The organism is Nisaea sp. (genome assembly GCF_034670185.1).
Taxonomy (GTDB): Bacteria; Pseudomonadota; Alphaproteobacteria; order Thalassobaculales; family Thalassobaculaceae; genus Nisaea.
Map to the genome: position 1 here is coordinate 454806 of NZ_JAXMNY010000004.1, position 114706 is coordinate 569511.

Below are 114706 nucleotides of genomic sequence, written 5' to 3' on the forward strand. Positions count from 1 at the left end.
TGACCAGATCGGTAACGGTCGCGCTCATCTGTACGATCTGCACCGGCTTCTCCAGTCCGACCAGCATCGGTCCGATGACGGCGGCGCCGCTCATCGACTGCAGCATCTTGTAGGTGATGTTGGCGGAATGCAGGGCCGGCATGACAAGAACATTGGCCGGGCCGGTGAGACGACAGAACGGATAGTTCCGCTTCATCGCCTCGTAATCGAGGGCGATATCCGCGGACATTTCGCCGTCATACTCAAAATCGACACCGCGCGCGTCGAGGATTGCGACCGCATCGCGGATACGCACAGCCTTCTCACGGGGCGGATAGCCGAAGTTCGAGAAGGACAGCAGCGCGACGCGGGGTGTGTGGCCAAAGGCCCGCGCATGTTCCGCCGTCTGCACGGCAATATCGGCGAGTTCCTCGGCGCTCGGCAGCTCGTTCACGTTGGTATCGCTGATGAAGATCGTGCGACCTCGGTTGATGACGATGGAATAGGTCATCAGCTGCTGACCCGGCTTCGGGTCGAGCACGCGGGTGACATATTCGTGGGTCACGCCGAAATTACGGGTCAGGCCGGTCACCATTGCCTCGGCATGTCCGGAGGCAACCATGCAGGCGCCGAACACATTTCGGTCCTGATGCACCATGCGCTGGCAGTCGCGCTGGATATGCCCTTTGCGCTGCAGGCGCTTGTAGAGCATCTCCGTATAGGCTTCGTTGTGCTCAGACAGCTTGGCGTTGTTGATTTCCAGCGTCTCGGCGCCCTTGATGCCAAGCTCGATGATCTTCTCCTTGATCACATCTTCCCGGCCGACCAGCACCGGAATGCCGTAGCCGCCATTGCGGAAGGTGACGGCGGCGCGGATCACCCGCTCCTCTTCGCCCTCGGCGAAGACGACGCGCTGCGGATTGGCGCGGATTCGGTCGAAGATGACCTGCAGGCTGGAGGAGGTCGGGTCAAGCCGGGCGCCGAGTTCGGCCCGATAGGCATCCATGTCTGCGATCGGATTGCGGGCAACGCCGGTATCCATGGCGGCCTGAGCCACGGCGGAGGAGACCTTGACGATCAGGCGCGGATCGAACGGCGCCGGAATGATGTAGCCCTCACCGTAATGCAACGTGCGGCCATAGGCCTTGCCGACCTCGTCCGGCACGTCCTCGCGGGCGAGTTCCGCCAGAGCGTTTGCGGCGGCGATCTTCATCTCGTCATTGATCTCGCTCGCCCTGACGTCGAGAGCGCCTCGGAAGATGTAGGGGAAGCCGAGCACGTTGTTGACCTGGTTCGGATAGTCGGACCGGCCGGTGGCGACAATGGCGTCCGAGCGGACTGTGGCCACATCCTCCGGGGTAATTTCCGGATCCGGGTTGGCCATAGCGAAGATGATCGGCCGGTCGGCCATGTCTTTCACCATGTCCTTGGTCATGGCGTCCTTCGCCGAGAGACCGCAGAAAATGTCCGCGCCCTTGATCGCTTCGGCAAGCGTGCGCATCGGGGTGTCGACGGCGTGCTTTGATTTCCACTGGTTCATGCCGGCATCGCGGCCTTGGTAGATCACGCCGCGGCTGTCGCACAGAATGACGTTCTCGTCCTTCATGCCCATGGATTTGAGCAGTTCGACGCAGGCAATGGCGGCGGAACCGGCGCCGTTCACCACCATCTTGGAGTTCTCGAGCGTGCGGCCGGTCAGGTCCAGCGCGTTGATCATGCCGGCGGCGGTGATGATCGCCGTGCCGTGCTGGTCGTCGTGAAAGACGGGAATGTCCATCAGCTCTTTCAGGCGCTGCTCGATGATGAAGCAGTCGGGCGCCTTGATGTCTTCCAGATTGATGCCGCCGAAGGTCTTGCCGAGGAAGCGGACGGAGTTCACGAACTCGTCGACATCCTTGGTGTCGACCTCAAGATCGAAACCATCGATATCGGCGAACCGCTTGAACAGCACCGCCTTACCTTCCATCACCGGCTTCGCCGCCTGTGCCCCGATATCGCCCAGGCCGAGGACGGCAGTACCGTTCGAGATGACGGCGACGATATTGCCCTTCGCCGTATATTCGTAGGCCTTGCTCTCGTCCTTGTTGATGGCGAGGCAGGGATAGGCCACTCCAGGGGAGTAGGCGAGCGCCAGATCGCGCTGCGTTGTCAGGTTTTTGGTCGCGGCGATTTCAAGTTTACCGGGGCGGCCGGAGGCATGAAATTCCAGTGCTTCAGTCTCAAGCATGCGCTTCGCATCATCCATGACGCTTCCCCCAAGGGCTTGGTTTATTGGGCAGACCGCCATCGGTCCGCGCGGAACAATCGGAACCAAATTACTGAACGATAGGCCCCGCTCGCGCCACGGGCAATTTCATATCATGGGAAGAGGTTCCAAAAATGTAGGGAAACAGGTGTCGTTCGGCATTGGAAGTTGCCTCGAACGTCGTGTTATGGTCGCCGCCTTTTCCCGCAATCAATTGGCCCTAGCGACTTTTTGGCAGTGAATACGATCTCCCAAGCAAATCCGCAGACAGGGGGCGGGCAGACCGCCGCCACTGGCGCAGCGTCCCATGACCGCGCTTCGGCGACCCCTATGTTCCAGCAATATTTTGAGGTCAAGGACGCCCATCCGGACGCTCTCCTGTTCTATCGCATGGGCGATTTCTACGAGATGTTCTTCGAGGATGCCGAGGCGGCAGCCGCTGCTCTCGACATTACGCTCACGAAACGAGGTCAACATGGCGGCGAGCCGATCCCGATGTGCGGCGTTCCCCATCATGCCGCCGAGGGCTATCTGGCGCGCCTGATCCGCAAGGGATTCCGGGTTGCCATCTGCGAGCAGACGGAAGACCCGGCGGAAGCCAAGAAGCGTGGCGCGAAGTCGGTGGTCCGGCGCGCAGTGGTGCGCGTGGTCACGCCGGGTACCATCACCGAAGACGCGCTGCTCGATGCCCGCAGCAACAATTACCTGGCGGCCCTGGCCATGGCGCAGGGCGGTCTCGGCCTGGCCTGGATCGATGTTTCGACGGGCGATTTTCATGCCCAGCCTGTTGCCATGAACGGTATTGGCGCTGCTCTCGCCCGGGTCGGGCCCAGCGAATTGCTGGTTCCCGAAACACTGATGGAAGCGTCGAGCGGTCTCGGCGGCGTTCTTGAAGACTGGCGCGCGGCGGCAGTGCCGCAGCCCGCCAGCCGTTTCGATAGCGAGAATGGCCGGAAGCGGCTCGAAGCGCTGTTCGAAGTCGCGTCGCTTGAAGGGTTCGGAGCATTTGAGCGGGCCGAACTGGCGGCGGCCGGGGCTCTGGTCGACTATCTCGAATTGACCCAGATCGGCTCCATGCCGCGACTGTTGCCGCCGCGCCGTTGGCAGGCCGGCGGTCTCGTCGAGATTGATGCCTCTACCCGGCGGAATCTGGAGATCTTGCGGACTCTCAGCGGCGAAAAGCGTGGCGCCCTGCTGAATGTCATAGACCGCACGGTGACAGGTGCCGGTGGGCGCTTGCTGGCCCAGCGTCTTTCCGCGCCGGTGACCGATGTCGCGGAAATCGGTCGCCGTCTTGATGCGGTGGCGCATTTCCGGGAGGGCGAACGGCTGCGCGGAGAGATCCGTGAGACGCTGAAGGCCTTGCCGGATGTGGAGCGTGCTCTCTCCCGTGTCGCGCTTGGACGCGGCGGGCCCCGCGATCTGGCAGCGGTCCGTGACGGGCTGTCCGGAACCGGCCCGTTGCGCGATCAGCTGGCCCGGGCCGATGCCATGGCCGGTGGTCTGACCGGCGATGTCGGCGGCGCGCCAGAGGAAGCGCGGTCGATCTTCGAGGAGCTCGGCTATCACGAGGTGCTGGTCGACCGGTTGACCCGTGCTCTGGCGGCTGATTTGCCGCTGCTTGCCCGCGACGGCGGCTTTATCGCGTCAGGCTATGCGCCCGAGCTGGACCGGCTGCGCACGCTGCGGGACGAAAGCAGACGTCTGATTGCCGGGCTGCAGGCTCGTTACGCAACGGAAACGGGAGTCAGTGCGCTGAAGATCAAGCACAACAATGTGCTTGGGTATTTCATCGAAGTGACGGCAGCGCATGGTGAGAAGCTGATCGGCCGGGAGAATTTCATCCATCGCCAGACCATGGCGAATGCCGTGCGTTTCAGCACTGTGGAACTGGGTGAGCTGGAACGGGATCTGTCTCAGGCGGCTGACAAGGCCGTGGCGCTGGAGCAGGGCCACTTCAAGGAACTGGTCGATGCTATCCTGGCCGAGGCCGGGGCGGTGTCCCTGGCGGCCGCAGCGCTGGCCCGGCTCGACGTGGCGACAGCGCTGGCGGAGCTTGCCGTCGAGCGCCGGTATTGCCGTCCCGAGGTGGACGGCTCGCTCGCTTTTGAAATCCGTGGCGGGCGGCATCCGGTGGTCGAGGCACTCAATCCCGGAGACAGCGGGTTTGTGCCGAACGATTGCGTGCTGGAAGATGCACAGCGCCTCTGGCTCATCACCGGCCCGAACATGGCCGGTAAAAGTACATTCCTTCGCCAGAATGCCCTGATCGCCCTGATGGCGCAGGCCGGGTCCTTCGTGCCGGCGGAAGCGGCGCATATCGGTGTTGTCGATCGTCTGTTTAGCCGGGTGGGGGCAGCAGACGATCTGGCCCGCGGCCGCTCCACCTTCATGGTGGAGATGGTGGAAACCGCGACCATCCTCAATCAGGCGACGGAACGCTCGCTGGTCATTCTCGACGAGATTGGCCGGGGCACGGCGACGTTTGACGGCTTGTCCATTGCTTGGGCGACGGTAGAGCATCTGCATGAGATCAGCCGGGCGCGGGCGCTTTTCGCGACCCACTATCACGAGCTGACCGGCCTTGAAGCGAAGCTTGGCAGCCTGTCCTGCCACACCATGCGCATCAAGGAATGGAACGACGATGTCGTCTTCCTGCATGAGGTGGTGGCCGGTGCGGCCGATCGGTCCTACGGCATCCATGTCGCCAAACTGGCCGGCTTACCGCCGGCGGTGGTCGCGCGGGCGGAGGAAGTGCTGAAGCTTCTGGAACAAAGCAAGGCGTCCAGTAACGCTTCCAGCCTTGCCGAGGAGTTGCCTCTGTTTCAGGCGATGGCGCCGGCAAAGCCGCAGGTGCAGCAACGGGTCAGCCCGCTCGAAGCGCGACTCTCGGAGATCCGGCCGGATGACCTCACGCCGCGTGAGGCGCTCGATTTGCTGTATGAGCTGATTTCGTTACGAGATCAGAAGAATTAGACGATATTGCGCTCCAGAACCAGGGCGCCGCTTTCGAACCGCTCAAAGCAGAAGCGGGACAAATCGATGGTTTTGAATGCGCCCGAGATCAGCAATTCCGCCATTGCCCGGCCGACGGCCGGTGCCTGTTGCAGACCATGGCCGGAAAAGCCGTTGGCGAAGTAAAAATTCGCAAGCGCGGGATGCGCGCCGACAATGCCGTTCTGATCGACATTGTTGTAATCGTAATATCCGGCCCAGGCCCCGGACAGTTTGATGGTTTCGAAGGCTGGTATCCTGTGTGCGAGGGTCGGCCAGACCACCTCCTCGAACCAGTGATAATCCACGTCGATATCGTTGGTATCCCCGTCCTGATCCTGATCCGCGGGGGGCGAAACCCCGCAGATATACCCGCCGCTCTCGGGCCGCACGTAAACGCCGGTCGGGTCGATCAGCAGAGGCACGGCCGGGTCCAGCGGCTCACGGCAATCGAAGACAAAGACATTGCGTTTGCGGGGGGAGACCGGCAGCGCGACGCCGGCCAGTGCCGCGACCTTGCCTGCATTGGCGCCCGCTGCATTCACAACGGTACCGGCGGCAATGCGCTGCCCATCTCCGAGGATCACCGCCGCGATCCGGCGGTAATTATGCTCCAGGGCAATGACTTCGCCCTCAAGATACAGAACCCCGAGGTTGCGGGCCTTGCGCTTGAAAGCCTGCATCAGGGTGTTCGGGTCAATCCAGCCCTCGCCCTGCCTTCCAAACGCAGCACCGGCAATGCCGTCAAGATTGAGCCAGGAGAATTGTTTCTCAAGTGAAACGAGGTCAAGCAGGTCAATCTCGCATCCATGGCGAGCCTGCTCTTCGTGGTTCTGAACAAGGACCTCAAGCCCGTCCGGTCCGGCAAGGAAGAGATAGCCGCCCTCGCGGAAGCCGGGATCGGGGCATTCTCCGTCCACGGACAGATATTCCGCGAGGTGGGTTACGAAGTGATGGCCGAAAAGGCCGATCTCGATGTTTTCGGGATTGGAGAATTGCTGGCGGATGCCGCCCGCTGACCTCGGTGTGGACGCCTTTTCGTAGCTCGGGTCTCGCTCAATCACGGTTATCGTGCCGGGCCCGGCCGGGTTGGCGGCAAGAAAATACGCAATCGCGCTGCCGATCACGCCGCCTCCGATGATAACAACATCGCTGTTTCGGTGATCTGCCAAGGCGCCCTACTCCGGAAAATCAGGGGAACATACCGTGCTCGTCATATCGCTCAGCTGTTCGCGCGTCCAGCCCGCTCCAAACCCGTGCGGGACATGGCGCGCCTGGAGAAATTGCACTAAGGTTCGTTAAGAATTTATGCGAGGTGTGAGGATTATATGGCTTCCGATCAATCACTGCCGGTGAGCGAGCCGGTTACGGATGCTGCCATCATCACGCCGCCTCCGAAAATCAAAAGCCGAAAAAAAATTATCGACCCCGTGGAGCTCGAAAAGGCCGTCGACGCCCTGTGGGAGGCAGCCGACAAGCCGGAAGGTTTCCGCACCGAACTGCTCGCGCTGTTGCGCCGGACTGTCGATGAAGGCCGTTCCGAGATCGAGCGCCGGTTTCTTGACAGCAATGACGGCGCCGAGGCGATCCGGGCCAATGCCTACCTGATGGACGTGCTCGTCCACAGCGTCGCCGGGACGGCGACGCAGAAGATCTACAAGAATGCCAATCCAACCCAGGGCGAGCAGATCTGTATTGCGGCGGTCGGCGGTTACGGGCGTGGCGAGATGGCACCGTTTTCCGATCTCGATCTGCTTTTCCTGCTACCCTACAAGCAGACGCCATACAGCGAGCAAGTCGTTGAATATATTCTCTATTTGCTCTGGGATTTGCGACTGAAAGTCGGTCACTCGACCAGATCCGTCGATGAATGTGTGCGGCAGGCCAAGGCGGATATGACGATCCGCACCTCCCTCCTCGAACTGCGCTATCTCTGGGGTTCCGAGTCTCTCTTCGCCGATCTTCGCGAGCGTTTCCGGAAGGATGTCGAAACCGGCACCGCGATGGAATTCGTCGAGGCCAAGCTGGCGGAGGCGGAAGAACGACACGAACGGCTCGGCGATAGCCGTTACGTTATCGAACCGAACATCAAGGAGGGCAAGGGCGGGTTGCGTGATTTGCACCGCCTGTTCTGGATCGGCAAGTATGTTTACAAGGTCGACAAGGTGAAGGATCTGGTGGACCGGGGTGTTCTGACGGCGGCGGAGGCTCGGAAGTTCGCCAAGGCCCAGAAGATGCTCTGGACCATCCGCTGCCATCTTCACTATCTGACTGGCCGGGGTGAGGAACGCCTGACCGTCGATCTTCAGACCGAGATCGCGAAGCGCATGGGCTATACCAACCGGGCCGGAGCGGTCGCGGTCGAGCGCTTCATGAAGCACTATTATCTGACCTCAAAGGATGTGGGCGACCTGACCCGGATCTTCTGCGCCAATATCGAGGCGGAAAATCAGAAACGGCCGCGCCTCAGGCTCTCCTGGGCATTTTCCCGCAAGCCCGATGTTGGCGATTTCCGGGTTGACGGTGACCGTCTCAACGTCACCGACGACGAGATGTTTTCGCGTGATCCGGTCAATCTGATCCGCTTCTTCCACACGGCCCAGAAACATGACCTGGAGCTACATCCCTATGCGCTCCGGCTGGTGACGCAGAACCTGAAGAAAATCGACAAGGAGTTGCGGAAGAACGAGGAGGCAAACCGGCTCTTCGTCGAGATGCTGGAGGCGCCGCAGGGGCCGGAGCGGATCTTCCGGCGGATGAACGAAGCCCAGGTTCTCGGCCGATTCGTGCCGGATTTCGGCCGGGTCGTCGCCCAGATGCAATACGACATGTACCATGTCTATACGGTCGACGAGCACACCATCGTTATGCTCGGTATCCTGCACAAGATCGAGAAGGGCGAGTTGGCTGACGCGGCGCCGATCGCCAGCGAGGTCGTGCACAAGGTGCTGTCGCGCCGGGCGCTCTACGTCGCCGTCTTTCTGCATGATATTGCCAAGGGGCGTGGCGGGGACCATTCCAAGCTCGGTGAGCGGGTGGCCCGCCGGTTGTGCCCGAGACTGGGGCTCACGGATGAGGAAACCGAGACTGTCGCCTGGCTGGTGCGCTGGCATCTGCTGATGACCTATGCGGCCTTCAAGCGTGACGTGAACGACCCGAAGACGGTGCAGGATTTCTCCGCCATCGTGCAGTCGCCGGAACGGCTGCGTCTGCTGCTGGTGCTGACTGTCGCCGATATCCGGGCGGTCGGGCCGAATGTCTGGAATGGCTGGAAGGCGGCGTTGCTGCGCGAGCTTTACTGGGCGGCTGACGGCACGCTATCTGGCCTCGGCGAGGAGGCTGGCCGCAAACGGCGCACGGAAGAGGCCAAGAACGCTCTGGCAGAAATGCTGCCAGACTGGTCGCAAACGGAAATCGAGTGGTATCAGGCCCTCGGCTATCCGGATTATTGGCTGGCCTTCGACGCGGAAGCTCATGTCCGCCATGCCCGGATGGTGCATGCGGCCGAGGCCGAACAGCGGGACCTGGCTGTCGAGAGCCGTGTCGACACTGCCCGCGAGGTGACTGAAATCACCGTCTATACCTCTGACCATCCGGGCCTGTTCTCGCGGGTGACCGGGGCTATGGCAGTTTCCGGCGCGAGCATCGTCGATGCCCGGATCGCGACCTTCAGCAATGGCATGGCGCTGGATGTGTTCTGGATCCAGGACGAGGACCGCAAGGCCTTCGACCGGCCGGACAAACTGGCGAAACTCTCCGTTGCCATTGAACAGGCCCTGACAGGCCGGCTGAATCTGCTGTCCGAACTGGTGAAGCGCCGGCGCAACATCGAACGCCGGGCCCGGGTTATGAAAATCCCGACCCGCGTTCTGATCGACAACAAGGCAAGCGTGACCCACACCGTGATCGAGGTGAATGCGACGGACCGTCCCGGCGTGCTCTACCGGATCGCGCGGGCACTCCGGGAAATCAAGCTGCAGATTTCGTCTGCCAAGATCTCGACCTACGGGGAAAGCTTTGTTGATGTGTTCTATGTGAAGGACCTGTTCGGGCTGAAGATAGATTCCGAGACACGGATCCAGGAGATCCGCAGCGCACTGCTGACGGCGCTTGCCGAGGACGCCGCTTCCCCTCCGGGAGAAAGCAACTCGTCTTGAGCGCCGCGATCACGCCCAGATTGACGCGCATTCCTCTCCCGCCCTCGACCTGAAGACAGAGCTGACATGTCCCTGATCCGCGCCGCTGCGACCGTTGGCAGTTTTACCATGATGAGCCGGGTTACCGGCTTTGTTCGCGATGTCCTGATCGCCGCCATTCTCGGTGCGGGGCCTGTGGCGGATGCGTTCTTCGTCGCTTTCAAGCTGCCGAACTTCTTCCGGCGGCTGACGGCGGAGGGTTCCTTTACGGTTGCCTTCGTGCCGCTTTTCGCCGGGACTCTGGAAGCAGACGGCGTAGCGGCGGCCAAACGCTTTGCCAGCGAGGTGCTGGCCATGATGTGCGCCGTGCTGTTGGCCCTGACCCTTGCCATGCAACTGACCATGCCCTGGGTCATGCATGTGATGGCGCCAGGATTCGTTGCGACTCCGGATCGTTTTTCGCTGGTGGTCGAGTTGACCCGCATTACTTTTCCCTATCTGCCGCTGATCTCCCTGGTCGCGCTCTATGGCGGCATTCTCAACAGCATTGACCGGTTTGCGGCCATGGCGGCGGCGCCGATCCTGCTGAACCTGATCCTGATCGGCGCCATGGTCGGCTTCGCGGACCGGCTGGAGACGCCGGGCCATGTACTGGCCTGGGGGGTGGCGGCCGCCGGTCTGGCGCAGTTGGTCTGGCTGATCGCGGCGGCGCGGCGCGATGGCTGGACCCTCACGCTCCGTCTGCCGAAGGCGACACCGGGTGTGCGCAAGCTGTTCCGCCTGATGCTGCCGGCCATGCTCGGCGCTGGCGTGGTGCAGATCAATCTGCTGATCGACATGGTGCTGGCCTCGACCCTGCCGCTCGGCTCGATCTCCTTTCTCTATTACGCGGACCGGGTGAACCAGCTTCCGCTCGGGGTAATCGGTGTTGCTATCGGCACGGCGCTCCTGCCGATGCTGTCCCGGCAATGGCGGGCGGGCGATGGCACGGCGGCGCTTGAGACGCAAAACCGGGCGCTGGAATTCGGTGCTCTGCTGACCGTTCCGGCCGCAGTTGGCATTGGAGTGCTGGCAACTCCGATCATCACGGTCCTGTTCGAGCGCGGCGCTTTCGAGGCTGCGGATACGGCTGCCACGGCTGCGGCGATGATCGCGTTTGCCGGTGGTTTGCCGGCTTTCGTGCTGGTGAAGGTGTTGCAGCCGGGCTTTTTCGCCCGGGAGGATACGAGAACCCCGGTGAAGGTCGCGGCGGCGGCAGTTGTGCTCAATCTCGTGCTGAACCTGATCCTGATGCAGTATCTCGCCCATGTCGGCCTCGCTCTGGCGACGGCGATTGCCTCCTGGATGAATGCCCTGATGCTGGCACGTCTGCTCGGCCGGGACGGCGCCTTCCATCTGGATGCCCGCTCCCGCAGGCGTCTGCCCCGGATCCTGCTCTGTGCACTGCTGATGGGCGGCTGTCTCTATGGCGCGCTTCAGCTTGCGGAGCAAACGGTCCCCGGTCTTTTCTCGGGCGCGGCCGCCGGAATTGCCGGTCTGATAGCCTTGATCCTGCTGGCGGTGATTGTCTATTTCGGCTCGGCACTTATTACCGGAGCCATGCGTTTGTCGGATATGCGCGGGGCGCTCCGCGGTAATCGTCGCCAGAGCTGAACCAGTCCGGCCTTGACCGCCGGCCAGCCTCCCGCAATAAATCAGGCCCTTTTTCGCTTCAACCCTATGGATCGCGTCAGATGAACCGCATCTTCTCGGGCGTTCAGCCCACCGGTAACCTGCATCTCGGCAATTATCTGGGTGCGATCCGCAACTGGGTTCAGTTGCAGCGTGACTACGACTCGATCTTCTGCGTCGTCGACATGCACGCGATCACCATGCCGCCGCACGATCCTGCAGAGCTGCGCCGCGCCACCCGCGAGGTTGCTGCCGGCATGATCGCGGCCGGGGTCGATCCCGACGATTGCATCATCTTCAACCAGTCGCAGGTCCCGGCCCATGCCGAGCTGACCTGGATCTTCAACTGCGTCGCCCGCATCGGTTGGCTGAACCGGATGACCCAGTTCAAGGAGAAGGCCGGCAAGAACCGCGAGAACGCGACCGTCGGCATCTATGACTACCCGATCCTGATGGCTGCCGACGTGCTCGTCTATAAAGGCACCCACGTGCCGGTAGGCGACGACCAGAAGCAGCATCTTGAGCTGATGCGCGACACCGCGCAGGCTTTTAACAGCATGTATGGCGTCGATTTCTTCCCGCTGCCGGAGCCGATGATTTTTGGTTCCGCAACCCGGGTGATGAGCCTGCGTGACGGCACCAAGAAGATGAGCAAGTCCGATATTTCGGAATATTCGCGCATCAACATGACCGACGAGGCGGACGACATCGCCCAGAAGGTCCGCAAGGCGAAGACTGACCCGCTCCCGATCCCGGAGACAGCGGAGGAACTGGCGGACCGGCCGGAAGCCCGGAACCTGATCTCGATCTATGCGGCCCTTTCGGGTGTCGAGACGGATGCGGTGCTGAAGGACTTCGCCGGTAAGGGCTTCGGCGATTTCAAGAAATCCTTCGCCGAGCTGGCGGTCGAGGTTCTCGGGCCGATCGGCTCCGAGATGAAGCGCCTGACGGACGATCCATCTTCCGTCGACGCGGTTCTCCGCAAGGGCGCCGAGCGGGCCCGGGAAATCGCCGAGCCGGTCATCGAGGAAGCCAAGGAAATCGTCGGCTTCCTCAAGCCGTAACGGATTCCACACCGTAGGGCGCGAAGATTTCCACCGGCGCGCGCAGGCCGCGGATGGGATGTCGTCCGAGCGGTTTCACCGGCAGCTTTACCATCCGGGCGATCAGATCCGATGCAACGATCGGGTGGCCCAGTTCCTTGGCAAGACCCTGTAGCCGGCTGGCCAGATTGACCGCCGGTCCGATGACGGTGAAGTCCAGCCGGGTCGGGCTGCCTATATTGCCGTAGCTGACATCGCCGACATGCAGGCCGAGCGCGTGTTCGATCACCGGCTTGCCATGTTTTTTACGGATGGCATTGCGGCCGCGCAGCAGAGTCTGCGCTTCGATTGCCGCCTTCAGTGCCGAATCGGCGTCTTTTTCGGCGCTGTCCGGGCCGAGCGGGAAGATGGCGAGCAGCCCGTCGCCGATGAATTTCAGGATTTCGCCGCCGCGTTCCTCGATCGATTGGGACATTACTTCGAAGTAATCGTTCAGCAACGAGATGATCTCGGGTCCGGGCAGGGCGTCCGAGGCCGCGGTGAAGCCGCGCACATCGGCATAAAGGATGGCCGCACGGATGGTTTCCGTGCTGCCGCGCCGGATCGCACCGTTCAGCACCCGCCGGCCGGTATCGTGCCCGAGATAAACCTGCAGCAGTTCCTCAGTCAGTTTCTGGCGTTCCAGGATTTCGATCCTGAGAGCCAGCACCGGAAGCAGGCTATCGAGGATGCTCAATTGCTCGGTCGTAAAGCCATCCTCGGTATCCGTGGTCCAGGTCACGAAATTGATCTCACCGTCACTGAATTTCAGCGGCATGGCGACATAGTCGGTCGCGCCCTGCTGTTTCAGGTCCATCAGAACGGGATAGTCCAGCGGGACGGTGGAGTCCGTTAGCCGGCGGCGGATGGCGCCCGCACCGTTGAAGATCACGGGCAAGGGGCTGGTCTTGAAGCTTTCCGTTTCCTCGATACCGTGCAGCACCATCAGCTCTTCCGGATCGCGCATTGTCTTGCGCCAGATAACGCTGCGGCCGTTTGCCTGCGGATGCAGCGTGCGGATGAAGCAGGAGGCCCGCTGAAGCGGCATGCCCTGGACGACCAGGAGGTGGCAGAGATCCCGCATCAGGGCGCGCATCGAGAGGATGCCGGTCGAGCGCTCCAGCAGCCAGCGACCGGGCGGCAAAGCCAGATCGTCTTCGGTGAGCGCGCTGCCGGTCGGGAGCAGGTCCGCCGGGTCGGCACCGTGATGCATGATGCGGATATGAGGCCGCGCGGAGTCTTCGGGAAGGTTCTGCGCCAGGGTCGCTCTCCGTTGCTTGATTGGGTGCCCGGTATGGAAAGACTGTCTTTCCTTGCGCCCGAAATGCAATTTGATGATAAGGCAGGCGGACGATTGCAAAAAGTGGGCTTGAAATCCGCGCCGGCAAGGTCACTCTATATGGTACCAATTTGGTGCCCGGCGATATGCGGCACTGTAAGGACGTGATGGCACTGGCGCCCGGAAAAGAAGGCGCCGACCGGAGCGAGCCTCTCAAGGAGAGAACGGAATGTTCATTCAGACTGAAGAAACGCCGAACCCGGCAACGCTCAAGTTCCTTCCCGGACGGGAAGTCATGGGAGCCGGAACCGCGGAGTATCGCTCCGAGGAAGAGTCGGCCGGCAAATCGCCGCTGGCGGAGCGCCTGTTCGATGTCGACGGTGTGAGCGGTGTTTTCTTCGGCGGCGATTTCGTTACTGTGACGAAACGGGATGACAAGGAATGGTACCTGATGAAGCCGGCTGTGCTCGGCGTCATCATGGAGCATTTCACCGCAGGCCGCCCGGTCGTGACGGAAGATACTAATTCCGGCCATGCCAGTGACGGTGAGGACAGCGAGGTGGTCTCCCAGATCAAGGAACTGCTGGATACGCGCGTGCGCCCGGCTGTTGCCATGGATGGCGGCGACATCGTGTTCGAAAGCTTCGACGAAGGTGTGGTGACGCTTTTCATGCGCGGCGCCTGCGCCGGCTGCCCGAGCTCAACCGCGACCCTGAAAATGGGTATCGAAAACATGCTGCGCCATTATATCCCGGAAGTCCGCGAGGTTCGCGCCGCCGCCATGTAGCGACCGCATGCGGCGAATGGCAGCTATGCCGTAAACGGGGTGGCGGGGAATAAACAACACAGTTATCTAAAATGCCGCCCACTGTCAGCAGAATGCGTCGTGGCACTCCCCATCACTGAATGTTGCGTGCACATGCCGTCATTTCACATGGCCGCTTTTGTCGGCGGTATCATTCTGCTGGCAAGTCAGGTCCCCGGACTAATCGACAGCACCCAGCCGGCCCCTGCCAGCTTTTCTGTAGAGAAGCCGCCTGCCGAGAGCGTGGTTGTTCCTGCCAACGCCCCTCTGGACGTTGCGAAAGCGGATGACTTCGAGGTGGTTTTGCAGGAGACCGGGTTCGATTTGAACGATATCCGGCGGGGCTCCGATCTGGTGCCTGCGGTTTATCTCGCCAGTTTGCCGGAAGATCTCGGCAGTCTTGACCAGGTCAAGCGCAAGAAGCAGCTCTTCTTCTCCGCCGTCTTGCCGCTCGTCCTGCGCGCCAATGAAAAAGTAGCGCGTGAGCGCGTGAAGCTGATTCGGTTCCGGGACCGTGCCCTTGATGGCGCGCAGCTACGGCCGGTTGAGCGGGAGTGGCTGCTGGAGCTTGCCGACAGCTATGGGGTTGATGCAGAGGGTGCTGAAATTGGCCCCGGCCTGTTTGCCAAACTTCTGCTCAAAGTCGACGAAATCCCGGTTTCGCTCGCTCTGGCGCAGGCGGCTGTGGAAAGCGGCTGGGGAGCCTCCCGCTTTGCCCGCAATGGCAACGCATTGTTCGGGCAACGGGCATGGACAGAGAAGGCAGGCATCGCTCCGAAGGAGCGCGCCAGTGGTGAAAAGCACGTCGTGCGCAAGTATGACAGCCTGCTGGGTTCCGTTGCGTCCTATATCCACAACCTGAACAGCCATCCGAGCTATCGAGATCTCCGGTTGCGCCGCGCCTCGCTGCGGGCAACGGGACGGGCGCTCGACGGCAATGTGCTTGCCGGCGGACTGCTGTCCTATGCGGAAATCGGCCAGGAATATGTGGATATGCTGCGTCTTGTGATCGCCAAGAACAGGCTGGGCGATTTCGAGGGAGCAATCCTGGAACGCCCCCTCGTAACCGTATCCGGCTAAAGCCCCGTTCTTATTTCGGCACAACGAACTGTGTGCCGAACCAGCGCCATCTGTTGTCCGGTCCGGGCATCGTGCAGTTGATGCGCGAGCGGCCCGGCGGGAAGGCCTGTTTCAGCCGAACCTCAACCCGCTGTTCCAGATACTCGAGATGGGTCTCGCCTTCGCTCGACGCGAAGCAGGACAGGCTGCTCGGATCGCCGATAGAGCTGTCTAGGGTAAAGCCAAAGGCTGGCGGGTTTTCGCCCAGCAGCGGGTCCTTCGGCAGAACGTCGGATACAGGCAACGGCAGGGCGTTGGTGACCAGGCGGAACCGGTCGATCCCGCCATACCGTTCGTTCAGGGCGAAACGCGGCAGGGTCAACGGGTCCATGCCGTCATAGGCAACGCCGGAATGCTGACCGAAAGCCGCGTTGAATCCCGCATCCGCGACTGCCTTGCGAACCATCAGGCTGTATTCACCGTACGGATAGGCGAAAAGCGCAGGCTTTTCCTTAAGTTCCTCGACGAAACGCTGGTTTGAATCGGCCAATTCGCGATCCAGCGCCTGGCGGTCCAGCGTGGTCATGTGAGGGTGCGACTTGGTCTGGCTGCCGATGGTCACGCCACCGTCTTTCAGCTCCCTGATCTGGTCCCAGCTCATGTAGCCCTGGACCTTGCGGTCGATGACGCCGGTGGAAACGAAGAGGGTGAATGGCAGACCGGCGGCTTTCAACCGGGGCCAGGCGTGCTCGTAGACGGAGAGATAGGCATCGTCGATCGTGATCGCGATGGTGTGATCGGCGAGTGGTTTACCGGTTTTCAGCGCTTCGATGATCTCCGGCAGCGGACGGACCTTGTACCGCTCCTTCTTCAGCTCCTCGAGATGCTCCTCGAATTGAGCGATGCGAATGCTGGTCGAAGGATAGTCGTTCTCTCCGAACCGGTGATACATGGTCACGACGGCGCCGGAAACCTCTTCGGCTGCTGCGGGCCCATCCATCGGGCTTGCAAGATAGGCGACAAGTGTCAGGGCGGCCGTGATGGCTGTCCGGATCTTTCTTGGCATGGAAGCTCCACTACGGAAGGCGCGGTGAAAATGCATGCAGTATGGCATAAACGCTATATTCCCTTGCTCTCGTCCGCCAACGTGGTTTACAGGCGGCGATGCGATTGGAAAAGTTGCACTTTCAGGCCGCTCTGTCACCCTAACATACGCTATTTGCGGCGGAAATTAAGATGCTCTCTACTTCCGGTACAATTATCGGCATCGATTCCAGCACCGGTGCCTGCTCTATTGCGGTGTGTCGTGGCGGCACAATGCTGGCTCATTTCCACGAAGACATGACGCGCGGCCAGTCCGAGCGCTTGGCGCCAATGGCGGAAGCCGGACTCGCGGCGGCCGGGCTTGGCTTTCCGGATCTGGATGCCATAGCCGTAACGCGCGGACCGGGCTCCTTCACGGGACTTCGAATCGGTATGGCTTTCGCCAAGGGTCTTGGCCAGGCACTTGGTATTCCGGTTTTCGGGGTTACGGGGTTTGACGCGGTTGCCCGGGCGGTTTTTGCAACAGAAGCCGCCGCTGGCCATGGCATCGCCGTTATTCTGGAAAGCCGGCGGGCGGACCTGTTCCTGCAGATATACACCACTGGCGGGGCTCCGGACGGCCCTCCGGTTGCGTTGCCGCCGGAGGATATTGCAGCCAGGCTTTGCCAGGAAGGCGCCGCTCCGTTGCTGCTTGCCGGCGACGCGGCGGACAAGGTGCTGGCGGTTCTCGATCAGGCGAGCGCGGCAATGCTGCGCAGCAGCTTGATAACCGCACCGGATGCCCGGGAGGTTGCCTTGATCGGATTGGAAATGGCAGGGGACGGTGACATTCCGCCGGCGCTGCAACCGCTGTATCTCCGGGCGCCGGATGTAACGGCGCCGAGGGCTGGATGACGGAGCTGGACGGCTACAGGCTCATCGGGGATATCGAAACCTATCTCGACGATGCAGCAGCACTGCATGAGGCTATTTTTGACAGGCCCTGGTCGCAGGACGCTTTGCGGGACTTGCTTGCGATGTCCGGTGCAGACGGCGCGGTCATCCTTGCCGGCACGCGCGATCCGGCATTTGCCGGATTTGTCATTTTCCAATGCATCGGCGATTTTGCCGAAATACTGACCCTTGCCGTTGCCCCGGATCATCGGGGAAGGGGGTTGGCGCGCTCTCTGGTGCAGCAGGTGTTCGCGCGTGCCCGCGAAACCGGGGCCGAAAAGGTGATGCTCGAGGTGCAGGACGGCAATTTGGCGGCAATCCAGCTCTATGAAAGCCTTGGAATGACAGCTTTTGACCGGCGCCGAAACTACTACAAAGCGGCGGACGGTAGCCATGCCGATGCCATAATGATGCAGCTATTCTTCGATAATTGATGGCCCGAGAGGCCGCGAGCCGTGAAGAGGTCCCGAAATTATCCGGATTCGTGCGGGTTTCGAGTGCAACCAGTTTGTCATCAGAGTGTGTGAAAACTGTCACCGTTCAGTCGGTATAAGCCGATACCGGGTGGCTTCTTGGGGTCCCGTCCGGCGCGCGTTTCCCCTACCGTTAGGGGGATGTTTCTCGTAACGGGATTACGCGTAGCTATATCTGAGGAATGAGAGTGCCGCTGCGCGGTACAATTGGCTCCGATAGCCTGTGGCCTCGACAACAGGGATGCGACAAATCATGGGATTCTCGATTCCGACGAGAACAGCACTTTCCGAAACCACTGCGGCCGAAACCGCACCGGTCGTGATGTCTGGGACGGCGCCGCTGTCTGACCAGACGCTCGTCTCCGGCTCGCTCGAAGTAAAGATTGCGACGACCGAGGAAGACATCCACGCAGCCAAGCGCCTGCGCTATCAGGTCTTCTATGAGGAAATGGGCGCGATTCCGTCCCCGGCTGCACGCGCGAGCCGTCTGGATGAGGATCCGTTTGACGATGTCGCGGATCATCTTCTGGTGCTGGACCACACGCGCGGCAAGGGCCCCGAGGCCGTGGTCGGGACCTATCGCCTAATCCGCCGTGCCGGTGCTGTTGAGGCGGGCGGTTTCTATACCGCCGACGAATTCGATATTGCCAAACTCGAAGCGCAGCCTGGCGAGATTCTCGAGCTCGGGCGTTCCTGCACTGCGGATGGCTATCGCACCCGCCCGACCATGCAGCTGCTCTGGAAGGGCATTGCCGCCTACGTGTTCCAGAACGACATTGCCGTGATGTTCGGCTGCGCCAGCCTGCCAGGCAATGACGCGGCCGCGCTTCGGACTCAACTCGCCTATCTGCATCACAATCATCTGGCGCCGGAGCGGATCCGTGCTTCCGCGCTGGCGGAGCGCTACACCGAGATGAATCTGGTGCCGGCCGAGGAAATCGATGCACGTCGCGTTGCTGCCGCGCTTCCGCCTCTGATCAAGGGGTATCTGCGGCTTGGCGGCTATGTCGGTCACGGGGCCGTGGTCGATCATCAGTTCAACACGACCGATGTCTGTGTCATCGTCGAGACCAGCAATGTCTCCGACAAGTACTACAAGCATTATGAACGCGAGGCGCGCGGGGTCGTTATACAATGAGTGTCGCCGGTGCCCTTGAGGAGTTGAATGAAGACGACGTCTTTGTTGATTCCGGATTGCTCGGGACCTGGGATCGTGGGGCCGAACCGGCGGAAGCAGCGGGCATGATCGCTCCGTCCCGGAGCCTGCTATGGCGCAGGCTCGCGCTCTATAGCGCCCTGACGCTTGGCCTGCTGCCGGTCCAGGTGCTGGCACTGGCTCTCCGGGCGCCGCTCTCGGCCAGTCTGCCGCTTTTCTATCACAGCCTCTGCGCCCGCCTGCTTGGCTTCCGGGTCCGGACCAGCGGCACGCCGCTGCGCAAGGGATCGGTGCTCTATGCCAGCAACCATGTCTCCTATTTCGATATTGTCGTGCTGGGCAGCCTGCTGCGCGCCAGTTTTATCGCCAAGAGCGAGGTCAAGACCTGGCCGGGTTTCGGTCTGCTTGCGACCCTGCAGCGCACTGTTTTCGTTGAGCGACAAAGAGCCCGCTCGAAGGAACATGCGGACGTCATCGCCGACCGCCTTTCGTCGGGCGACCGGCTGATCCTGTTCCCCGAAGGCACGAGCAATGACGGTAACCGGACGCTGCCCTTCAAGAGCTCATTGTTCGCTGCCGCCAAGCCCTCCCGGAGCGCCGCATCGACCCGTTCCGATCTACGCATTCAACCGGTCTCTGTGACCTACACCCGGCTGAACGGGATGCCGATGGGGCGCGGGCTCAGGCCGTTCTATGCCTGGTATGGCGACATGGATCTGGTGCCGCACCTGCTCGACGCGCTGGCGCTCGGCCGGGTTGATGTCGATGTCGAATTCCATGAGCCGGTGGACCCTGCGGAATTTCGAAACCGCAAGGAACTGGCCGCGCATTGTCAGCGCATTGTCGCCAATGGTGTTTCGCGGGCGCTTTCCGGCCGCAGTGACGTTACGTCCTGACCCCACATCCTGACGCGGGAGCGCCTTTCGAAATTCGTCACATCAGACCGGTTACGCGGCTTGACTGGACGCCTCCCGGTGTTAGCATTTCGGGGATGAACAGAAACGCACGCTGGAATTTCAGTTGCACTCGGCGTATTGCTCCCGCCGTACCCTTGAAATTCGACCCTTCGAGCGACCATAAGGCGCGGCGCGCGTGAGCAAAAAACTCTACATCAAAACCTACGGCTGCCAGATGAACGTCTACGACAGTGAGCGTATGACAGACAGTCTGGCGTCACTCGGCTATGACCCGGTAACAACCCCGGACGATGTCGACATGGTGATCCTGAACACCTGCCACATCCGGGAAAAGGCGACGGAAAAGGTCTTTTCCGAACTCGGCCGAATTCGCAAGGAAAAGGAAGCCCGCGCAGCGGGCGGAAAGCCTTTGCTGATCGCGGTCGCGGGCTGCGTTGCCCAAGCCGAGGGCGAGGAAATCGTCAAGCGCGCACCCTATGTCGATCTGGTGTTCGGACCGCAGACCTATCACCGCCTGCCGGAGCTGGTCCGCGCGGCTGAAGAAAAAGCGGCGGATTACCGGGCGACATCGGGCGGACGCGGTTCCCGCGGTGCCGGTGTCGTCGACACCGATTTTCCGGCGGAGAGCAAATTCGATCATTTGCCTGAAGAACGTCATTCGAATGCTGCTGCCGCGTTCCTCAGCATCCAGGAAGGCTGCGACAAGTTCTGCAGCTTCTGTGTGGTGCCCTATACGCGCGGCGCTGAATTCTCCCGTCCGGCGGACCAGGTGCTCGCCGAGGCGCGGCGGCTGGTGGCCGCTGGTACGTCGGAACTCACCCTGCTCGGCCAGAACGTCAACGCTTATCATGGCGAGGCGGGCGGCGGTGAATGGGGTCTCGGCAGACTGATCCGGGCGCTGGCCGAGATCGATGGGCTGGAACGCATTCGCTACACCACCTCGCATCCGAACGATGTGGATGACGACCTGATCGCCGCGCATCGCGACGTGCCGCAGTTGATGCCTTTTCTGCATCTTCCGGTGCAGTCCGGCTCCGACAGTGTGTTGCGGCAGATGAACCGAAAGCATGATGCGGATTCCTATCGCCGCATCGTCGACCGGCTGCGCGAAGCCCGCCCGGACCTGGCCTTGTCGTCCGATTTCATTGTCGGGCACCCGGGCGAGAGCGACGAGGATTTTGCCGACACACTCAGACTTGTAACGGATGTCGGATACGTTCAGGCCTATTCGTTCAAATACAGTCCGCGCCCCGGCACACCAGCGGCCGGGACGGACCTGCAGATCGACGACGCTGTGAAGTCAGACCGTCTGGAAACCCTGCAACAGCTGCTGAATGCGCAGCAGCTTGCCTTCAATGTGGCCAGTGTCGGCGCGGTCCAGCCGGTGCTGGTCGAGCGCAAGGGACAAAAAGAAGGTCAACTTGTTGGCCGGGGTCCCTATATGCAGGCCATACACTTTGCCGGACCGGACCGGTTGATCGGTGCGATTGCCGATGTCCGGATTGAACAGGGACACGCCAACTCTCTTTCGGGAACCGCGGTGATCGGCGAATGGGCCGGCGCGTCAGGCCCGACAACGCTCACCTCCGACCATGAAAGGGCGATTGCTTGAGCATCATTGACGAGGCCACCGAAGTCATTCATCTGGAATTTGCCGACCATGATCTGGTGCCGGCTTTGCTCGGCGAGCACGATCGTAATCTGGCGCGAATTGAACAAAAGCTTCAGGTTTCGATTTCCTGCTTCGGAAACAAGGTCACCGTTGAAGGTGAAAAAGATGCGGTGGTTACGGCGCAATCCGCGCTGACCTCGCTTTATCGCCGCCTTGAAGGGGACGTCAAGGCCGGTAAGAAGCTCAAGGCCCTCGATTTTGGGACTGTCGACGCTGCCGTGAAGTGGGCGCAGAACACGGGCGACGCCGCAAACGGCGACAGCAACGGTTTCAATGATCGCTCCGCCTTCGTGCCGACGTGGAAACGGGCGATCCAGCCGCGTTCACCGAACCAGCACCGCTATATCCAGGCCCTGTCGAAAGATGAACTCGTGCTTGGCCTTGGACCTGCCGGTACAGGCAAGACCTATCTGGCCGTTGCCATGGCTGTTTCCATGCTGATGGAACGCAGGGTCGAGCGGCTGATCCTGTCGCGTCCGGCGGTGGAAGCGGGCGAGCGGCTCGGTTTCCTGCCCGGCGATATGAAAGACAAGGTCGATCCCTATCTTCGTCCGCTTTATGACGCGCTTTACGACATGATGCCGGGCGAGCAGGTCGAACGGCGGCTTGCGGCCGGTGAGATCGAAGTGGCGCCGCTCGCCTTCATGCGAGGCCGGACGCTCGCCAATTCCTACATCATCCTGGACGAAGCGCAGAACACAACGCCGACCCAGATGAAGATGTTTCTGACCCGTCTCGGCGAGAATTCGCGGATGGCGATCACCGGCGATCCGTCGCAGGTTGATCTGCCTTTCGGAGCGAAATCGGGTCTGACGGATGCGATGCATGTGCTTGGCCGAATTCCCGATGTCAGCCTCATCGAGTTCACGGCCAGAGACGTTGTGCGCCACCCGCTGGTAACGAAAATCGTCAATGCGTACAGTGAACGTGAATCGACCCGTCTTGACGGGTCCAGTTAGAGAAAACAATGGAGTGTCCGCGCGTGCCCGACGAACCGGAGCCGAGTAGTAGCAGCCGCAGCGAGATCGCGGCGCAGGATCCGCAGGAAGAGCCGGAGCAACCGGACTCTATTTACGATATTGCCGTCACCGTTTCCGACCCTGCCTGGGAGGTGGCGCTGCCCGACGCGGAGCGACTCTGTGTCGAGTGTGCCGTTGCGGTACTCGGGTCGGTGACAAAGCCGACCGAGCTCAGCATTGTCCTGAGCTCCGACGCCGAAGTCCGCGTACTGAACCGCGATTACCGCGGTAAGGACAAGGCAACCAATGTGCTGTCCTTCCCTTCAGGCCTTTCATCGGATCTGTCGGGAACGGATATGCTTGGCGATGTGATGCTCGCCTTTGAAACCGTTTCCATGGAAGCGGATCGTGACGGAAAAACCCTGGCGTCCCATCTGCGGCACTTGGTGGTGCACGGCATTCTTCATTTGCTCGGATACGATCACGAGACGGAGGAAGAGGCTTCTGAAATGGAGCGGCGGGAAGTTGAGATTCTCGACGGATTTGGCATTTCCGACCCCTATAATCCCGTGCTGGAGCCGGTCCAATGAATTCAGGTCCGGATAACAGGCCGGTAAGCGTGGATATCGTCGGCGTGACGGATGGCGACGATTTCGAGTCCGAAGGTCAACGGGAGCCGTCATGGACCCGTTTTCGGCAATTTTTCAAGGCGTTGAAGCTCAAGCGTAATGGCGGTGCGTCCGCACGCGACGCTCTTGAAGAACTGATTGAGGATGACGGCGGGACGATGGACGAGGATCTCGCCATCGACACGCATGAACGGGCGCTGATCCGTAACATTCTCGGGCTGCGCGACATCACGGCTGAAGATGTGATGGTACCGCGTGCCGATATCACCGGTGTGGCGATTGATACCAGTCTCGATGAGCTGGTAACGGATATGGTGAAGGATTCCCACAGCCGGGTGCCGGTCTACCGCGAGACGCTCGACGATGTGGTCGGCATGATCCACATGAAGGATGTTCTGGCGCATGTCCATGCCGGCAAGGATGTGCCGCTCAGCTCCCTGTTGCGGGAGGTCTTGTTCGTTTCGCCTTCGATACGAGCGATGGACCTGCTGCAGGAAATGCGTCTGACACGCCGCCATCTCGCGCTCGTCGTGGATGAGTTCGGCGGGATTGACGGGCTGATCACCATTGAGGATCTGATCGAGGAAATCGTGGGCGACATCGTCGACGAGCACGATGTCGAGGAAGGTCCGAAAATCGCCATGGTCGGGCCGGATACGGCGGTTGCCGATGCTCGCGCCGAAATCGAGGAATTTGAAGCTCTTTTCGGCAATGTGTTGACTGAGGAAGAGCGCGAGGAAATCGATACGCTCGGCGGGCTCGTCTTCTCGCTCGCGGGCCGTGTTGCGGCTCGGGGGGAGCTCCTGGCACACCCGGCCGGTGTCGAATTCGAGGTGCTTGAAAGTGACTCACGCAGGATCAAGCGGATCCGTATCCGGCGTGTGTCGACGGACGAGCCTGAAATGGAGGTCAGCCCGTGAGTGCATGGGCGTCTGTCGCCCGGTGGGGTGATGGCGTCCGTACTGGCATCAACCGGCTTGCAGGGCTGACCGGTTTCCGCAGTGTGGCCGTGATGGCGTTGGTCGGCGCGCTTGCCGCACTTGCTCTGCCGCCGCTTGACGTGCTGCCGGCTCTGTTCGCTTTCACCCTTATGCTGCTGACGCTCGATCGCCGCCGGACACTCACCGGGGCTTTCTTGACGGGCTGGGCGTTCGCCTTCGGGTATCACGTCGCCGGCCTTTATTGGATCTCCAACGCGCTTCTGGTAGACGGCGACCGGTTTGCCTGGCTGGTGCCGTTTGCCGCAGCGGGCCTTCCCGCCGTTCTCGGAGTGTTTGGCGGTCTGGCGACCCTGCTCTATGGCTGGCTCCGGCCGCGCGTATGGGTAAGGGCACCTGCGCTAGCGGGGGCCTGGACTCTCTCGGAAATGCTGCGGGGGCATGTCGCCACTGGGTTTCCCTGGAACTTGCCGGCCTCTGCCTGGTCTTTTTCCGATGCGCTGTTGCAGCCCTTGTCCCTGATTGGTGCCTATGGGTACGGCTTCTTCGTGGTTCTCTTTGCGCTGTCACCGCTCATGCTGTTACGGCGCACCGGGCGTTGGGAGCGTGGTTTCGGTGCTGTCTGTTTGCTCTTACCGGTGATTTTCGCCGGATATGGCGCGGTACGGCTTGCCGGCGCCGCCGATCCCGACATCAGTCGTCCCACAGTCCGGATCGTCCAGGGGAACGTTGCCCAGACGGAAAAGTGGAAGCCGCAGCTCTTGCAGGGGCATTTGGCTAAATACGCCACGCTGACGCGGGCACCACGCGCCACTGTCAAGCCCGCCGGGATGGGTGATCTTGCCCCGCCCAGTCTTGTGGTCTGGCCGGAAACTGCCGTTCCCTATGCGCTCAATCGCGAGCCGCGGCTGGCGGCTTATCTGGGCTCCCTGCTTCAGCCGGGGGCGCTGCTGATGACCGGAGTGCCGCTACGCGATCAGGTTTCCGATGATCCGGCGGAATCTCTGAGTTTCAATGCCGTTGTTGCTCTCAATGAGCGTGGGGAAATGGTCGCCAGGCTGCACAAGTTTCACCTGGTCCCGTTCGGTGAATATGTGCCTCTCAGTCAATGGTTGCCTGTTGAGACGATTGCGAAGACCGGTCGTGGATTTACGGCAGGGCCTGGGCCCAGCAGTTTCGCCCATGCCGGGTTGCCGCGCATCGGTGCTTTGATCTGCTACGAGATCATTTTCCCTGGTGCCGTGACGGAAGCCGGCGGGCCGCGGCCCGGCTTGCTGGTGAATGTGACGAATGATGCGTGGTTCGGAGTGAGTTCCGGACCCTATCAGCACCTGGCCGCGGCCAGGATGCGGGCAATCGAGGAAGGCTTGCCGGTTTTGCGGGCAGCAAATACCGGGATTTCAGCGCTGATCGATTCCTATGGTCGCGTTCTGGCGTCCTTGCCGCTGGAGCGTACAGGGACAATTGACAGTCCTATTCCAGCGTCCTTGGAAAATAAAACACTCTATGCGCGTGGCGGAGAGCTTGCGGCAATCTTGCTCGTGATCGCATCGTGTGGTGCCGCATTCTTTTTGCGCCGGAATTAAGCGGCTTTTTTCTTTTTTTTGCTACGGCTTTTATATTGACTGCATACGTTTGTATGGGTAACTGATTTTAGCGCAATTTGAGACTATTGGTTTGTAATATGGAGCAGCCGTCGAGCAAACGCCGCCCGGGAGGCCGGATGGCGAGCCTTGGAAAGCCAAATCCGGTCGATGTCCATGTCGGATCGCGTGTGCGAATGCGACGGACGTTGCTTGGGATTAGCCAGGAGAAGCTTGGTCAGGCGCTTGGGCTTACATTCCAGCAGGTTCAGAAATATGAGCGCGGTGCAAACCGCATCGGTGCAAGCCGGCTCTATGACCTCAGCCGCATCCTCGAGGTGCCGGTAAACTTCTTCTTCGAGGACATGGCGCAAGAAGTTCAGGAACAGTCGCCTGGCCGTCTGTTCGAAAAAGAACAGGAGCCGGACGCCTATCAGATCCCCGACGATCCGATGAACCGGCGTGAGACTCTTGAACTTGTCAGGGCCTATTACAGGATCGAAGATCCGGAGTCGCGCCGCCGCCTGTTCGACCTCATGCGCTCCATCGCCAATGCCTTCGATGGCGAAGATCCGGAATAGGCCGCACACGCTTTCCTCTTGACCATGAATCCCAAAACCGGCAGGAAGTCCTACCTCTCGGTGCCTTCATTCGATTCACCGGATAGAGATTCATGTCGAGCTGCTTCGAAACGAAGCGGGGCGTTCACGGGTACGTCTTCAAGCAGGCATGAGTGCAACTCATATTCTAGGAGAGCCCCCGTTGACTCAATCCGACTACGAATTCACCAGCGAATCCGTCTCCGAAGGTCATCCAGACAAAGTCTGTGACCGGATTTCCGACACGGTCGTTGATATGTTCCTGGCTGCCGATCCGATGAGCAGGGTTGCCTGCGAGACTCTGGCGACGACCGATAAAGTCGTTCTTGCCGGTGAAGTTCGCGGGCCCGCATCCGTAACGAAGGATGCGATCATCGAGTCCACCCGCGAAGCGATCAAGGATATCGGCTACGACCAGGAAGGCTTCAGTTGGAAGACCGCCGATATCGAGGTTCTCCTGCACGAGCAGTCGACCGATATTGCTGCCGGTGTTGACGCGACCGGAAACAAGGATGAGGGCGCGGGCGACCAGGGCATCATGTTCGGCTTCGCTTGCCGCGAAACCGAGCCACTTATGCCGGCGCCGATCCATTTTTCGCATCAGATCCTGAAATCCATGGCCGACGCACGCAAGTCCGGCGCGGACAAGGGTTTTGGCCCTGACTCCAAGAGCCAGGTGACCTTGCAGTATTCAAACGGGAAGCCGGTTCGGGCGACCTCCGTCGTGGTCTCGACGCAGCATGACGAAGACCTCGAGCAGGATGAGATCCGCGAGATGGTCCGCCGTCACGTGGAAAAGGTCCTGCCGGAAGGCTGGATGTGCCCGGAAGACCATTTCTACGTCAATCCGACAGGCCGGTTCGTGATCGGTGGTCCGGTCGGCGATGCCGGTCTTACCGGCCGGAAGATCATTGTCGACACCTATGGCGGCGCGGCTCCCCATGGAGGCGGCGCCTTTTCCGGCAAGGACCCGACCAAGGTTGACCGTTCGGCTGCCTACGCAGCCCGCTGGGTAGCGAAGAATGTTGTCGCGGCCGGTCTTGCCGACCGCTGCACCATTCAGGTCTCCTACGCGATCGGCATCTCTCATCCGCTGTCGGTGTATTTCAACACTTACGGTACCGGCCAGGTCGACGAAGCGAAGCTTGCCTCCGTTGTCCGGGAGATGGTTGATCTGTCGCCCCGGGGCATCCGTGAGCGGCTGGCGCTGAGCAATCCGATCTATCGCCCGACCTCGGCCTATGGCCATTTCGGTCGCGAGGACGGTGGCAAGGGTTACTTCACCTGGGAGAAACTTGACTTGGTGGATGAACTCAAGAGCGCGTTCGCCTGAAGCCTCTGAAAGCGGGACAGAGCCGTGCCCACGGGCAAGGAAGATCCAAAAGACATCGTACAGCGTGACCGCGTCTTCTATGGCAGAAGGCGCGGTCGCCGCTTGCGCGCGGGTATGGAAGGGCTGCTCGAAGAGCGGCTGCCGGACCTTGCCGTAATCTTGCCGGATGTAAACGAACCGGGTGCGACGCTGGATCCGGCGTCGCTGTTCCCGTACACCATCAAAGATGTCTGGCTGGAAATAGGTTTCGGCGGAGGCGAGCATCTGGCGGCCCAGGCCGCCGCGAGGCCGGATGTCGGGTTCATCGGCTCCGAGCCCTTCATGAATGGCGTGGCCAGCCTGATCCGACATTGCGAGGATCGAGGGCTTTCCAATGTGCGTATCTATCCGGACGATGTACGTGACCTGCTGCCGTTGCTGCCGGACGCCTCACTCGCCCGGATTACCGTACTATTCGCTGACCCCTGGCCGAAGAAGCGCCATCATTCGCGCCGCATCATCCAGCATGAAAGCATTGCCGAATTTCACCGGCTGATTGCGCCCGGTGGAGAGCTGCGGCTGGCGACTGACGATGTGGCCTATCTGCGGTGGATGCTGGCCCGTGCGACTACGCACCGGGGCTTCCGCTGGAAGGCCCGTGGCCCATCGGATTGGCGCGTCCGGCCAGCGGACTGGCCGGAGACGCGGTATGAGGCCAAGGCGCGAGATCAGGGCCGCCGTCCGGCGTTCCTTCGTTTCGAGCGTCTCGAAACGTTTGATTGAGCGAATCTTCTTGAAGAGGGCGCGCGTTCCGCTATAGTGCGACTTCCATTACAAGACCCAATCGGTAAAGCTGATAGGGTGGGCCAACGGCCCACTTTTTTTTTGTGCTTTGCCTGGGTGGTTTCCGGGCTTTTCGGGGCGGGACCTGAAGGGCCGGGGCGAGACTTAGAGGATACGGGTGACGCAGCAACTGAACGAGAAGATCGCCGCGATGATCGGCCCCTCAATTGAATCGATGGGCTACGATCTCGTGCGGGTGATGTTCACCGGTGGAAAGCAGGCGGTTCTCCAGATCATGGCGGAGCGCTCCGACCGGGCCCAGATGACGGTTGAGGATTGCGCGAGCATCAGCCGGGCGGTTTCCCTGATTGTTGATGTCGAGGATCCGATTTCCGGAGAGTATAATCTGGAAGTCAGCTCTCCCGGCATCGACCGGCCGCTGGTTCGGCCGGATGATTACGACCGGTTCGCCGGCTTCGAAGCGAAGATCGAGCTCGAGGTCGCGGTGAACGGACAAAAACGGTTCCGGGGCGAAGTGCTTGGTTCCGAGAATGGTGATACCATCGTGATTGATAAGGGAGGGGAGCGTATGAGCTTCCCGTTCGCATCGATCCGGACGGCGAAATTGGTTTTGACCGATGCTTTGATCGCCGCCGCTGAACGCGGCGAGATCTGAGCGCCGGTTTTGGCAAAAAACAGAACATAACGGCAAGAAGACGCGATCCATGGAAACGGCAACCCAACCCAAGCTTGAACTGATTCAGGTCGCTGACGTTGTTGCGCGCGAAAAAGGCATCGAGCGCGACGAGGTGCTTGAGGCGATGGAGCAGGCGATCCAGAAAGCCGGTCGCTCCAAATATGGCCATGATCACGACATTCGGGCGAATATCGACCGTCAAACCGGCGCCATCGAGCTGATGCGCGTTACCGAGGTTGTCGACGAGGTCGAGGACGAGGTGACGCAGATCCCGCTTGCCGCTGCGCAAAAGCGGAACCCGGAGCTGAAGGTCGGCGATCTGATCGTCGATCCGCTGCCGCCGATCGATTTCGGCCGAATCGCCGCGCAGACCGCCAAGCAGGTGATCGTGCAGAAAGTCCGCGAGGCCGAGCGCACCCGTCAGTTCGCCGAATTCAAGGATCGGGTCGGCGAAGTCGTCAACGGCATCGTCAAGCGGGTCGAGTTCGGCAACGTCACCATCGATCTCGGCCGGGCCGAGGCGGTGCTGCGCCGTGACGAGCTGCTGCCGCGCGAAAGCTTCCGGAACGGTGATCGTGTCCGGGCCTACATCTATGACGTCCGCGAAGAACAGCGCGGCCCGCAGATCTTCCTGTCCCGTACCCATCCGCAGTTCATGGCCAACCTGTTCAAGCAGGAAGTGCCGGAAATCTACGACGGTATCATCGAGATCAAGTCGGTCGCCCGTGATCCGGGCAGCCGCGCGAAGATTGCTGTGATCTCCTACGATGGCAGCATCGATCCGGTCGGCGCCTGCGTCGGCATGCGCGGCTCGCGCGTGCAGGCCGTGGTCGGTGAATTGCAGGGTGAGAAGATCGATATCATTCCGTGGTCCGAGGATCCGGCGACCTTCGTGGTCAACGCTCTGGCCCCGGCTGAAGTCAGCAAGGTTGTTCTCGATGAAGAACAGCGCCGCATCGAAGTCGTGGTGCCGGACGACCAGCTCAGCCTGGCCATCGGCCGCCGCGGCCAGAACGTACGTCTCGCCTCGATCCTGACCGGCTGGGATATCGACATCCTGACCGAGGCCGAGGAATCCGAGCGCCGCCAGGAAGAGTTCAAGACACGGTCGCGGACATTCATCGACTCTCTTGATATCGATGACGTGATTGCTCATCTGCTGGTAGCTGAAGGTTTCAGCACGGTTGACGAGATTGCCTACTCGCCGCTTGAGGATCTGGTCAGCATCGAAGGTTTCGATGCGGATATCGCCGAAGAACTGCAGAACCGGGCACTGGTTTTTGCTGAGGCGGAGCGTACCCGCCTGCAGGACCAGACCAAGGAACTTGGCGTTGCCGAAGACCTGCTCGCTTTTGAAGGTCTGACGCTGGCGCATGTCGTCAAGCTGGCCGAACAGGGTGTGAAGACGCTGGACGATCTGGCCGATCTGGCCGGCGACGAACTCATCGAAATGCTGCCCGATGCCGGTTTTGACCAGGATTCCGCCAATGGCGTGATCATGGCGGCCCGGGCTCACTGGTTCGAAGACGAAGAGGGCGACGAGCCCGACGCTGGCGCCGAAGACGCTGCTGGGGAGGCTCATGACGAGACCCCAGCAACATGAGCACCTCGCATTAGTCGATGGCGGTGATCTAGGCCGTAATCTGCGGCGCTGCATCGCCACCGGCGAAAGCGGCGAAACGGAGCGGATGATCAGGTTCGTCATCGGGCCTGATGATACGGTGGTTCCGGATCTGTCCGAAAAACTCCCGGGTCGTGGCCTCTGGGTGACGGCGAGCCGTGATGCGCTCACCGAAGCCAGCAAGAAGCGGGCTTTTTCGCGGGCGGCGAAGCAGAAGGTCGCGGTCCGAGAGGATCTCGTCGAGGCAGTGGAAGCCATGCTTGTCGCCTCGACCCAATCTCTTATCGGTCTGGCCCGCCGGGCCGGTGCGGCCATTGCGGGTCACGCCAAGGTGGAAGACGCCTTGCGCCACAGAAAGGCCTCGCTCCTTATTGAAGCGTCCGATGGCGCCGTCGATGCCCGGGAGCGCATGACGCGCCTCGGGGACGGGGTTCGGACTGAAGCTCTTCTGACGCGCTCCGAGCTCGGAGCCGCGTTTGATCGGGAGCAAACAGTACACGCGGCCATCCTGGCGGCGGGAGACCATTCGAAGGGCCTGACGGCCCGATTGACACGAGAATTTGCAAGACTATCGGGTTTCCGGGGCGATATTTCGCGACTCGGGTTGGAAAACAGCGGCTAGGGGTGTATTGAGGCCCCAGCTCGGTATTTACGGAAAAGACGCGCGACCTAGAATGACAACAAGCAACGAGACTGATCGCAAGAAACTGAGCCTGTCCGGAAAGAAGCTTTCCCTTGGGAAGTCTGCCGACACGGATCAGGTTAAGCAGAGCTTTTCCCACGGGCGCTCCAAGACTGTTCAGGTCGAGCGGCGCAAGAAGCGCGCCGGCGGTCCCGGCGGGTTTGGAGGCGACGCTGGAGGCTTGAGCGCGGAAGAGCGGGAACGCCGGACGCGGGCACTGAAAGAGGGCCTGCGTCAGCAGGAGGAGGCCGCGACGGCCGCCGCCGCTGCGACTCCGGCAGCGCCGGTAGCTGAGGCTGCTGTTGAAGCTGCCGCTGAGCCGGCACCGGCACCCGAGCCTGTTGATCGGCGTCAGGCTGAACTTGAAGAAATGCGCAAGATTGCGGATGCCGAAGGTAAAGTCCGCGATGAGGAAGCCGCGCGGCTCGCCGAAGAGGCTGCAGCACGCGAGGCCAAGCTCAAGGCTGAACAGGCCGCGGCACGGCCGGCGGAGTCCCGGAATTCTCCGGCAGCACGCGCGGCGGATCCGGCGCAACCTGCACCGGCTGCCGATGATGATGATGGACGGCGCGTCAAGCGCCGCACCTCCGGTGCGCCTGGCCGCCCGTCCGGCGCCCCGGCCACTCCGGATCGGCGCCCGGCGCCGACCCCGAACCGGCGTGGCGAACAGCGCCGCCGGTCCGGTAAACTTACCGTATCCCAGGCACTGGATGATCGTGGTGGCGAACGCTCCCGCAGTCTCGCATCTGTGCGCCGTGCCCGTGAACGCGAAAAGCAGCGGCTGCGGGAAGAGGGCGGCGAGCAGGCCAAGCAGATCCGTGACGTGGTTATTCCGGACGCAATCACCGTCCAGGAACTCGCGAACCGTATGGCCGAACGTGCCGGCGACGTGATCAAATCGCTCATGAAAATGGGCATGATGGCGACCATCACGCAGTCCATCGACAGCGACACGGCCGAACTGGTCGTTGCCGAGTTCGGGCACCGTTCCAAGCGCGTGTCCGAGTCCGACGTTGAACTTCAGCTCCAGGGCAAGGACGACGCTCCGGAGGACATGCAGCCCCGTGCACCGATTGTCACGGTCATGGGCCATGTCGATCACGGCAAGACCTCGCTGCTCGACGCGCTCCGGCGTTCCGATGTGGCTGGTGGCGAAGCAGGCGGCATCACCCAGCATATCGGTGCCTATCAGGTGACCGTGCCGTCTGGCGCGAAAATCACCTTCCTCGATACGCCGGGTCACGAAGCCTTCACTGAAATGCGGGCGCGCGGTGCCAACGTCACGGACATCGTTGTCCTGGTGGTGGCGGCCGATGACGGCATCATGGCGCAGACGGTTGAAGCCATCCGGCATGCGAAAGCCGCTGGCTGCCCGATCATCGTCGCAGTCAACAAGTGCGACCTTCCGGACTCCGATCCGAGCCGTGTGCGTCAGGAACTTCTGCAGCACGAGATCGTGGTCGAGGAAATGGGCGGCGACGTTCTGGCCGTGGATGTGTCCGCGAAGACCAGGGCCGGTCTCGACAAGCTTGAGGAAGCAATTCTTCTGCAGGCCGAGGTGCTTGAAGTCAAAGCCAACCCGGATCGCCGCGCCGAAGGTGCCGTGATTGAGGCGAAGATGGAAAAGGGACGCGGCAGCGTCGCGACCGTCCTCGTCACGAAGGGTACGCTCAAAGTTGGCGATATCTTCGTTGCCGGTGCCGAATGGGGCCGGGTGCGGGCGCTTCTGGGCGATCACGGACAGCGTACGGACAATGCCGGCCCGAGTATTCCGGTCGAGGTTCTTGGTCTGCAGGGTACACCGGTCGCGGGTGATGAATTCGCGGTGGTCGAGACTGAAGCCCAGGCACGCGAGATTGCCGAATACCGGCAGCGTGTTATGCGCGAGAAGTCGGCTGTTGCCGGCGCGCGTGGCTCCGTCGAGCAGATGCTGTCGGCCATTGCGGCCGGTCAGGCCGAGGAATTGCCGGTGGTCATCAAGACCGACGTGCACGGCTCCCTCGAAGCAATCCGTTCGACACTCGAGAAGATCTCCAATGATGCTGTTGCCGTGCGCATTCTGCATGGTGCCGTTGGCGGTATCAGCGAGTCCGATGTCGCGCTGGCGAAAGCTTCTAGCGCGCTGATCATCGGGTTCAACGTCCGGGCCAACCCGCAGGCGCGGGACATGGCGCAGCAGGAAGGTCTCGAGATCCGCTATTACTCGATCATCTATGAGCTGATCGATGACATCAAAGCGGCGCTCACCGGCATGCTGTCTCCGGATCTCAAGGAAGAGTTCCTTGGCAATGCGGAAATCCGCGAGGTCTTCAACATCACCAAGGTCGGTAAGGTCGGCGGCTGTATGGTTACCGAGGGCATGCTCCGGCGTGCGGCCAAGGTTCGTCTGCTGCGCGACAGCGTGGTGATCCACGAAGGCACGCTGAAGACGCTCAAGCGCTTCAAGGACGAGGTCAAGGAAGTCCGCGAGGGTTACGAGTGCGGCGCCGCCTTCGAGAATTACAACGACATTCAGGCCGGCGACCTCATCGAGTGTTTCGAGGTGAAGGAAGTCGCGCGGAGCCTGGAATCAGTCCAGCGGGCCAGCACCTCGTCCTGAGTGGCGGGGTTTGACTGTCACACAGTCTGACGGGAGCTAAAAATGGTTGGATCGCACCCTGACAAACCGGGGCGGGGCGGACGAGCGCCGTCACAGCGCCAGCTGCGTATTGGCGAGGAAGTGCGTCACGTACTGGCTGGCGTTTTTCAGCGCGGAGATCTGCACGACCCCGAACTGGAAGGCGCTTCGATCACGGTCAGCGAGGTCTCGGTAAGCCCGGACCTGCGCAATGCGAATGTGTTCGTTATGCCTCTCGGCGGCAGCAATGTGGATCACGTGCTCGGCGGGCTGAAGCGCGCCGCGCCGTATCTGCGGACGATGCTGGCCAAACAGATGTCGCTGCGTACCGTGCCGCGTCTTCGCTTTATCATCGACAATGCGTTCGAGACCGCCAACCGGATCAACGAGGTGTTCCAGAACCCTGTGGTACGCGCGGATCTCGAGAAGAAAGACGAGACGGACGAGGGCGGCAATGGCGCGTAGGAAGCGCGGCAACCCGGTAAATGGCTGGGTCATCCTGGATAAACCATCCGGCGTGACCTCGACCCATGCAGTGGCGGCGGTTCGGCGCGTGTTCGACGCCCAGAAGGCGGGACATGCCGGAACCCTCGACCCGCTGGCAACCGGAATTCTGCCAATTGCTCTCGGCGAAGCGACGAAAACCGTGCCTTTCGTGATGGATGCTTCGAAGGAATACACCTTCGAAGTGACCTGGGGCGAGGAGCGGACCACGGACGACCTTGAAGGGACTGTCTGTGGCACGTCGGACGTTCGTCCGGACGTCGATGCGATCAAGGCCGTGTTGCCCCAGTTTCAGGGCGTTATCACTCAGATTCCGCCGATTTTCTCGGCCGTCAAGGTCCAGGGCCAGCGGGCCTACGATCTGGCGCGCAAGGAAGTGCCGGTCGAGCTTTCGCCGCGCGAAGTGCGGATCGATTTCTTCGAGCTGGTCGAGGCGCTGGATGCGGATCACGCGCTGTTCCGTGTCGGCTCCGGAAAAGGCGCTTACATGCGAAGTCTGGCGCGGGATATTGCGCGGGCTGCCGGGACTCTCGGGCATATTTCGATGCTGCGCCGGCACCGTGTCGGACCGTTCCTCGAAGCAGATGCGATTTCGCTGGATTCCTTGAAGGCTTTGGAGCATAGTCCCGCCGCTTTCGAGCACCTATTACCGGTAGAAACAGCGCTAGACGGCATCCCGGCGCTGACTCTGGCCGGTGCAGAGGCAAATAAACTCAGATGCGGCCAGTCCGTCCCGGTCTTCCGGGCCCTGGATCTTGACCGTTTCGGAGATCTTCGGGAAGGCGACCTGATGTACGCCGTTTCCGGAGGCAGTCCCGTTGCGATCGGACGGATCGACGGCGGCTGTATTTGTCCGATGCGCGTACTCAACCTTTGACCTAGGAGTATTCGATGTCGATTACACAAGAGCGCAAAACAGCGCTGATCGAGCAGTATGGCCGCAAAGAAGGCGATACCGGTTCCCCGGAAGTTCAGGTTTCGATCCTGACCGAACGGATTGTGAACCTCACCGAACACCTGAAGACCCACAAGAAGGACTTCCATTCCCGCCGTGGGCTTCTGATCATGGTCGGCCAGCGCCGCCGTCTGCTCGACTATCTGAAGAGCAAAAACGTCGAGCGCTATCAGGTCATCATCAAGGAACTGGGCCTGCGCCGCTAATCTATGCAGCGCCGCCAAAAACAGTAACGCGTCCGCCCTGCGAATTCCGTGGGGCGGTTTGCGTTTCTACAGGGCTTTCTGGATCGCCATATTGGGTTTGACGCCCTCGGCGATCCATGCGATTGAAAGCCCGCTCAATAGAGGAAAAAACCGAAGAACCGTACCGATGAGACACCGATAAATATGAGCCGTGTGTCACCTCGCTCGACCCTATGTTCGGTAACCATGGGCCCCCTGAGCAGTTCTCCCGCGCCCCGTGAGGCGATGCGTTCGAAGAACTGGACCGGATTGCCCCATTCCACGCCAAACACAGGACAGGACGAGGATCGGATCCGAGCGGTTCGGCTTTGAAGGAAAGCTGAATGTTTCAGATTTATAAACAAGAGATCGACTGGGGCGGGCGCAAGCTGACGCTCGAGACAGGTAAAATCGCGCGTCAGGCCGACGGCGCCGTCATGGCGACGATGGGCGAGACGACTGTTCTGTGTACCGCTGTGTACGCGCGGCAGCCGAAGCCGGGGATCGACTTCTTCCCGCTGACCGTGAACTACCAGGAAAAGACCTTTGCCGCCGGCAAGATTCCGGGTGGCTTCTTCAAGCGTGAAGGACGTCCGACCGAGAAAGAGGTGCTGACGTCGCGCCTCATCGATCGTCCGATCCGTCCGCTGTTCGTCAAAGGCTTCAAGAACGAAACGCAGGTTGTCTGCACCGTTCTGTCCCATGACTTGGAAAACGATCCGGACGTTGTCGCCATGATCGGCGCCTCCGCCGCGCTGACGATTTCAGGTGTGCCGTTCCTCGGCCCGATCGCGGCCTGCCGCGTCGGCTACAAGGATGGCGAATACATCCTGAACCCGCGCCAGAGCGAACTGCCGGATTCCGATCTCGACTTGATGCTCGCCGGCACCCAGGAAGGCGTGCTGATGGTCGAATCCATGGCTTCCGAGCTGTCTGAAGAGATCATGCTCGGCGCCGTCAGCTTTGGGCACAAGGCGTTCCAGCCGGTGATCGACGCGATCATCAATCTGGCCGAAGATTGCGCCAAGGATCCGATGGACCTGCCGGCCGAAAGCGAAGATCTCGGTCGGGTGCGCGATGCCCTGACGGCCGCGATTTCCGCTGACATGACGAAAGCCTATGCCGAGCCGAACAAGACCCAGCGCCAGCAGAACGTTGCTGTGGTCCGGGAAAAGGGCATGGCTCTGTTCGAGGACGCCGCCGATAAGGATCTCGCCAAGGGCCTGATGAAAGGCATTGAAGCCGATGTCGTCCGTGGTGCGATCCTGAAGACCGGTCAGCGGATCGACGGTCGCGACACCAAGACGGTGCGCCCGATCGTCTCTGAAGTCGGTATTCTCCCGCGTGCCCATGGCTCCGCTCTGTTCACCCGCGGTGAAACCCAGGCTCTGGCCGTCGCCACCCTCGGCACCGGCCAGGACGAGCAGATCATCGATGCGCTCGAAGGCGAATATCGCGAGAACTTCATGCTGCATTACAACTTCCCGCCCTACTCGGTCGGTGAAGCGGGCCGCATGGGCTCTCCGGGACGCCGCGAAATCGGCCACGGCAAGCTGGCATGGCGTGCGGTGCGTCCGCTGCTTCCCGCCAAGGAAGTCTTCCCCTACACCATCCGGGTGGTCTCCGAGGTCACGGAATCGAATGGTTCCTCCTCGATGGCGACGGTCTGTGGCACCTCTCTCTCCCTGATGGACGCGGGTGTTCCGCTGTCCTCTCCGGTTGCCGGTATTGCCATGGGTCTGATCAAGGAAGGCGACGATTACGCCGTCCTGTCCGACATCCTCGGCGACGAAGATCATCTCGGCGACATGGACTTCAAGGTCGCGGGTACCGAGAACGGCATCACGTCCCTGCAGATGGACATCAAGATCACCTCGATCACCGAGGAGATCATGAAGATCGCTCTGGATCAGGCGAAAGACGGCCGGGTTCATATCCTTGGTGAAATGTCCAAGGCTCTGACCTCCTCGCGTGAGGGTGTGTCCGAGAATGCACCGCGTATCACCACGATCACCGTGCCGACCGACAAGATCCGCGAAATCATCGGCCCAGGCGGCAAGATGATCCGTGAAATCTGTGAGACCACGGGTGCGAAGATCGACATCGATGACGACGGCACTGTGAAGGTCGCGGCGGTTGATACCGCTTCCACCGAAGCAGCCCTGGAACGGATCCGCTACATCGTCGCGGAGCCGGAAGTCGGTGTGATCTACAACGGAAAGGTCGTGAAGACCGTCGATTTCGGCGCCTTCGTGAACTTCCTCGGTGCCAAGGACGGCCTCGTTCACATCAGCGAGCTGAAGAGCGAGCGGGTCGGCAAGACCACCGATGTGGTCAATGTCGGCGATGAGGTGAAGGTCAAGGTTCTCGGCTTCGATGATCGTGGCAAGGTCAAGCTGTCCATGAAGGTCGTGGATCAGGAAACCGGCGCCGATCTTTCCGAAGCAGAAGCGTAAGAGCTTTTACTGATGAGCCTCCGGCTGTCCCGCTTTGTCGGACATCGCGGGATTGCCGCCGAGGCTCCTGAAAACACATTGACCGGCTTCCGCCTTGCGGCGGAGGCCGGTTTTTTGTGGGTTGAGTTCGATGTGATGCTGAGCGCGGACGACGTGCCGGTGCTGCATCACGACGAGGAACTGGGCCGTACCGACAATGGCTCCGGCCCGGTGGCGGTTCACCCACTGTCAGCCCTCAAGGCGCTTGATGCCGGCTCCTGGTTCGGTCCTGGCTTTGCGGGAGAACGTATCCCGACCTTCGAGGAGACCATCGCCTGCTGTCGGGCGCTGGGACTATCCATGAATGTGGAAATCAAGCCGACAACGGGCCGGGAAGTGCGAACAGCCGAGCTGGTCTCGGACATGCTGAACGATCTCTGCCCGGATCTGACGGACCGGATCATTGTCTCCAGCTTCGTGCCGGACTGTTTGCGGATCGCACAAGAAAAAGCCCCGGATTTTCTCCGAGGCTATCTGTCAGACACGATGGCAGAGGGTTGGCATGGGGCAGCCAAGGACCTTGGCTGTTTTTCAGTCCATCCGAACCATGCCTGCCTGGACGCCGGTTTAGTTACGGCAATCCATGATGCAGGCTTCCGTATTCTAACCTATACGGTGAACGATCCGGAGCGGGCTGAAAGCCTCATTGGCTGGGGTGTGGATGCGGTCATTACCGACGAGCCTTTGGCGGCTGCTGCGCTGGCCTGAGTTGCCCGTCCGGCATTCATCCGGGCAAGATCCCGCCAATATCCGAGCATGAAGACCCGCATTGCTGAAGGGACGGAGCTGGAGCCGCGCGTCCGGTCAATCTCGTTGATCAGCGCCTTGGCATTATAGCCCAGTCTTTTTGAGACGAGATCGAACATCGACCATTCCTCAGGATGAAGGCAGATGCTTGTGCGCCTGCTCTCTAAACGGAAATGGCGGCGCACCATACGGCTGGCGTCGCGGTCCCCGTCCTCAACCGTCTTCAGGGCGGAACCGAGTATGTCTCTACCCTGTTCGGACGATTTCAAGCTGTCTGCCATGAGGTGTCTCCAAGTAGTAGGTCCTTATATTCGTCACTATTCCCAGAAAAATGGGAAAGCGCAAGCGTAAATTGTTCAGCATACCCGTCTAGCGTGTCTATATTGCATACAAAGGTGCACTGGTTCTTGTTAGTGCATTGAAAAACATAAAAACATTATTTTCAGAAAATCTACGACGCACAATTGGGCGAGAAAATAATTCCCAGAAAAATGGAAATTGCATTCCCAAAGAAATGGGAATAAGGTCTTAGGCATGGGTCGATTCAAAAACGCGATATCGAAGCTCGAGACGGAACTGCGGTACCGTTGCCACCGCTATTACGTCGAGACAGGAATCCGGAAATACAAATTCGCCTCTGCAGCGGGTATATCCGACACATTGCTTAAAGGCATCGACAGCCCCGACTTTGAGGCGTCGATGAAAACCTTGCAGCGGCTGGACGAGGTTATCCCGGAAGACTGGGAGCCGGTCGGCGCGGGCAGTAGCGGAAAAATTCTGGTTCCGGGGCAGGTAGATCCAGTCATTGGATATAAGGTGTGGGAGAGCGATCTCAGCCGCAGCCGGAAGATCTACGTGCGGGATGAACTCCTGCACGGGCTCGACCCGGACCAGATGGAGCGCTGTGCCCTCTATATAGAAAAGACTCGCGATCCCGATGGCCGTCTGATCGAAGGTAAATTCAAGATCGATGTCCTGAGGGCCATTGCTCCGCAGTGCGCCATCCATGTTTTCAATGTGGGTGAGGACAATCCCGACAACTATTTTATCGAGCACTGGGATGCCGGCACCGGCTTCTGGCAGGGTGCGGATATGACCGGGATGAAATTCGCGGAGCTTGATGACGAGGCGCTGCGTCGTTGCCAGCTCGAGGATTACCTGGTGTGCCGCGAGACGAAGTGGCCAAATCTCTCAATCGTGCACCGCAACTATGCCCACGGCGAAGAGCGGAACTTCCTCCGCCTGCTCTTCCCCTTCGAAGCCAGTGACGGATCGCCGAAAATTCTCAGCATCACACGGCCGCAATCCTCCGGACTGGCTGTGGATCTGCTGAAGAAAAAGCTTCCGGGATACGATCTGAAAAGCGGCGAAGGCATTGTCGACCTGCGCAGCCGGCGTCCCTGAGGCCCTTTTACAGATCCATCTCTTCGCGGATCAGTCCGCGTCGCGTTCCGGCTTGGGGATTGCGACGGTATGGAAGCCGCCGTCCACATAGTGGATTTCCCCGGTCACGCCCGCAGACAGATCACTCAGTAGATAAAGACCGGCCTGTCCAACTTCTGTCAGGGACGCATTGCGTTTGAGCGGTGCGTTGGTCTCGGCGAAGCGGAAGGTGTGACGGGCATCGGCAATGGCTGAGCCGGCGAGGGTCTTCATCGGGCCGGCGGAGATTGCGTTCACGCGTATGCCATGCTCGCCGAGGTCGGCGGCCAGATACCGGACACTCGCTTCCAAAGCGGCCTTGGCCACTCCCATGACGTTGTAGTTCGGCGTCGTGCGGTTCGCGCCGAGATAGGACAGGGTCAGCATGCTGCCGCCGTCCTTCATCAGAGGCCAGGCGCGGCGGGCGATATTCGTGAAGGAGAAGCAGGAGATATCCAGCGTGTTGAGGAAATTATCCCGCGAGGTATCCGCGTAGCGTCCCTTCAGCTCGCCCTTGTCCGAATAGGCGATGGCATGAACCACGAAATCAAGACCGCCCCAGGCGGTGCCGATTTCATCGAACGCCCGGTCCAGCGCATCGTCGTCCGAGACATCGCACATGACGGCAAGCGGGGAGCCGACGCTCTCCGCCAGAGGATGAACCCGCTTTTTCAGGGACTCGTTCTGGTATGTGAACGCCAGCTGGGCACCTTGCGAGGCGGCTGCGGCGGCGATCCCCCAGGCGATCGAGCGGTCGTTGGCGACCCCCATGATCAGACCGCGTTTGCCGGCCATCAGGCCTTTGTAAGGCGCCGATTCCGCGTCACGCTGATCGGCCGTGTCGTCAATCAGGTCGGTCATCCCGGTCGCTCCGCTATCAGGCGTCGTATTTCTGGAAAGCTAGCACGGCATTGGTGCCGCCGAATCCGAAACTGTTCGACATGGCAACACGCAGCCCGGCGTTGTCCACGCGTTCCCGCACGATCGGCATGTCCTCGACCTCAGGGTCGACGGTTTCGATGTTGGCGGAGGCAGCGATGAAGTCGTTCTTCATCATCAGCAGTGTGTAAATCGCTTCGTGAACGCCGGTCGCGCCTTGTGAGTGACCGCTCAGGGATTTCGTCGAGCTGATCGGCGGGGTTGCGCCCCGGTTCTTGAAGACCTCACGGATGCCTTCAAGTTCGATCGTGTCGCCGACCGGCGTACTGGTGCCATGAGCGTTGATGTAGTCAACCGGTCCTTCAACGTCTTTCAGTGCCATCTGCATGCACCGCACACCGCCCTCGCCGGAGGGCGCGACCATGTCGGCGCCGTCGGACGTGGCGCCGTAACCCACGATCTCGCCATAGATCTTGGCGCCGCGTGCCTTCGCGTGCTCAAGCTCCTCCAGAATGAGGACCCCGCCACCGCCGGAGATAACGAAACCGTCGCGATTGGCGTCGTATGCGCGGGATGCTTTGTCCGGCGTGTCGTTGTATTTCGAGGAAAGAGCGCCCATCGCGTCGAACAGGACGGAGAGCGTCCAGTGCAACTCCTCGCCGCCACCGGCCAGCATGACGTCCTGCTTGCCCATCTGAACCAGTTCATATGCGTTGCCGACGCAGTGCGAGCTGGTCGAGCAAGCGGAAGAGATGGAATAGCTGAGGCCTTTGATCTTGAAGGCCGTCGAGAGGGTCGCGGAATTGGTGCTGCACATGACGCGCGGCACCATGTAGGGGCCAACCCGCTTCGGACCCTTTTCACGCGCCGTGTCGAATGCCTGCATCATGTTGGATGTCGACGGCCCGCCGGAGCCCATGACCAGGCCGGTCATCGGGTTGCTGACGTCGGCGGGCTCCAGGCCCGCGTCTTCTATGGCCTGCTGGGCAGCAATGTAATTGTAGGCCGCGCCGTTACCCATGAAGCGCATCAGCTTGCGGTCGATATGTTCCGACGGGTCCAGCTTGATCGAGCCATGGACGTGGGAGCGGAAACCGAGATCGGCATAGTCCGGCGCGAATTCGATGCCGGATTTGCCGGCGCGCAGGGAAGCGGTGACTTCCTCTGCATTGTTGCCGATGCTTGAAACAATTCCGAGACCGGTGACGACGACGCGACGCATATCAATTTGCCCCTTCGGTTGCCGTGTTCTGGAACAGTCCGACGCGGATATCCTTCGCCTCGAAGACCGTGACGCCATCGCATTCCACGCGGCCGTCGGCAATCCCCATGTAAAGTTTGCGCATGATCACGCGCTTGAGGTCCAGCGTGTAGGTCAGCAGTTTTGCGGACGGCAGTACCTGACCGGAAAATTTCACCTCGCCGACGGAGATTGCCCGACCGGAACCCGGCCCGCCCATCCAGCCGAGCGTGAAGCCGAGCAGCTGCCAGAGAGCATCCATGCCGAGGCAGCCCGGCATCACCGGGTCGCCGACGAAATGGCAATCGAAGAACCAGAGGTCCGGCTTGATATCGTACTCGGCCGTAACCGAGCCCTTGTCATAGGCGCCGCCGGTCTTCGATAGGTTGGTGATACGATCGAACATAAGCATCGGCGGCATCGGAAGCTGCGCGTTCCCGGGGCCGAAAAGTTCTCCCTTGGCGCATTTGATCAGGTCTTCGTAACCGAAGCTGTTCTTTTCCTTGAAGTCCAACAATGCCGTTCCTTCCCGTACGCCAGCGCTTATCGTCAGGCGGGACCGTGTTCGGTCCCATAATAGACTGCAACCGCGCGACCGCGCCATCTCTCACATTTCATGCACCGCCTACCCTAAATATGGTGGGGAGCGCAAGCAATCACGTGGCATATGATGCCCGATGACTTGACATATTAGACGGATTAACGCTCTGTCTTAGGATTGAGGCGCCCGAGTGGCGAGACCCCGAGAGACCGAATGGGATACCGGGAATGAGTAGTGCTGAAGCCTATAGTGAAACGCAAAGCCTGTCCGGACGCCTGACGAAGGCTGGATTGCGCCCGACGCGTCAGCGTCTTGCACTTGCGGATCTGCTGTATGCCGCAGGCGACCGTCATGTGACGGCGGAGCAGCTTCACAAGGAAGCTGGAGAAGCCGGGATCACGGTCTCGCTTGCCACGGTTTACAACACGTTGCATCAGTTCACCGGGTCTGGCCTGCTGCGGGAAGTCGTGGTGGAGTCCGGTCGTTCCTATTTCGATACGAATACCACGGATCATCATCATTTCTTCGTTGAAGATGAGCTGCGGCTGACGGATATCCCAGCCGAAAGGGTCGGCTTCGTCACGCTTCCGGACGCTCCGGAAGGTACGGAAATCGAACGGGTCGACCTGATTATCCGTCTGAAGGCAAAAGAGATCTAAGGTCGATCAAAACCTCGTGTTTCTCTAGCCCGCCACGTTTTTAACGCCCCACGTTTTTAACGCAGCGACTCATCGACCCGAATGCCCCAGATCGCCGATCTGTGTACCCAGCCGCTAAGGCCGGATACCTCTATCTCGCACCATTCCCGCGCACAGCTTTCAAGCCAGGCGATCACGCCGGGCTCCAGATGGGCCACGGCCGGTGCGCTGTCCGCCTGCTCGCGGCGAAGGGTCCGGTTGCGGCCGATCACCAGCACGGAGCGGCGCCCGGACAGCATGCTCTGATGCACCCAGCCCTCGGTGCCTTCAAAATCCCTTACTTTCCGCCAGTTCTCGAATTCGGAAACGATCTCGACTGGCATGTTCTCGCGCACAAAGACCCAATCCACCGGGTATCGCACCCCGGGCCCAGTCCGGACATTGACCTCTTCTGCCTGGAGGGTGACATAGCGGGGGATCGGCAGGCCGGTCACGCTGCCTACGGTCTCCGCTTTGGCAGCCATATTCAGGCCACCCAGAAGTGAGGTCGGCACGATCAACAGGGCGATGATCAGCGAGAGCGGTTTCAGAAACATGATGCGTATCCCGGAATGACAGATCATCCTACCATTGCAATTGGGGTGGAGTAAGAGGGGCGGCGCTATATAGCCGAGATACTTGTCACTTTGTGGACAATTCACCAGACGCCTGATATTTCCCGGAAGAACAGGGTTTCGGGGCGAAGGATAAATCCCATGACAACCAGCAAGCCGCTTGTCATCGTCACGCGGAAGCTACCGGATCCGGTGGAAACCCGGATGATGGAGCTATTTGATACGCGGCTGAACATGTCGGATGAGCCGTTCTCGCGGGAACAGCTGAAAGCCGCCATGGCGGAAGCGGACATTCTGATTCCGACCGTGACCGATAAACTCGACGCGAAATTGATCGAGGAAGCGGGGCCGAACCTGAAGCTGATCGCCTCTTTCGGCACGGGTGTCGACCATATCGATGTGCCTGCGGCCAAGAAGAAGGGCATCATCGTCACCAACACCCCCGGCGTGCTGACCGAGGATACGGCGGACATGACCATGGCGCTGATTCTTGCGGTGCCGCGGCGTCTGGTCGAGGGCGAGAAGCTGGTGCGTTCCGGAAAATGGGAAGGCTGGGGGCCGACGGTGATGCTCGGTCACCGTATTCACGGCAAGCGCCTCGGAATCATCGGCATGGGCCGGATCGGTCAGGCAGTGGCGAAGCGGGCCCGCGGGTTCGGGCTTTCGATCCATTATCACAACCGTCGGCGTCTGCATCCCGAGGTCGAGCAGGAGCTGGAAGCCACATATTGGGACAATCTGGATCAGATGCTGTCCCGCATGGATATCGTCTCGGTGAATTGTCCGCGCACACCCGCGACCTATCACATGCTGAACGCGCGACGGCTCTCATTGCTGCAGCCCCACGCCTATCTGGTCAATACCTCGCGTGGCGAAGTAGTGGATGAGGAGGCGCTGGTTCAGGCGTTGTCGAACCGGGATTTCGCAGGGGCGGGTCTCGATGTTTTCGAGCACGAGCCGCAAGTCGACCCGAAGCTGCTGAACCTCTCCAACGTGGTACTGCTGCCGCATATGGGTTCGGCGACGATCGAGGGGCGGATCGATATGGGTGAAAAGGTGATCGTGAACGTGAAGACGTTCGTCGACGGCCACCGGCCGCCGGACAGGGTGCTAGAGCTCGAGTTCTGAGTGCTTCAGCCTACTGGAATTAATGACCGAAAAAGGCACTGGCGTCGCCGGAGCCGGCCATTACGCTGACCAGAACCAGGGTAAGCACCAACGTAATCCCGAGAAGCGGTAGGCCCCAGGACCCACTGGCCTGGAGATCGGCTTCGCTAGGTACAACACCATTGCCGCCGATCCGTCTCTTCGATTTGTGCCCGTTCATGGTTCTTACTCTCCCGGATCGACCTGGATTTCGCCCTATTGCGGAATCAGTCGCGTCCTGATCATTCTCACTCGCTAAGATGAAGATATGGTAACCGACCGGATTATTTCCAATCCGTTATCGATCATCGACGTGGCATATGACACATGCCGATCAGGACCGAATTAGGGCAGAGATCAGGCGATTTCGCGGATTGTCGGGTCGGTGCCGCAGAGCGCGCAGCCCGGATCGCGGGCGGCTTTCATCTTGCGGAAAGTCGGACCCAGCGCGTCATAGATCAGCAGATGGCCGGACAGGCTGCTGCCGAGATCGAGCAATTCCTTCAGAACCTCGGTGGCCTGCAGCGTGCCGATAACACCGGCGACCGCCCCCAGAATACCGGCCTCCTCGCAGCGCGGGATCATGCCGGGCGGCGGTTCGGTCGGGAACAGGCAGCGATAGCAGGGCTCGCCCTCATGCCCGGGCACACCGCCCCGGAAGGTCGCAAGCTGACCCTCGAAGCGCAGCAGGGAGCCGGAGACCAGTGGCTTGCCGGCAAAATAGGCGGCATCGTTGACGAGATAGCGGGTGGCGAAATTGTCACTGCCGTCGGCGATCAGGTCATAGTCGGCGAAAAGCGCGGCCGCATTGTCGGCCGTCAGCCGCTCCTCGTAGAGGTTCACCTGGATACCCGGATTGATCCGGGCGACGGACTCCGCCGCCGATGCGACCTTGGAGATACCGACCGAGCCGGTGCCGTGAGCGATCTGGCGCTGCAGGTTGGTCAGATCAACTTCATCGTCATCGACAATGCCGAGCGTGCCGACCCCCGCCGCGGCGAGATAGAGCAGCAGCGGTGAGCCGAGCCCGCCGGCGCCGATCACCAGGACGCGGGAGGCGAGAAGGCGCTCCTGCCCCTCCTCGCCGACCTCGTCCAGGATCAGGTGGCGGGCATAGCGATGGAACTGCTCGTCATTCAGTTCCATACCGCTTATTCCCCGAGGCCCTCGAACAGGGCGGTCGAGAGATAGCGTTCGGCAAAGCTCGGAATGATGACGACGATCCGCTTGCCTTCCATTTCCGGGCGTTTGCCGATCTCGAAGGCGGCGGCAAGGGCGGCGCCTGAGGAAATGCCGGCCGGCAGGCCCTCGATGAGGGCGGCCTCGCGGCTCGTCTCGATGGCGGTCTCGTTGCTGATTTTAATGATCTCGTCATAGATCTTCGTGTCGAGAATTTCCGGCACGAAACCGGCCCCGATCCCCTGGATCTTGTGCGGTGCCGGGCTGCCGCCGGACAGCACCGGGCTGGCTTCCGGCTCGACGGCAACAATGTGAAGCTTCGGGTTGCGCTGCTTCAGGACGCCGCCGGCGCCCGTGATGGTACCGCCGGTGCCAATACCCGAGACGAAAGCGTCGATATCGCCGCCGGTATCCGCCCAGATTTCCTCCGCTGTGGTGCGGATGTGGACATCGGGGTTCGCGGGGTTGGCGAATTGCTGTGGCATGAAGGAGCCCGGTGTCTGGGCGACCAGTTCCTCGGCTTTCGCGATTGCGCCTTTCATGCCGAGCGGTGCTTCGGTCAGCACGATCTTGGCCCCCAGGAACGCCAGCATCTTGCGGCGCTCGATCGACATGGATTCCGGCATGGTCAGGATCAGCTTGTAGCCCTTGGCGGCTGCGACGAAGGCAAGGCCGATGCCGGTATTGCCGCTGGTCGGCTCGATAATCGTCGCGCCGGGCTTGAGCTCTCCGGCGGCTTCGGCGGCTTCGATCATCGCCTTGCCGATCCGATCCTTTACCGAGGCCAGCGGATTAAAGAACTCAAGCTTCGCAAGGATGTCTGCCTTGACGCCCTTGGCTGCAGCCAGTTTCGAGACGCGGACGAGGGGTGTCCCGCCGATCGTATCAAGGATGCTGTCGTAGATTTTTCCGCGGAATTCGGTTGCGCTCATCTGGTGTTCCTCCCTCGGGGATGTCCTGTCCTGCTCAAGCTGGTCAATCCCGCCCGGCTCTTAAACGGCCGGTACGGAACAAGTGTGTGCGTGTTCGCGCGCCAGCGCTCAGCCGGTCCCGGTTGAGCCGAAGCCGCCGCTGCCGCGCGCCGTCTCGTCCAGTTCTCCGACTTCCTGCCAGCGGGCTTGGATCACCGGCGCCACCAGCATCTGCGCGATCCGCATGCCGCGGGTCACCGTGAAAGGCTCCTGGCCGTGGTTGATCAGGATAACGCCGATCTCGCCGCGATAATCCGCATCAATGGTGCCGGGTGTGTTCACCTGGGTCACGCCGTTGCGCAGTGCCAGCCCTGAACGCGGCCTGACCTGCGCCTCGAAGCCTGGTGGCAGGGCGATCGAAAGGCCGGTCGGAATCAGCGTGCGCGCGCCCGGCGCAAGAACGACATCCTCTGAAATCGCGGCCATCAGATCCATGCCGGCGCTGTCCGGCGTCTGGTATTCCGGCAATGGAAGATCGGCGCCGTGCGGCAGGCGGCGGACGCGGACGTCGACGGTGGCGGTCGTCATGCCGTGAAATGCTCCGTGATGCGGGCGGCGAGCTTTGTCGCCACCTCTTTCTTGGTCAGGGTGGGCCAGTCCTCGGCGCCGTCCCCGGTGATCAGGTGAATGGTGTTGGCATCCCCGCCGAAGGTGCCCGTCGCCGGGCTGACATCGTTGGCCAGGATCCAGTCGCAGCCCTTGCGGGCGCGTTTCTCGGTCGCGTGGGGGATGACGTTTTCCGTTTCGGCAGCGAAACCAATGACCAACGTCGGTCGCGCCCCACCGAGGCCGGAGACCGTCTTCAGGATGTCCGGGTTCTCGGTCATGGCGAGCGCCGGGATATCCCCGCTGCCGGTCTTCTTCAGCTTCTGTGGCGCTTCCTCGGCCACCCGCCAGTCGGCGACGGCGGCGGCGAAGACGGCGATATCGGCGGGCAGGGCGGCTTCGACCCCGGCCAGCATCTGCTGCGCTGTCTCGATATGGTGGACGGTGACGCCTGCCGGATCGGGCTCCCGCGTCGGGCCGGTGACCAGTGTCACCTCGGCACCCGCCGCTGCAAGCGCCGCCGCGATGGCATGACCCTGCTTGCCGGATGACCGGTTGGCGATATAGCGCACCGGGTCTATCGGCTCATATGTTGGCCCGCTGGTGACCACGGCGCGTTTACCCGCCAGCGGCTTTGCCGCTGGATCGAGCTGCGCCGCGACGACTTCGGCAATCGCCGCCGGTTCCGCCATGCGCCCCGGCCCGAACTCGCCGCAGGCCATGTCGCCCTCGTCCGGCCCGATGAAGGAAATCCCGCGTTCGGCCAGCACCTTCACATTTTCCTGCGTCGCCGCATGGGTCCACATCCGGACATTCATGGCCGGTGCGGCCAGTACCGGCGTGTCGGTCGCCAGCAACAGGGTGGAGGCCAGATCGCCCGCCAGCCCGGCCCGCATCTTCGCCAGCAGGTCGGCGGTGGCAGGGGCGACGACGATCAGATCGGCGGAACGGGAAAGCTGGATGTGCCCCATTTCCGCCTCGTCGGTGAGGGAGAAGAGATCTGTATAGACCTTGTCTTCGGTCAGCGCCGAGAGGCTGAGTGGCGTCACGAATTCCGCGCCCGCTTTTGTCAGTACCGCGCGCACGGCAATTCCGCGCTTGCGCAGCAGCCGCACCAGCTCCAGCGCCTTATAGGCGGCAATGCCGCCACCGACGATCAGCAGAACCCGTTTGCCGGAGGCCATGGGCCTCTCCTCTTAATCATATCTGATGCGGCGGACTCTAGGTCCGGGGCGGAGCGGTGGCAAGATGTCGGCTACGCGAGTGCCTTGCTCTCTTCCCGTCTTTCTCAGCCGAAGAGCAGCGCGACGACGGCGATCGCAAGTGCCAGCCAGACCGGCCAGAAGGAGCGGCGGCGCTTCGCGCTCTCCTCGGCGAAGCGGGCAACGGTATCGGGATGCAGCTTTACGCCGCCTTCGGTCAGCGAGCCCATCACCCTGTCGGCGGTCTCGACCATCTGTGGCAGGCGCTCGGCGAGGGCGATGGCGTGGGAGGTGGCTTCCTTGATCCGGGCTTGGGGACCGCGATGCTCCAGCATCCAGTCCTCGATCATCGGCCGGGGCAGCTCCCACATATTGACCTCGGGGTTAAGCGTCCGGCCGACGCCTTCCGCCACCACCATGGTCTTCTGCAACAACAGGAGCTGGGGCTGGGTTTCCATCTCGAACTGTTCGGTGATGCGGAACAATTGCGCCAGCAGGCGGGCGACGGAGATTTCATGCAGCGGCCGGCCGAGCAGCGGCTCGCCGATGGAGCGGCAGGCCTGGGTGAAAGCGTCGATGTTCTTGTGTGCGGGCACATAACCGGCCCGGAAATGCACCTCGGCGACCTTGCGGTAATCGCCGGTGATAAAGCCCGTCAGCATATCGGCGAGGAAATAACGGGTCTTCTGGTCGAGCCGCCCCATGATGCCAAAATCGACGGGCACGACACGGCCCTCGGTGTCCACGAAGGCGTTGCCCGGATGCATGTCGGCATGGAAGAAGCCGTCCCGGAATACCTGATTGAAGAAGGCGGTGGCGGCCCGGCGCAGGATTTCGGTCGGTTCCTGACCATTTTCGATCAGCGTTTCCAGATCGTCGATCCGTGTACCGTGTACCCGTTCCACGGTCATCACCCGGGCGGTGGTCCGGCTCCAGTTGACCTGTGGTACCCGGAAACCCGGATCGTCAGCGAAATTCTCGGCGAGCTCGGATGCGGCGGCGGCCTCCATGCGGAGGTCCATTTCCATGACGACGGTTTCGGCGAAAAGATCGATCACCTCAACCGGCTTCAGGCGGCGGATCCAGGGCCAGTGCTCTTCCAGCAGCTCGGCGATCCAGTGAAACAGATCAAGGTCGCGGGCGAACCGTTTCTCGATATCGGGCCGGAGGATCTTTACCGCGACCTCCTCGCCGTCGGTGGTGACGGCGAAATGCACCTGGGCGATGGAGGCGGCGGCGACCGGTTTCTCGTCGAAGCTGCTGAACACCTCGTTGATGGGACGTCCGAGCTCTTCCTCAAGTGTCTGTTTGGCGACGGCGACCGGGAAGGGTTTCAGGCGGTCCTGCAGCTGGGAAAGGTCGTGCGCCTGCTCCTCGCCGATCAGATCGGACCGGGTGGCAAGAGACTGGCCGAACTTGATGAAGCTGGGGCCGAGGGCGCTGAGGGCTGCCGCCAGTCGCTCGCCTGGGCGCAGCCGGTCATAGCGCCGGTCCCGGAACAGCAGCACGAAGCGCGCGGCAAAGGCGAGCGCCGGTGCTTGCGGAATGTTGGCGAGCGGCGCCAAGGCCCCGTACCGGGAGAGAATCCAGGCGGAGCGGCAAAGACGGACGAGGTTACGAAGAGCGCGCCACATATCGGATCAGATCTTCCAGGCGGAATGGATGGCCGCGATACCGCCGGAGAGGTTGCGGTACCGGATGCGTCCGAAGCCGGCGGCCTCGATCCGGTCGACGAAGCGCTCCTGATCGGGGAATTTCCGGATGCTTTCGGCAAGGTAGAGATAGGCGTCGCGGTCGTCGGCGACACGGGCGCCGATTTCCGGCAGCACCTTGAAGGAATAGAAATCATAGACCGGGTCGAGCGCCGGCAGGGCGAGGCGGCTGAATTCGAGACACAGGAAGCGCCCGCCCGGCTTCAGCACGCGCCGCGCGTCGCGCAGGGCGGCGTCGATGTCGGTGACGTTCCGCAGGCCGAAGGCGATGGTGTAGAGATCGACAGAGTTGCTTTCGATCGGCAGCATCTCGGCATTGCCGACGGTCCAGGTCAGATCCTCGATGCCGTTTTCCGCCGCCCGCTCGCGGCCGACTGTCAGCATCGCTTCGTTGATATCGCAGACAATGACCGGTCCGCCGCCGCGCTCCCGGTAGCGGAACGCGATGTCGCCGGTGCCGCCGGCCACGTCCAGCAGGGTGAGGTCCGGGCGCGGTGCTACCCAGTCCATCAGTGCGGCCTTCCAGAGCCGGTGGATGCCGAGGCTCATCAGGTCGTTCATCAGGTCGTAGCGTCCGGCGACGGAGTCGAAAACCTCGCGGACAAGCCCGGCTTTCTCGCCGACAGGCACATCCTTGAAGCCGAAATGGGTGGTGGCGTTCTCAGTCATCGCGCAAATCCCGCTGCCGGTCCGGGGCGGTCCCAAGATTCGCCCCACCCGTGATCTAGCCCAGAGTGAGCGGCAATCCAACAGGAGAAGCAATGGTCTTCCGGTCATGCTTGCCCATGTCTGCCTGCTTGCCCATGTCTGCCTGCTCCCGTACAGAGGAACAGACGCCGAAGCGAAGGGGTGCGACGTGCCTGAATTGCCCGAGGTTGAAACCGTAATGCGCGGCCTGCAGCCCTTTATGGAGGGCAAGCGGCTGGTGCGTGTGGAGCAGCGGCGGCCGGATCTGCGCTGGCCGTTTCCAGAGGATTTCGTTGCCCGGCTCGAAGGCCAGCGGGTCGCAAGCATGTCGCGGCGGGCAAAATACATGCTTGTCCATATGGAAGACGGCACGGTGTTGATCTGGCATCTCGGCATGTCCGGCCGGGTGACCATCGACGAGACCCGCCCGCCTGAGCTGGACCGGCACGATCATGTCGTCTTCACCACGGAGGATGGCACCGTGATCCGGTTCAACGACCAGCGCCGGTTCGGTTCCATGGATCTCGCGGCGGAGGCCGAGCTACCGGCTCACAAGCATTTTGCCGGGATGGGGCCGGAGCCGCTTTCCAATGCCTTTAACGGCCCGGCGCTGGCCGCCGCCCTGAAAGGCAAGCAGACGCCGATCAAGGCAGCTCTTCTGGATCAGAAGGTCGTCGCCGGGCTCGGCAATATCTATGTTTCCGAGGCCCTGTTTCGCTCCGGCATCTCCCCCTTGCGCAAGGCCGCCAACGTACAGGGTGCGCGGGCCGAGCGGCTGGCGGGCGATATCCGGGAGGTGCTGCAGGCGGCGATCCGGGCCGGTGGCTCCACGCTCCGGGATCATGCCCGGCCGGACGGGGAGCTCGGCTACTTCCAGCATGAATTCGCCGTCTATGACCGCGAGGGCACGGCATGTCCGGTGGAACCCGGTCACGGGCCGATCCGCCGTATTGTCCAGTCCGGCCGATCCACTTTCTATTGTCCACGCTGCCAGCGGTGAGGTAGAAGCTGCCATCATGTCTATCCGGCAAAACAACAAGCGCGGGTCCGCACTCCGGGCGCTTCGGCTCCTTGTCAGAGTGTTTGTCTTGGTTCTGCTGCTGGTATCTGCCCGGGCGGGACTGGCGGCGGACGGCTTTGTCGAGGGCTTTGCCGATCTGCCCCTGATGCCTGGACTTGAACAGGTACCAGACGCCTCGCTGGCATTCGATGCCGCCAGCGGACGGATCGTGGTTGCCTTTGCCCGCGGTCCCGTACCCGTTGCCGGGATTCAGTCCTTTTATGCGGAGACCCTCGGCCAGCTCGGCTGGACCAGAGCGGACGAGAATACCTACCAGCGTGAGGGGGAGAGCCTGACGCTGGACTTCACACCGGACGGCGAGGATACGCTGGTCCGGTATTCCTTATTGCCTAGATGACCGGCGGGCTCGTCCCGCGGGCGCGTAACGGATGAAATGGGAGCGATCCGATGGCATATGAAAACATTCTGGTTGAGAAGAAGGGGGCCGTTGGCCTCATTACCCTGAACCGGCCGAAGGCGCTGAACGCCCTGTCCAGTCCGCTGATGGCGGAGCTGAGCAAGGCACTCGCGGATTTCGAGGCGGATGACGAGGTCGGCTGTATGGTGCTGACTGGCAGCGAGAAGGCTTTCGCCGCCGGCGCAGACATCAAGGAGATGCAGAGCAAGAGCTTCACCGACGTGTTCAGCCAGGATTTCATCACCAGCGGCTGGGAAGACCTGACCGATTGCCGCAAGCCGGTGATCGCTGCGGTTTCCGGCTACGCGCTCGGAGGCGGCTGCGAGGTGGCGATGATGTGCGATTTCATCCTGGCTGCGGACACGGCGAAGTTCGGCCAGCCGGAAATCACCATCGGAACGATCCCGGGGGCCGGGGGCACGCAGCGTCTGACGCGTTTCGTCGGCAAGTCCAAGGCCATGGAAATGTGCCTCACCGGCCGCATGATGGACGCAGAGGAAGCGGAGCGGGCGGGACTTGTGAGCCGCGTCGTTCCGGCTGCCGATCTGCTGGACGAAGCCCTCAAGGTGGCGGGCAAAATCGCCTCTCTCTCCCGTCCTTCGGTGTTTATGGCGAAAGAGGCGGTCAACCGATCCTACGAGACCACACTGGCTGAAGGTATAAACTTCGAACGGCGGCTGTTCCATGCCACCTTCGCGACCGAAGACCAGAAAGAAGGGATGTCGGCATTTGCGGAAAAGCGGCAGCCTAGTTTCAAGAACCGCTGATTCTCAAATCAGTCGGATTTACGCGGTTGACGCGACGGGAGACTCTCGTCTATAAGCCGCCCTCTTGAATTTCCGCGCATCGAGCTGGGATTAGAAGCAAATGGCGCAACATCAGTCTGCCAAAAAACGTATTCGCCGTAATGACCGGCGTCGGGTTATGAACCACGCCCGGATCAGCCGTATTCGTACCTTCGTTAAGAAGGTCGAGTTGGCGATCGACAGTGGGGACAAGGAAGTCGCTCAGGCCGCGTTCAAAGCTGCGCAGCCGGAAATGCAGCGTGGCGTGACCAAGGGTGTCCTTCACCGGAACACCGTGTCGCGCAAGCTGTCGCGTCTCTCTGCCCGGATCAAGGCGATCTCCGCCTAAAAACGGACGTCCTGACGAATACTTCAAGTGGAAGCCGCACCTTCTGGGTCGCGGCTTTTGCTGTTTCGGCGAGTGGCACGTCCGCTGGTGGGTGTGAAGCGTCTATGACGCTTTGGCTGCATTTTTATTGAATTTTTGTTGCAAAATGACCCCCAAAATATTGTGGTCAGCGCGGCCTGATTAACACCGATTTCTGAAAATTCTAATAATTTCAAACGATTGGGCGCGTCTTTCCGATGGGTGGAATGGAAAGGCAATGTCATCTTTGAAGGACGGAATTCAAGGCGTTGATTCAAATTGGAGATTGATTCTGTCAAGGAAAAGATCGGCGGTTTCGGCGAAAAAAAATCGTCATTTTGGATAGAGTCACGGTTGCGTACCGAAAAGCACTTGGGTAGTTTGGCTTCCTACTGCCGGGCCGGAGAGTAAGAAGAAATGAATAAGTTCATTCAAAAATTCAGGCTCGGTATTCGTTTAACGCTGAGGTTTGACAGGGCACTCGGAAAGAGCGCCAAGTAAAACCTTCAACGTTTCAAAGATTTATTTCGCACAGCCCGAAGAGTGCAAGAAATCGCCGGGGCGATTTCCTCTGGGGAAGCTGTGTCCGGAGCGTGAATTTTCCGGCCGGCTGGTCGTTACATCGGATGGGGCTCTGAGATGACCAGAATCGTGCAGGAGAAGGGGTCGAGAAGAGGTTTGAATGTGTGGGGTGAATCCGGGCCGCAACGTACGGTCGCTGGGGGTCAGGACATGACAGCCGGCATTTCGAGCGATCACGAGCTGTGTTGGGCGCGTGTGCGAGGCAGACTCCGGACAGAACTGGGTGATGCGGTTTTCCGGAACTGGCTGAAGCCGCTGACCTTCGAGGGCATCGATGAAGGCACGGCGATGATGCGGGCGCCGAGTCCCTTTGTCCGCGACCGTGTCCGCTCGCAATATTCCGATCGCCTGCGGGCCATCTGGTCGGTCGAACATCCCGATGTGCAATCCATCGCTATCTTTGCGTCGAGCCGCGGCAGGTCCGAGAGCAGCCGGGACGAGGCAGCGGATGCCGCGCCAGAGCAGGGCATGGCAGCGCCGGCGCAGCGTCCCGCGGCGCTGAAGGCTCCCGCGGTTCATGGTTTCTCCGGATCGGACGAGCGCCCGGATTTCGAGGCGCCGCTGGATCCACGCTTCACTTTCGATAATTTCGTCGTCGGCAAGCCGAACGAATTGGCCTTTGCCGCCGCGCGCCGGGTCGCCGAGAGCGAGACGGTGCCTTTCAATCCTTTGTTCCTTTATGGCGGCGTCGGCCTTGGTAAAACCCACCTGATGCACGCCATTGCCTGGCATGTCCGGCAGCGGCATCCGAGCCGGCGGGTGATCTATCTTTCCGCCGAAAAGTTCATGTACCAGTTCATCCGGGCACTGCGCTTCCGCGACACGGTCGCGTTTAAGGAGCAGTTCCGCTCGGTCGACCTGTTGATGATCGACGATGTGCAGTTCATCAGCGGCAAGGACTCGACCCAGGAAGAGTTCTTCCACACCTTCAACGCGCTGGTGGACCAGAACCGCCAGGTGGTGATTTCCGCCGACAAGTCGCCGACCGACCTCGAAGGCATGGAAGAGCGCTTGCGGTCTCGCCTCGGCTGGGGACTGGTTGCGGATATCCATCCGACCAACTACGAGCTGCGTCTTGGCATCATGCAGTCCAAGGCCGAGCGCCTCGGCGTCGAGATGCCGGAGAAAGTGCTCGAGTTCCTGTCCCACAAGATCTCCTCCAACGTGCGCGAGCTTGAGGGCGCGCTGAACCGGATCGTTGCCCATTCGACGCTGGTCGGCCGGGAGATCTCGCTTGAGATGACCCAGGAAGTTCTGGTCGATCTGTTGCGGGCCAATGACCGCCGGGTGACCGTCGAGGAAATCCAGCGTCAGGTGGCGAACCATTTCCAGATCCGGCTTTCGGAGATGCACTCGGCCCGCCGGTCCCGCGCGATTGCCCGGCCACGGCAGGTGGCGATGTATCTGTCGAAGCAGCTGACCTCACAGTCGCTGCCGGATATCGGCCGCAAATTCGGCGGCCGGGACCATACGACGGTGCTGCATGCGGTGCGGAAAGTCGAGGAACTGCGGGGCCTGGACAAGCAGTTTAACGACGATGTCGATCTGCTTCGGCGCATGCTGGAATCGTGATCATTCGGGGTCGGTATGCGTGCCGATCATAATGGGTCAGCAGCACGAACTTTTTTGCCCTTGAAACTACCGCAAGCGCCATGCACTTGTGCTATAGTTTCATGCGCTTGTCTCATGCGGAGGCGCTCGCTCGCCGATGGGTCGGCGATTGGGGGATCAACTTTCCAGCCGATAAGTAGAAGAATATGAAAATCGTTATCGATCGCGCGGCTTTGCTTAAGCCTCTCGGACATGTCCAAAGTGTTGTGGAACGGCGGAATACGATCCCGATCCTGTCCAACGTGCTGTTGAAAGCGCAGGACGGTCGGCTCAGTCTCAGCACGACCGACATGGACATGGATATTGTCGAATCCGTGGCCTGTGACGTGTCGGAAGCCGGTGTTGTGACGGTGCCGGCCCATACCCTTTACGATATCGTGCGCAAGTTGCCTGACGGATCGGATGTGGAACTTGCCGCGTCCGGCGATGTCAGCCGCGTGACGATCAGGGCCGGTCGCTCCAATTTCTCGTTGCCCGCCCTGATGCCGGAGGAATTCCCGGCACTCAGCGGCGATACGCTGCCTCACAGTTTTGTCATCAGCGCGGCTGATCTCTGCATGCTGATCGACCGGAGCCGGTTCGCGATCTCCACCGAGGAGACCCGCTATTACCTGAACGGTATCTTCCTGCACGCGGCCGAAGCCGACGGCGTCAAGGTGCTGCGCGCGGTGGCGACCGATGGTCACCGTCTCGCCCGGGTGCAGATGCCATTGCCCGAAGGAGCGGCGGATATGCCTGGCGTCATCGTTCCGCGCAAGGCGGTGAATGAGGTCCGCAAGCTGATCGACGGTGCCGACGGCGACGTCACGATCTCGCTTTCCGATACCAAGCTGCGGGTTTCCTTCGAGGACACGGTGGTCACCACCAAGCTGATCGACGGTACGTTCCCGGATTATGAGCGGGTGATCCCGAGCGGCAACGACAAGATGCTTCATGTCGACCGGCAGCGCTTCTCCGAAGCGGTGGATCGCGTGGCAACAATTTCGACCGAAAAGTCACGGTCGGTGAAACTTGCCGTCACAAGCGGCCAGTTGACCCTTTCCGCCAGCAGCCCCGATAACGGGACCGCTCAGGAAGAGGTCGAGGTCGATTACAGCGCGAGCGATATCGAGATCGGCTTCAATTCCAAGTATCTCCTGGATATCACCGGCCAGATCGAGGGTGAGCGGGCGGTGTTCCAGCTCGCCGACCAGGCCTCGCCGACGATCATTCTCGACGAGGATGATCAAAGCGCCCTTTACGTGCTGATGCCGATGCGCGTCTGAGGACGCCTCGGTCCTGGGCAACGAGGCCAGCACGAACGGAAATGTTGAACGCATTGCGAAACACGGACATGTCCCGAACGACGCCCGCACCGGTGCTGACCAGCACCGGACGGGCCTCGCCGCGCGTCAACCGTTTGTCCGTGACCGCGTTCCGCAATTATACCTCGGCCCGGATGGATGTTTCTTCCCCGGCAATCGTGCTGACCGGGCCGAATGGCGCCGGCAAGACCAACTTGCTTGAAGCGGTTTCTTTCCTGACCCCGGGGCGCGGTTTGCGCCGGGCCAGAATTTCCGAAGTTGGCCGTGCGGCTGCCGATGGAAGCAACGCTGCCTGGGCCGTTTCGGCTGAGGTCGGCGGGATGATCGGGTCCGTGCAGATCGGCACCGGGCGCGATCCGGGGCCTGAAGGCACCGGCCGTGACGGTGGCGAGAAACGTCTGGTGCGGATCGACGGTGTTCCGGCGAAGAGCCAGACCGTGCTGGCCGAGCATCTGGCGGTTTCCTGGCTGACGCCGCAGATGGACCGGTTGTTCATCGAGGGCTCCTCGAACCGGCGGCGCTTTCTGGATCGGCTGGTTTATGCCTTCGATCCGGATCACGCGACGCGGGTGAATGCCTATACTCACGCGCTGCGCGAACGGGCGCGGCTGCTGCGGAATGGCACACGGGATCGTGCCTGGTTCGCGGCGCTCGAAGAATCAATTGCTGAAAAGGCGGTCGCCATCGCGGCTGCCCGGTCCGGTCTTGTGGCGCGGTTGAATGCGGTGACGATGGCCGGCTCAGGCCCGTTCCCGGGTGCTGAACTCTCGCTTGACGGTTATGTCGAGACGGAGATAGCCAGCCGTCCGGCGCTTGCGGTCGAGGACGAGCTGAAGGCGCGGCTGGAAAAGGCCCGGCGCCTCGACGGCAGCGAGCCGGCGGTTGTTCCCGGCCCGCATCGCAGCGACCTCGAGGTCCGCCATATGACCAAGGGCATGATGGCGCCGCTCTGCTCGACGGGTGAGCAGAAAGCGCTGCTGATTGCCATCGTTCTCGGCCATGCGAGGCTGGGCGCACACGAAACCGGCGCGGTTCCCGTGCTGCTTCTGGACGAGGTGGCTGCCCATCTCGACAGCGGGCGGCGGGCCGCGCTTTACGATATTCTCCTCGCGCTTGGCGGGCAGGTCTGGATGACCGGCACCGACCGGGCGCTATTCGCGTCCCTTGAGGGCGCAGGCCAGTTCTTTGCCGTTGAAGACGGTGAAGTGCGGGCCGATTGATCACCTGAAGGACTAGGAGCCGACATGGCACAAGATGATCTTCCGGAACAGAACGGCGTGACCAGCGAAGACGCTGAATATGGCGCCGAGTCGATCAAGGTCCTGCGCGGGCTTGATGCGGTCCGGAAGCGGCCGGGCATGTATATCGGTGATACCGATGACGGCTCGGGTCTGCACCATATGGTCTACGAGGTGGTCGACAACGCCATCGACGAGGCGCTGGCTGGGCATTGCGATCTGGTGACGGTAACCCTGAACGCGGACGGATCGGCAACGGTCACCGATAACGGGCGCGGTATCCCGGTCGATATCCATGCGGAGGAAGGGGTCTCCGCCGCCGAGGTCATCATGACCCAGCTCCATGCCGGCGGTAAATTCGATCAGAATTCCTACAAGGTTTCCGGCGGTCTGCACGGGGTCGGCGTTTCGGTCGTGAACGCGCTTTCGGAAAGCCTTGAGCTCCGGATCTGGCGGAACGACACGGAATATGTGGTCCGCTTCCGCCACGGAGAAGTCGAGGCGCCGCTGGCCGTGGTCGGTCCGGCGAACGGCAAGAAGGGCACGGAGATCACGTTCCTGCCCTCGACCGAGACCTTCACCAAGACGGTGTTCGACTTCAAGACCCTGGAACACCGGTTGCGCGAACTCGCCTTCCTGAATTCCGGCGTACATGTGCTGCTGAGCGACAAGCGCGAGGCGGAGGAAGTCTCCGTCGATCTATTCTATGAAGGTGGCTTGAAGGCCTTCGTCGATTATCTCGACCGCAACCACAGCCCGCTGCATGAGTCGATTGTGGTTTCTGGTGAGCGCGACGGCATCACTGTCGAAGTCGCCATGCAGTGGACCGACAGCTACCACGAGAACACGCTCTGCTTTACCAACAACATCCCGCAGCGCGACGGCGGCACGCACCTTGCCGGTTTCCGTGGTGCCATGACCCGGACGATCAATGCCTATGCGCAGGAAAGCGGGATCGCGAAGAAGGAAAAGACCCAGCTCAGCGGTGACGATGCCCGTGAGGGTCTGACCTGCGTTCTGTCCGTAAAGGTTCCGGACCCGAAATTCTCCTCCCAGACCAAGGACAAGCTGGTCTCTTCCGAGGTCCGGCCGGTGGTCGAATCAATCCTTGGCGAGCGGCTGCAGCAATGGTTCGAGGAACATCCGGCAGACGGCAGAAAGATTGTTTCCAAAGCGTATGAAGCCGCGGCGGCGCGGGAAGCCGCCCGCAAGGCGCGCGAGTTGACCCGACGCAAGGGCGCGCTCGATATCGCCAACCTGCCGGGCAAGCTGGCCGACTGCCAGGAGCGCGATCCGTCGCTCTGCGAAGTCTTCCTGGTTGAGGGTGACAGCGCCGGCGGCTCCGCCAAACAGGCCCGGGACCGGAAGACCCAGGCTATTCTGCCGTTGCGCGGCAAGATCCTGAACGTGGAGCGGGCCCGCTTCGACAAGATGCTGTCCAGCCAGGAAATCGGCACCATCATTGCCGCGCTTGGCACCAGTATCGGCTCGGAAGAGTTCAATATCGACAAGCTGCGCTACCACAAGATCATCATCATGACTGACGCCGACGTGGACGGCAGTCACATCCGAACTCTGCTGCTCACCTTCTTCTTCCGGCAGATGCCGGAACTGGTGGAACGCGGCCATCTCTATATCGCGCAGCCGCCGCTTTACCGGGCCAAGAAAGGCAGTTCCGAGACCTATCTGAAGGACGACCGGGAGCTGGAAGCCTACCTGATCAGCAACGGCATTGACGGGGTCACCCTGAAGCTTGCCGATGGTGCCCAGATGCTCGGTCCGGACCTTGAGCGGATGGCCGAACAGGCGCGGGATGCAAAAACCCTGATCGAGCCTTTGGTCCGCCGCATCGGCTCCGCCTTCGTGGTCGAGCAATGCGCTATTGCCGGTGCATTGAGCCCGGAATTGCTTGCCGATCCAGAGGCCGCTACTAAAACGGCAACCAGCATTGCCGAACGGCTTGACGCGCTTTCTGAAGACATCGAGCGTGGCTGGACCGGTCAATTCGATGCGGACAATATCGAGCTGGTGTTCGAGCGCACCTTGCGTGGCGTGACCGAGCGGTACCGGATCGATCAGATGCAGGTCCGGACGCCTGAGGCCCGGCGCCTCACCGGTCTTGCCGAAGAGCTTTCAGCGACGTTTGGCAAAGGCGCCACCCTGATGATGAAAGATGCGGAACGGCGGATCCATGGCCCGATCGCACTGATCGAGGCGATCCAGGAAAGCGGCCGCAAGGGCCTCACCGTGAACCGATATAAAGGTCTCGGCGAGATGAACCCGGATCAGCTTTGGGAAACCACCCTCGACGTCAATCAGCGCACCCTGCTGCAGGTCCGGGTCGACCATCTGGACGAGGCGCAGGAAATCTTCTCCACCCTGATGGGCGACGTGGTCGAACCGCGCCGGTTATTCATCCAGGAGAATGCGCTGAAGGTGGCTAATCTCGATATCTGATCGGCGGCCCCGATGACTCTCTAACGCGAGAGACTTTCTCGGCTATTGCCCGTGAATCGTGTCGCGGGTACGCTCGAGACTGAAGCGCGTTTGGGGACGTTGGGGGAAATCCATGTTGCATCGTCGGGCCGTGGCCTTGTGCCTCGTGCTATCGCTTTCGGCTTGCGCCGGAAGGGAAGCCGTCACTGTTGCCGAGTTTACCCGGCAGGACGATCAACTGACCTGTTCCGAGCTCGATCGGGAAATCGGGCGGAACAATGATGCAATGCGCTCGCGCGTTGTCGAAGGCCATGACCGGCAGGGCCGCAACATCATGATCGGGGCGGTTGGAATCCTGCTGTTCTGGCCGGCGCTGGCCGCACTGGACCTGAAAGACGCACCCGGTAAGGAGCTTGAGGCTCTGGATGTCCGCAACAAGGCATTGGTTCGCTATGCCGATCAAAGGGCATGCAGGGTGCAGACGGCGCTCGATGTTCCGGCCGTCAAGGCCGAGTATGAAGCAAAGTTCGATAAAGAAGGCAATCCGGTCGAATCAGCAAACGTCAACAATGACAGGATCTTACCTGCCGCCACCCCCGCCGCCGCGCCCCGGACCACGACTGCAGTATCTCAACCCCAGACAGCCGCCAATCCTATTGGACGCGGCGAGTTGAAGGGCTTGATGGATTTGTTCCTGCGCGGCGACATAGACCAGACGGAATACGAACAGCGCCGCATCGCCCTCGGGCTATGACAGGGAGGCGGCGCGCCGTCCCTCAGAACTGGTTGAGCGGCAGTTTCAGATAGCGCACGCCGTTTTCTTCCGGCTCCGGTAACTGCCCGGCCCGGACATTCACCTGGATCGACGGCAGGATCAGCTTCGGCATATCGAGGGTCTTGTCCCGGGCCTCGCGCATGGCGACGAAACTCTCCTCGTCGGCGCCGTCCTTGAAATGGATACTCCGGGCCTTTTCTTCCCCGACTGTAGTCTCGAAGGCAATCTCGCGGCCGCCCGGCTGGTAGTCGTGTCCGACGAAAATCCGGTAGTCGTCCGGCAGTGACAGGATGCGCTGCACCGAGTGATAGAGGGTGCGCGCGTCGCCGCCCGGGAAATCGCAGCGGGCACTGCCGAAATCAGGCATGAAAATCGTGTCACCGACAAACAGCGCGTCGCCGATCCGGTAGGTTAGGCAAGCCGGTGTATGACCGGGCGTGTGCATCACCTCGCAGTCCAGATTGCCGATCTTGAAGCTGTCGCCATCCTGCCAGAGATGCTGGAACTCGTTCGGCTCTTCACTCAGATTCTGCAGGTTGAAGACCGGTTTGAAGACGTCGCGCACATCTTTGATGTGCGCGCCGATGGCGATGCCGACCCCGAGTTCGCGGCGCATATAGGGCGCGCCCGACAGATGATCGGCATGGGCATGGGTCTCAAGCAGCCAGCTCACCTGCAGGTCCTTGTCCCGGATATAGCCGAGCACCTTGTCCGTGCTCTCGGTGAAGGTCCGGCCCGAGGCGGAGTCGAAATCGAGCACTGAATCGATGATGACCGCCTGTTTGGTGTCCGGGCAGCTCACGACGTAGGTAATGGTGGATGTTCGCTCGTCGAAAAATCCTTCGACCAGAGGCTTTGTAAGGTTGTCCACGGCACTTCTCCCGGAAAAGGCTTGTTTCCGCTTCGTTGATTCAATATATAAGCAATAACTTATATATGTAAACCGGATCGCTCAGGATTTTGCGAATGGCAGGACTATCCCTCGAGATCATGGAGCGGAAAGCATCCGGTGTTGCGGATTTTCTGATGGCTGCCGGGAACAAGAACCGGCTCATGGTGCTGTGCCACCTCGCGGATGCGGGCGAGCTCACCGTAAATGATCTCGCGGCCCGGCTGGACCTCTCGCAGCCCGCCCTCTCGCAGCATCTCGCTCGCATGGCGGAGGAAAAACTGGTCGCGGCTCGCGCCGAAGGGCGCAGCCGGTATTACGCCCTGACACCGGGCCCGGTCAGCGATCTGCTCGCCGTTTTACAGAAGCATTTCTGTCCGCCTGAAGAGGCGGATGTTGCGGCCGAATAGAAGCGGCCGAAGGAAAGGAAAACCCATGCAGACCAATCACCAGGAACTCCCGGGCATCGATGCCCAGAGCGCCGCGCCGCAGATCGAAGGCGGAAAGCTTGTCCTGATCGATATCCGCGAGCCGGACGAGCGGGCGCGTGAATGGATCCCCGGATCTGTTGCCATTCCGCTTTCGGCATGGAAGTCCGCAGATCTTGCCCCCTATCGCGGTAAAGGCGTCGTGCTCCATTGCCGTTCCGGTAATCGGACCATGATCAATGCGCCGCTTTTTGTAGAAGCCGGATTTGCCTCCGCTGCTTTCCTTGAAGGCGGCCTTGAGGCCTGGAAGGATGCGGGCCTGCCAGTCACACGGAACAAGAAGGCGCCGCTGGAGATCATGCGCCAGGTGCAGATCATCGCCGGGTCTTTCGCCTTCGCCGGTGGGCTCGCGGGCTATCTGGCCGATCCGATCTATGCCCTGATCCCGGCCTTTGTCGGTGCTGGCCTGCTGATGGCGGGTGTGACCGGCTGGTGCGGTATGGCGCGGATGCTGCGACACATGCCCTGGAACAAACAGGCGTCGGCCTGACGCTTATCCATGAAGGGCGATGGCCTGGGCTTCGGCCTCTGTCGCCCGTGTATGATCGCCGCGACCGCGATGGGCCCGGGCGGCGAACCGCCAGTTCATCGGGCTCGTCGGCTTCAGCGCGGTGCGCTCTGAGGCCAGTGCGAGGGCAAGGTCGTTTCGCCCTCCCCTGAGGGCGGCTTCCAGCAAGGTCATGCCGATAATGTCGCGCTGGGCGTGGCTGCCGCCGAGATAGCGGGTGCGGTACCGGATCGGCAGCAGGATATCGACGGCCTCTCCATATTTCTCCTCGGCAAAGGCCTTCAGGGCCTTGCAGAAGGGCTGGCCGACCGTCCGTGTCATGGCCGCGTTCGCGTCGTTGGCGGCGGTGGTATAGCGCTCATGCGCATTCAGCACCTGCTCCGCCACCTCCCAGCGGCCGTCGGCGACAAAGGTCATCATCGCGTGCACATCATTGAAGGCATAGAGCGTGTCAGTCGCGCTCGGCTCCCACTTGTCAGCCAGCGTCTTCCAGCGATCGCCGACATCCACACCAAGCAGCTCCAGCCGCCAGAGCAGCGCGGCCGCGTCCAGTTCCTCGTACCTGTCGCCGCTTGAATCGGTACTGCGCAGGCAGCGGTCATAGATGTCGAGCACCTGATCGTTCTGGGCAAGATCGAGATGATAGAGCGAGAGATGCCACCAGAGATGATTGGCGAAGTTGCTGTATGCCCAGTCCTGCTCGCGTGATCGCATCCAGTTGATGCCGCCCGATTGTCGGCCCTGACTCTCCATCACGTGACCGACCGCGTGAATGGCGTAGGCGTCCTTCGGGTTCATGGCCACGGCGCGGCGGCCGCACTCCTCGGCGATGTCGAAATCCCGGTTCTCCTCAAGCCCGAAGGCATAGAGGCCGAGCATATAACCATATCCCGGCACGCTTTCATCCCAGGCATGGAGGATGCGGGCCACCCGGTCCCGCTGGTTGTCCGTGTCGCCGAGCAGCACGTCGGAGAGATGGGCGAGCTGCAGGGCCAGCAGATCACGCGGGAACTGCACCAGCAACGCGTCCCAGAGATCGACGGCACCATGGAAATCGCCGTCGGCCCAGGCCCGGATTGCCTCGATATGCCGGCGTTCCCGTTCATTGGCGCGTGGTGCCAGCGCTTCGGCGGTCTTGAGCGTGCTGACAAGCTCCGGATAGATCCGGGTTTCCATCGCCTGCGTCAGGAGCGACGCCTTGAAGATCTGGCCCATGACGAAATCCGGCTCGGCATCGAGTACCTCGGTGATCTCGCCGAGCGGGTCCCCGGAATAGGTGAGGAACATTTCGTGAGCATTTTCCAATGCCGCGACGAGGGCGTTGTCGGCATTCGAGACGGCGAGGTCCCTGCAGTCCGTGATGGTCATGGCGGATCTCCGGCCGGTGATGCAGTCACTGTCGCATAGCTACGCGCCTGGACGATCACGGACAATGCGAGAGCGCGTGATCGGATCGAGAGGGATAATAAAAACAAGCTTTTAACGCCTATTTTTGAACGTATTTATTAAATTAGTGTTGAAAATTAAAAATATATTTAAGAAAATCTACTAATTGTATGTTTTTTAATGATTTTCATTTTCCTTGCATTAAAAGCGACGAGATTTTTAAAGTTAATCCAATATATTAAGTAAGTTAAAAATATTTGCTTAAATCAGATACTTATGAGTTAATCCTAACATTAAACTTTGGGCGCGGTTCCTGATGGCACGGACTCCGACAAAAAAGCCTGCGGCGACAACGCGCCGCTCATCTTCCGGTGCGCGCAAGACCGCCGCAACGAAGGATACTGCGCGCAAATCGACGGCCAAGCAGGACAGAAAAACCGCCCGAAAACCTACAACATCCCGGCGCCGCAAATCGGCCGTGGTGCGCAAGCGCACGGGGATCGTCACGGGGCTTATCAAATACGGTTTCGTTGCTGCTATCTGGGCTTTCGTGTTGGTTGGCGGTGTGCTCGCCTATCATGCCTATCAGCTACCGGATATCACCGATCTCGACAGATATGAGCGGGCAGGCGCGACCCGCCTGCTCGATAGAGATGGCGCCATGTTCGTATCCTACGGTGCGCTGCATGGCCGCCCGGTCACGGCGGCCAATCTTCCCAATCCCCTGATAAACGCCCTGGTCGCGACCGAGGATCGACGGTTCTTCTCTCATTTCGGCATCGATCCGATTTCGATCCTGCGCGCGGCCGTCGTCAATCTGAAGGCGGGCCGGACGGTGCAGGGCGGCAGCACGCTGACCCAGCAGCTCGCCAAGAACGTCTTTCTCAGCGCGGACCGGTCCTACTCCCGGAAGATCCAGGAACTGCTGCTGGCCTTCTGGCTGGAGCACCGCTTCAGCAAGCAGGAAATTCTCGCCATTTATCTCAACCGGGTCTATTTCGGCGCCGGTGCCTACGGCGTGGATGCAGCGGCCCGGAAATATTTCCGCCGCCCGGTCGAGGATCTGACGGCGTACCAATCGGCCCTGCTGGTCGGCTTGCTGAAGGCCCCGTCACGTTACAATCCGGCCGTTGACCGGGAGCGTTCCAATGGTCGCACCCGGCAGGTTCTTCTGAACATGGTCGATGCGGGCTATTTGACCGAGGACGAGGCCGAGCGGATCGCTGCCCGTCCTTCCGCAATCCAGGGCGCGGCGGGGGTCAGCCGCAATCATCGTTATTTCGCCGACTGGGCGCGTGAACGGGCGAACGGTTATGCCGGTCCCGGCGGCGGGGACCGCTCGGTCCGCACGACCCTTGACCGCCGGCTGCAGCGGATCGCGGAACAGGCTGTCAGCGAGGGCATGAAGCGCGGCACCAAGAAAGGCGCCCGACAGATTGCCATGGTGGTGATGTCGCCGGATGGCGCTGTCCGGGCGATGATCGGCGGGCGCGACTATGCCGCTTCCCAGTTCAACCGAGCCACCCAGGCGCTACGCCAGCCGGGCTCCGCCTTCAAGCCGTTCGTTTTTCTGGCTGCGCTTGAGGCGGGTTATACGCCATCGACGCGGCTGCCCGATGCGCCGGTTGCGCTGAACGGCTGGACGCCTCGGAATTTTGATGGCCGGTATCGGGGTGAGGTCACGCTTGAGGATGCGCTGGCGCATTCCCTGAACGCGGCAACGGTAAATCTTTCCGAAGCGATCGGCCGCCGCCGCGCGCTCTCGGTCGCGCGCCGTCTCGGCGTGACGGCATCCCTGCCCGAGGGGCCGAGCCTCGCGCTCGGTGCCGGCGAAGTAACCTTGCTGGAAATGACAGCAGCCTATGCAGCCTTCGCCAATCAGGGGCGGTTTGTCTCGCCCTATGCGGTAGAGCGCATTCAGACATCCGCCGAAGGTGCGATCTACGCGCGTGATGATCGGCCCGCCCCGCAGATCGTGGAAGCACGGATCGTCTCCGCATTGAACACGATGCTGCAGTCGGTGGTGGAAAACGGAACCGGGCGCAGGGCCCGGATCGGGCGTCCGGCTGCAGGCAAGACAGGCACGTCCCAGGATTTCCGCGATGCCTGGTTCATCGGCTATACGGCGGATCTGGTTGCAGGGGTCTGGGTCGGCCGGGACGATGCGTCGGCCATGGATGGTGTCACCGGCGGCAGCTTGCCCGCGGAAATCTGGGCTGCCTTCATGTCGAAGGCGGCAGATGGGCCGCCCCGATCACTGGTCCTGAACACTAATTAGTCCTGACGCTGATTAACGAGCGCCTGTTTCGATATCTACGATCAATGGCAGATGGTCCGAGCTTACATGCAGGCCGAGGGCGGCACCGCCCACCTTCAACGTTGGCGAGATCAGGGCATGATCGATCGGCAGGGCCATCAGGTCGCCTAGCCAGTTATCCCCCCAGGTGAAGGAGCGGCGCAGGCCCGGTACCACCCGCGTGCCTGAATCAGCCGCGATCTTCTGCACGGCGTGGCTCCAGGGGGCGGCGTTGAAGTCACCGGTGATGATCAGTGGAGTGTCAAGCTGGTTCCAGATATCAGCCAATGCCTCGATTTGCTTGGCCTGGGGCAGAGGGAACGGCCAGCGCAAATGAAGCGAGGCAATCGTGGTGTCCCGCCCGCCGCCTGAAACGGTAGCCCAGGCGAGCCGGTTATCCTCCAGACAGCCGGTCCCGGTGAATGCTGTCCGGGACAGCACAGCAATACCGACCGACCCCCTATACGGGCAGATGACCTGATACGGGTAGGTTTCCTTGAGACGCTTCGTCAGTCTCGGTTGCTCGACAGCGGCTTCCTGCAAGGTAATGACGTCGGGTTCCATCTCCACAATATAGGCCGTCACCGGTTCAATCCTGGCGTGGTTGTGGTTCATGTTGAGAGACAGGACCCGGAGATTGCCCGGCCCCCGCGGCCGGTCTTCCGAGAGCATGCTTCCGCCGAAAAGCTGGCCAAGCGAGCCGGCGCTGACCACGATCACGGTGGTCAGAAACAGAGCGCTGATCCAGGCACGCGTGACCAGCAGCAGAAGCAGGAAGGGAACGGCGAGAACCAACAGGTGCAGGCGCAGATGGGAAAAACTGTCTGCCAACGGATGAAAGGCGCCGAACTGACCGGCAATGAGCGCGGCGGCGATGGCAAGGGAACAAAGCAGCGAGAAGCGCCGGAGAGAATGCATATGAGGTGTGCCTGCTTGACGGCCGTTAACGAATGTCCGGGACTTTCGTAGGGAAATTTGACCGGATCATGGTCGTGTGACGGAAACGGTTCAGCCGTAGCGGTGCAGCGTGGCGCCGTGCCGTTTCAGCCAGGCGCGGGACATGTCCATATTCTCGACCAGCCCGTCGCACAGCGCCCAGAACCGGCCAGAATGGTTCATTTCGATCAGGTGGGCGGCTTCATGGGCGCAGACATAATCCAGCACATGTTCCGGCGCCAAGATCAGGCGCCAGGAGAAGGACAGCGCGCCGGTGGAGGAGCAGCTTCCCCAGCGGCTGCGTGTGTCCCGCACGGAAATCCGCGTCGGCTTGCGCCCAACTTGCTCCGCATGGAAGCGGGCACGATCCGAGAGCTCCCGCCGGGCTTCCCGTTTCAGCCAGTCCGTCAGTCGCCGGGCCAGATGGTCAGCACCGCCGGACACTTCCAGATATGGTAAGCCATCATCAAGGCATTCGGTGCGACGGACCGCACCTCGCAGTTCCGGTGCATGGCGGATCCGGTGGTCGACACCGAGCAGGGGAATTGTTGTGCCGTCTTCAAAGGGGATGGCGTCCGGCAGGCGGGCCAGGCGGTTTTCCAGCCAGACGACGTTCCGGGCGACGAAGCTCTCTGCCTGAGAGCGGGAAACGCCTGGAGGCAGCACCAGCTCTGGTGCCCCGCGGGCCGGATCGACTTTCAGCGACAGGCGCCGGGCGCGGGTCGAGATCCGTACGGGTACCTCGATATCAGCGCCGTCACGGCCTCTCACGATCAAGGGGCTGGATGCATTCATGGGTGTAGCATTTACCAAGGTCTAGTGGTTCAGGGAATGTAAACTACCAGATATTACTGCCGCCGTGGACCCGCCGGGTCAATTGCGGCGGCTCAGTCTTTCGCTTCTCCCGGGCGTGGGATCAGCATTACCGAAACCACGCCGAGCACACCGGCTACCGCGAACAGGTCCGGCATCACCAGGGGATGGTCGTTCTGCAGGCTGCTGATGATGAAGGAGCCGACCGCCCCGGTTCCCATCTGCAGAAAGCCGAGGAGGGCGGAAGCGACACCGGCGATATGCGGGAAATGCTGAAGCGCACCGGCCATGGAACTTGGCAGGGTGATGCCGAGGGCGACGAGGAGCAGCATGCTTGGGCCGATGATCGCGGCGGCGGAGACATGGCCGAGCTGGGCCGGGATGAACATGGCGAAGCCCGCGATCAGGCCGACGACGCTGCCGATCCGGACCATGTTGTGGATGCCGATCCGGCGGCCGAACCGGTTGGTGATGATGTTGCCGGTCAGGAAACCCGCGACATTGAACAGGATCAGCAAACCGTAGGCTTGCGGCGAATAGCCGAGCTCCACCATCAGGATGTAGGGCGAGCCGGTCTGGTAGGCGAAGAGCATGCCGAAGATACAGCCGTTCAGGGCGGCATAACCGAAGAACCGGCGGTCGACGATCAGTGTGCCGTAGGTTCTGAGCATGCCGCCGAGCTTCATTGCGTCGAAATTTTTCTGCGCGAGGGTCTCCGGCAGCCGGAACAGGCTGAAGAGGAACAGCACGCCGGCGACGACCGCCATGAAAACGAACGAGGCCTGCCAGCCGAAATGGCCCTGCAGTTGACCGCCGATGGTCGGGGTCAGCGCTGGCGAGAGCGCCATGGCCATGCCGATGAAGGACATGATCCGGGCGGATTCGGCGCCTTCGGACTTGTCCCGGATGAGCGCCCGGCTGACGGCGTGACCGGCGCAGGCACCAATGGCGAGCAGCACGCGGGCACTGATCAGCGCCCAGATCGTGGTTGCCAGCGCGCAGGCGATGGCGCCGGCAACATAGATCGCGAGGCCGGTCAGGATCACCGGGCGGCGGCCAAACCGGTCCGACAGCGGCCCTGCGAGTAGCTGGAAAAAGGCGAAGGCGGTGAAATGCACCGTCAGGGTGAGCTGAACGGTGCCCATGTCCGTCTGGAAATAGTCGACGAGCGACGGCAGAGACGGAACGAGCAGGCCGACGGCCATCTGGCCGAGGGCGACCATCAGCGTGAGAGTCGCGATGCCGCTGGCCGAATCGACCCGGAAATCGGTTTTTTGCATGGGTGATCTTCGACATGGGAAAAAGGCCGCCACTGCTGACGACCTTTCTTTCATAACGCAATTCTGCGCTGCGGTATACCGATTGGTTTACCCTGCCTCGGCCAGGGTCATCTCGTCACGCTGTTGACGCTCTTCATCCAGCAATTGGCGCTTGCGGGGCACGCCCCAGCGATAGCCGGTCAGGCTGCCGCCGGCCCCGACCGCGCGATGGCAGGGAATGACAAGGGCGACGCGGTTGCTGCCGCAGGCCCGGCCGACCGCCCGGGGCGCACCTGGCTTGCCGATGGCGTGCGCCAGCTCGCCATAGGTTCGGGTCTCGCCGTAGGGCACGTCCATCAGGGCTTCCCAGACCTGGCGCTGAAAGGCGGTCGCCTGGATGTCGAGCGGCAGGTTGATATCCGGTAGCCGTCCCTCGAGATGGGCGATCACGGCCTCGGTGATCCTGCCTAGTGTGTCGTCGTCCCGGACGATTTCCGCTTTCGGGAATTCCTCACGGAGTTCCGCCTCAAGTTTTCCGGCATCCTCGCCCAGTGCAAGAAAGCAGATCCCGCTCTCCGTGGCCGCGATGAGAATCTGGCCAAGCGGGCTGGGCGCGAGGGTAAAGGCGATGACCGCACCGCGTCCGCCTTTGCCGTAGGTCGCGGGCGTCATGCCGAGCTGGCCGCGGGCTTTTTCATAAAGCCTGCTGGAGGAACCGTATCCCGCCCCGTAAAGCGCCGGGGAAACGGCTTCGCCCGATTTCAGGTTCTCGCGCAGCCTGCCGAGCCGCTGGGCATCCCAATATTGCCTCGGGGTCACGCCGGTTGCAGCCTTGAAGGTGCGTTGCAGGTGATAGGGGGAGAGACCGGTTACGTCGGCCAGCGCATCCAGGGTCGGTGCGGTTTCGTCTGCGGCGTCAAGCAGGGCGCAGGCCGCTTCGACTGCGCCGAGACGCCGGGTGTGGGCCGCATCGGCGCCGAGGCATTTCCGGCAGGCCCGGTAGCCGCCTGCCTCCGCCTCGGCGGCGCTGTCATAGAACCGGACGTTCTCGCGCTTCGGTTTGCGCGAGGAGCAACTCGGGCGGCAATAGATACCAGTGGTGGTCACCGCGTAGAAGAACACGCCAACCGCTTCCTGGTCTCGGGTCTCCACCGCAGTCCAGCGCGCCGCATCGTCGCTGAAACGGTTTGATTCAGGGGTTCCGATTGAACTGCTGTCCGCCATGGGTCCGGTCTCCTCGGTGACTTCGCCCATTTTATACCCTTTCGGAGCATCCTCCGACTATCCGCGCCTTGCGCGGCAAATCGGGTATCTCCGCAGCGGCTGGATGACCGGAAATAAACAAACGAACAGTTCATATTTTCAAATGAAAAGAGAAACTTAGTCGCCATTATTGCAACGAAAATGTCACGGTTCTTTCACCGTTCGGACGTGTGCCGGGAATAGGGTCGCCGCTCGTATTTCTTCCAACGGAGCCTCTTATGAAAGCGACCAAGACGATCTTCGCCGCTGCTGCCGGCCTTGCCATGCTCGGCGCCGGCGCCGCAAACGCGGCCACCGAAATCACCTTCTGGCACGCCATGGGTGGCGGTCTCGGTGAGACGGTCAACACCATCGCCAAGGACTTCAACGCGTCCCAGAGCGAATACAAGCTGACCCCGATCTACAAGGGCGGCTACGAAGAGACCATGACCGCCGGGATCGCTGCATTCCGCGCCGGTGAAGCGCCGAACATCATCCAGATCTTCGACGCCGGCTCCGCCACCATCATCAATGCCAAGGGCGCCGTTTATCCGGTGGCCAGCCTGCTGAACGAGAACGGCGTTCCGTTCCACGCCGAGGATTACATCTCCGGCGTCCGTAACTTCTATGCGGACAGCAAGGGCGACATGATCGGCATGCCGTTCAACAGCTCCACCCCGGTGCTCTATTACAACAAGGACGCGCTCGCCAAAGCCGGCGTGCAGCCGCCGAAGACCTGGGAAGAGTTTGAGGAAATCGCGCCGAAGCTGAAGAAAGCCGGTTACATCGCCCTTTCCCAGTCGCACACCCCGTGGATCTTCTCCGAGAACTTCCATTCCCGGCACAACATCCCGCTAGCGAACGAGAATAACGGCTTCGACGGCGTTGCTACCAAGATCAACTACAACAACGAACACATGCGCATGCACTTCTCCAAGGCACGCGAATGGCAGCAAGCCGGCCTGTTCGGGTATTACGGCAGCAAGTGGGGCGACAACCAGAAGCCCTTCATCGACCAGGAAGTCGCCATGTGGCTCGGCTCCTCGGGTTCCTTCGGCGGCCTGAAGAAGAGCGCCAAGTTCGCCTTCGGCACCACCAACCTGCCGTACTGGAACAGCATCACCAAAGGTGAGGAATACACGACCTTCATCGGTGGCGCCGCGCTCTTTGCCTTCAGCGGCAAGGAAAAGGCCCAGAACGAAGGCGTTGCCAAGTTCTTCCAGTTCCTGACCAAGCCGGAAACCCAGTTCTTCTGGCACAAGGAAACCGGCTACGTGCCGATCACCAACGCCGCTTACACGCTGGCCAAGGAAACCGGTTACTACAAGGACGAGCCGGACGCCGAGGTCGGCATCCAGCAGCTGAGCCAGAAATCTGCCGAGAACAACAAGGGCTATCGCCTCGGTTACTACGTGCAGGTCCGCGAAGTCATGACCCGCGAATATGATCAGGTCTTCGCCGGCACCAAGTCCGTCGACGACGCTTTCGCGGCCATCGAGGACGGCGCCAACAAGCTGCTGGCCCGCTTCGCCAAGACGGTTCAGTAACCAGCATTTCTCATCAGAGCGGCGGGCGGTTTCGACCGTCCGCCGCTTTCCTGTTCCGGGTCGCTAAAGGAAGTCGCCGATGAAACGGCAGCAATTCGACAGTCTCACCCTGCCGTATCTGCTGATCGCGCCACAGCTCGCGATCATCTTTATTTTCTTTGTCTGGCCCGCGGCCCAGGCGGTCTACCAGTCCTTCATGCTGGAAGATCCGTTCGGCCTGTCCAGCCAGTTCGTCGGGTTCGAAAATTTCACCGAAGTGGTCTCGAACGAGCATTACGCCCGTTCGGCGCTCTTCACCGCGATCTTCTCCGGGCTGGTCGCCTTCCTCTCCATGGCCTTCGCCCTGCTGCTGGCGGTCAAGGCGGACGGCATCCTGCATGGCCAGGCGGCCTACAAGATCATGCTGACCTGGGTCTATGCCGTGGCGCCTGCCGTTGCCGGCATGATGGGAGTCTTCCTGTTCGACCGCAGCATCGGCCCGCTCAATCACCTGTTCAACGCCACCGGCTGGCCCTTCAACCCGCAGCTCGACGTGTTCGACGCTTCAGTGACGGTGATCCTGGTCTCGGTCTGGAAGCAGATCAGCGTCAATTTCATCTATTTCCTTGCCGGCCTGCAGAGCATCCCGCGTGCCGTGCGCGAGGCGGCCCTGATCGACTGCCGCAACGGCTTCCGCCGGTTCTGGACCGTGACCCTGCCGCTGTTGGCACCGACCGGCTTCTTCGTGCTGGTGATCAACATCACCTATGCCTTCTTCGAGACCTTCGGCGTGATCGACACGATGACACGCGGCGCCCCCGGCGGCGGCACGGCGACGCTGGTTTACAAAGTCTATCAGGACGGCTTCCTCGGCGCGGATATCGGCGGCAGCTCCGCCCAGTCCGTCATTCTCATGATCCTCGTGCTGGGACTGACCGTTGTGCAGTTCCGCGTGCTCGAGAAGCGCATCCATTACTGAGCCGGGGATCGAGCCATGCATCGTATCAAACCTACGGACCATCTGATCCTGATCCTCGGCGTGCTGTTTCTGCTGCTGCCGATCTGGGTGGTCTTCGCCTCTTCGACGCACCGGCCGGAGACGCTTCTTTCCGAGGGGCTGCAATTCTGGTTTGGCGACTATTTCTGGGAAACCTACAGCGCGGTTCTGTTCGACAATACCGGCTTCACCCAGACCGTGAACGCCGTGCTGATGTTGAAGAACTCCCTGATCCTCGGCCTCGGATTCTCGGTCGGCAAGATCCTGATTTCGACCATCGCGGCCTATGCCATCGTCTATTTCCGGTTTCCGGCGGGCAGCTTTTTCTTCTGGATCATCTTCTCCTCCCTGCTGCTGCCGCTCGAGGTCCGGATCATCCCCTCCTACGAGGTGGTCTCGAAGCTCGGCATGCTGAACTCCTATACCGGCCTGATCCTGCCGCTGATCGCGTCGGCCACCGCGACCTTCTTCTTCCGTCAGTTCTACAAGTCCGTGCCGGACGAGATTCTGGAAGCAGCAAGGATCGACGGTGCCGGGCCGTTCCGCTTCTTCGTCGATATCCTGCTGCCGCTGTCGAAAACCATGATCGCGGCGATCTTCATCATCATGTTCGTGGTCGGCTGGAACCAGTATCTCTGGCCTATCCTGATGACCACGGACGAGAGCTATTTCACCGTTGTCATGGGGATTAAGCAGATCCTGAACGATCTCGAAGGCAACCGTATCCCGCAATACAACAAGGCCCTCGCGCTTTCCTTCCTGGCGATGCTGCCCCCGGTCATGGTGGTGCTGATCTTCCAGCGATGGTTCGTGAAGGGCCTCGTCGAGTCCGAGAAATGAGGAATTGAGGATGGCCGAGGTCGCACTCACCAACGTCGAGAAAACCTACCCGAACGGCTTCAAGGCCATTCATGGGATCGATATCGACATTCAGGACGGCGAGTTTATCGCCCTGGTCGGCCCGTCGGGCTGCGGAAAATCGACCCTGCTGCGCATGGTGGCCGGGCTGGAGAGCATTTCCGGCGGGGACGTCTCAATCTCGGGCCGTCAGGTGAACATGCTGGAGCCGGCGGACCGGGACATCGCCATGGTGTTCCAGAACTACGCGCTCTATCCGCACATGACCGTCGAGGGCAACATGGCCTACGGGTTGAAGAACCGGGGCATGGCGAAGGAAGAGATCGCCCAGCGGGTACGGAAGGCCGCCGAGATTCTGGAACTTTCCCCGCTGCTCGCCCGCCGCCCGCAGCAGCTTTCCGGCGGCCAGCGCCAGCGCGTCGCCATGGGCAGGGCCATCGTCCGCGAGCCCGCCGTTTTCCTGTTTGACGAGCCGCTGTCGAACCTGGATGCCAAGCTCCGTGTTCAGATGCGGGTTGAGGTGAAAAAACTGCAACGTCAGCTCGGCACTACCAGCCTCTATGTCACCCACGATCAGGTCGAGGCCATGACTATGGCGGACCGGCTGGTGGTGATGAATGCGGGCATCGCCGAGCAGATCGGCACCCCGATCGAGGTTTATGACCGTCCGGCCAGCATGTTCGTCGCCGCCTTCATTGGCTCGCCTTCCATGAACTTCATGAAAGGCACGGTCGAGAGCGGCGCGGCCGTGCTCGGCTCCGGTCAGCGTATCGGGCTGAACGGGCAGGCGAAAAACCTCGCCGAAGGTCAGCCGGTGACAGTCGGCATCCGGCCTGAGCATTTCCAGCCCTGCGGCGAAGGGGAAGGCCTGGAGGTTCATATCGATTTGGTCGAGCATCTCGGCGCGGAAACGCTGATGCATGGCATGGCACCCGGCAATGGCGATCTGACCACGGTCCGGCTTGCCGGACACCAGACGCTTTCAGACGGTGACAGCATTCGGGTGAGTGTCGCACCGGATCAGGTGCATCTGTTCGACCCGGAGAGCGGCAAGCGGCTCTGAGTTAGACGCCGATTTTTGCCAGCAGGCGCTTCAATTCCTCCCGTTCGGCTTTGTCGAGCGGCGCCAGCATCTGTTCCTCGACCGCGAGATGGGACGTGACGAGGCTGTCCGCCAACGCGAAGCCGTCTTCGGTCAAGGCGATCTTGAGGCTGCGCCTGTCTTTCGGGTCCGACTGGCGCTCGATCAGGTCGCGTTTTTCCAGGCGGTCGAGCCGGTTGGTCATGGCCGAGGTTGAAAGCATCATCTCGCCCGCCAATTCCGAAGGCGTCAGGGTTTCGCCTTTGCCCTGACGGCGCAGGGTCAGTAACACGTCGAATCCGGCGCCATCCAGACCGCCATTCGCGGCATTGCCCTCAACCGCGGTCCGGACCCTGTCATTTGCCCGCCGCAGCGCGCCGCAGACCGCCATGGGGGACGGATCGAGGTCCGGCCGTTCCCGTTTCCATTGCTGAAGGATCGTCTCCAGCGGGGCACCCTGCGCGGATTCCGCACGTGATTTTGCACGCGACTCTTGACTCATGGGTCTTTCGCCATCAAATAGTTCGATATCAAATTATCTGATGCCGTATAATCGTGCATCGAATGACAACAGCTTAAGACACCCGCCCCTGATTGTGAAGGACTTGCCCCATGAGTTATTTCCGTACAACGGACCATCCGATCGAACCGCTGTTTCTGGACAGATGGTCACCGCGCAGTTTCGAGCCCGAAATCATGCCGGACGAGGACCTGCTGACAATTCTTGAAGCGGCCCGATGGGCTCCCTCGGCCTTCAATATTCAGCCGTGGCATTTCCTCTATGCGACCCGGAACGGTGCGCATTGGGACCGGTTCGTCGGCGTGCTGGACGATTTCAACAAGGCTTGGGCGCGCGACGCCTCCGTTCTCTTTGTCCTGCTCTCCGATACGCTGATGCCGGGGGACGCTAACCGGCCCGACCGGGTGTCCTCGATAAACAGTTTCGATGCGGGGGCGGCCTGGGCCCATCTCGCGCTCCAGGCCACGGCGCGCGGCTACCACGCCCATGCAATGGCCGGAATTGACCGGGAGCTGGCACGTTCCGCACTCGCCATTCCGTCACGCTTCAGGATTGAAATCGCCATTGCGGTTGGCCGCAGGGGGGCGCCGGAGCGGCTGCCGAATGCGCTGGCCGAGCGGGAGATGCCAAGTGACCGCAAGCCGTTGTCCCGGATTGCCTCGCCGGGACCTTTCCCTGCGGCGGCAGTGCTCTAGAACGGGAGGAGAACCAAGATGACGCAATCGCTTGACCATCCCGTAGAAGGCGCGCAACCAAGATCGATGTTTGCGAACCCGTCCCTGCTGCTGATTATGACCGGCGCCCTGATCGGTGTGAATTTCCCGCTCGGGAAAATCGCCGGCGATGCCGGCATCTCACCTATCCTCTGGGCCATGATCCCGTCGGTCGGGGTCGCGGCGCTGATGTTTCCCGTGCTTGTCATGCGGGGCGGCCTGCGGCGTCCAAACCGCGCGCTGGCGCGCTTTTCGGTGATTGCGAGCCTGGTCTCCTACGTGATCCCGAATGTCATTCTCTTTGCCGTGATTCCGCATGCGGGTGCCGGCTATATGGGGCTGATGTTCGCCCAGTCACCGGTCTTCACGCTGGCCTTCTCCGCCCTGCTCGGCCTCAAGACACCGAACCGGCTCGGCCTTGCCGGGATCGCGGTTGGTTTGACCGGGGCGGCCATCGTCAGCCTGACCAGAGGCTCGGCTCCGGATGCACCGGATCTGTTCTGGATTGTGGCGGGCTTCGCGGTGCCGGTAACGCTTGCCGTCGGCAATGTCTACCGGACCGTGGCCTGGCCGGAGAACACCTCGCCCGACGCGCTCGCCTTCTGGAGTCACGGGGCGGCGATCCTCGCTTTTGTCGCGCTGCTGTTTCTGGTGGAGGGGGGTGTGCCGTTGGCGTCCCTGGCAGCCGTTCCCGGAGCGGCCTTGTTGCAGGCGGTGGCCGCTGCGGCGACCTTCCCGCTCTTCTTTCGGCTGCAACATCTCGGCGGGCCGGTTCTCTTGAGTCAGATCGGTTATGTCGCCGCCAGCGTCGGCCTGGTTATCGCGACCTTTTTGCTCGACGAGCGCTACAGCCTTGCGACCTGGGCGGGTGCCCTGGTCATCGCCGCGGGCATCGCCCTGACAGTGATGGCACAGCGGCGCACCTGATTACTCATTGAGCTGCGACCCCGGCTTTCCACCTGAATCCGCTTCCGCACAGCGCGTGGGGACGGTATAGCTCGGCAATGACATTTGATCAGATTGCTATCCTCGCCATCATCGTTGGCGCCCTTGCTGCCTTCATCTGGGGGCGGTACCGGATTGATCTCGTTGCCATGCTGGCACTGTTGCTTTCGGTGGCGGCCGGCGTCGTCGATCCGCTGACGGCCTTTGCCGGTTTCGGTCATCCGGCCGTCATAACGGTAGTGGCCGTGCTCGGTATGTCGGCGGCGCTGACCCGCTCCGGTGCGGTCGGTGTGATCGCGGAGCGCATCGCCCAGCGCACCAAGTCGGACCGGGCGAAGACCTTCTCGCTGATCGGGCTGGCCGGGGTGATGTCCAGCGTCATGAACAATGTCGGCGCGCTGGCGCTGTTGATGCCGATCACCCTGTCGGTCGCGCGCAAGGCCGGGCTTTCGCCGTCCCGGCTGCTGATGCCGCTGTCCTTCGCCTCGTTGCTGGGTGGCATGATCACCCTGATCGGCACGCCGCCGAACATCATCATCGCCGACTATCGCCACAAGGTAACGGGCGAGGCCTTCCAGATGTTCGATTTCCTGCCGGTCGGCCTCGCGGTCGCCGTCGTCGGCATTATCTATCTGGTTTTCATCGGTATCAGGCTGGTGCCGAACCGGCGCGCCAATGACGAGGGAAAGCGCCTTTTCGAGCTTTCCAGTTATGTCACGGAGTTCAGGGTTCCCGCCGATTCGCGCCTGATCGGACAGACCATCCGGGCGCTCGGCGACCGCAACGAAGACAGCGGGCGGCCGACTGTGCTTGCATTGCTGCGCGACAACGAGCGAGTGGTCCGCAGGCTGACCCGCGAACCTCTGGCCGAAGGCGATCTTCTCTTGGCCCACGGCTCCGCCGAACAGATCGAGGCGGCGGTGCAGAAGGGCCTCGAGCTGGTCGATGCCAAGGAACTCGATGCCATCAAGTCCGATATGCCGGAAAACGGGGAGCTCGCCGTGGTCGAGGCGGTGATGCCGCCGCGCGCCTGGATCGAGGGCCGGAGCGCCGCCATGCTCCGCCTGCGCTCGCGTTACGGGCTGAACCTGCTCGGGGTGGCCCGCGGCGGGGCGCCGATCAATACCCGGCTGCGCGACGTGCGGTTCCGGGCAGGCGACGTGCTGATGCTGCAGGGCGACAGCGACCAGATCTACGGCACGATTTCCTCCCTCGGCTGCCTGCCCCTGGCGCAGCGGCAGATGAGCCTGGAACGGCCGAAAATCCTGATCCCTGCGCTGCTGTTTCTGGCCGCGATCGTCGCCGCCAGTCTGGGTATTCTGCCAGCTGCCGTGACGCTTGCGGCCGGTCTTGCGGTCATGGTGCTGTCCGACAATATCTCCATGAGCGAGGTCTATGACGCCATAGACTGGCAAATTGTGGTGTTGCTGGGAGCGATGATACCCGTCGGCACGGCGATGCATGAAACCGGGGCGGCAGGGCTGATCGCCGGAGCCATGGCGAGTGCTGTGGCGGATGTCTCGCTCTATCTGGTGCTGGCGCTCTTGCTGGTGGTGACCATGTTCCTGACCGACATGATGAACAACGCGGCGACGGCGCTGGTCATGGCGCCGGTCGCGCTCGGCATCTCCGAGCAGCTCTCGGTCAATGCAGACCCGCTTCTGATGGCGGTTGCTATAGGCTCGTCCAGTGCCTTCCTGACCCCGATCGGGCACCAGAACAATCTGCTGGTGATGGGCCCCGCAGGGTATAAATTCGGGGATTACTGGCGAGTCGGCCTGCCGCTCGATTTTCTGATCATGGCAGTGGCGGTGCCCCTGCTGCCGGTTGTCTGGCCGTTCTGAGGCCACAAGCAGCTCAACCCAAGCGGCTCACCCGAGGTACCGCATGTCTGACAAAAAGACAGAAACCGGTCTGATCGATCCGGGCCTGATTGTGCCGACCATCATGCTGGTCGGTCTCGGCGGCCTCTGGGGGCTGTCCTTTTCGCTCTCGAAAGTGGCGGCGATAGGCGGCGTGCATCCCTTTGCCTATGCCTGGATGCAATCGACCGGCGCGGCGCTGTTTCTTACCCTGGTCTGCTACCGAAAGGGCATCGCGTTCGATCTCAGCCGGGGCCATCTGGTGTTCTTCCTGGGCGCGGCGGTGATCGGCCTTGTGCTGCCGAACATCAACATCATTACGACAGCGAAATATATTCCGGCAGGCGTGATGAGTACGGTGGTCTCGACCGTGCCGGTGCTGGGCTACGTGCTGGCCGTCGGCCTCCGGATCGAGGGCTTTCGCTGGAACAGCGCGGTGGGTATTGGCCTCGGTCTGGTTGGCGCCCTGCTGATGGTTCTGCCGAAGACCAGTCTGCCGTCACCGGACATGGTGCCCTGGGTGCTGCTGGCCTTCCTGACCCCGGCTCTGTACGCCTGCAGCGGGATCTTCAGCGACCGGATGCGGCCAGAGGGCACGCATTCACTTGCGGCGGCGCGCGGCATGCTGATCGTGGCCTCTCTGGCGACGCTGCCGCTGATGCTGGCGGTGGACGGCTTCTACCCGCTGATGGCGGACCCCGGCCCAACGGATTACGCCATGCTCGGACAGATCTGCATCTCGTCCGTCGCCTACATTCTCTATTTCGAAATCCTGAAACGCGCCGGGCCGGTTTTCCTCAGCCTGGTGTCCTATATCGTGACCCTGTTCGGCCTGTTCTGGGGCTGGGTCGTCTTCGGAGAGATCCATTCGGCCTGGATCTGGGCCGCCGTCGGCTGCGTCTTTACCTCGTTGGTTCTGGTGAATATCGGACGACGGGCGCGCTGAAAAGAAAAACGCCCCGGGCGGAACCCGGGGCGCTCTCTTGATCAGATCGTTATGTGGCTCAGGCGGCTTTCGCCGGAAGGGCGAAGTTCACTGCGTCCAGCTCAGACACCAGCGAAGCGGCTTTTTCGGCCGGGAGCGGCATGAACGGGGCGCGGACATTGCGCCAGCTTGCCTTGCCGCTGTTCTTCGCCAGCAGTTCCTTCAGCGCGGCGGCTGCCGGATAGTTCTGCAGGGTCAGGCGCTCTTTGGTGAGCTGGTCCTGCAGCGCCTCAGCATCGGCCGAGCCGGCTTTCCAGGCGGCAAAGACCTTGGCGCAACCGCCGACCGTGACATTGCCCGTCGCTGTGATGGTGCCGACGCCACCGGCCTTCAGGGTGTCGAGCAGATAGCGCTCTGTCCCCGCGAAGACGTCGAAGCCCGGGAACTTTTCGGCCATCGCCTTCATGTTCTCGAAATCACCGGAGCTGTCCTTCACACCGCAGACGGTGTTCGGGAATTCCTTCAGCATCCGGGCGATCAGCTCATGGCTGAACGGCACCGCGGACATCTGCGGGAAGTGATAGAGATAGACCTTCATCGCATCGCTGCCGATGGCCTCGAAGGTGCGGGAGAAGTGGGTGAACAGACCCTCGTCGCTCGGGTTCTTGTAATAGAACGGCGGCAGCATCAGGACATGCTCGATACCGATATCGAGGGAGGCCTTGGTCAGGGCAACCGTGTCCGGCAGCGCGCAGCAGCCGGTGCCGATCATCAGCTTGTCCTTCGGCAGATCGGACGCGCCGAGCTTATCGAGGAAGGTCAGCCGCTCCTCAACGGACAGCGAGTTTGCTTCGCCGGTGGTGCCGAACAGCAGCACACCGTCGCAGCCGCTGTCCAGAAGCCAGCGGGTATGGTCGAGGGTAAGGTCGGTATCAACCGAAAGATCGTTGTTAAAGGCGGTCAGGCCGGCGGCCATGACACCCTTGATGCGCGGGCTCGTGCTCATGCGCGCTCTCCTTAGGTATGGAAGGGCAAAAAGAAGCCGGAGCTTAGTCCCGCGCGGGATTCCATTCAAGCGAGGGCCGCACCACGATACGGAAGAACTGCCGTGCGACTTTGGCGTCAGCCTGCGATGCGCTTTGTCAGATCCTTGGCGATGTCTTCCGGTGTGGTGTCGAAGCCGAAATGGCTGACATAGCGTCCGTTCGGTCCCATCAGGTAGGTGATGGTGGAATGATCCATCAGATAGTCGCTGAAGTCTTCGCTCTCGACCTTCTGGTAGAACACCCGGTAAGCCTTGGCGACATCCGCGATCTGCTCCGGCGTGCCGGTCAGGTAATGGATCTTGTCGTGGAAATGCTGGCTGTAATCGCCCAGCGCGGCGGCTGTGTCCCGTTTGGGGTCGATGGTGATGAAGACCGGCTCGACCTGGTCGGCCACCTTCGGATCCAGCATGTCGAGGGCCTGGGTCATCACCGTCAGCGTCGTCGGGCAGACATCCGGGCAGTAGGTGTAGCCGAAGAAGACCAGCATATAGCGGCCCTTGAGATCTTCGTTCGTCAATGTCGCCCCGGTCTCGTCGGTCAGGCTGAAGGGACCGCCGACAAGATCCGCCGCGCTGTCTTGCCCGGCGATCCGGCCGCCGCTGACGATCCAGTAACCGGCAGCGATGGATCCTGCGAGGGCAAGGACGAGAAAGCCGACGAGGAAGAAGAAGGTCCGTTTCGACATGTCAGATCCGGGCGCTGGTGGACGAAGTGATCAGGACTATAGGTATAGGCCGTTGCTTCAGAATTGCGAGAGCGTCTCGCGCAATTGTGCCGCCTCGTCCGAGCTGAAGCGGCGTTCTATAAGGATTTGCTTGGGGCTGGCGGCGGTGCGGTAAAACGTCTCATTCTTTTCCGGCTGGGTCTGGATCACCGCGCCGTCGAGGGCGCCGCCGCCGAACAGCCCCTTTGATTTCGAGAAAGCAATGAAATCCGCGCCGAGAGAACCGGCGCTGGATGCCCCGACACCGCCACCGATAGTGCCGACGGCGATGCTGGCATCTGCGCCGAACTTCACCTGGTCGCTCATGAGCGAGTTCAGGCCTTTCTCCGTCATCACCACCAGCAGGACCTGTTTGGCCTCGACACCGATCTGAAAGCCGATACTGCCCGCCGCCAGGGAGTAGAACGCGGGGTCGCTCCAGTCGCCGGCACCCTTGCGGGCGAGCAGAACGCCCTCGCCATATTCGCCGCCGACCACGAAGCCGGCTTTCACCAGCTGGGGAATGATGAGCACGCCCTTTGACCGTTTCAGATAGTCGCTAACCGGGCCGACGACGTTCGGATCGCTGGTCAGATCGCGCAGCGTTGTCCCAGCCCGTTCCACCGTCATCGAGGCGTCTTCGGCTCGTGCCGTGGTTCCGAAAAGAGTCGTCGCGAAAAGGATCGCCGCAAGAAAACCGTACCGCATGCCTGATCTCCTCATGGCTTTGCTCTGCATGGTGTCTGATAGATGGGGCTCGAAGCCCGCTTTGTTAGCTCAAAAACCGGCACTGATGTTGAGTCCGCGTAGTCTCCAGGGGGATAACGCGCCAGTAGCCTCTTCGGTTCCCGCATGGTCGGCGAGGCAGAGAGAAAGCGGCGATATTTCCAGCGCCAGCGCGTTCTCCGGTGTCATCCCCAGGATTGTCGCGACAATGGCCCTGATCGAGCCGCCATGGCCGATCAGCACGATATCCTGTGCCGGATGGGTATTCGTCAGAATGGCAAAGGCGGCGGATGCCCGCGCCATCAGATCGGCGAAACTTTCCCCGTTGGGAGGCCGGTTACGGGCCGGGTTGTCCCAGAAGGCCGCATAGTCCGCCGAACCCTGATGGCCCAGAGTATCGTGGGTGGTTCCTTCCCAGGTGCCGAAATCCTGCTCGGCGAAAGCGGCTTCAACGATCCGGTTCCGGGGAGCCCAGCCTGTCGCTTCCAGCATGTCCGCCGTCTCGGCCGTGCGGCGCAGCGGTGTCGTGACCAGTAGGCTGTCTGGTGGAAGCTGTGTGGCGATCCGCTTCAGAAGTGCCGGGTCCTGGGGGATTGCAGGCACGTCCGTGCGCCCGTAGACGGTGCCTTTTTCGACCGCTGCCGGGGCGTGTCGGAGCAAATGCCAGCGGGTCGGCTTCACGCGGGCCAGCCGAGACCTGCCGCGCCCGCCGGGAGCCCAACCGGGAGCATAGTCAGGGCAATCAGGACAAAACATTCGACGATCTGCTCGCTGCCGCCGAGCACGTCGCCGGTATAGCCGCCGATCTGCCGCTTCGCGAGCAGTGCCGTCGCGCCTCCGGCAAACGCCGTGGCGGCAAGGGCGGCGATGAAACCGGTGCCGGGCAGCAGGGAGAAGGACAACAGCGTGCCGAGCGCAAGGCAGAGGCCGGTGGTCACCGGTTTTGCCCGACCGGCGCCGCTGCCAAGGCCGGTCGCGGTGGCGGGCGCGAGACTATAGGCGATTGGCAGGATCGCCGTGCGCCCCAAAACATGTGCTGCCGCGAGGCCGAACGCGGCGAGCCACGGCGCGGCGATGGCGAGGTTGGCGAGGCAGGCGGCCTTGATGACGGTGGAGATGACGAGCGCCAGCACACCGTAGGAGCCGACCCGGCTGTCCCGCATGATCTCGATTTTCCGCTCTTTCGTGCCGCCGCCGCCGAACCCGTCCGCCAAATCGGCAAGGCCGTCTTCGTGCAACGCGCCTGTCAGGAAGGCGGTCAGGGCGAGGGCGATCAGGGCGGCCGCGAGCAGCGGAATTCCGGCATGGGCGCCGAGCCAGAGGGCGCCGCCGCCAAGCGCCCCGATCAGCAGCCCGACGATCGGGAAGGCCCAGCCGGTATGCATCAGTGGCCGGTCGGCACGCGCCGGTGCCGGCACCGGTAGCCGGGTCAGAAACATCAGGGCGTGGAGCAGGTCGTCGACCCACCAGGGGCGCCAGACCGAAGCTGGTTTTTCGCTCGCCATGACTGCCAGAATCCCGTTGGTCCAATCCGTTCCACGCCGCCGCCCGGCGTCGTCCCCGGACTATGCACAGGGGCGGATCGCCTGTATAGGGGGCGGCATCCCAAAGAACAGCTCCCTGTGATAAACCATGAGCGACGAACGTTTTTCGCCCGAGAATGCGACCTTCGACGAAATCCGCGGCCTGTTCCGCACCCTGCCTCCGGCAGACCTCGAGGCGGGCACTGCGGCGGTCAGCCGTGAAGCGCAACTGACGAAGCCCTCCGGCTCGCTCGGCCGGCTTGAGGAGCTGACGCGCTGGATGGCGGCCTGGCAGGGCAAATACCCGCCGACTGTCGAGCACCCCCGGATCTGTGTCTTCGCCGCCAATCACGGAGTAACCGCCAAGGGTGTTTCCGCCTACCCGTCGGCGGTCACCGCACAGATGGTGCAGAACTTCATTTCCGGCGGTGCCGCCGTGAACCAGCTGGCCCAGCTTTTCGATGCCGATCTCCGGGTCTACGAGATGGCGCTCGACCAGCCGACGGCGGATTTCACCGAAGAAGCGGCGATGGAAACCGGCGACTGCGCCAAGGCCATGGCCTACGGCATGATGGGCGTGGAGCCGGGCATCGACCTGCTTTGCCTCGGCGAGATGGGGATCGGCAACTCGACCTCCGCCGCCGCGATCTGCCACGCGCTCTATGGCGGCACTGCTGAAGACTGGACCGGTCCCGGCACCGGGGTGACCGGCGATGCCTTCAGCGCCAAGGTGAAGGCGGTTGCCGATGGCGTCGCGCTGCATAAGGCCCGGACCCAGGACCCGCTTGAACTCTTCGCCGCCGTCGGCGGACTTGAGCTTGCGGCAATCGCGGGTGCTGTGCTGGCCGCCCGCATGGCGCGGGTGCCGGTTCTGCTGGACGGTTATGCCTGTACGGCCGCCGCCGCTGTTCTGCATGCCGCCGATCCGCGCAGCATCGAGCATTGCCAGGTTGCCCATTGCTCCGCCGAGCCGGGCCACAGGCTGCTGCTGGAGAAGATCGGCAAGGAGCCGATCCTCGATCTTGGCATGCGGCTGGGCGAGGGCTCCGGCGCGGCGCTGGCTATTGGTATCCTGAAATCGGCGGTGGCTTGCCACACAGGTATGGCGACCTTCGCCGATGCCGGTGTCAGTGGCCCGGCCTAACGCGTCCGGAGCTCCCATGCCGAAACCCTGGCGCGTGCTCAACAGCACTATCGAATACAGCGACCGGTTCTTGGCTCACCGCATGGACAAATGCGAGACGCCGCACGGCCAAATCGTCGATCCCTACCATGTGATCGAGCTGCCGAACTGGGTGAATATGGTCGCGGTGACCGAGGACCATCAGGTGCTGATGGTGCGGGAATACCGGCATGGTATCGGAGAGGTCGTGTTCGGCCTGCCGAGTGGCACAGTCGATCCGGGCGAGACCGAGCCGATGGGCACGGCCAAGCGGGAGCTGCGCGAGGAGACCGGCGCCGAGGCTCCGCACTGGGTGCAGACGGGTCGGATGTATCCGAACGCTGCCGTGATGACCAATACCTGTTTCAGCTTCCTTGCAGTCGGCGCCCGGATCACCGGTGAGACCGCATTCGATGACGCCGAGGATATCGAGACCGTGCCGGTGCCGATCGAGGATCTCTATCGTCAGCTGCTGGCCCGCGAGCTGACGATGACGGCGATGCATCTCGTCAACCTGCACGAATCCGCGCTCTATATCCTGACCTCGGGCGATCCGCTGGTGGCGGGCCTGCGGGAGAAGCTGGCGCCGCTCTACTCGGCCACCTGACCTACTCGCCGACCTGTAGGAGCCGGCCTTCCTTGCGGGCACTGCGATAGGCTAGCCAGAAAACCCCTGCTCCGATCACGAAATACACCACATTCAGCATCATGGCTCCGGCCAGCAGGTCGAGGGGGAAGGTGCCCTCGAACAGCACCGCGCGCATGCCTTCGAAGACATAGGCGGAGGGTGTCGCCCAAGCGACCATCTGCAGCCATTCGGGCATCACCGAGACCGGGTAATAGACGGCCGAGATCGGCGCGAAGGCGAAGACCAGCACCCAGGCGAGGCTTTCGGCGCCAAGCCCAAAACGCAGGATGATGCCGATCACTGCCAGGGCGATGCCCCAGGCCATGAAGAACAGGCAGGCCATGAAGGCGAATAGCGGCGGGCCGATCGAGAAAATCGAGAAATCGTAAAACACGATGGCCAGCAGGGCAGGCGGCAGGGCGCCGATCAGCGTGCGCACCAGGCTCATCACCATCAGCGTGATGACGAATTCATGCGGCCGGAGCGGGCTGACGAACAGGTGGCCGAGATTGCGCGACCACATTTCCTCAAGGAAGCAGAGCGAGAAGCCCATCTGGCCCCGGAACAGGATATCCCAGAGCAACACGCCCGCCAGCAGCACCCCGGCGGCCTGCGCAACCCAGCTCGACTGGTCGAGGAAGAATTTGGTGACGAAACCCCACTGGATCATCTGCATGGTCGGCCAGTAGGCCATTTCCAGCAGACGGGGCCAGGATCCGCGCATCAGGTAGAAGTAGCGGAGTACCATTGCCCAGATGCGGCCTGCGTTGAACAGGGACGCCGGCGGCGGGGTGAAATCGAGATCCGCGCTCATGTCGTGCCCCGATCTTCACCATCGCCGTGATCCGCCGCAACGCCGGTCTGGCGCGCGACGTCGAGAAAGACTTCATCCATGGTCCGGCGTCCGTATTTCGATAGCAGCTCCGACGGACTGCCCCGGTCGACGATCGTGCCCTGACGCATCATCAGCACGTCGCTGCAGAGCCGCTCGACTTCCTGCATGTTGTGCGAGGCGAGCAGGACGGTGGCGCCGGTTTCGCGCTGATAATCTTCCAGATATCCCCGGATCCAGTCGGCGGTGTCCGGGTCGAGCGAGGCGGTCGGCTCGTCAAGCAGCAGCACGCGCGGCTTGTTGATCAACGCCTTGGCGAGAGCCACACGGGTTTTCTGCCCGGCCGAGAGCTTGCCCGACGGGCGGTTCATGAAGTCGGTCATGTGCAGCTGTTCCGCCAGCTCTGCGATGCGCGCCTTCGGCTCCGGTACCGAATAGAGCCCGGCATAGATCCGCATATTCTCCCGAACGGTCAGCCGGTGCGGCAAGTCGACATAGGGCGATGAGAAATTCATGTAAGGCAGGGCCCGGTAGCGGTCCTTTGCCATGTCACAGCCAAGAATCGAGACGCCGCCGCTGCTCGGCTCCAGCAGGCCCAGCATCATCGTTATCGTGGTCGTCTTCCCCGCCCCGTTGCCGCCGAGCAGGCCGATGGTGACTCCGGCATTGACTGAGAAACTGACCCCGCGGACGGCGTGAACCTCACCGTAGCGCTTGGTCAGGTCTCGAACCTCGATGACCGTCTTGCTCATGCTGTTGTGCTCGTGGGAGTTCGTTCGGATGTGCCTAAATCAGCGTCGCGACCTTAGCCCGAGCCGTGCTACTGGACAATGACGCAATCGTTTGCGGGATGATCGAGAGGCCGATGGAAATGAAGCCGCGTGGCTGACCAGCGAAACAGTGCCGGAGATTTCGAGGATCGCTTCGGGCTTGGGCCTGCGGGCGCACGAACCCTGACGACAATCCGTTGGGTGGCCCTGATGGGGCAGCTCATCAGTCTGCTCGTCGTGCATTACGGTCTCGGGTTCCCGCTGCCATTGGAAATCACGCTTGGGATCGTCGCTGCTGGTGCGCTCTACAATCTCGCCATCGAGGGGGTGCGGCAGGCCGGCCGAGCGCAAACGACCCGCGCGGCGGCCTTCGGGCTCGCTTTCGACATCGCCCAGCTCGGCTATCTGCTGTACTGGACTGGCGGGCTGGAAAACCCGTTCGCGCTGATGCTGATCGCGCCGGTTACCGTCTCCGCTACAATTCTCTCCGGCGCGGCGACGATCTGGCTGAGTTTCCTCGCGCTCGTTTCCGCCTCGGTGCTGGCCGTGGTGCATCAGCCGCTGCCCTGGCCCCGTGAAGGGCTGGAATTACCGAACGTCTACGTGTTCGGCCTGTGGATGGCGATTGTCATCACCACCTTGTTCATCGCCGGATACACCTACCGGGTCAGCCGGGATGCGCGGCGCATGTCGGACGCATTGGGAGCAACGCGGCTGGCCTTGTCGCGTGAGCAGCAGCTCTCGGCTCTCGGCGGTCTGGCGGCGGCGGCGGCGCATGAACTCGGCACGCCGCTCAGTACCATTGCGGTTGTCGCCCGCGAGTTGCGCAAGGATCTGCCGGAAGGCAGTGAATGGGGCGACGATGTCGATCTGTTGCTGAGCGAGACAGCGCGGTGCCGCGACATCCTGACCCAGCTTTCCCGTCAGCCGGATCAGGAAACGATGGGCCCGTTCAAGTCCATGCCCTTCAGCGCCATGGTCGAAGCCGCAGCAGCGCCGCATCAACGGGACGAGATTGTTGTCATCATTGAGCAGCACGGACCGGACGGCGCGCTGGATCTCGCAGCCGATGAAGGGGCGGCAATAACGGATCAGCCGCGGGTGGTGCTGACGCCGGAGATTAACCAGGGCATCGGCACGCTGGTCCAGAACGCGGTGCAGTTTGCGGCGGAAACCGTGGAAATCACGGTCTATTGGGATGAGCAGACAGCCTCGGTCATCATCGAGGATGACGGGCCCGGATTTGCGTCCCTGGTGCTGGACCGGCTGGGCGAGCCCTATGTCTCCAGCCGGGCCGGCAAGGACGGCCATATGGGCCTTGGTATCTTCATTGCAAAGACCCTGCTGGAGCGTGGCGGGGCATCGCTCTCTTTCTCCAATCGTGCCGAAGGCGGTGCCCGGGTCACGGTGGAATGGCGCCGCAGCGATCTGGAAGCGGCGTGAGCACAACTTGACCGAGAGCAGATTTCCCAGCATAAGCCAGCTGGCTTCAGACCGGCCCCGAAAGGCGGAGGTACTTGGTGACAGACGATCAGAATTCAGGTGACGAACTCCCCAAGCTTCTGGTGCTCGACGATGACGAGCCGTTTCGCAACCGGCTTGTCCGGGCGATGGAAAAGCGCGGCTTCGCCGTGACCAGCGCAAGTTCGGTCGCCGAGGGCTTGAAAGCGGTACGCGACGATGCGCCGTCCCATGCGGTGCTCGACATGCGGCTGACGGATGGCAGCGGGCTCGATGTAGTTGCCGCCTTGCGGGAAGCCAATCCCGATGCCCGCATCATCATGCTGACCGGTTACGGCAATATCGCCACTGCTGTCGCCGCCGTGAAAGCGGGCGCCGTGGATTATCTGCCGAAACCGGCCGATGCCGATGCAATCGCCGCCGCGCTGCTGGATCACGAAGAGGCCCTGCCGCCGCCGCCGGACAATCCGATGTCGGCCGACCGGGTGCGCTGGGAGCATATTCAACGGGTCTTCGAGCAATGCGGCCGTAATGTCTCGGAAACGGCGCGCCGTCTGCGCATGCACCGCCGGACCCTGCAACGCATCCTGAACAAGCACGCGCCGCGCGGTTAATCGCGCGGCAACCGTGATGTCAGTGAATGTGGCTCCCGCCGTTAACGTCGAGGGTTGCACCGGTCACATAGGCTGATAGTTCTGATGCTAGGTAAAGGCAGGCGCCGGCTATGTCGGACGGCCTTCCGGCGCGTTTCAGGGGAATTGCCGAGACGATCTCGTCGAACATCTCCGGTGTGACGTTGCCGTCGAGCATTCCGGTTTCGACCATGGACGGGCAGACAACATTGGCCCGGATCCCGGAGGGACCGAATTCCCGGGCGATGGATTTTGTCAGGCTGATAACGCCTCCCTTGGACGCGGCATAGTGCGCGCCCCCGACCAGCCCGCCGCCGCGCAGCGCCGCCACTGAGGCGAGGTTGACGATCGACCCGCTTCCCCGATCCGTCAGAACGTCCAGGACACTCCTGCAGATGTTGAAAGTACCCTTCAAATTGACGTTCAGAATGTCATCATAGTCAGCCTCGGTGATCGACATCAGAGACTGGGATTTAACGATGCCCGCGCAATTCACCAGGCAATCGATGGTTCCGAATTGCATGACGATACTTTCGACGGCCTGTTTGCATTCCTCGGCGCTGCGGATATCGCATCTGGCGCCCCAGATGCGTGCGGGAGATCCGATGCGCGTGGAGATACGCGCACTGATTTCGGCCAGCGCATCGTCGTCCATGGCGATGTCGGGAACGGCCAGCCTGGCGCCGTGAGCCGCGAACAGCTCCGCAGTTGCGTAACCGATGCTTCGCGGTGACGCGGCGCCGGTAATCACGCAGACCTTGTCTTTCAGCAGCATGGTTTCTCCTCCCGGTATCGGCATGGCTGGTCGTTGATATTCACTTCGATCGGGCACCGGGCGCGGTATGTGCGGCGCCTGACGCAATCAGGGTTTCTGCTTCCTCATGCTTGAATCCGAGTTCATCAAGGATTGCGCGGGTTTCGTAGCCGCGTGGCTGGGCAGATGAACGGTTGGACGGATAGGTGCCGTCGACCCGTATCGTGGAGCGCAGGGCAGCGGATTTTCCTTCAGCCGGATGCTGTTCCCACTGGACGAGACCGACGGCGTTCAGGTGCGGATCGGCCTGCAGGCTTTCGAGCGTGTGACAGGGCATGACGGCTATATCGGCTTTGCGGAAAATCCGGAGCCATTCGTCGGTTGTCCTGTGCGTCAACGGCGCGCCGCGCACTTCAAACCACTCGGCAACATGTTTGGCGCGTGCAGCCACGGACGAGAATCTGGGGTCGTCGAGCAAGTCCTCGCGCCCGACCGCCGTCAGGAATGCACGCACTTGCGGGTCGGTGTTTATGGTGAACGAGATCCAGCCGTCCGCGGTCTGAACGGGCTTGTTGTGCGGACTCAGTAAGCGTAGATCGCCCGGCGGCCCGACAGGCGGATCGAAACTCGCTTGTGCCAGATGCTCCTGCAGGACGAATGACGCCATCGTCTCGAACATCGGGATTTCGATACTGCTGCCTGCTCCGCTCGCACGGCGCTCCATAAGGGCGGCCATGATGGTGCCGGCGGCGATTTCTCCAACAACATGATCGCAGATCAGCATCGGGACGTAGGCAGGTGCACCATCACGGGCATAGGTCAGTCCAGCCATGCCGGTGGCTCCTTGGACGACACTGTCATAGGTCGGGAGGCCCGCATAGGGGCCGTCGGTTCCGTATCCGGCAATAAGGCAATGAACCTTGTCGGGATATCTGTCCCGGATGGTCGCGGCGTCGAGGCCGAGCCGCTCAAGGGCGTCCGGGCGGATATTGGCGATGATCACATCGGACGTCTGCACCAGCCGGTTCATGATTTCCCGGCTGGCCGGGTTCTTGAGGTCGAGGCAGATGTTGCGCTTGCCCCGGTTCAGGTGGAGGTAGGCCCCCGAATGCTGACCGGTCGGCGATGGCCCGCCGAGCCCGCGCATCAGGTCGCCTCCGGGACTTTCCACCTTTATGATTTCAGCGCCGTATTGGGCGAGCCGCCAGGTTGTTACCGGGCCGACGACGACGGTTGTCAGGTCGAGGATCCGAACGCCTTCGAGAGGAGCGAATGTCATTGGCATTCCAGCTTCATTTCGGCGGCTCTGAGACCATTGGTGGCAAAAGCGCTCAGGTGCCAGCCATCGGTTTCGTGGTTCGCCGCGAGTGTGATCGGGTTCCCGCAGAACAAAGGCGCGGTGTGCTTCACGGACAGTTTTCGGGGAATCAGCTTCAGGTCGTTTCTGACGAACTCGCTGAGCAACAGGGTCGTAAGCCCACCGTTGACGACGAGATCCGGATATCCCTCCACATCACGAGCGTAGGCCTTGTCGATGTGGATCTTGTGCGAATTGAAGCCGAGGGCGGAGTACTGGAACAGAAGGGTCTCGTCCGGGATGACGATTGTGTTTCGGTCGCCGCCGGGGATATCGGCATCGGGGACCTCAGCCGCGACCGTCTTTGCTCTGTCGCTTGCGGCTGCCTCCAGCAGGATATAGGTCGCTTCCTCAACGATGGCGGGAGCGCCGTTCTGTGCGACGGCCAAACTATGCTCGACGGTGACGAATGCCATCGGGCCTGAAGTGGCTTCCTTCCGCGTCAGGGATGAGACCTTGCTCGTCCGCTGCAGAGCCGCGCCGATCGGAATGTCCGCGAGAAACGTGACGCGCCGCCCGCCGAGAACCAGTCGGCTCAGACCCATGTCCGGGATGGCCACACCGAGGCCGGGGAAACCGTCGCCCCGCAATTCGGATCTCCGGGTCTCTCCGGCCAGCATGGGGAAGTGCCAGCCGCGGGGCAGAGTGTCTCCCTCTCTGAACCGGCCCGGGTCGAGATCCAGCATCGCCGCAATCCGGCGCGCCGTGCCCAGAGCGCAGACCTCAGTGCGCCGGATAGGCTGAAATTCTTCCGTGCCGGACATGGGAGTCTTCCATCATGATGGGAAGCCCAATAAATCATATTTAATTGTATTATTGCAAATATGAATTTGATGAATTGCGAGTTTCCGCGATTTGGGGCTAAAGTCTCCGTGGATGTTTCAAATACGGAAATTAAAATTCACAAATGAGATTTATGTAAGCCGATATATCGGTGGACACAGGCGGCATGTTTTGCAGGCCGCTCAAAGTCTCTAGGGCAGGAGATGCGCGATGAAGATCCAGTTCCATCACATGAATCTGTGCACCGAGAACGTTCAGCGGTCGTCGGAATTCTACCGGTCGGTCTTCGGACTCGATTCGGTGAACTACCAGCGGGTCAATGCCAGTGACGACGCCGGTTATGGCGGTAATGTGGACTTTGTGACCGACGGAGCCGTCGAGTTTCATCTGGCCCGCCGCGACATTGATCTCGGGTTCCGGATGAACCATGTGATCAATCCGCTCGACCGCGGGCATTTCTGCTTCCGGACCAACGATATCGAGGCGTTCAAGCGCCGTCTTGAAGAGAAGAAGATACCTTATTCGGACTATGGAACCTGGGCGATGGCCGGTTGGTATCAGATTTTCTTCCACGATCCGGACGGCAATATTATTGAAGTCCATCAGACTGGAAAGTGAGAGACTCCGAATGGACGCGTGCGATGAATGACGGTTCGAAACTGACCAGGAAACGGGAAGCTTCCGAGGGTCCGGCCTATGCGGCACCGGCGCTCGAGAAGGGACTGGATGTGCTTGAGCTGCTCTGCCGTTCGGAGTCCGCGCTTTCGATCAAGACGATTGCAGGGATTCTCGGGCGCAGTGTGGGGGAGCTCTACAGAATGGTCAGCTGCCTCGTCGAGCGAGGGTATCTGGTCAATGTGGATGACAAGTATCATCTCTCGACCAAGCTGTTCGAGCTGGCGCACATCAACCCGCCGACGCATCGGCTGCTCACAGAAGCAATGCCGGTCATGCAGAAGCTGTCGGCGGAACTCGATCAGTCATGCCATCTCAGCGTCTATGCTGCGGGGCGACAGATGGTTGTCGCCAAGGTCGACAGTCCGAGCGGTATGGGGTTCAGTGTCCGTGTCGGTGCCGAGCTTGATGTACTCGTGTCGGCGTCCGGCCGCGTGCTGCTGGCCTTTCAGGATCAGGTCACGCGCCGTCAGCGTATCGCCGAATCCGAGGCGCGCCGGCCGGAACAGGCCGACCCGCAGATCGAAATTGTTCTCGATACCATACGGGAACGTGGTTTCGAATCTTCCCCGAGCGTTCAGGTGCGCGGCCTCTATGCGGTGGCATTTCCGATCAGCGATACAAGCGGTCACGCAATCGCGGCGCTGACAGTGCCCTTTGCGGAGCGGATCGATTTGGCTCAACGCCGTTCGATCGACTCAATCGAAAGGCACCTTGGCGAATCCGCCTACGAGATCACCAGCAGGACCGGCGGTCTTGTCACGTGAAGGATAGCGCTGCCCGGAGAGTTTTCTGTCGCTAAACGATGCGGGCGTCCGCGCTCAATTGCTTGTCGATATAGCGGCCCTGGAACATGGTGATGCCCAGGGACTGACCGAACCGGACGGCTTCGTCTGAATCGCAGCGGGTCAGGATAATCCGGGCACGACCGCACCGATCCACATGCTCTTTCAACTCGGCGGTCCGGTTGCCGGACATGTCGTCCGCCATGTCCGGGGTCCAGATCAGTTTCAACAGATCAAGGCCGAGCCGTTCACGGTCGATGAATTGAAGCGTCAGGTGGTTCAGGCCGTCAAGGCAGATCCGGTAGCCGCGCTCGCGCATGAAATCGCGGGCGAACATGTAGGCGCCCATATCGCCGAAAATATCGATCTTCTGCAATTCGATCACGACCGTGCCGCGGGCAACCGCTTTCAGGCTGGCATCGAAGTTCAGGAACGGCGGAGACAGGATCGTCTGCACGTTCAGATTGACGCTGAAGGAGCTGGCGATCGAGCTGTCGTCGTTCCTGATCAGCAGGGACAGCATTCGCGCGTCCAGCGTCTGCGTCAGATGCTGGAACAGCCAGAGATTGGAGGCCAGATCGAATTCCGGAAGCACGGTCTGTTGCAGATCGTGGATCGAGATGAACAGTTCCCGGAACACCGGCTGGGGGTTCGGGTTGTTCGGCGTCAGGGCGCAGACCGGCTGGCGACGCATCAGGTTCGAAAGGTCGGCCCGCTGCAGGAAGGATTCCAGTTTGCCGAGTTGTTCGGGGTCGAGCGGCTTGCGCGAACCCTTGGCACGTGGATCGACTTTTTGATCGGCATTGACGGACATGCGCGACTTGCGTTCGCGCTCCCGGTGCATTTGCTTGACCAGCTCCAGAAGGTCCTCGTACTGGGTCGCGACGTTGAACCAGGAGCAGAACCGGGCCAGGTCCTCTTCCTCATCGCCCTGCGAAAGCGGATCTTCGGAGAAGAGATAGCGGACCTTCATGATGGCCGCGTCGATATCCTCGACGGTGGCATCCTTGCAGACGAAGAACAGGTCCGAGTTGCTCAGGATGAAGATCTGGCCCTCGTAGTTCTGGACCATGCCTTCGAAGGTGGCCGCCGCGATCCGGATATGGTGATCCTGACGGTTCTGCGGGCGCAGCCGGGAAAGATGGATATGGACGGCCATGCGGCCTTCCACGTTGCGCCCGAGGCGCTGGAGGTAGTCGAGCAGCAGGTATTCCTGGCTCGGGCCCCGATTTCGGCTCTGGACTTGGCTCAGCGCCATGTGGTCCTCCGTCTAAACTCCTGAGGGCCGTTTCCTGACCTTCTTCTTACCATGCGGCCCGCGGCGGGGGCACCCGATAATTGCTGTGTATCCCGCCGTCAGTGCGGGCGGGACAGGCTAGAAGCGCAGGAATGACCAATTGGCAATCACGCTCGAAAATGCGGAAATTTGCATAAAAGGCCACTAAAATCTCGCGCGATGGACCAAATCTTCCTGCGTGTTTATGGACTATGCGCATAAAAATGTTTTGTTTCAATGGATAATTCGCCTATTTTAAAGCGCTGGATAAGCGAATCGCAGATCGACCCGAGGTTGGAATCAACTGGCCTGTTACATGACCCTTTGTATTTGGTGGCGTAAATGCTGGATCAACTTGGCGTTCGTGAGCGCCGGACTTGTATTGGCCTCTATTTTAATAGGGTTTTCTGCTGAAATCGTTCTTGCGCAGCAAGCATACAAGGAGTCCGTCCGGGGCCGCCAGCGCCTCGATTTTGAAAGCTATGGCTTGTCGCTGGATTTGCTCAGCCGGCCCGATGATCGTTCGGATGCTGGGCGGCTGGCCGGAAGCTTCGATCTCTTCCCTAGGGTCACTGTCGATGCCGGTCGGGACAGCAATGTCACCCGGGTCAAGAGTGGTGAAATCTCCTCGTCGGTGACGGAAGTCAAGGCGGAAGCGGCGCTACGCTCGAACTGGACCAATCATGAAGCCTTGCTGATCGTTGATGTAACGGACAGGCGGGTCGCGGAATTGAGCCGCGAGAACACGGTGGGTGCCCGTCTGGCGACGGCGGTGCGGGTTGATGTCGATGACGGCGTCTTTGCCCGCGGTTTTGCCGAAGCGAAGCGCAGTCATGTCCGGCGCGGCGACGATGCGGACCCTGGAGCCGCGTTCGAGCCGCTGACCTTCAGTCAGTATCTCATCGGTGGTGTTTATGATGACCGGAGGGACGACCGGGTATTCTCGCGCATCGTCGGGGAGGCCGTGCATCGGAGCTATAACCCGACGGATGACGTAAGCCGGGAGGCCCTGGACCGCACAACATTGAATCTACGCGGATTCGTCGGCTATTCCCCCGGTGGAGAATATGATCTCTTCATCTCGCCCAGCCTGTTGCGCGATATTTATACCGAAGAGGTTTCGGAGGTTCAGAACTCGACGCGTCTCACGCTTTCTGTCGGGGCTGTGCGTGATATCACCGGGGTCAGCTCTTTCAACGGTCGGGTCGGCGTCTCGCACCGTGTCTTCGACGACAGCGATCGTTCCGCCCAGACAGATTTCGTGTTGTCCGGCGGTATGCTCTGGAACCTGACGCCGGTTATGTCTTTTACGGCCCGTGCGGATATCGAGAACCAGCAGTCGGACGATCCGACCGCCGGTACGAAACTTTCGCAGTCCTTTCGCATGGGGCTCGACTATGATCCATTCGAACAGTTGATAATCGGTGGTTACCTGTCAGTGGCGAATGAGGATTTTCAGCAGATCGACCGGGAAGACGATGATGTGCTCGTCGGCGCAAACGCGACCTACCTGATCAATGAGCATCTCTTCGCCGGACTGAGCTTTGAACACGAGATTTCGGATTCGACCGATCCGGCGCGGGACTTCGATGCGACGACGGTGATGTTCAGGATCGGCGCAAAACTTTGCTGCCAGGCAGATGACGGTACCGTCAATCCTTTCAATCTCGGCCGGTTTTAGGAGAGACAGATGCGATCAGCCTTCACTCTCGCATCGACCCGTCTTGCGGCCGGAGCTGTGATGGGACTCGTTCTGTGTCTCGGGCTCTCAGCCTGCGGCACAAATGATATTGACGAGTTGCCGCCACCGTCGACGCCGACCATTGCGGAATACAGGCTGGTTGCCGGTGACCGCGTGGCGGTGACGGTCTTCGGGCATCCGGAGCTGTCCGCTATTGTCGATATCTCCGACGATGGACAGATGGAATTGCCGCTGGTCGGGAAGATCGATGCGCGCGGCAAGACCGCGCTGGAACTTCGCGCCTTGGTGACTGGTATCGTCGACCTCAATTACGTGATCGACCCCAAGGTCGATATCGTCATTGCCCGCTATCAGCCTTTCTACGTCCTGGGTGAAGTGAACACGCCGGGCAGTTTCGATTTCGTCCTCGGTCTCAACTTGCGCAAGGCGGTGGCTGAAGCAGGCGGCTTCACACGCCGGGCGGCAAAATCCCAGGCCTTGCTGACACGGCGCACCGAACACGGCCAGACGGTGCGCGATGTCAGTCTCGATACGTCCATCTATCCGGGTGACGTGATCGAAATCAAACGGCGCTGGTTCTAGGGGACGGGCATGGCGAACGTTACGGCATTTCCCAGATCCAGGCGCTCCAAGACGCCACCGTCAGCCCTGTTCTCCGATCCGCTTGAAACCGGTGAGACATTCGACCTTTGGCGTCTCATGTCGGTCATGCGCAGGCGCTTCTTCCTGATCCTGTTCGTGATGCTGCTGATACCCCTGGTGACCGGGCTGATCGTCTACGCGATGAAACCGGTCTATTCGGGGTACACAAAGCTGCAGATGGTGGAGGCCAATGGGGCGGCCAGCATTCAGGGTTTTACCTTGCCGGCAGCGCTCTCATCCGCCAGCACGAACCTGCCGACGGAAACCGCCTATCTGAAATCCCGCGCCTTCGCCACGAAGCTGATCGACCGGCTCGGCCTTGATGACGTGCCGGAGTTCAACCCGTCCCTGAAAAAGAAAGGTGAGGTGGGCTGGCGTCAGACGGCGAACGAACTCCTGGAAATCCTGCATCTCCGTGAGTGGGTATCCGGCTGGATCGAGACCGGGGATCATTGGCTGCAAGAGAATTTCGGTTTTGATGCCGGCACTTTTCTGGCAGGCGCCAGCAAACCTGAACGCCTCACTCCGGAAGCGCTGCGCGCGGATGTCACCGACAATTTCCTTGAACGGCTGACGGTTGATGGCGAGCAGCTCTCGCGGGTCATAACCATTGAGTTCCGGAGTAACGATCCGGCCCTGGCCGCCCGTGTCCCGAATACCATCGCGGAGCTCTTCCTGGAGCAGAAACGAAACCAGCGGGACCGCGCGATCCGTCAATCCAGCCAATGGCTGACAGATCAGGTTGCGGCGCTGCAGGAGCGGGTGCTCGATTCCGAACAGAAATTCGAACGGTTCCGCCGCGAGGAAGGTCTGCTCGATATCCGCGGCACCGAGCTGATGCAGCAGCAGCTTATCAAGATGAACGACCAGTTGATCCAGGTCAGCACCGAGAGGGCGGAACGGGAGGCACGGCTGCGTCAGGTACAGCTGCTGATCGACCAGCCGGACGGGACGGCCAGCCTGGCACCGGTCCTCGCTTCCCAGCTGATCAACAATCTGCGTCTCCAGGAATCCCAGATCCAGCAACGCCTTGCAGAGCAGCTCACAACTCTGCGCGACGGCCATCCGGACGTCATCAAGACCCGCCGGGAGCTTGAGGACGTGCGCATCACGATCGCTGGTGAAGTGCGCAAGATCGTGCAGTCGATGCGCAACGAGACCGAGATCGCCCGGGTGCGCGAGGCGAATGTCGCCAATGCCGTCGGTGAGTTGAAAGCGGTCATGGAATCCCAGGCGGATGCCGAGATCGAACTGCGCGCCATTCAGGCAGAGGTCGCGGCCAACCAGAATCTCTACGAGGTCATGCTGAACCGGCTTGCGGCGGTGGATCTGGAGGGCCGTGAGCCGGATCAGGTCGGCGCCGAGGTTATTTCGCGCGCCGTGATGCCCCGGGTGCCGGTCTCGCCGAAGAAAAAACTGGCGGTGCTCGCCTCTCTGATCGCCGCGATGGTCATTGCCGCCTTGCTGGCGCTGCTGATGGATTTCCTTATCCGCGGCTTCAAGAATGCCAAACAGGTCGAGCAGGCAACCGGCCTGCCGGTGATTGCCAGCATCCCGCTTTCGCTGCAGGTGGCGGATACCGGCACGCCTCTTTTCGAGATGGTGCGGCGCAGGCCGGGTTCGGCCGTCGGTCAGGGTATCCGGAAGCTGCGCACGGCGCTCAATCTGCTCGGCGAGGGCAAGCAGATCCGCACGGTGCTGATCACGTCTTCTATCGCCGGTGAAGGTAAATCCTCGATCGCCCTTGCTCTGGTAGCGAACGCCGTTTCGGCCGGTCTACGGACGCTGATCATCGATTGCGATACCGTGAACGGCACTGTCACAAAGCAGATAGACAGCGTGACGAACCGTGGCCTCAAGCAATATCTGAACGGTGACGGAGAGGTCGAGGACGCTATCGAGTTCGATATGGCCACCGGTATCCATTACGTCGCAACCGGTGGCGTGCTGTCGAATTCGGACGACCTTTTCGGTTCCCGGCGCATGGCCGAATTGCTGCGCTACAGTGCAGAGAGTTTCGATTTCACAGTACTGGACAGCGGCCCGGCCTCGGTGGTCTCCGACACGCTGGTACTGGTGCCCCAGGTCGATGCGACCGTTTTCGTGGTCGAGTGGGAGCGCACGCGCCGGGAGACGGCGGAGCAGACTATTCGCGAGGTCTACGAGGTTGGCGAGAATCTGGCCGGGATCGTGATGTCTAAAAACAATCTCCGGATCCAGTCGATCGACGGCGGGGCGGAGGCTTATGACGGTCAGTATTACGGGGTCGATTCGGCGCCGCCGGATGACGATGGTGAGCCGGAATGGGCGCGCGCGAGATGATGTGGTACCGGGTCTGGGCGCGCTAAGCCATGCGTAACAAAACGCTGATCTGGCTGGCAATCTGGTTGGCCGCGCTTGAAACGCTGGCCCTCTTCGCGATCAATATCGTCGCCTATGCTATCCGCAACAGAAGCTTCGAGCTGACCGAGGAGTATGTGTTCGGCGGGCTTTTCATCTGCGCCCTTTATCTGGTCTGCGGGATCAGCCAAAGCAGCTATGCCTTTCACCGCAGCGATGTGGAGAGAATCCATGTCATGCAGGCTTTGCGTTGCTGGGTCGGCACAATGGTCGTTTTTGTCGTTGCCCTTTACGCCTTCAAGATATCGGAGGAGTTCTCGCGCGTCTGGTTGCTCGAAATGGTGCTGGGCGGCAGTGTTTCTTTGATCCTGGTGCGGACCGCAGTGCTGGCCTGGGCCGCCAAGGCGCGCCGCAGTGGCCGGTTCGCCAGCCGGGTCGCGGTGCTTGGCTCACCTCGCCTGGTGAACGAAGCAGTGCAAACATTGCTGACCTATCGCGGAGGCCCCCGACTGGTCGGAGGTTTTGTCAGCGAGGGGCTTGGGAACGAGACCGTGCAGAGCGTTCCGCTGCATGGCAGCGAGGAAAGCCTGCGCCGGATCATCGCGGCTGGGCGCGTCGATGATGTCCTGCTGTGTTACGAGCCCGACGAGGAAGTTGCGTTTCGCGCTGCACTTGGCGCCCTGAAAGACCAACCGGTCAATATCCGCTTGCAACTGCCATCCTATCTGCATGGTGTGCCGGCGCTCGGGATCGACCGGATCGCGGGGCAGGCCAGTCTGGTCCTGGCCGATCTTCCCATCGTCGGTTGGGAGAGTGTGCAGAAACGTTGTATCGACCTTTTTCTGGGGTCGCTTTTGCTTCTTGTCCTGGCACCGGTGATGCTGATCATCGCGTTTGCCATCCTGATTACCATGGGCCGCCCGGTTCTGTTCCGGCAGAAACGGTATGGCTTCAACAACGACGAATTCATGATGCTGAAATTTCGCAGTATGCGGCGGGACGATGGCGAGGACGCGGGCGACGCGGTCCTCCGCCAGGCCACGCGCGATGACCCGAGAATTACCGCGCTCGGCGGGTTTTTACGGCGGACCAGTCTGGATGAATTGCCACAGCTTCTGAATGTGCTGGGTGGCAGCATGTCGCTTGTCGGGCCGCGCCCGCATGCGGTGTCCCACAACGAGCATTATGCGGGCCTGATTGACGGCTATCTCGGTCGGCATAGGGTCAAGCCCGGCATCACCGGCTGGGCCCAGGTGAATGGGTTGCGCGGTGAGACCGATACGCTCGACAAGATGCGCCACCGGGTCGAGCTTGATCTGCATTACATCGAGAACTGGTCTCTCGGCTTCGACCTGAAGATCCTTGCCCTGACGGTGATCGAAGTCGGGACCGGCCGGTCCGCCTATTGAGAATTTGTGCCGCGCTGCCAGTCGATGGTGCGTTGCAGGCCGTCTGCCAGCGTAGTCTGCGCGCGAAATCCGAAAAATTCTGCCGCCTGCCCGGGGTTACCCAGGGAATGGGCAACGCCACCTGACCGTCCGGGGCCGGGCTCAATCCGGATATTACCGCCGCAAAGCTGGCCAATCTCTGTGGCGAGGGCCTTCACACTGGTGGCGATGCCGGTGCATCCATTCACGATCCGGGCACCAGGCCAGGGCTGAGAAATGCAAGCGGTCAGCAGGCGGATGAGATCGTCAATAAAGATGAAGTCCCGGCTCTGGCTTCCGTTGCCGTCCACCCGGAGCGGCGTTCCCGATAGTGCGGCGGCGATGAAGCGGGAGATCACGCCGGCATAGGGCGAGCCAGCATCCTGGCCAGGACCGTAGACGTTAAACGGCCTGACGATGGTCGCGGAGAGACCGTTATCCGCGGCCTTCAAGGCATAGCGTTCGCCCTGCAGCTTGTCGGCGCCATAGGAGGACAGGGGCAGGCATGGATAGTCCTCGGAAACCGCGCCAGGTCCCGCATCGCCATAAACAGCCGCGGAGGAGATGAGTACGAGCGGGATGTGGCTCCGCGTGGCGGCGGTAACGGCATTAGCCGCACCGCCCGCATTTACGGCGTGCGCTCGCTCCGGGTTCGCTTCGGCGGCGGCGATGGAGGCGATTGCCGCCAGATGGAAGATGCCGTCCATGCCCTCTGCCAGCCTCGCGAGTTTATTCGCATCGGTGACGCAGCCTTCTTCGAGGCGTGCAGCCGGTGGCAATGTCGCGGGATCGCCGGAATACAAATCGTCCAGCACGGTCACTTCGTGCCCGGCCCCAAGCAAGGCGGCGGTCAGGTGCCGGCCGATAAAGCCGCAACCGCCGGTAACAAGATGGTGGGCCATCAGCCTCTCCCCCGCCTGCACCAGTGGCAGATCAGATCGAGCAGGGCGAACCAGACAAAGCGGGTGTTGTGCAGCAGATAGCGGCCAAGCAGACGGCGCGGTTCCTGCGTCAGACGGTACAGCCATTCAAGACCGAGAGACTGCATGGCGCGCGGGGCCCGTTCCAGCCGGCCCGACAGGAAATTGAAGGCGGCACCGATGCCGACCATGGTGCCGTTCACGGCTGCGCTATGCCGGGCCATCCAGAATTCCTGACGTGGGCAACCGAGGCCGATGAAGATCAGCCTGGCGCCGCTGGCATTGATACGTGCAGCCGTCTCCGCGTCAAATTCGGGGCGGACAGGGAGCAGGGGAGGGCTATCCCAGCCGACAACGTTCAGCTTCGGATGGGTCACCGCGAGGGCGCGGCGGAGATCTTCGAGTTCATCCGGCATGCCGCCATAGAAATAGACCGGCAAACCCTCGCCTTCCGCCTGTGAGATCAGCCAGGCGGCAAGATCCGGCCCGGCCACCCGTTCGCTTCCGCGGTGCCCTTTCAGGGCAAGCATCCATTTCACCGGCATGCCGTCCGGTGTGATTAGAGCCGCGCCGTCGAGGGCGGCCGCGAATTCCGGATCAGCCTTGGCGAGCGAGAGGGGGTGGGCGCCGGAGACGCAGATATAGGCCGGTTTTGCAGAGCGGGCGCGCGCAAGAATAGCCTCCCCGATTTGAGCAAAACGCCCGGCGGCGATCCTGCGACCCAATACCGTTACCATTTCGACATCGTTATGAGTGCCCGTCATGCTGTTGCTCCGTCGCCGGTCAAGCTTCGGTAGATCAAGGTCTGCTGAGTTGTTGTCTCAGCCGTGGTCAGGTGCTTCTCGTAATGGTCCCGCGCCGTTGCGCCCCATCGTGCCAGCCGGTCCGGATCGGCGAAGGCGGCATCGATGGTGCCGGTTATGCTGTCCGGATTGAAGGGGTCGAACTGGGCGCCGGTCCGGTCCTCCTGCACCAATTCGCCAAGTGCACCGATATTGGAGGCAAGCACAGGCAGGCCAGAGGCGAAGGCTTCCCCCAGCACCATCGGGAAGTTTTCGTAGCACCGCGACGGGATAATGCAGAGTGCGGCCCGGCGCATCTCGCCGGCGATGGCCTCGGGTTCGAGCGGGCCAAGGGCGACAGCGCGGCCGTCCCGGACGGCTTCATCCAGAACCGGTGCGTCGGGCCCCTCGCCAACCACACTCAGGGGCGGCCAGTCTCTTTTCCAGAGGCGGAGCAGCGCGGCAATGCCTTTTTCCTGTGAGAGCCGGCCGACATAGAGAGCGCCGGATCTTTCTTGCGGTTCCGGTTTTGCGGTAAAGAGAGCGCCCGGGCTGTTCGGTTTCACAATGATCCGATCGGCAGGAAACCCGGCGGCGACAAAACGGCTCTTCGAGAATTCCGAGAGGGCGATGAAGCGGTCGACCGACTGGCTCCAGGTGCCCTTGTCACGATGGTGTGCGATCATGCGTGCGAGGGCGAAAGACCCGAGGGTCGAGTTGCGGTAACAGCGATGCAGAACGGCCTGATATGGGTTGGCGCCGACACAATCCTCGCAGATCCGGCCATCCCGCATGAGCAGGGCCGAGGCGCAGATATTCCGGTAATTGTGCAGCGTCTGCACCACGGGTACGCCAAGGTCGCGGGCGGCGTCATACAGCGAAGCCGTGATCAGCGGGAATATGTTGTGCGCATGAAGGATGTCGGGCGCGTGCTCCGCGATCTCGGCCCGCAATTCCGCCCGGAGCGCGTCTGTGCCCGGCAGCGACCAGGCCGTTTTTGCCTTGTCCCAGATGGTCGAGATAGCCTCGTTGTCTCGTTCGAGAAGTGAAACGTCGTGGCCTGCCTCGCGCAATGCGGCCATCTCGGCCTCGACGGCCCGGTCCTCTCCCCCGGTCTGCTGGTAACGGCAATGAGCAAACAGGATCTTCATTGGTCCCACACCGTCTCGATGGCCTGCATCATGCGCCGGAGTGTATTTTCATGTGAGAAACGGGCGGCTGTCTGGCGCGCCGCGTCTCCCATGGCGATCCTGGCAGCGGCCGGAGTATCGAGCGCCTGGCCGAGCGCTTTCCCGGTGGATGTCGGGTCGGCTGGATCGAAAAGCCAACCGTTCTCTTTGTCCGTAACCATTTCCTCGGCGGCCTGCGCCCGGCAGCTCGCCAGCACCGGGAGTCCCGCCGCCATGGCTTCGTTGACGACCAGGCCCCACTCGTCGGCAAGGGTGGGAAATGCGAGCAGGTCGGCATCGGCCATCAAGGCGGGGACATCCTCGTAGGCCACGTCGCCAAGCAGGGTGAGCTTGAGGTTGGGCGGCAGCACCAATGCCTCCAGCGCTGCCCTTTCCGGACCGTCGCCAATCAGCCGCCAATTCAACGCCCGGCCCGGATGGGCCGCACACCAGGCGATCAGATGCTGCAGAAAGGGCCGGAGGCCCTTGCGCGGAATCAGACTGCCGACCGTGACGAGCTGGAGGGTCTTTTCATCGTCGGACACAGACCGGCCGGATGTGTCGAGTTTTGCGAACCGGTCCAGGTCGGTCGACTGGTGAATGCGAAAAATCCGCTCGGGCGCGAACCCGATGCTTTCAAGATACCGGGCGCCGGACTCGCCGTTGGTCATGGCCCCGTCCGCACGTTTTGCCATCAGCCGCCGGAGGGTCGTGCGTACCCATCCGCGACCGCGCTCGCTGTCCTCGGATAATGTGGCCCAGACCAGAAATCTGCTGCGCCGGCCCAAGAGCGGTGCCAGGCAACGATACAGGCAAGCCTGCAGGGTGCGGGCGCCGAACTCGGAGCTGATCACGACATCCGGGGCCAGCGCGCACAGGCGCGGCAGCATATCGACGGTCAGATGCGTGGACAGATCCTCGCCGAAACCGTCCGGATGCCGCCGCCGGTAAGGCAAGGTGAGTGAGCGGGAAACACGGACATCGAGCCCGCGCCAGTCCGCCTTCCAGGATCGGTCCGCCTCCATGCCGGTGGAGACCAGCACGGTCAGTCGGCGCACCTCCCGCTCCAGCGCCTGCAACAGCGCGACGCGGTAGGGCGGCACGAAATTAAGGAGCAGAACGACGGAGCAGCGGGGCATGCGGAAGCGATCCCAGGACCAGGCCGGAAAGGATGAAAATCGGGACCATGTTGTAGAAATAGATCAGCACATTGTCGGTCAGCATCAGGGCAAGCAGTGTGGCCTGCGCCAATAATGTCGAAGCGCCGATGGAGGTCTCCCGGGCACCCCATTTCTGGAACCGGGTATATTGTCGGCGACAGGCCACCATCATGCTGCCGAAGGCGCCAAACCAGAGCATCAGGCCAATGATCCCGTAATCGTGCCAGATCCGCAGATAGTCATTATGCGGCTGTTCGATGCCGGCATGCAGGATCGCCAGGGCTTCTGAGCTGGAGGCGGGACCCTTGCCGACGATCGGTGCCTCAAGGGCGGAGTTGATGACCGTGGTCCAGGCCAGGATCCGGCCCATCGTGTTGATTTTCACGCCGCCGACCGCCGCCGACAGATCGCCGGTGAAGAAGCGCTGTTTCAGCGGCTCGAAATTCAGCAGCATGAAAGCTGCCACCCCGACGGCGATCGCAAGGATTGCTATCGTGCGGAACCAACCGGTGAAACTGTTCAGCCGAAGCTGCGCCAGAATGAAGACGCCGAGGCCCATGCCCATCGCCGCGCGGGAGAGGGACAGCACCACCACCGCATAGAGGAATAGAGCCAGCCAGAGATCGCTGCGCGAGCCATGCCGCCAGTAGCCGCAATGGATGGCAATGCCGATCAGCAGAAACCCCGCAAGGGAGCGCGGCGCAAAAATCTCCAGATGACCGAAACCGAGCACCGGGATGGCCAGCACATAGACGATCGCCGGAATCCAGATTGCGATCAGTATTGCGCGAACGATGGCCCGGGTCGGCGCACGGATGCTCTTCGCCACCTGTGCCGCAATGATGAAAGATAGAATGCTGGAGATGATGACCACCGTGTTCTGAATGCCTTGCACCGTCAGTCGGTAGAAGATGAAGCCATAGGCGATCCAGGCGGTGAACAGGAGGAACATGAAGATCGGCCAGCGGATCTCGCGCACAACGTAGGGCCGCATCAGAAAGTGCATCACCAAGAGCACGACGAAGAACAGAGTGAGAAAGCCGCCGAGAGAGATCTGCGGAATGATTCGGAACTGGGCCGGAATGGTAACAAGGGCCTGCGTGAAGATGATGACCATCAGCAGAGACACGCTGAGCGGTGCCGCCTGACCGAGCTGCCGGGTGCCGGTGGCGCTGCGGTAAAAGGCTGCGCGGGCTCTGTCAGTGCCGGCACTGTCCGGCGTTCCGGGCACGCGAGGATATCTCGCCATGGTCAGGCTGTTCCCGATGGTGCGTGCAGCTGGCCACCCAGGTTTTTCATGCCGAGCCGGATGGACCGGGCCGCTGCGGCGAGCTGCGCCCACAGCGGGATCGCCAAGGTGCTGCGCGCCTCTGCCCGTATCAGTGACAGGGCATCGGCATAATCCTGCTGGCGCTGGGCTGCGAAATAGCTGTCAGCCCTGCGCTCGCGGAGACAGGTCACAATGTCCGTGTGACCGATCCCGCCGACCCGGAGCAGCCGGAAGTAGAACGCATAATCGATGCAGATATCGAGTCGCTCATCATAGCCTTCGGCCTGCTCCCATGCCGCGCGGCGGAAAAGCACGGTGGAATGGGTGATCCGGTTGGAAGCGTACAGCATGGCGGGTGTGATCCGGCTCACCTGCGCTTCGGCTTCCAGCGCGGCTGGCGGTTCAGGTATGGCACCCTCGAACATGATCGCTTCCGAACAGGCCATCGCCAATCCGGGATCGGCCTCAAGCATCGGAAGCGTGGCCCGCAGGCGGTGCGGGAGTGCGATATCATCTGCGTCGAGGATAGCGATATAGCGGCCCCTGGCAGCATCGATCGCCTGGTTGAGTGCCCGTGCCCGGCCCTGGCGGCCACCCTCGATAACAAGGATACTCGAATCAGCTTCAGCCTCGGCGCGTGCCGCCGCCAGCGTACCGTCCGTCGACCCATCGTCGAACAGGATGATTTCCACCGGCTCGTCCGCGTCCAGCATGGTCGCAGAGCGGAGTGCCCGTGCGACATGTGCCTCCGCCTGGAAAGCAGTGGTGACAACGGAAACGAGAGGGGATTGGGCCGCCAGCATGTGTCCTCTGGTTAAAACGCGGGCAGGGCTGTTAACCTATCAGATCGATACTCTGTCGTATATCGTGTCGGATCACGGGTTTCAGTGCTTTCGCAACCGGTTGTGCCGCAGTTTTGTGCAGTTTGGTTAATAGATCGTGTGCGCCATGACTCTTCGCAGATTATTTTTCGAGTGTTTCAGGCGCCCCCTGCGGGACTGGCTTCAGGAGCGCAGGCTGAGACAGGCGGTCGCGATGGGTGCGCCGCTGAAGATCGTGCTCGGCGGGACGGCCCCGGCGCCGGACTGGTTCGGCTCCGATATCGGCTTTTTCGATGCGACGCGTGCGGCTGCTTGGGCGGAGCTTATCGGGCATGAGGGTGCGGTCGACCGGCTGCTTGCCGAGCATGTGTTCGAGCATATTCCGCCGGAGTTGATCCCGGTCGTGTTGGAGAACGCGTTCCGCTATCTGAAGACGGGCGGAACCATCCGGATTGCGGTTCCGGACGGACACAATCCCAACCCTGACTATATACGGCATGTCGAGCCCGGCGGTATCGGCCCCGGCGCGGACGACCACAAGCAACTCTTCACAATAGAGAGCCTGAGCGCCGCGCTGGAGGTTGCCGGATTCCGGGTTGAGCCCGGAGAGTGGTTCGATAGTGCAGGACGCTTCCACGAAGAACAGTGGAGTGAGGAGCGGGGCCATATCTACCGCTGCAAACGGCACGGCACTCCGGACAAGAGTTTCCCCTCCTCGCACCTCTCGCTGCTGGTGGATGGGGTCAAGCCGTGACCGGCCCAATGTCTTTGAACAATATCCGATAGCGGGCCGTCGTGATTTCGCCTGGCGGTGGGGGTGGTGCGGCATTGGACCAGACCCGCAGCCGCCCGCTGATCCCGTATTGCGGCGCCGCAGCGGTGACCTCGGTCAGCGGCAGATCGCTTTCCAGCCGTGCTCCGTCGAGCGCAAACGCGGCGCCGTCTCTCGCCTCCTGTTCGGGCTTGGCCGACGCAGGCAAGGTCAGCCAGGGCAGATGCAGCATCGCCTCATCAGGTGCTTCGGTCAGGGTCAGGGCATCCTCGATGCCTATGGACCCGGCCGCGAAGTCGAACCGTCGTTCGAAACGGAAGGTGGACGTCTCGCCGACGATTTTATCCGGCCCGGCCCAGCGGAAATCAGTGCCGGAGAGCAGGGTGCGGAATGTGCCGCCATGTTGCTCGAAGACCGGCAGCGGCAGGGACAGGGCGGTATAGATGCTGTCCGGCAAGGTCTCGTCGCCATAGGACGACAAGGGCCGCACGCCGTCGGCCGTGACGATGTAAGGCAGGGGCTGCGCCGCCGTGATGGTTCGGCGTGGCAAGGTGGTGATCGCGGAATAGGCCGCATTGCGGATAACCCGGATGCCGTCTTCCAATCCGTCCTCCGCCGGAAGTGGCAGAGGTGTGCCGGGTTCGGGTGAGGCGGCGAGTTGTTCCACCGCGAGCTTCAGGATCGCACCGGCGAAGGCGAGATAATCCGGCCCGTTATTGTAGGAATGCCAGCCGATCCGGCGCTGGTGCGGGTGATGCGGCGGCGGCGAGACGTCCTCCGTCTCGTCGATCCGGGTGATCATCAGGGGCAGGGTGCCGTCTGGTCCGAGGGCCGCCTCCAGCCGGTCGGCAATCGAGCGCAACAGGGAGATTGAGCCTTCCGGCGCGCAGCCAAGCCGAAGGCCGGTTGCGAGCGCCAGCGCCGCGGCGGCATATCCGAAGCTCTGAAACCGCCCGCGCCCGACGGCATTCACTTCGCCATCATGCAGCGCGGTCCGGACAAGGGCATGGAGGGCCGCGCGAAACCGCTCACGCAGATCGGCGGACGGCTCTTCAAGTACGGCGATCTGGTAACCCAGCAGCGCGGTCGCGAAGGCATGATACTGCTGGGTCGGGGCGCCGCGCTGGTCCTCGATGAAACCGCCCGGTTTCTGGTAGACGGCAAGGGCCAGCCAGCGCTCAATCCGGCCGATAGTCTTCTCAAGCCGCCCTGTGCCGAAAAGCCTGACGGTGCTGCGCAGAAGGGTCCAGTTGGCGACACGGTTGCGGACAAAGCGCATTTCGCCGAGCACATCCCCGGGCTCCCGGTAGCCGGAGACGGGGCCTGATCGGAACAGGTCGGCAAGTGCGAATCGCACGAATTCCCAGTGAAAACGGTTTTCCCAGGCGCCGATCCTTGCCTGCTTGTTCTGCCGTTTCAGACGCTCGAGTGCAGCGGCGATGTCATCCCCGAAGCGCTCCGGCCATCGTCGCCAGAGCATGGCGGCGAAAGCGGTGCTGTAGAATTCCGTTTCCGCGAACCCGGTTTCGCGATCGCATTGTGCGGCCAGAGCTCCGGCGATCTGTTCCGCGATCCGGTCAAATCGCGCGCCGACTGTGCCTTCAGGAACGCTCAAAAGTCATCTCCCAACGCCATCTCCATTGAGAGCGCAATGCGCTCCTCGGAATTCAGGCTGGCCAGCCCGCTGGCCTGCAATTGCAACGCGTCCCGACCGCCGCGCTCCGCAGCATACCAGAGACGGGATTTCAGACCCGGAACGGACAACAGCGCCCGGCTTGCCCAATCGGGCAGGGACAGCCTGGCAAAACGATTGAACCAGCGAACCCAGAGAAGCGCATAGGGTGGCTTCGGGATCAGCCTTGCATGCACGACCCAACCCTCCGGAGCATCCCGGATATAGAGAACCTGCTCGAACGCCGACAGGGCTTCGGATTCTGTAACCCGGATTTCGAGCGTTCCGTTGAAGCCGGAAAGCGTGGCATGGCGGACCGGGTGCTGGTGATAGATATTGCTGCCGGTATGCTCAAAACGCTCGCCTGCGATCGCTGCTACGGTGAAAGACTCAGCCGAAAAAACCGCCCGGACGACAAAATCCTGAAAGAGCGAGGGCGAAAGCGTGGTAAGCGAGGCGGAGAGAGTGAGGCTCCGTTCGCGGAGCCTTGACGTGAGGACAGTGCTCCACCGACCCTCGGACATTTCGACGGTCAGGTGCCGCTCGCCTGCCTCGGGACCGTTCTTGAGTGCGCGATCCTCCGTGATGCGGGCACCATGACGTTCAGGCGCAAGGGTGAAGAAAGAGTGACGGTCGGCAGTTTCAATTCCAAAATCGGTTCCGTGCACACCGCCACAGCGGATCGCGGCCGGTACACCGTATTCCCAGTCGCACTCAATGAGGTTCGTCACACGCATTCCCGTTTGGCCGGTGCCGCAATGGAGATCAGCATATGACGAGCGAAAGCACACCGCCAAGTTCCGAGCTGCCAAGTTCCGAGCCGCCGCCGGGCAAAGAGTCATCCGGCGCGCTCAAGCTGTTTCTGGAGAGCCCGCGCAGTTACGCGCTGGTGGTGCCGACGGTCAATGCCTGTGTCGCGGCCACCGGGCTGTTCATTCCATGGTTCATGGAGCCGGTCTCGTTCGGCCAGTTTATCCTGATCTCTACCTTCGTGCAGTATCTCTGGCTGCTCGATCTTGGGACATCGCAGCTCATCACCCGGACGTCCGCGCGGATGAAACAGGCCGGCCTCAACAGCCCGGCCGGCGTCCGGGTTCAGGGCATTCTCTGGACCCGTTTCTATCTTGCGGTCATTGCCACCGTGACGGCTCTCGCGCTTGCCTATGCGTTTCGGGATTCCTTCAAGGTGCCGCTGCCCATGCCAGCGACCCTGCTCGCGATTCTGGCCGGCGGCACGCAGTTTATCCTGATGGGACATCTGGCTCTTTACCGTGGGCTCTCGACCTACGGGCTGTTCACCACGAACAATTCGATCGTGCAGGTCGGATTGACGGCACCGCGGGTGCTTGGCCTCTATTTCGGGGGGCTTTCCGGTTGCTTCGCGGTTCTCATCCTCTGGTTCGGTGGCGTTGCCGCCAGCATGCTGCGCCGGGACCCGCCGAGCATCCGGTATCATCCCAGTCTGGACCGCATGCGCCGGACTGTGGCGGCGGCATTCCCGCTGTTCGTATCGGTCTCGCTCTGGAGCGTTTTCATGATGGCGAATCGCTGGTTCGTCGCGGATCTCGCCGATCCAGAGACCTACGGGCAATTCTCTTTCGCGGCGGCGGTGCTCGGCCTTTATGCCGGAACCTTCGGGACCATTGCGCAGGCCTATTACCCGAAACTATCGGCCGAAGCCTATGCGGCTGAGCCCTTTGCCCTGTCGCGCCGGGTGGTTGGCGATGCGCTGAAACTGGCGGCGGTTATTTCGGTGCTTTCCACCATCGGCGTGATGCTGGTCAAGCTTGTTGTGCCCTTCGTTTACGTGGCCTATGCGGCAGCGGTTCCGGCCCTGAAGATCTTCCTGGTCGCGGGGATTCCGATGATCAGCGCCTCGTGGCTGATGCCAATCGCCATGTCGGCACGAACCCGGCCGATTCGGGAAATTGTGGCCGTCTATTTTCTGGCCATTGGCACGCTCTGGGCCGGAACCGTCATTGGATTTCGTGAGGCCGGACTCGAAGGCGTCGGGATCGGTGTGATCGTTGCTTCATTTGTCATGCTGGGCGGCCAGTCGGTGCTGCTCAGGCGCAGCCGCGTTTTGTCGATCAGGGACTCGGCCAGGCTGGTTTTGAGTGTGTTACTGCTAAGCGGGAGCGTGGCGCTGATCAGCCTTTATGTAGCGCCATGATCGGGGGGAGCGATCAGATCAGGTCGCTCCAGAGATTGCCGGTCAGCCCCGCGGTAACCACGTCGGGGCCGTCCATTTCCCAGATCGAGACCTGTCCGGTATTCGTATTCTCAAGCTGGATATCGGCCTTGCCGTCGCCCGAGAAATCCTCGGCCTCCCCGACCGTCCAGCCATCCTGTAGCGAGCCGGCGAAGGTTTTCTTTGCGGTGGCGCCGGCTTCCATTTCCCAGACCGAGACCGCCGTCTCGTTGTCGCTCACCAGCAGGTCGCTCGAGCCGTCCCCATTGAAATCGGCGATTTGCTTGATATCCCATCCCGCGCCGAGATGCCCTGAATAGGTCTTCGCGGTTGCCGTGCCGCCGTCCATTTCCCAGACCGAGACCGCGTTGTCCGCGCTTCGGGTTAGAATGTCGGCTTTTCCGTCTCCGGTGAAATCCTCAACCGATTCGATCTTCCCGCCCGTACCGAGATTTCCGGTGTAGGATTTGCTGCTGGCGGTGCCGCCGTCCATCTCCCAGACGGAGACGGCGCCGGTCTGGTTCTGGAACACGATGTCGCTCTTGTCGTCGGCATTGAAATCGACAACGGCCGCGACGCTCCAGTCCTGGGACATGTTCCCGGCATAGGACTTGGTCATCGCTTCGCCACCGTCCATTTCCCAGACGGAGACGGCCCCGTCCTGGTTGCGGAACAGGATGTCGGCTGTGCCGTCTGCATTGAAGTCCGTGATGGCCTCAACAGTCCAGTCTGAGGTCATGGTTCCGAGATAGGCTTTTTCGGTTACCAGGCTTCCGTCCACGAGCCAGGCCGATACGCCCCCGTCCTGGTGCCGGAGCAGGATGTCCCGGCCGCCGTCGGCGTCGAAATCGGCCGTCCCGGAAATACTCCAGCCGTCGCCGAGATTGCCAGAAAAGCCCTTGTCGACGACCAGCCCGTTATCCATTTCCCAGACCGAGACGACGCGGTTCGTGCTGTCGTAGATCATGATGTCGTCGTCGCTGTCTCCGTCGAAATCCGCAATGGTGTGGATTTGGAAATCGCCGACATTGCTGAGATTGCCGGCATAGCTCTTCGCCATCGGCGTGGCGCCGTCGAGTGTCCAGACAGAGACGTCGCCCTCTTCGGAAACGGTAGCCAGATCCTGCTTGCCGTCGGCGTTGAAATCGCCGGCGCCGGCTATCGACCAGTCCAGATGCTCGGGTTCGGTGGAGAAGGCAAGGGAGGTGCCGCCGCCCTCAGACGTCGCCGTGACTGATTTGAACTCGCCACCCAGGGTGAAGGAGGCGTCTTCCCTGCCGTTACCGTCCGAATCGATTGAGACCAGGGTATTGCCGCCATTGGCGGTCAGGGTGACGT

Annotated in this window: 105 protein-coding genes (2 of these 105 only partly in view); 62 read left to right on the forward strand and 43 right to left on the reverse strand. The window is 61.6% G+C overall.

Going from position 1 to position 114706, the window contains the following annotated elements:
* Positions 1 to 2224, reverse strand: partial view of an NADP-dependent malic enzyme gene (locus tag VOI22_RS18525; protein WP_323797918.1) — the 5' portion only. 41 nt of this gene lie to the left of the window's left edge; the window shows 2224 of its 2265 coding nt (coding positions 1–2224); the start codon lies at positions 2222 to 2224; the stop codon falls past the left edge of the window.
* A gap of 330 nt (positions 2225 to 2554) precedes the next feature.
* Here VOI22_RS18525 and mutS point away from each other — a divergent pair, with 330 nt between their 5' ends.
* Positions 2555 to 5200 (forward strand): DNA mismatch repair protein MutS, encoded by a 2646-nt coding sequence (gene mutS / locus VOI22_RS18530; RefSeq protein WP_323797920.1) that lies wholly within the window; start codon positions 2555 to 2557, stop codon positions 5198 to 5200.
* Here mutS and VOI22_RS18535 read toward each other — a convergent pair.
* Positions 5197 to 6390, reverse strand: a complete 1194-nt coding sequence (locus VOI22_RS18535) for an FAD-binding oxidoreductase (RefSeq protein WP_323797921.1) — start codon at positions 6388 to 6390, stop codon at positions 5197 to 5199. The two genes, mutS and VOI22_RS18535, sit on opposite strands and share 4 nt — an antisense overlap.
* Positions 6391 to 6546: 156 nt before the next feature.
* Between VOI22_RS18535 and VOI22_RS18540 the strand changes: the two genes are divergently transcribed.
* The 3 genes from VOI22_RS18540 (at position 6547) to trpS (ending at position 12089) form a co-directional block, all read left to right on the forward strand.
* Positions 6547 to 9375, forward strand: coding sequence for a [protein-PII] uridylyltransferase (locus tag VOI22_RS18540; protein ID WP_323797922.1), 2829 nt, complete (start codon positions 6547 to 6549; stop codon positions 9373 to 9375).
* A 66-nt stretch (positions 9376 to 9441) separates the two neighbouring features.
* Positions 9442 to 11007, forward strand: coding sequence for a murein biosynthesis integral membrane protein MurJ (murJ, locus tag VOI22_RS18545; RefSeq protein ID WP_323797923.1), 1566 nt, complete (start codon positions 9442 to 9444; stop codon positions 11005 to 11007).
* Between the two features lie 80 nt (positions 11008 to 11087).
* The gene (trpS, locus tag VOI22_RS18550; RefSeq protein WP_323797924.1) at positions 11088 to 12089 is read left to right on the forward strand and encodes a tryptophan--tRNA ligase; all 1002 of its coding nucleotides are present in this window, start codon (positions 11088 to 11090) and stop codon (positions 12087 to 12089) included.
* On the opposite strand, the gene VOI22_RS18555 is transcribed toward trpS, so the two are convergent.
* On the reverse strand, positions 12079 to 13320 hold the full coding sequence (locus VOI22_RS18555) for an adenylate/guanylate cyclase domain-containing protein (RefSeq protein WP_323797925.1): 1242 nt from the start codon (positions 13318 to 13320) through the stop codon (positions 12079 to 12081). The genes trpS and VOI22_RS18555 overlap by 11 nt on opposite strands.
* A 295-nt stretch (positions 13321 to 13615) precedes the next feature.
* Here VOI22_RS18555 and VOI22_RS18560 point away from each other — a divergent pair, with 295 nt between their 5' ends.
* The gene (locus VOI22_RS18560) at positions 13616 to 14173 is read left to right on the forward strand and encodes a NifU family protein (RefSeq protein WP_323797926.1); all 558 of its coding nucleotides are present in this window, start codon (positions 13616 to 13618) and stop codon (positions 14171 to 14173) included.
* A 132-nt stretch (positions 14174 to 14305) separates the two neighbouring features.
* Positions 14306 to 15271: a glucosaminidase domain-containing protein gene (locus tag VOI22_RS18565; protein WP_323797927.1), complete on the forward strand. Its 966-nt coding sequence runs from the start codon at positions 14306 to 14308 to the stop codon at positions 15269 to 15271.
* A 10-nt stretch (positions 15272 to 15281) separates the two neighbouring features.
* On the opposite strand, the gene VOI22_RS18570 is transcribed toward VOI22_RS18565, so the two are convergent.
* On the reverse strand, positions 15282 to 16316 hold the full coding sequence (locus VOI22_RS18570) for a polysaccharide deacetylase family protein (RefSeq protein ID WP_323797928.1): 1035 nt from the start codon (positions 16314 to 16316) through the stop codon (positions 15282 to 15284).
* Between the two features lie 170 nt (positions 16317 to 16486).
* On the opposite strand from VOI22_RS18570, the gene tsaB reads away from it, so the two are divergent.
* The 21 genes from tsaB to ugpQ all read left to right on the forward strand — a co-directional run bounded on the left by tsaB (position 16487) and on the right by ugpQ (position 38751).
* Positions 16487 to 17188: a tRNA (adenosine(37)-N6)-threonylcarbamoyltransferase complex dimerization subunit type 1 TsaB gene (gene tsaB, locus VOI22_RS18575; RefSeq protein ID WP_323797929.1), complete on the forward strand. Its 702-nt coding sequence runs from the start codon at positions 16487 to 16489 to the stop codon at positions 17186 to 17188.
* The gene (gene rimI, locus VOI22_RS18580) at positions 17185 to 17661 is read left to right on the forward strand and encodes a ribosomal protein S18-alanine N-acetyltransferase (protein ID WP_323797930.1); all 477 of its coding nucleotides are present in this window, start codon (positions 17185 to 17187) and stop codon (positions 17659 to 17661) included. Before tsaB ends, rimI begins: the two co-directional genes overlap by 4 nt.
* Before the next feature lie 361 nt (positions 17662 to 18022).
* The gene (locus VOI22_RS18585) at positions 18023 to 18838 is read left to right on the forward strand and encodes a GNAT family N-acetyltransferase (RefSeq protein ID WP_036554204.1); all 816 of its coding nucleotides are present in this window, start codon (positions 18023 to 18025) and stop codon (positions 18836 to 18838) included.
* On the forward strand, positions 18835 to 19752 hold the full coding sequence (locus VOI22_RS18590) for a lysophospholipid acyltransferase family protein (protein WP_323797931.1): 918 nt from the start codon (positions 18835 to 18837) through the stop codon (positions 19750 to 19752). Before VOI22_RS18585 ends, VOI22_RS18590 begins: the two co-directional genes overlap by 4 nt.
* 196 nt (positions 19753 to 19948) lie before the next feature.
* Positions 19949 to 21385, forward strand: a complete 1437-nt coding sequence (gene miaB / locus VOI22_RS18595) for a tRNA (N6-isopentenyl adenosine(37)-C2)-methylthiotransferase MiaB (RefSeq protein ID WP_323797932.1) — start codon at positions 19949 to 19951, stop codon at positions 21383 to 21385.
* Positions 21382 to 22404: a PhoH family protein gene (locus VOI22_RS18600; RefSeq protein ID WP_323797933.1), complete on the forward strand. Its 1023-nt coding sequence runs from the start codon at positions 21382 to 21384 to the stop codon at positions 22402 to 22404. Before miaB ends, VOI22_RS18600 begins: the two co-directional genes overlap by 4 nt.
* Positions 22405 to 22514: 110 nt before the next feature.
* On the forward strand, positions 22515 to 22994 hold the full coding sequence (gene ybeY, locus VOI22_RS18605) for an rRNA maturation RNase YbeY (RefSeq protein WP_323798024.1): 480 nt from the start codon (positions 22515 to 22517) through the stop codon (positions 22992 to 22994).
* Positions 22991 to 23953 (forward strand): hemolysin family protein, encoded by a 963-nt coding sequence (locus VOI22_RS18610; protein ID WP_323797934.1) that lies wholly within the window; start codon positions 22991 to 22993, stop codon positions 23951 to 23953. Before ybeY ends, VOI22_RS18610 begins: the two co-directional genes overlap by 4 nt.
* Positions 23950 to 25557: an apolipoprotein N-acyltransferase gene (gene lnt / locus VOI22_RS18615; protein WP_323797935.1), complete on the forward strand. Its 1608-nt coding sequence runs from the start codon at positions 23950 to 23952 to the stop codon at positions 25555 to 25557. The genes VOI22_RS18610 and lnt overlap by 4 nt, the downstream gene beginning before the upstream one ends.
* Positions 25558 to 25694: 137 nt before the next feature.
* On the forward strand, positions 25695 to 26135 hold the full coding sequence (locus VOI22_RS18620) for a helix-turn-helix transcriptional regulator (RefSeq protein WP_323797936.1): 441 nt from the start codon (positions 25695 to 25697) through the stop codon (positions 26133 to 26135).
* Between the two features lie 181 nt (positions 26136 to 26316).
* Positions 26317 to 27486, forward strand: a complete 1170-nt coding sequence (gene metK, locus VOI22_RS18625; protein ID WP_323797937.1) for a methionine adenosyltransferase — start codon at positions 26317 to 26319, stop codon at positions 27484 to 27486.
* Positions 27487 to 27510: 24 nt separating this feature from the next.
* Positions 27511 to 28248, forward strand: a complete 738-nt coding sequence (gene trmB, locus VOI22_RS18630; protein WP_323797938.1) for a tRNA (guanine(46)-N(7))-methyltransferase TrmB — start codon at positions 27511 to 27513, stop codon at positions 28246 to 28248.
* Between the two features lie 178 nt (positions 28249 to 28426).
* Positions 28427 to 28924: a ribosome maturation factor RimP gene (gene rimP / locus VOI22_RS18635; protein WP_323797939.1), complete on the forward strand. Its 498-nt coding sequence runs from the start codon at positions 28427 to 28429 to the stop codon at positions 28922 to 28924.
* A 49-nt stretch (positions 28925 to 28973) separates the two neighbouring features.
* On the forward strand, positions 28974 to 30548 hold the full coding sequence (gene nusA / locus VOI22_RS18640; RefSeq protein WP_323797940.1) for a transcription termination factor NusA: 1575 nt from the start codon (positions 28974 to 28976) through the stop codon (positions 30546 to 30548).
* Entirely contained in the window at positions 30526 to 31188 is a 663-nt protein-coding gene (locus VOI22_RS18645; protein WP_323797941.1) for an RNA-binding protein, read from the forward strand. Before nusA ends, VOI22_RS18645 begins: the two co-directional genes overlap by 23 nt.
* Positions 31189 to 31240: 52 nt before the next feature.
* A complete protein-coding gene (gene infB, locus VOI22_RS18650) occupies positions 31241 to 33847 on the forward strand; it encodes a translation initiation factor IF-2 (RefSeq protein WP_323797942.1) in 2607 nt (868 codons plus the stop codon).
* Between the two features lie 42 nt (positions 33848 to 33889).
* The gene (gene rbfA, locus VOI22_RS18655) at positions 33890 to 34330 is read left to right on the forward strand and encodes a 30S ribosome-binding factor RbfA (protein WP_028466282.1); all 441 of its coding nucleotides are present in this window, start codon (positions 33890 to 33892) and stop codon (positions 34328 to 34330) included.
* Entirely contained in the window at positions 34320 to 35246 is a 927-nt protein-coding gene (gene truB / locus VOI22_RS18660) for a tRNA pseudouridine(55) synthase TruB (RefSeq protein ID WP_323797943.1), read from the forward strand. Before rbfA ends, truB begins: the two co-directional genes overlap by 11 nt.
* A gap of 14 nt (positions 35247 to 35260) precedes the next feature.
* Positions 35261 to 35530, forward strand: a complete 270-nt coding sequence (gene rpsO, locus VOI22_RS18665; RefSeq protein ID WP_028466284.1) for a 30S ribosomal protein S15 — start codon at positions 35261 to 35263, stop codon at positions 35528 to 35530.
* Between the two features lie 362 nt (positions 35531 to 35892).
* A complete protein-coding gene (gene pnp, locus VOI22_RS18670) occupies positions 35893 to 38004 on the forward strand; it encodes a polyribonucleotide nucleotidyltransferase (RefSeq protein ID WP_323797944.1) in 2112 nt (703 codons plus the stop codon).
* Between the two features lie 12 nt (positions 38005 to 38016).
* Complete coding sequence (ugpQ, locus tag VOI22_RS18675; protein WP_323797945.1) at positions 38017 to 38751, forward strand: glycerophosphodiester phosphodiesterase; 735 nt, start codon at positions 38017 to 38019, stop codon at positions 38749 to 38751.
* Here the strand turns inward: ugpQ and VOI22_RS21140 are convergent.
* Positions 38652 to 39071, reverse strand: a complete 420-nt coding sequence (locus VOI22_RS21140; RefSeq protein WP_084608275.1) for a ribbon-helix-helix domain-containing protein — start codon at positions 39069 to 39071, stop codon at positions 38652 to 38654. The two genes, ugpQ and VOI22_RS21140, sit on opposite strands and share 100 nt — an antisense overlap.
* Before the next feature lie 253 nt (positions 39072 to 39324).
* Here VOI22_RS21140 and VOI22_RS18680 point away from each other — a divergent pair, with 253 nt between their 5' ends.
* On the forward strand, positions 39325 to 40194 hold the full coding sequence (locus tag VOI22_RS18680; RefSeq protein WP_323797946.1) for a hypothetical protein: 870 nt from the start codon (positions 39325 to 39327) through the stop codon (positions 40192 to 40194).
* 30 nt (positions 40195 to 40224) lie between these two features.
* Here VOI22_RS18680 and VOI22_RS18685 read toward each other — a convergent pair whose 3' ends face one another.
* The 3 genes from VOI22_RS18685 to fabA all read right to left on the reverse strand — a co-directional run bounded on the left by VOI22_RS18685 (position 40225) and on the right by fabA (position 42845).
* Positions 40225 to 41007 carry an enoyl-ACP reductase FabI gene (locus VOI22_RS18685; RefSeq protein ID WP_416366267.1) on the reverse strand — a complete coding sequence of 261 codons (783 nt, stop codon included), beginning with the start codon at positions 41005 to 41007 and terminating at the stop codon, positions 40225 to 40227.
* Positions 41008 to 41089: 82 nt separating this feature from the next.
* Positions 41090 to 42313 (reverse strand): beta-ketoacyl-ACP synthase I, encoded by a 1224-nt coding sequence (fabB, locus tag VOI22_RS18690; protein WP_323797948.1) that lies wholly within the window; start codon positions 42311 to 42313, stop codon positions 41090 to 41092.
* Position 42314: 1 nt separating this feature from the next.
* A complete protein-coding gene (gene fabA / locus VOI22_RS18695; protein WP_323797949.1) occupies positions 42315 to 42845 on the reverse strand; it encodes a 3-hydroxyacyl-[acyl-carrier-protein] dehydratase FabA in 531 nt (176 codons plus the stop codon).
* A gap of 254 nt (positions 42846 to 43099) precedes the next feature.
* Here fabA and irrA point away from each other — a divergent pair, with 254 nt between their 5' ends.
* Positions 43100 to 43531: an iron response transcriptional regulator IrrA gene (gene irrA / locus VOI22_RS18700; RefSeq protein ID WP_323797950.1), complete on the forward strand. Its 432-nt coding sequence runs from the start codon at positions 43100 to 43102 to the stop codon at positions 43529 to 43531.
* 56 nt (positions 43532 to 43587) lie between these two features.
* On the opposite strand, the gene VOI22_RS18705 is transcribed toward irrA, so the two are convergent.
* Complete coding sequence (locus VOI22_RS18705; protein ID WP_323797951.1) at positions 43588 to 44106, reverse strand: SH3 domain-containing protein; 519 nt, start codon at positions 44104 to 44106, stop codon at positions 43588 to 43590.
* A gap of 159 nt (positions 44107 to 44265) precedes the next feature.
* On the opposite strand from VOI22_RS18705, the gene VOI22_RS18710 reads away from it, so the two are divergent.
* On the forward strand, positions 44266 to 45252 hold the full coding sequence (locus VOI22_RS18710) for a D-glycerate dehydrogenase (protein WP_323797952.1): 987 nt from the start codon (positions 44266 to 44268) through the stop codon (positions 45250 to 45252).
* A 19-nt stretch (positions 45253 to 45271) separates the two neighbouring features.
* Here VOI22_RS18710 and VOI22_RS18715 read toward each other — a convergent pair whose 3' ends face one another.
* From VOI22_RS18715 to ubiE, 7 genes are all read right to left on the reverse strand, one after another.
* Positions 45272 to 45451: a hypothetical protein gene (locus VOI22_RS18715; protein ID WP_323797953.1), complete on the reverse strand. Its 180-nt coding sequence runs from the start codon at positions 45449 to 45451 to the stop codon at positions 45272 to 45274.
* Between the two features lie 176 nt (positions 45452 to 45627).
* Positions 45628 to 46416, reverse strand: coding sequence for a molybdopterin-synthase adenylyltransferase MoeB (locus VOI22_RS18720; protein ID WP_323797954.1), 789 nt, complete (start codon positions 46414 to 46416; stop codon positions 45628 to 45630).
* Between the two features lie 5 nt (positions 46417 to 46421).
* The gene (cysK, locus tag VOI22_RS18725) at positions 46422 to 47381 is read right to left on the reverse strand and encodes a cysteine synthase A (protein ID WP_323797955.1); all 960 of its coding nucleotides are present in this window, start codon (positions 47379 to 47381) and stop codon (positions 46422 to 46424) included.
* Positions 47382 to 47489: 108 nt separating this feature from the next.
* Positions 47490 to 47948, reverse strand: coding sequence for a dUTP diphosphatase (gene dut, locus VOI22_RS18730; protein WP_323797956.1), 459 nt, complete (start codon positions 47946 to 47948; stop codon positions 47490 to 47492).
* Complete coding sequence (coaBC, locus tag VOI22_RS18735; protein WP_323797957.1) at positions 47945 to 49150, reverse strand: bifunctional phosphopantothenoylcysteine decarboxylase/phosphopantothenate--cysteine ligase CoaBC; 1206 nt, start codon at positions 49148 to 49150, stop codon at positions 47945 to 47947. The genes dut and coaBC overlap by 4 nt, the downstream gene beginning before the upstream one ends.
* Positions 49151 to 49254: 104 nt before the next feature.
* Entirely contained in the window at positions 49255 to 50802 is a 1548-nt protein-coding gene (gene ubiB, locus VOI22_RS18740) for a 2-polyprenylphenol 6-hydroxylase (RefSeq protein ID WP_323797958.1), read from the reverse strand.
* 6 nt (positions 50803 to 50808) lie between these two features.
* Complete coding sequence (ubiE, locus tag VOI22_RS18745) at positions 50809 to 51549, reverse strand: bifunctional demethylmenaquinone methyltransferase/2-methoxy-6-polyprenyl-1,4-benzoquinol methylase UbiE (RefSeq protein WP_323797959.1); 741 nt, start codon at positions 51547 to 51549, stop codon at positions 50809 to 50811.
* A gap of 187 nt (positions 51550 to 51736) precedes the next feature.
* Here ubiE and mutM point away from each other — a divergent pair, with 187 nt between their 5' ends.
* The 9 genes from mutM (at position 51737) to VOI22_RS18790 (ending at position 62122) form a co-directional block, all read left to right on the forward strand.
* Complete coding sequence (gene mutM, locus VOI22_RS18750; RefSeq protein WP_323798025.1) at positions 51737 to 52567, forward strand: bifunctional DNA-formamidopyrimidine glycosylase/DNA-(apurinic or apyrimidinic site) lyase; 831 nt, start codon at positions 51737 to 51739, stop codon at positions 52565 to 52567.
* A gap of 16 nt (positions 52568 to 52583) precedes the next feature.
* The gene (locus VOI22_RS18755; RefSeq protein ID WP_323797960.1) at positions 52584 to 52985 is read left to right on the forward strand and encodes a hypothetical protein; all 402 of its coding nucleotides are present in this window, start codon (positions 52584 to 52586) and stop codon (positions 52983 to 52985) included.
* Between the two features lie 50 nt (positions 52986 to 53035).
* Complete coding sequence (locus VOI22_RS18760; RefSeq protein WP_323797961.1) at positions 53036 to 53812, forward strand: enoyl-CoA hydratase; 777 nt, start codon at positions 53036 to 53038, stop codon at positions 53810 to 53812.
* A 100-nt stretch (positions 53813 to 53912) separates the two neighbouring features.
* On the forward strand, positions 53913 to 54179 hold the full coding sequence (rpsT, locus tag VOI22_RS18765; RefSeq protein WP_323797962.1) for a 30S ribosomal protein S20: 267 nt from the start codon (positions 53913 to 53915) through the stop codon (positions 54177 to 54179).
* A gap of 750 nt (positions 54180 to 54929) precedes the next feature.
* Complete coding sequence (gene dnaA, locus VOI22_RS18770) at positions 54930 to 56351, forward strand: chromosomal replication initiator protein DnaA (RefSeq protein WP_028466307.1); 1422 nt, start codon at positions 54930 to 54932, stop codon at positions 56349 to 56351.
* A 185-nt stretch (positions 56352 to 56536) separates the two neighbouring features.
* The gene (gene dnaN, locus VOI22_RS18775) at positions 56537 to 57655 is read left to right on the forward strand and encodes a DNA polymerase III subunit beta (protein WP_323797963.1); all 1119 of its coding nucleotides are present in this window, start codon (positions 56537 to 56539) and stop codon (positions 57653 to 57655) included.
* Between the two features lie 68 nt (positions 57656 to 57723).
* A complete protein-coding gene (gene recF / locus VOI22_RS18780; protein ID WP_323797964.1) occupies positions 57724 to 58914 on the forward strand; it encodes a DNA replication/repair protein RecF in 1191 nt (396 codons plus the stop codon).
* A gap of 24 nt (positions 58915 to 58938) precedes the next feature.
* Complete coding sequence (gyrB, locus tag VOI22_RS18785; protein ID WP_323797965.1) at positions 58939 to 61389, forward strand: DNA topoisomerase (ATP-hydrolyzing) subunit B; 2451 nt, start codon at positions 58939 to 58941, stop codon at positions 61387 to 61389.
* 112 nt (positions 61390 to 61501) lie between these two features.
* Positions 61502 to 62122, forward strand: coding sequence for a hypothetical protein (locus VOI22_RS18790; protein WP_323797966.1), 621 nt, complete (start codon positions 61502 to 61504; stop codon positions 62120 to 62122).
* A gap of 22 nt (positions 62123 to 62144) precedes the next feature.
* Here the strand turns inward: VOI22_RS18790 and VOI22_RS18795 are convergent, their stop codons facing one another.
* Positions 62145 to 63014 (reverse strand): MBL fold metallo-hydrolase, encoded by an 870-nt coding sequence (locus tag VOI22_RS18795; protein WP_323797967.1) that lies wholly within the window; start codon positions 63012 to 63014, stop codon positions 62145 to 62147.
* A gap of 95 nt (positions 63015 to 63109) precedes the next feature.
* On the opposite strand from VOI22_RS18795, the gene VOI22_RS18800 reads away from it, so the two are divergent.
* Together VOI22_RS18800 and VOI22_RS18805 are read left to right on the forward strand one after the other, a co-directional pair.
* Complete coding sequence (locus VOI22_RS18800; RefSeq protein ID WP_323797968.1) at positions 63110 to 63442, forward strand: metalloregulator ArsR/SmtB family transcription factor; 333 nt, start codon at positions 63110 to 63112, stop codon at positions 63440 to 63442.
* A 25-nt stretch (positions 63443 to 63467) separates the two neighbouring features.
* Positions 63468 to 64010, forward strand: coding sequence for a rhodanese family protein (locus VOI22_RS18805; RefSeq protein WP_323797969.1), 543 nt, complete (start codon positions 63468 to 63470; stop codon positions 64008 to 64010).
* 3 nt (positions 64011 to 64013) lie between these two features.
* Here the strand turns inward: VOI22_RS18805 and VOI22_RS18810 are convergent, their stop codons facing one another.
* Entirely contained in the window at positions 64014 to 65396 is a 1383-nt protein-coding gene (locus VOI22_RS18810) for a tetratricopeptide repeat protein (protein WP_323797970.1), read from the reverse strand.
* A gap of 334 nt (positions 65397 to 65730) precedes the next feature.
* Here VOI22_RS18810 and VOI22_RS18815 point away from each other — a divergent pair, with 334 nt between their 5' ends.
* Positions 65731 to 67692, forward strand: a complete 1962-nt coding sequence (locus VOI22_RS18815; RefSeq protein WP_323797971.1) for a PBP1A family penicillin-binding protein — start codon at positions 65731 to 65733, stop codon at positions 67690 to 67692.
* Positions 67693 to 67704: 12 nt separating this feature from the next.
* Here the strand turns inward: VOI22_RS18815 and VOI22_RS18820 are convergent, their stop codons facing one another.
* The 4 genes from VOI22_RS18820 to ada all read right to left on the reverse strand — a co-directional run bounded on the left by VOI22_RS18820 (position 67705) and on the right by ada (position 71942).
* Positions 67705 to 68628, reverse strand: a complete 924-nt coding sequence (locus VOI22_RS18820) for an endonuclease/exonuclease/phosphatase family protein (protein ID WP_323797972.1) — start codon at positions 68626 to 68628, stop codon at positions 67705 to 67707.
* A 90-nt stretch (positions 68629 to 68718) separates the two neighbouring features.
* Positions 68719 to 69441, reverse strand: a complete 723-nt coding sequence (locus VOI22_RS18825; RefSeq protein ID WP_323797973.1) for a SprT family zinc-dependent metalloprotease — start codon at positions 69439 to 69441, stop codon at positions 68719 to 68721.
* 92 nt (positions 69442 to 69533) lie between these two features.
* Positions 69534 to 70739 (reverse strand): multidrug effflux MFS transporter, encoded by a 1206-nt coding sequence (locus VOI22_RS18830; RefSeq protein WP_323797974.1) that lies wholly within the window; start codon positions 70737 to 70739, stop codon positions 69534 to 69536.
* Positions 70740 to 70826: 87 nt separating this feature from the next.
* Positions 70827 to 71942, reverse strand: a complete 1116-nt coding sequence (gene ada, locus VOI22_RS18835; protein WP_323797975.1) for a bifunctional DNA-binding transcriptional regulator/O6-methylguanine-DNA methyltransferase Ada — start codon at positions 71940 to 71942, stop codon at positions 70827 to 70829.
* A 257-nt stretch (positions 71943 to 72199) separates the two neighbouring features.
* On the opposite strand from ada, the gene VOI22_RS18840 reads away from it, so the two are divergent.
* The 4 genes from VOI22_RS18840 (at position 72200) to VOI22_RS18855 (ending at position 76404) form a co-directional block, all read left to right on the forward strand.
* Positions 72200 to 73507: an extracellular solute-binding protein gene (locus VOI22_RS18840; protein ID WP_323797976.1), complete on the forward strand. Its 1308-nt coding sequence runs from the start codon at positions 72200 to 72202 to the stop codon at positions 73505 to 73507.
* 79 nt (positions 73508 to 73586) lie between these two features.
* Complete coding sequence (locus tag VOI22_RS18845; RefSeq protein ID WP_323797977.1) at positions 73587 to 74465, forward strand: sugar ABC transporter permease; 879 nt, start codon at positions 73587 to 73589, stop codon at positions 74463 to 74465.
* Between the two features lie 15 nt (positions 74466 to 74480).
* Positions 74481 to 75323, forward strand: a complete 843-nt coding sequence (ugpE, locus tag VOI22_RS18850; RefSeq protein ID WP_323797978.1) for a sn-glycerol-3-phosphate ABC transporter permease UgpE — start codon at positions 74481 to 74483, stop codon at positions 75321 to 75323.
* Between the two features lie 10 nt (positions 75324 to 75333).
* Positions 75334 to 76404 carry a sn-glycerol-3-phosphate import ATP-binding protein UgpC gene (locus tag VOI22_RS18855; RefSeq protein ID WP_323797979.1) on the forward strand — a complete coding sequence of 357 codons (1071 nt, stop codon included), beginning with the start codon at positions 75334 to 75336 and terminating at the stop codon, positions 76402 to 76404.
* Position 76405: 1 nt separating this feature from the next.
* On the opposite strand, the gene VOI22_RS18860 is transcribed toward VOI22_RS18855, so the two are convergent.
* Positions 76406 to 76924, reverse strand: coding sequence for a MarR family transcriptional regulator (locus tag VOI22_RS18860; protein WP_323797980.1), 519 nt, complete (start codon positions 76922 to 76924; stop codon positions 76406 to 76408).
* A gap of 110 nt (positions 76925 to 77034) precedes the next feature.
* Between VOI22_RS18860 and VOI22_RS18865 the strand changes: the two genes are divergently transcribed.
* From VOI22_RS18865 to VOI22_RS18880, 4 genes are all read left to right on the forward strand, one after another.
* The gene (locus VOI22_RS18865) at positions 77035 to 77637 is read left to right on the forward strand and encodes a nitroreductase family protein (protein ID WP_323797981.1); all 603 of its coding nucleotides are present in this window, start codon (positions 77035 to 77037) and stop codon (positions 77635 to 77637) included.
* A gap of 18 nt (positions 77638 to 77655) precedes the next feature.
* Positions 77656 to 78582, forward strand: a complete 927-nt coding sequence (locus VOI22_RS18870) for a DMT family transporter (RefSeq protein ID WP_323797982.1) — start codon at positions 77656 to 77658, stop codon at positions 78580 to 78582.
* A gap of 77 nt (positions 78583 to 78659) precedes the next feature.
* Positions 78660 to 80444 carry an SLC13 family permease gene (locus tag VOI22_RS18875; protein ID WP_323797983.1) on the forward strand — a complete coding sequence of 595 codons (1785 nt, stop codon included), beginning with the start codon at positions 78660 to 78662 and terminating at the stop codon, positions 80442 to 80444.
* A gap of 43 nt (positions 80445 to 80487) precedes the next feature.
* The gene (locus VOI22_RS18880) at positions 80488 to 81408 is read left to right on the forward strand and encodes a DMT family transporter (protein WP_323797984.1); all 921 of its coding nucleotides are present in this window, start codon (positions 80488 to 80490) and stop codon (positions 81406 to 81408) included.
* Positions 81409 to 81466: 58 nt separating this feature from the next.
* On the opposite strand, the gene VOI22_RS18885 is transcribed toward VOI22_RS18880, so the two are convergent.
* The 5 genes from VOI22_RS18885 to cobS all read right to left on the reverse strand — a co-directional run bounded on the left by VOI22_RS18885 (position 81467) and on the right by cobS (position 85367).
* Positions 81467 to 82393: a dihydrodipicolinate synthase family protein gene (locus tag VOI22_RS18885; protein WP_323797985.1), complete on the reverse strand. Its 927-nt coding sequence runs from the start codon at positions 82391 to 82393 to the stop codon at positions 81467 to 81469.
* 116 nt (positions 82394 to 82509) lie between these two features.
* On the reverse strand, positions 82510 to 83118 hold the full coding sequence (locus VOI22_RS18890) for an SCO family protein (RefSeq protein WP_323797986.1): 609 nt from the start codon (positions 83116 to 83118) through the stop codon (positions 82510 to 82512).
* Between the two features lie 57 nt (positions 83119 to 83175).
* Positions 83176 to 83844: a lipid-binding SYLF domain-containing protein gene (locus VOI22_RS18895; protein WP_323797987.1), complete on the reverse strand. Its 669-nt coding sequence runs from the start codon at positions 83842 to 83844 to the stop codon at positions 83176 to 83178.
* 69 nt (positions 83845 to 83913) lie between these two features.
* Positions 83914 to 84543 carry a histidine phosphatase family protein gene (locus VOI22_RS18900; protein WP_323797988.1) on the reverse strand — a complete coding sequence of 210 codons (630 nt, stop codon included), beginning with the start codon at positions 84541 to 84543 and terminating at the stop codon, positions 83914 to 83916.
* Entirely contained in the window at positions 84540 to 85367 is an 828-nt protein-coding gene (gene cobS, locus VOI22_RS18905; RefSeq protein WP_323797989.1) for an adenosylcobinamide-GDP ribazoletransferase, read from the reverse strand. The genes VOI22_RS18900 and cobS overlap by 4 nt, the downstream gene beginning before the upstream one ends.
* 127 nt (positions 85368 to 85494) lie before the next feature.
* On the opposite strand from cobS, the gene cobT reads away from it, so the two are divergent.
* Both cobT and VOI22_RS18915 read left to right on the forward strand, forming a co-directional pair.
* Positions 85495 to 86529 (forward strand): nicotinate-nucleotide--dimethylbenzimidazole phosphoribosyltransferase, encoded by a 1035-nt coding sequence (gene cobT / locus VOI22_RS18910; RefSeq protein WP_323797990.1) that lies wholly within the window; start codon positions 85495 to 85497, stop codon positions 86527 to 86529.
* Positions 86530 to 86545: 16 nt separating this feature from the next.
* Positions 86546 to 87154, forward strand: coding sequence for an NUDIX hydrolase (locus VOI22_RS18915; protein ID WP_323797991.1), 609 nt, complete (start codon positions 86546 to 86548; stop codon positions 87152 to 87154).
* A 1-nt stretch (position 87155) separates the two neighbouring features.
* On the opposite strand, the gene VOI22_RS18920 is transcribed toward VOI22_RS18915, so the two are convergent.
* Together VOI22_RS18920 and VOI22_RS18925 are read right to left on the reverse strand one after the other, a co-directional pair.
* Complete coding sequence (locus VOI22_RS18920; RefSeq protein WP_323797992.1) at positions 87156 to 87989, reverse strand: ABC transporter permease; 834 nt, start codon at positions 87987 to 87989, stop codon at positions 87156 to 87158.
* On the reverse strand, positions 87986 to 88759 hold the full coding sequence (locus VOI22_RS18925; RefSeq protein ID WP_323797993.1) for an ABC transporter ATP-binding protein: 774 nt from the start codon (positions 88757 to 88759) through the stop codon (positions 87986 to 87988). The genes VOI22_RS18920 and VOI22_RS18925 overlap by 4 nt, the downstream gene beginning before the upstream one ends.
* 129 nt (positions 88760 to 88888) lie before the next feature.
* Here VOI22_RS18925 and VOI22_RS18930 point away from each other — a divergent pair, with 129 nt between their 5' ends.
* Together VOI22_RS18930 and VOI22_RS18935 are read left to right on the forward strand one after the other, a co-directional pair.
* Positions 88889 to 90220 carry an ActS/PrrB/RegB family redox-sensitive histidine kinase gene (locus VOI22_RS18930; protein ID WP_323797994.1) on the forward strand — a complete coding sequence of 444 codons (1332 nt, stop codon included), beginning with the start codon at positions 88889 to 88891 and terminating at the stop codon, positions 90218 to 90220.
* 77 nt (positions 90221 to 90297) lie between these two features.
* Complete coding sequence (locus tag VOI22_RS18935; protein ID WP_028466332.1) at positions 90298 to 90852, forward strand: ActR/PrrA/RegA family redox response regulator transcription factor; 555 nt, start codon at positions 90298 to 90300, stop codon at positions 90850 to 90852.
* Between the two features lie 19 nt (positions 90853 to 90871).
* Here VOI22_RS18935 and VOI22_RS18940 read toward each other — a convergent pair whose 3' ends face one another.
* The 3 genes from VOI22_RS18940 to VOI22_RS18950 are packed head-to-tail and all read right to left on the reverse strand — an operon-like array spanning position 90872 to position 93745.
* The gene (locus VOI22_RS18940; protein ID WP_323797995.1) at positions 90872 to 91645 is read right to left on the reverse strand and encodes an SDR family NAD(P)-dependent oxidoreductase; all 774 of its coding nucleotides are present in this window, start codon (positions 91643 to 91645) and stop codon (positions 90872 to 90874) included.
* Between the two features lie 40 nt (positions 91646 to 91685).
* On the reverse strand, positions 91686 to 92903 hold the full coding sequence (locus VOI22_RS18945; RefSeq protein ID WP_323797996.1) for a CoA transferase: 1218 nt from the start codon (positions 92901 to 92903) through the stop codon (positions 91686 to 91688).
* The gene (locus VOI22_RS18950) at positions 92900 to 93745 is read right to left on the reverse strand and encodes an FAS1-like dehydratase domain-containing protein (protein WP_323797997.1); all 846 of its coding nucleotides are present in this window, start codon (positions 93743 to 93745) and stop codon (positions 92900 to 92902) included. The genes VOI22_RS18945 and VOI22_RS18950 overlap by 4 nt, the downstream gene beginning before the upstream one ends.
* 229 nt (positions 93746 to 93974) lie before the next feature.
* Between VOI22_RS18950 and VOI22_RS18955 the strand changes: the two genes are divergently transcribed.
* Together VOI22_RS18955 and VOI22_RS18960 are read left to right on the forward strand one after the other, a co-directional pair.
* On the forward strand, positions 93975 to 94382 hold the full coding sequence (locus tag VOI22_RS18955) for a VOC family protein (protein ID WP_193172498.1): 408 nt from the start codon (positions 93975 to 93977) through the stop codon (positions 94380 to 94382).
* Positions 94383 to 94405: 23 nt separating this feature from the next.
* Positions 94406 to 95206 carry an IclR family transcriptional regulator gene (locus VOI22_RS18960; RefSeq protein ID WP_323797998.1) on the forward strand — a complete coding sequence of 267 codons (801 nt, stop codon included), beginning with the start codon at positions 94406 to 94408 and terminating at the stop codon, positions 95204 to 95206.
* 31 nt (positions 95207 to 95237) lie between these two features.
* Here VOI22_RS18960 and VOI22_RS18965 read toward each other — a convergent pair whose 3' ends face one another.
* Positions 95238 to 96482 (reverse strand): hypothetical protein, encoded by a 1245-nt coding sequence (locus tag VOI22_RS18965; protein WP_323797999.1) that lies wholly within the window; start codon positions 96480 to 96482, stop codon positions 95238 to 95240.
* Between the two features lie 382 nt (positions 96483 to 96864).
* Between VOI22_RS18965 and VOI22_RS18970 the strand changes: the two genes are divergently transcribed.
* The 4 genes from VOI22_RS18970 to VOI22_RS18985 are packed head-to-tail and all read left to right on the forward strand — an operon-like array spanning position 96865 to position 102593.
* The gene (locus VOI22_RS18970) at positions 96865 to 98181 is read left to right on the forward strand and encodes an outer membrane beta-barrel protein (protein ID WP_323798000.1); all 1317 of its coding nucleotides are present in this window, start codon (positions 96865 to 96867) and stop codon (positions 98179 to 98181) included.
* A 9-nt stretch (positions 98182 to 98190) separates the two neighbouring features.
* Positions 98191 to 98784, forward strand: a complete 594-nt coding sequence (locus VOI22_RS18975) for a polysaccharide biosynthesis/export family protein (protein ID WP_323798001.1) — start codon at positions 98191 to 98193, stop codon at positions 98782 to 98784.
* 9 nt (positions 98785 to 98793) lie between these two features.
* On the forward strand, positions 98794 to 101166 hold the full coding sequence (locus VOI22_RS18980; RefSeq protein ID WP_323798002.1) for a GumC family protein: 2373 nt from the start codon (positions 98794 to 98796) through the stop codon (positions 101164 to 101166).
* A gap of 29 nt (positions 101167 to 101195) precedes the next feature.
* Positions 101196 to 102593, forward strand: coding sequence for an undecaprenyl-phosphate glucose phosphotransferase (locus VOI22_RS18985; protein ID WP_323798003.1), 1398 nt, complete (start codon positions 101196 to 101198; stop codon positions 102591 to 102593).
* Here the strand turns inward: VOI22_RS18985 and VOI22_RS18990 are convergent.
* From VOI22_RS18990 to VOI22_RS19015, 6 genes are read right to left on the reverse strand one after another with little or no spacing between them, the layout of a single operon-like run.
* A complete protein-coding gene (locus tag VOI22_RS18990; protein ID WP_323798004.1) occupies positions 102587 to 103513 on the reverse strand; it encodes an NAD-dependent epimerase/dehydratase family protein in 927 nt (308 codons plus the stop codon). The two genes, VOI22_RS18985 and VOI22_RS18990, sit on opposite strands and share 7 nt — an antisense overlap.
* A complete protein-coding gene (locus VOI22_RS18995) occupies positions 103513 to 104295 on the reverse strand; it encodes a WecB/TagA/CpsF family glycosyltransferase (RefSeq protein ID WP_323798005.1) in 783 nt (260 codons plus the stop codon). The genes VOI22_RS18990 and VOI22_RS18995 overlap by 1 nt, the downstream gene beginning before the upstream one ends.
* Positions 104292 to 105464 (reverse strand): glycosyltransferase, encoded by a 1173-nt coding sequence (locus tag VOI22_RS19000; RefSeq protein WP_323798006.1) that lies wholly within the window; start codon positions 105462 to 105464, stop codon positions 104292 to 104294. Before VOI22_RS19000 ends, VOI22_RS18995 begins: the two co-directional genes overlap by 4 nt.
* A complete protein-coding gene (locus tag VOI22_RS19005) occupies positions 105461 to 106621 on the reverse strand; it encodes a glycosyltransferase family 4 protein (protein WP_323798007.1) in 1161 nt (386 codons plus the stop codon). Before VOI22_RS19005 ends, VOI22_RS19000 begins: the two co-directional genes overlap by 4 nt.
* Positions 106590 to 107891 (reverse strand): O-antigen ligase family protein, encoded by a 1302-nt coding sequence (locus tag VOI22_RS19010; RefSeq protein ID WP_323798008.1) that lies wholly within the window; start codon positions 107889 to 107891, stop codon positions 106590 to 106592. Before VOI22_RS19010 ends, VOI22_RS19005 begins: the two co-directional genes overlap by 32 nt.
* 2 nt (positions 107892 to 107893) lie before the next feature.
* A complete protein-coding gene (locus tag VOI22_RS19015) occupies positions 107894 to 108715 on the reverse strand; it encodes a glycosyltransferase family A protein (protein ID WP_323798009.1) in 822 nt (273 codons plus the stop codon).
* A 232-nt stretch (positions 108716 to 108947) separates the two neighbouring features.
* On the opposite strand from VOI22_RS19015, the gene VOI22_RS19020 reads away from it, so the two are divergent.
* On the forward strand, positions 108948 to 109487 hold the full coding sequence (locus VOI22_RS19020; protein ID WP_323798010.1) for a methyltransferase domain-containing protein: 540 nt from the start codon (positions 108948 to 108950) through the stop codon (positions 109485 to 109487).
* Here the strand turns inward: VOI22_RS19020 and VOI22_RS19025 are convergent.
* Together VOI22_RS19025 and VOI22_RS19030 are read right to left on the reverse strand one after the other, a co-directional pair.
* Positions 109477 to 111120, reverse strand: a complete 1644-nt coding sequence (locus VOI22_RS19025) for a hypothetical protein (protein WP_323798011.1) — start codon at positions 111118 to 111120, stop codon at positions 109477 to 109479. The genes VOI22_RS19020 and VOI22_RS19025 overlap by 11 nt on opposite strands.
* On the reverse strand, positions 111117 to 111908 hold the full coding sequence (locus tag VOI22_RS19030; RefSeq protein ID WP_323798012.1) for a hypothetical protein: 792 nt from the start codon (positions 111906 to 111908) through the stop codon (positions 111117 to 111119). The genes VOI22_RS19025 and VOI22_RS19030 overlap by 4 nt, the downstream gene beginning before the upstream one ends.
* Positions 111909 to 111949: 41 nt before the next feature.
* On the opposite strand from VOI22_RS19030, the gene VOI22_RS19035 reads away from it, so the two are divergent.
* Complete coding sequence (locus VOI22_RS19035) at positions 111950 to 113350, forward strand: oligosaccharide flippase family protein (protein WP_323798013.1); 1401 nt, start codon at positions 111950 to 111952, stop codon at positions 113348 to 113350.
* A gap of 13 nt (positions 113351 to 113363) precedes the next feature.
* Here the strand turns inward: VOI22_RS19035 and VOI22_RS19040 are convergent, their stop codons facing one another.
* A protein-coding gene (locus VOI22_RS19040; RefSeq protein ID WP_323798014.1) for an FG-GAP-like repeat-containing protein crosses the window boundary here: on the reverse strand, positions 113364 to 114706 show its 3' portion. Its footprint extends 1237 nt past the window's final position; 1343 of the gene's 2580 nt are visible here — the last part of the coding sequence; the start codon falls outside the window, past its right edge — the gene reads right to left on this strand; it ends in the stop codon at positions 113364 to 113366.

Bases quoted from the DNA above. Each gene is read 5' to 3' on its own strand.
- VOI22_RS18610 (WP_323797934.1), top strand. From the start codon at position 22,991: ATGAATTCAGGTCCGGATAACAGGCCGGTAAGCGTGGATATCGTCGGC.
- VOI22_RS18540 (WP_323797922.1), top strand. From the start codon at position 6,547: ATGGCTTCCGATCAATCACTGCCGGTGAGCGAGCCGGTTACGGATGCT.
- ada (WP_323797975.1), bottom strand. From the start codon at position 71,942: ATGGCGGACAGCAGTTCAATCGGAACCCCTGAATCAAACCGTTTCAGC.
- VOI22_RS18990 (WP_323798004.1), bottom strand. From the start codon at position 103,513: ATGGCCCACCATCTTGTTACCGGCGGTTGCGGCTTTATCGGCCGGCAC.
- VOI22_RS18855 (WP_323797979.1), top strand. From the start codon at position 75,334: ATGGCCGAGGTCGCACTCACCAACGTCGAGAAAACCTACCCGAACGGC.
- VOI22_RS18925 (WP_323797993.1), bottom strand. From the start codon at position 88,759: ATGAGCAAGACGGTCATCGAGGTTCGAGACCTGACCAAGCGCTACGGT.
- VOI22_RS18975 (WP_323798001.1), top strand. From the start codon at position 98,191: ATGCGATCAGCCTTCACTCTCGCATCGACCCGTCTTGCGGCCGGAGCT.
- VOI22_RS18820 (WP_323797972.1), bottom strand. From the start codon at position 68,628: ATGCATTCTCTCCGGCGCTTCTCGCTGCTTTGTTCCCTTGCCATCGCC.
- rpsT (WP_323797962.1), top strand. From the start codon at position 53,913: ATGGCGCAACATCAGTCTGCCAAAAAACGTATTCGCCGTAATGACCGG.
- dut (WP_323797956.1), bottom strand. From the start codon at position 47,948: ATGACGACCGCCACCGTCGACGTCCGCGTCCGCCGCCTGCCGCACGGC.
- VOI22_RS18710 (WP_323797952.1), top strand. From the start codon at position 44,266: ATGACAACCAGCAAGCCGCTTGTCATCGTCACGCGGAAGCTACCGGAT.
- VOI22_RS18810 (WP_323797970.1), bottom strand. From the start codon at position 65,396: ATGACCATCACGGACTGCAGGGACCTCGCCGTCTCGAATGCCGACAAC.
- VOI22_RS19015 (WP_323798009.1), bottom strand. From the start codon at position 108,715: ATGCTGGCGGCCCAATCCCCTCTCGTTTCCGTTGTCACCACTGCTTTC.
- VOI22_RS18705 (WP_323797951.1), bottom strand. From the start codon at position 44,106: ATGTTTCTGAAACCGCTCTCGCTGATCATCGCCCTGTTGATCGTGCCG.
- VOI22_RS18955 (WP_193172498.1), top strand. From the start codon at position 93,975: ATGAAGATCCAGTTCCATCACATGAATCTGTGCACCGAGAACGTTCAG.
- VOI22_RS18915 (WP_323797991.1), top strand. From the start codon at position 86,546: ATGCCGAAACCCTGGCGCGTGCTCAACAGCACTATCGAATACAGCGAC.
- VOI22_RS18840 (WP_323797976.1), top strand. From the start codon at position 72,200: ATGAAAGCGACCAAGACGATCTTCGCCGCTGCTGCCGGCCTTGCCATG.
- VOI22_RS18995 (WP_323798005.1), bottom strand. From the start codon at position 104,295: ATGACGGGCACTCATAACGATGTCGAAATGGTAACGGTATTGGGTCGC.
- VOI22_RS18875 (WP_323797983.1), top strand. From the start codon at position 78,660: ATGACATTTGATCAGATTGCTATCCTCGCCATCATCGTTGGCGCCCTT.
- VOI22_RS18800 (WP_323797968.1), top strand. From the start codon at position 63,110: ATGGCAGGACTATCCCTCGAGATCATGGAGCGGAAAGCATCCGGTGTT.
- VOI22_RS19020 (WP_323798010.1), top strand. From the start codon at position 108,948: ATGGGTGCGCCGCTGAAGATCGTGCTCGGCGGGACGGCCCCGGCGCCG.
- recF (WP_323797964.1), top strand. From the start codon at position 57,724: ATGTCCCGAACGACGCCCGCACCGGTGCTGACCAGCACCGGACGGGCC.
- VOI22_RS18560 (WP_323797926.1), top strand. From the start codon at position 13,616: ATGTTCATTCAGACTGAAGAAACGCCGAACCCGGCAACGCTCAAGTTC.
- VOI22_RS19000 (WP_323798006.1), bottom strand. From the start codon at position 105,464: ATGAAGATCCTGTTTGCTCATTGCCGTTACCAGCAGACCGGGGGAGAG.
- ugpQ (WP_323797945.1), top strand. From the start codon at position 38,017: ATGAGCCTCCGGCTGTCCCGCTTTGTCGGACATCGCGGGATTGCCGCC.
- VOI22_RS18890 (WP_323797986.1), bottom strand. From the start codon at position 83,118: ATGTCGAAACGGACCTTCTTCTTCCTCGTCGGCTTTCTCGTCCTTGCC.
- ubiE (WP_323797959.1), bottom strand. From the start codon at position 51,549: ATGACTGAGAACGCCACCACCCATTTCGGCTTCAAGGATGTGCCTGTC.
- gyrB (WP_323797965.1), top strand. From the start codon at position 58,939: ATGGCACAAGATGATCTTCCGGAACAGAACGGCGTGACCAGCGAAGAC.
- VOI22_RS18845 (WP_323797977.1), top strand. From the start codon at position 73,587: ATGAAACGGCAGCAATTCGACAGTCTCACCCTGCCGTATCTGCTGATC.
- VOI22_RS18830 (WP_323797974.1), bottom strand. From the start codon at position 70,739: ATGCAAAAAACCGATTTCCGGGTCGATTCGGCCAGCGGCATCGCGACT.
- mutS (WP_323797920.1), top strand. From the start codon at position 2,555: ATGTTCCAGCAATATTTTGAGGTCAAGGACGCCCATCCGGACGCTCTC.
- VOI22_RS18680 (WP_323797946.1), top strand. From the start codon at position 39,325: ATGGGTCGATTCAAAAACGCGATATCGAAGCTCGAGACGGAACTGCGG.
- VOI22_RS18895 (WP_323797987.1), bottom strand. From the start codon at position 83,844: ATGCGGTACGGTTTTCTTGCGGCGATCCTTTTCGCGACGACTCTTTTC.
- dnaA (WP_028466307.1), top strand. From the start codon at position 54,930: ATGACAGCCGGCATTTCGAGCGATCACGAGCTGTGTTGGGCGCGTGTG.
- VOI22_RS18645 (WP_323797941.1), top strand. From the start codon at position 30,526: ATGACGAGACCCCAGCAACATGAGCACCTCGCATTAGTCGATGGCGGT.
- VOI22_RS18865 (WP_323797981.1), top strand. From the start codon at position 77,035: ATGAGTTATTTCCGTACAACGGACCATCCGATCGAACCGCTGTTTCTG.
- VOI22_RS19005 (WP_323798007.1), bottom strand. From the start codon at position 106,621: ATGCCCCGCTGCTCCGTCGTTCTGCTCCTTAATTTCGTGCCGCCCTAC.
- VOI22_RS18620 (WP_323797936.1), top strand. From the start codon at position 25,695: ATGGCGAGCCTTGGAAAGCCAAATCCGGTCGATGTCCATGTCGGATCG.
- VOI22_RS18965 (WP_323797999.1), bottom strand. From the start codon at position 96,482: ATGGCGCTGAGCCAAGTCCAGAGCCGAAATCGGGGCCCGAGCCAGGAA.
- cobT (WP_323797990.1), top strand. From the start codon at position 85,495: ATGAGCGACGAACGTTTTTCGCCCGAGAATGCGACCTTCGACGAAATC.
- VOI22_RS18685 (WP_416366267.1), bottom strand. From the start codon at position 41,007: ATGGCCGGCAAACGCGGTCTGATCATGGGGGTCGCCAACGACCGCTCG.
- VOI22_RS18755 (WP_323797960.1), top strand. From the start codon at position 52,584: ATGTCTATCCGGCAAAACAACAAGCGCGGGTCCGCACTCCGGGCGCTT.
- rpsO (WP_028466284.1), top strand. From the start codon at position 35,261: ATGTCGATTACACAAGAGCGCAAAACAGCGCTGATCGAGCAGTATGGC.
- VOI22_RS18945 (WP_323797996.1), bottom strand. From the start codon at position 92,903: ATGACATTCGCTCCTCTCGAAGGCGTTCGGATCCTCGACCTGACAACC.
- nusA (WP_323797940.1), top strand. From the start codon at position 28,974: ATGGAAACGGCAACCCAACCCAAGCTTGAACTGATTCAGGTCGCTGAC.
- cobS (WP_323797989.1), bottom strand. From the start codon at position 85,367: ATGGCGAGCGAAAAACCAGCTTCGGTCTGGCGCCCCTGGTGGGTCGAC.
- cysK (WP_323797955.1), bottom strand. From the start codon at position 47,381: ATGAGCGCAACCGAATTCCGCGGAAAAATCTACGACAGCATCCTTGAT.
- infB (WP_323797942.1), top strand. From the start codon at position 31,241: ATGACAACAAGCAACGAGACTGATCGCAAGAAACTGAGCCTGTCCGGA.
- VOI22_RS18570 (WP_323797928.1), bottom strand. From the start codon at position 16,316: ATGCCAAGAAAGATCCGGACAGCCATCACGGCCGCCCTGACACTTGTC.
- rbfA (WP_028466282.1), top strand. From the start codon at position 33,890: ATGGTTGGATCGCACCCTGACAAACCGGGGCGGGGCGGACGAGCGCCG.
- pnp (WP_323797944.1), top strand. From the start codon at position 35,893: ATGTTTCAGATTTATAAACAAGAGATCGACTGGGGCGGGCGCAAGCTG.
- VOI22_RS18815 (WP_323797971.1), top strand. From the start codon at position 65,731: ATGGCACGGACTCCGACAAAAAAGCCTGCGGCGACAACGCGCCGCTCA.
- VOI22_RS18885 (WP_323797985.1), bottom strand. From the start codon at position 82,393: ATGAGCACGAGCCCGCGCATCAAGGGTGTCATGGCCGCCGGCCTGACC.
- murJ (WP_323797923.1), top strand. From the start codon at position 9,442: ATGTCCCTGATCCGCGCCGCTGCGACCGTTGGCAGTTTTACCATGATG.
- irrA (WP_323797950.1), top strand. From the start codon at position 43,100: ATGAGTAGTGCTGAAGCCTATAGTGAAACGCAAAGCCTGTCCGGACGC.
- VOI22_RS18590 (WP_323797931.1), top strand. From the start codon at position 18,835: ATGAGTGTCGCCGGTGCCCTTGAGGAGTTGAATGAAGACGACGTCTTT.
- VOI22_RS18920 (WP_323797992.1), bottom strand. From the start codon at position 87,989: ATGAGCGCGGATCTCGATTTCACCCCGCCGCCGGCGTCCCTGTTCAAC.
- VOI22_RS18870 (WP_323797982.1), top strand. From the start codon at position 77,656: ATGACGCAATCGCTTGACCATCCCGTAGAAGGCGCGCAACCAAGATCG.
- VOI22_RS19035 (WP_323798013.1), top strand. From the start codon at position 111,950: ATGACGAGCGAAAGCACACCGCCAAGTTCCGAGCTGCCAAGTTCCGAG.
- VOI22_RS19010 (WP_323798008.1), bottom strand. From the start codon at position 107,891: ATGGCGAGATATCCTCGCGTGCCCGGAACGCCGGACAGTGCCGGCACT.
- VOI22_RS18555 (WP_323797925.1), bottom strand. From the start codon at position 13,320: ATGCATCACGGTGCCGACCCGGCGGACCTGCTCCCGACCGGCAGCGCG.
- ugpE (WP_323797978.1), top strand. From the start codon at position 74,481: ATGCATCGTATCAAACCTACGGACCATCTGATCCTGATCCTCGGCGTG.
- VOI22_RS18860 (WP_323797980.1), bottom strand. From the start codon at position 76,924: ATGAGTCAAGAGTCGCGTGCAAAATCACGTGCGGAATCCGCGCAGGGT.
- VOI22_RS18720 (WP_323797954.1), bottom strand. From the start codon at position 46,416: ATGGAACTGAATGACGAGCAGTTCCATCGCTATGCCCGCCACCTGATC.
- VOI22_RS18980 (WP_323798002.1), top strand. From the start codon at position 98,794: ATGGCGAACGTTACGGCATTTCCCAGATCCAGGCGCTCCAAGACGCCA.
- rimI (WP_323797930.1), top strand. From the start codon at position 17,185: ATGACGGAGCTGGACGGCTACAGGCTCATCGGGGATATCGAAACCTAT.
- VOI22_RS18960 (WP_323797998.1), top strand. From the start codon at position 94,406: ATGAATGACGGTTCGAAACTGACCAGGAAACGGGAAGCTTCCGAGGGT.
- VOI22_RS18715 (WP_323797953.1), bottom strand. From the start codon at position 45,451: ATGAACGGGCACAAATCGAAGAGACGGATCGGCGGCAATGGTGTTGTA.
- VOI22_RS18805 (WP_323797969.1), top strand. From the start codon at position 63,468: ATGCAGACCAATCACCAGGAACTCCCGGGCATCGATGCCCAGAGCGCC.
- dnaN (WP_323797963.1), top strand. From the start codon at position 56,537: ATGAAAATCGTTATCGATCGCGCGGCTTTGCTTAAGCCTCTCGGACAT.
- ubiB (WP_323797958.1), bottom strand. From the start codon at position 50,802: ATGTGGCGCGCTCTTCGTAACCTCGTCCGTCTTTGCCGCTCCGCCTGG.
- coaBC (WP_323797957.1), bottom strand. From the start codon at position 49,150: ATGGCCTCCGGCAAACGGGTTCTGCTGATCGTCGGTGGCGGCATTGCC.
- VOI22_RS18565 (WP_323797927.1), top strand. From the start codon at position 14,306: ATGCCGTCATTTCACATGGCCGCTTTTGTCGGCGGTATCATTCTGCTG.
- VOI22_RS18940 (WP_323797995.1), bottom strand. From the start codon at position 91,645: ATGCTGCTGAAAGACAAGGTCTGCGTGATTACCGGCGCCGCGTCACCG.
- tsaB (WP_323797929.1), top strand. From the start codon at position 16,487: ATGCTCTCTACTTCCGGTACAATTATCGGCATCGATTCCAGCACCGGT.
- VOI22_RS18880 (WP_323797984.1), top strand. From the start codon at position 80,488: ATGTCTGACAAAAAGACAGAAACCGGTCTGATCGATCCGGGCCTGATT.
- VOI22_RS18985 (WP_323798003.1), top strand. From the start codon at position 101,196: ATGCGTAACAAAACGCTGATCTGGCTGGCAATCTGGTTGGCCGCGCTT.
- VOI22_RS18585 (WP_036554204.1), top strand. From the start codon at position 18,023: ATGTCTGGGACGGCGCCGCTGTCTGACCAGACGCTCGTCTCCGGCTCG.
- fabB (WP_323797948.1), bottom strand. From the start codon at position 42,313: ATGCGTCGCGTCGTCGTCACCGGTCTCGGAATTGTTTCAAGCATCGGC.
- VOI22_RS21140 (WP_084608275.1), bottom strand. From the start codon at position 39,071: ATGGCAGACAGCTTGAAATCGTCCGAACAGGGTAGAGACATACTCGGT.
- VOI22_RS18760 (WP_323797961.1), top strand. From the start codon at position 53,036: ATGGCATATGAAAACATTCTGGTTGAGAAGAAGGGGGCCGTTGGCCTC.
- VOI22_RS18950 (WP_323797997.1), bottom strand. From the start codon at position 93,745: ATGTCCGGCACGGAAGAATTTCAGCCTATCCGGCGCACTGAGGTCTGC.
- VOI22_RS18825 (WP_323797973.1), bottom strand. From the start codon at position 69,441: ATGAATGCATCCAGCCCCTTGATCGTGAGAGGCCGTGACGGCGCTGAT.
- truB (WP_323797943.1), top strand. From the start codon at position 34,320: ATGGCGCGTAGGAAGCGCGGCAACCCGGTAAATGGCTGGGTCATCCTG.
- trpS (WP_323797924.1), top strand. From the start codon at position 11,088: ATGAACCGCATCTTCTCGGGCGTTCAGCCCACCGGTAACCTGCATCTC.
- VOI22_RS18790 (WP_323797966.1), top strand. From the start codon at position 61,502: ATGTTGCATCGTCGGGCCGTGGCCTTGTGCCTCGTGCTATCGCTTTCG.